Origin of the sequence: Natrinema salaciae, from assembly GCF_900110865.1 — an archaeon.
Taxonomy (GTDB): Archaea; Halobacteriota; Halobacteria; order Halobacteriales; family Natrialbaceae; genus Natrinema; species Natrinema salaciae.
Window position 1 is genome coordinate 1 of sequence record NZ_FOFD01000002.1, and the last position, 110,595, is coordinate 110,595.

At 66.1% G+C, this 110,595-nt stretch carries 111 protein-coding genes and 1 rRNA gene; 60 read left to right on the plus strand and 52 right to left on the minus strand.

All coding sequences use genetic code 11. The features are described from left to right. A 16S ribosomal RNA gene (locus BMX07_RS05315) occupies positions 1–145 on the minus strand; the annotation flags it as partial. A gap of 796 nt (positions 146–941) precedes the next feature. Here BMX07_RS05315 and BMX07_RS05320 point away from each other — a divergent pair. Continuing rightward, on the plus strand, positions 942–2,249 hold the full coding sequence (locus BMX07_RS05320; RefSeq protein ID WP_245742058.1) for a YncE family protein: 1,308 nt from the start codon (positions 942–944) through the stop codon (positions 2,247–2,249). A 33-nt stretch (positions 2,250–2,282) separates the two neighbouring features. Here BMX07_RS05320 and BMX07_RS05325 read toward each other — a convergent pair whose 3' ends face one another. Beyond that, entirely contained in the window at positions 2,283–2,897 is a 615-nt protein-coding gene (locus BMX07_RS05325; RefSeq protein ID WP_090614940.1) for a metal-dependent hydrolase, read from the minus strand. Positions 2,898–3,392: 495 nt separating this feature from the next. Here BMX07_RS05325 and BMX07_RS05330 point away from each other — a divergent pair, with 495 nt between their 5' ends. From BMX07_RS05330 to BMX07_RS05355, 6 genes are all read left to right on the plus strand, one after another. Then, positions 3,393–4,454, plus strand: coding sequence for an ABC transporter ATP-binding protein (locus BMX07_RS05330; RefSeq protein ID WP_090614943.1), 1,062 nt, complete (start codon positions 3,393–3,395; stop codon positions 4,452–4,454). Next, positions 4,451–5,293 carry an ABC transporter permease gene (locus BMX07_RS05335; protein WP_090614946.1) on the plus strand — a complete coding sequence of 281 codons (843 nt, stop codon included), beginning with the start codon at positions 4,451–4,453 and terminating at the stop codon, positions 5,291–5,293. The genes BMX07_RS05330 and BMX07_RS05335 overlap by 4 nt, the downstream gene beginning before the upstream one ends. Before the next feature lie 78 nt (positions 5,294–5,371). After that, a complete protein-coding gene (locus tag BMX07_RS05340) occupies positions 5,372–5,593 on the plus strand; it encodes a hypothetical protein (RefSeq protein WP_090614947.1) in 222 nt (73 codons plus the stop codon). A 43-nt stretch (positions 5,594–5,636) separates the two neighbouring features. After that, positions 5,637–6,932, plus strand: a complete 1,296-nt coding sequence (gene hisD / locus BMX07_RS05345) for a histidinol dehydrogenase (RefSeq protein WP_090614950.1) — start codon at positions 5,637–5,639, stop codon at positions 6,930–6,932. Between the two features lie 90 nt (positions 6,933–7,022). Beyond that, positions 7,023–7,235, plus strand: coding sequence for a hypothetical protein (locus tag BMX07_RS05350; protein ID WP_090614953.1), 213 nt, complete (start codon positions 7,023–7,025; stop codon positions 7,233–7,235). Positions 7,236–7,340: 105 nt separating this feature from the next. After that, positions 7,341–7,715: a HesB/IscA family protein gene (locus tag BMX07_RS05355; protein WP_090614955.1), complete on the plus strand. Its 375-nt coding sequence runs from the start codon at positions 7,341–7,343 to the stop codon at positions 7,713–7,715. Positions 7,716–7,925: 210 nt separating this feature from the next. On the opposite strand, the gene BMX07_RS05360 is transcribed toward BMX07_RS05355, so the two are convergent. The 4 genes from BMX07_RS05360 to BMX07_RS05375 all read right to left on the minus strand — a co-directional run bounded on the left by BMX07_RS05360 (position 7,926) and on the right by BMX07_RS05375 (position 10,568). Next, positions 7,926–8,126, minus strand: a complete 201-nt coding sequence (locus BMX07_RS05360) for a dodecin (protein WP_090614958.1) — start codon at positions 8,124–8,126, stop codon at positions 7,926–7,928. Positions 8,127–8,221: 95 nt separating this feature from the next. Then, positions 8,222–8,881 carry a DUF2238 domain-containing protein gene (locus BMX07_RS05365; protein WP_090614961.1) on the minus strand — a complete coding sequence of 220 codons (660 nt, stop codon included), beginning with the start codon at positions 8,879–8,881 and terminating at the stop codon, positions 8,222–8,224. Beyond that, entirely contained in the window at positions 8,874–9,494 is a 621-nt protein-coding gene (locus BMX07_RS05370) for a hypothetical protein (protein WP_090614964.1), read from the minus strand. Before BMX07_RS05370 ends, BMX07_RS05365 begins: the two co-directional genes overlap by 8 nt. A gap of 84 nt (positions 9,495–9,578) precedes the next feature. Then, the gene (locus BMX07_RS05375) at positions 9,579–10,568 is read right to left on the minus strand and encodes a metal-dependent hydrolase (protein WP_090614967.1); all 990 of its coding nucleotides are present in this window, start codon (positions 10,566–10,568) and stop codon (positions 9,579–9,581) included. 197 nt (positions 10,569–10,765) lie between these two features. Here BMX07_RS05375 and BMX07_RS05380 point away from each other — a divergent pair, with 197 nt between their 5' ends. Next, positions 10,766–11,977, plus strand: coding sequence for a pyridoxal-phosphate-dependent aminotransferase family protein (locus BMX07_RS05380; protein ID WP_090617157.1), 1,212 nt, complete (start codon positions 10,766–10,768; stop codon positions 11,975–11,977). Positions 11,978–12,020: 43 nt separating this feature from the next. Here the strand turns inward: BMX07_RS05380 and BMX07_RS05385 are convergent, their stop codons facing one another. Together BMX07_RS05385 and BMX07_RS05390 are read right to left on the minus strand one after the other, a co-directional pair. Next, positions 12,021–12,329: a DUF7116 family protein gene (locus BMX07_RS05385; protein WP_090614970.1), complete on the minus strand. Its 309-nt coding sequence runs from the start codon at positions 12,327–12,329 to the stop codon at positions 12,021–12,023. A gap of 216 nt (positions 12,330–12,545) precedes the next feature. After that, complete coding sequence (locus BMX07_RS05390; protein ID WP_090614973.1) at positions 12,546–12,785, minus strand: DUF5816 domain-containing protein; 240 nt, start codon at positions 12,783–12,785, stop codon at positions 12,546–12,548. A 190-nt stretch (positions 12,786–12,975) separates the two neighbouring features. On the opposite strand from BMX07_RS05390, the gene BMX07_RS05395 reads away from it, so the two are divergent. Continuing rightward, entirely contained in the window at positions 12,976–13,386 is a 411-nt protein-coding gene (locus BMX07_RS05395; protein ID WP_090614977.1) for a universal stress protein, read from the plus strand. A gap of 19 nt (positions 13,387–13,405) precedes the next feature. On the opposite strand, the gene BMX07_RS05400 is transcribed toward BMX07_RS05395, so the two are convergent. Continuing rightward, positions 13,406–13,849 carry a universal stress protein gene (locus tag BMX07_RS05400; RefSeq protein ID WP_090614980.1) on the minus strand — a complete coding sequence of 148 codons (444 nt, stop codon included), beginning with the start codon at positions 13,847–13,849 and terminating at the stop codon, positions 13,406–13,408. Between the two features lie 134 nt (positions 13,850–13,983). Next, complete coding sequence (locus tag BMX07_RS05405) at positions 13,984–14,994, minus strand: mechanosensitive ion channel family protein (RefSeq protein WP_090614983.1); 1,011 nt, start codon at positions 14,992–14,994, stop codon at positions 13,984–13,986. 139 nt (positions 14,995–15,133) lie between these two features. Between BMX07_RS05405 and trmB the strand changes: the two genes are divergently transcribed. From trmB to BMX07_RS05440, 7 genes are all read left to right on the plus strand, one after another. Then, entirely contained in the window at positions 15,134–16,201 is a 1,068-nt protein-coding gene (gene trmB / locus BMX07_RS05410; RefSeq protein WP_090614986.1) for an HTH-type sugar sensing transcriptional regulator TrmB, read from the plus strand. Positions 16,202–16,534: 333 nt separating this feature from the next. Further along, positions 16,535–18,001: an extracellular solute-binding protein gene (locus BMX07_RS05415; RefSeq protein ID WP_090614989.1), complete on the plus strand. Its 1,467-nt coding sequence runs from the start codon at positions 16,535–16,537 to the stop codon at positions 17,999–18,001. Next, positions 17,991–19,034, plus strand: a complete 1,044-nt coding sequence (locus BMX07_RS05420) for a carbohydrate ABC transporter permease (RefSeq protein ID WP_090614993.1) — start codon at positions 17,991–17,993, stop codon at positions 19,032–19,034. Before BMX07_RS05415 ends, BMX07_RS05420 begins: the two co-directional genes overlap by 11 nt. Continuing rightward, complete coding sequence (locus BMX07_RS05425; RefSeq protein WP_090614996.1) at positions 19,034–20,077, plus strand: carbohydrate ABC transporter permease; 1,044 nt, start codon at positions 19,034–19,036, stop codon at positions 20,075–20,077. The genes BMX07_RS05420 and BMX07_RS05425 overlap by 1 nt, the downstream gene beginning before the upstream one ends. A gap of 4 nt (positions 20,078–20,081) precedes the next feature. After that, on the plus strand, positions 20,082–21,269 hold the full coding sequence (locus tag BMX07_RS05430) for an ABC transporter ATP-binding protein (RefSeq protein ID WP_090614999.1): 1,188 nt from the start codon (positions 20,082–20,084) through the stop codon (positions 21,267–21,269). 169 nt (positions 21,270–21,438) lie between these two features. Then, positions 21,439–22,512, plus strand: a complete 1,074-nt coding sequence (locus tag BMX07_RS05435) for a Gfo/Idh/MocA family protein (RefSeq protein ID WP_090615001.1) — start codon at positions 21,439–21,441, stop codon at positions 22,510–22,512. 235 nt (positions 22,513–22,747) lie between these two features. Next, positions 22,748–23,716 carry a sugar phosphate isomerase/epimerase family protein gene (locus BMX07_RS05440; protein WP_090615004.1) on the plus strand — a complete coding sequence of 323 codons (969 nt, stop codon included), beginning with the start codon at positions 22,748–22,750 and terminating at the stop codon, positions 23,714–23,716. A gap of 12 nt (positions 23,717–23,728) precedes the next feature. Here the strand turns inward: BMX07_RS05440 and BMX07_RS05445 are convergent, their stop codons facing one another. Together BMX07_RS05445 and BMX07_RS05450 are read right to left on the minus strand one after the other, a co-directional pair. Next, positions 23,729–24,037 (minus strand): HalOD1 output domain-containing protein, encoded by a 309-nt coding sequence (locus BMX07_RS05445; protein WP_175480059.1) that lies wholly within the window; start codon positions 24,035–24,037, stop codon positions 23,729–23,731. A 138-nt stretch (positions 24,038–24,175) separates the two neighbouring features. Beyond that, positions 24,176–25,585 (minus strand): cryptochrome/photolyase family protein, encoded by a 1,410-nt coding sequence (locus tag BMX07_RS05450; RefSeq protein ID WP_090615007.1) that lies wholly within the window; start codon positions 25,583–25,585, stop codon positions 24,176–24,178. Positions 25,586–25,924: 339 nt separating this feature from the next. On the opposite strand from BMX07_RS05450, the gene BMX07_RS05455 reads away from it, so the two are divergent. Continuing rightward, complete coding sequence (locus BMX07_RS05455; protein WP_090615010.1) at positions 25,925–27,115, plus strand: tubulin/FtsZ family protein; 1,191 nt, start codon at positions 25,925–25,927, stop codon at positions 27,113–27,115. Between the two features lie 73 nt (positions 27,116–27,188). On the opposite strand, the gene BMX07_RS05460 is transcribed toward BMX07_RS05455, so the two are convergent. After that, entirely contained in the window at positions 27,189–27,629 is a 441-nt protein-coding gene (locus BMX07_RS05460; RefSeq protein WP_090617161.1) for a hypothetical protein, read from the minus strand. A 272-nt stretch (positions 27,630–27,901) separates the two neighbouring features. Between BMX07_RS05460 and BMX07_RS05465 the strand changes: the two genes are divergently transcribed. After that, positions 27,902–28,090: a hypothetical protein gene (locus BMX07_RS05465; protein WP_090615013.1), complete on the plus strand. Its 189-nt coding sequence runs from the start codon at positions 27,902–27,904 to the stop codon at positions 28,088–28,090. Between the two features lie 114 nt (positions 28,091–28,204). On the opposite strand, the gene BMX07_RS05470 is transcribed toward BMX07_RS05465, so the two are convergent. The 4 genes from BMX07_RS05470 to BMX07_RS05485 all read right to left on the minus strand — a co-directional run bounded on the left by BMX07_RS05470 (position 28,205) and on the right by BMX07_RS05485 (position 33,048). Beyond that, on the minus strand, positions 28,205–28,906 hold the full coding sequence (locus tag BMX07_RS05470) for a 6-hydroxymethylpterin diphosphokinase MptE-like protein (protein ID WP_090615016.1): 702 nt from the start codon (positions 28,904–28,906) through the stop codon (positions 28,205–28,207). 216 nt (positions 28,907–29,122) lie between these two features. Further along, positions 29,123–30,316 carry a dihydropteroate synthase gene (gene folP / locus BMX07_RS05475; RefSeq protein WP_090615019.1) on the minus strand — a complete coding sequence of 398 codons (1,194 nt, stop codon included), beginning with the start codon at positions 30,314–30,316 and terminating at the stop codon, positions 29,123–29,125. 71 nt (positions 30,317–30,387) lie between these two features. Further along, positions 30,388–31,596 carry a class I adenylate-forming enzyme family protein gene (locus BMX07_RS05480; RefSeq protein WP_090615022.1) on the minus strand — a complete coding sequence of 403 codons (1,209 nt, stop codon included), beginning with the start codon at positions 31,594–31,596 and terminating at the stop codon, positions 30,388–30,390. 222 nt (positions 31,597–31,818) lie between these two features. Further along, a complete protein-coding gene (locus BMX07_RS05485) occupies positions 31,819–33,048 on the minus strand; it encodes a Cdc6/Cdc18 family protein (protein ID WP_090615025.1) in 1,230 nt (409 codons plus the stop codon). 1,039 nt (positions 33,049–34,087) lie between these two features. Between BMX07_RS05485 and BMX07_RS05490 the strand changes: the two genes are divergently transcribed. Together BMX07_RS05490 and BMX07_RS05495 are read left to right on the plus strand one after the other, a co-directional pair. Continuing rightward, the gene (locus BMX07_RS05490) at positions 34,088–34,849 is read left to right on the plus strand and encodes an RNA methyltransferase (RefSeq protein ID WP_090615029.1); all 762 of its coding nucleotides are present in this window, start codon (positions 34,088–34,090) and stop codon (positions 34,847–34,849) included. A 121-nt stretch (positions 34,850–34,970) separates the two neighbouring features. Continuing rightward, positions 34,971–36,017 (plus strand): hypothetical protein, encoded by a 1,047-nt coding sequence (locus BMX07_RS05495; RefSeq protein WP_090615032.1) that lies wholly within the window; start codon positions 34,971–34,973, stop codon positions 36,015–36,017. 69 nt (positions 36,018–36,086) lie between these two features. On the opposite strand, the gene BMX07_RS05500 is transcribed toward BMX07_RS05495, so the two are convergent. Continuing rightward, a complete protein-coding gene (locus BMX07_RS05500) occupies positions 36,087–36,746 on the minus strand; it encodes an HTH domain-containing protein (RefSeq protein ID WP_090615036.1) in 660 nt (219 codons plus the stop codon). Positions 36,747–36,888: 142 nt separating this feature from the next. Further along, on the minus strand, positions 36,889–37,839 hold the full coding sequence (locus tag BMX07_RS05505; RefSeq protein WP_090615039.1) for a DMT family transporter: 951 nt from the start codon (positions 37,837–37,839) through the stop codon (positions 36,889–36,891). Positions 37,840–38,019: 180 nt separating this feature from the next. On the opposite strand from BMX07_RS05505, the gene BMX07_RS05510 reads away from it, so the two are divergent. Beyond that, positions 38,020–38,502 carry an Lrp/AsnC family transcriptional regulator gene (locus tag BMX07_RS05510; RefSeq protein ID WP_090615042.1) on the plus strand — a complete coding sequence of 161 codons (483 nt, stop codon included), beginning with the start codon at positions 38,020–38,022 and terminating at the stop codon, positions 38,500–38,502. Between the two features lie 68 nt (positions 38,503–38,570). On the opposite strand, the gene gatE is transcribed toward BMX07_RS05510, so the two are convergent. From gatE to btuC, 4 genes are all read right to left on the minus strand, one after another. Beyond that, positions 38,571–40,439 carry a Glu-tRNA(Gln) amidotransferase subunit GatE gene (gene gatE, locus BMX07_RS05515; RefSeq protein WP_090615045.1) on the minus strand — a complete coding sequence of 623 codons (1,869 nt, stop codon included), beginning with the start codon at positions 40,437–40,439 and terminating at the stop codon, positions 38,571–38,573. Between the two features lie 63 nt (positions 40,440–40,502). Then, entirely contained in the window at positions 40,503–41,108 is a 606-nt protein-coding gene (locus tag BMX07_RS05520) for a cupredoxin domain-containing protein (protein WP_090615047.1), read from the minus strand. Between the two features lie 272 nt (positions 41,109–41,380). Beyond that, entirely contained in the window at positions 41,381–42,733 is a 1,353-nt protein-coding gene (locus tag BMX07_RS05525; protein ID WP_090615050.1) for an ATP-binding cassette domain-containing protein, read from the minus strand. Continuing rightward, entirely contained in the window at positions 42,730–43,833 is a 1,104-nt protein-coding gene (gene btuC / locus BMX07_RS05530) for a vitamin B12 ABC transporter permease BtuC (RefSeq protein WP_090615053.1), read from the minus strand. The genes BMX07_RS05525 and btuC overlap by 4 nt, the downstream gene beginning before the upstream one ends. A gap of 60 nt (positions 43,834–43,893) precedes the next feature. Here btuC and BMX07_RS05535 point away from each other — a divergent pair, with 60 nt between their 5' ends. The 4 genes from BMX07_RS05535 to BMX07_RS05550 all read left to right on the plus strand — a co-directional run bounded on the left by BMX07_RS05535 (position 43,894) and on the right by BMX07_RS05550 (position 46,803). Continuing rightward, positions 43,894–45,009, plus strand: a complete 1,116-nt coding sequence (locus BMX07_RS05535) for a PGF-CTERM-anchored ABC transporter substrate-binding protein (RefSeq protein WP_090615057.1) — start codon at positions 43,894–43,896, stop codon at positions 45,007–45,009. Between the two features lie 108 nt (positions 45,010–45,117). Next, the gene (gene srp19 / locus BMX07_RS05540) at positions 45,118–45,399 is read left to right on the plus strand and encodes a signal recognition particle subunit SRP19 (RefSeq protein ID WP_090615060.1); all 282 of its coding nucleotides are present in this window, start codon (positions 45,118–45,120) and stop codon (positions 45,397–45,399) included. Between the two features lies 1 nt (position 45,400). Next, complete coding sequence (locus BMX07_RS05545; RefSeq protein ID WP_090615064.1) at positions 45,401–45,658, plus strand: H/ACA ribonucleoprotein complex subunit GAR1; 258 nt, start codon at positions 45,401–45,403, stop codon at positions 45,656–45,658. A 116-nt stretch (positions 45,659–45,774) separates the two neighbouring features. Then, positions 45,775–46,803: a presenilin family intramembrane aspartyl protease PSH gene (locus BMX07_RS05550; protein ID WP_090615067.1), complete on the plus strand. Its 1,029-nt coding sequence runs from the start codon at positions 45,775–45,777 to the stop codon at positions 46,801–46,803. On the opposite strand, the gene BMX07_RS05555 is transcribed toward BMX07_RS05550, so the two are convergent. The 4 genes from BMX07_RS05555 to BMX07_RS05570 form a co-directional block, all read right to left on the minus strand. Next, the gene (locus BMX07_RS05555; protein WP_090615070.1) at positions 46,800–47,501 is read right to left on the minus strand and encodes a DUF6517 family protein; all 702 of its coding nucleotides are present in this window, start codon (positions 47,499–47,501) and stop codon (positions 46,800–46,802) included. The genes BMX07_RS05550 and BMX07_RS05555 overlap by 4 nt on opposite strands. A gap of 86 nt (positions 47,502–47,587) precedes the next feature. Next, positions 47,588–48,718 carry a sensor histidine kinase gene (locus tag BMX07_RS05560; protein ID WP_090615073.1) on the minus strand — a complete coding sequence of 377 codons (1,131 nt, stop codon included), beginning with the start codon at positions 48,716–48,718 and terminating at the stop codon, positions 47,588–47,590. 146 nt (positions 48,719–48,864) lie between these two features. Beyond that, positions 48,865–50,388: a cysteine--tRNA ligase gene (gene cysS / locus BMX07_RS05565; RefSeq protein WP_090615075.1), complete on the minus strand. Its 1,524-nt coding sequence runs from the start codon at positions 50,386–50,388 to the stop codon at positions 48,865–48,867. Positions 50,389–50,641: 253 nt separating this feature from the next. Further along, positions 50,642–51,145: a DUF7523 family protein gene (locus BMX07_RS05570; RefSeq protein WP_090617163.1), complete on the minus strand. Its 504-nt coding sequence runs from the start codon at positions 51,143–51,145 to the stop codon at positions 50,642–50,644. A 708-nt stretch (positions 51,146–51,853) separates the two neighbouring features. Here BMX07_RS05570 and BMX07_RS05575 point away from each other — a divergent pair. From BMX07_RS05575 to BMX07_RS05595, 5 genes are all read left to right on the plus strand, one after another. Beyond that, the gene (locus tag BMX07_RS05575) at positions 51,854–52,180 is read left to right on the plus strand and encodes a NifU family protein (protein WP_090615078.1); all 327 of its coding nucleotides are present in this window, start codon (positions 51,854–51,856) and stop codon (positions 52,178–52,180) included. Between the two features lie 68 nt (positions 52,181–52,248). Further along, positions 52,249–52,509, plus strand: a complete 261-nt coding sequence (locus tag BMX07_RS05580; protein WP_090615082.1) for a BolA family protein — start codon at positions 52,249–52,251, stop codon at positions 52,507–52,509. A 172-nt stretch (positions 52,510–52,681) separates the two neighbouring features. Then, positions 52,682–53,185: a universal stress protein gene (locus BMX07_RS05585; RefSeq protein WP_090615086.1), complete on the plus strand. Its 504-nt coding sequence runs from the start codon at positions 52,682–52,684 to the stop codon at positions 53,183–53,185. A gap of 96 nt (positions 53,186–53,281) precedes the next feature. Next, the gene (locus tag BMX07_RS05590) at positions 53,282–53,743 is read left to right on the plus strand and encodes a PH domain-containing protein (RefSeq protein WP_090615089.1); all 462 of its coding nucleotides are present in this window, start codon (positions 53,282–53,284) and stop codon (positions 53,741–53,743) included. Further along, positions 53,733–55,358 carry a PH domain-containing protein gene (locus BMX07_RS05595; RefSeq protein WP_090615092.1) on the plus strand — a complete coding sequence of 542 codons (1,626 nt, stop codon included), beginning with the start codon at positions 53,733–53,735 and terminating at the stop codon, positions 55,356–55,358. Before BMX07_RS05590 ends, BMX07_RS05595 begins: the two co-directional genes overlap by 11 nt. A 124-nt stretch (positions 55,359–55,482) precedes the next feature. On the opposite strand, the gene BMX07_RS05600 is transcribed toward BMX07_RS05595, so the two are convergent. Further along, on the minus strand, positions 55,483–56,574 hold the full coding sequence (locus tag BMX07_RS05600) for a Na/Pi cotransporter family protein (RefSeq protein ID WP_245742059.1): 1,092 nt from the start codon (positions 56,572–56,574) through the stop codon (positions 55,483–55,485). A gap of 222 nt (positions 56,575–56,796) precedes the next feature. Between BMX07_RS05600 and BMX07_RS05605 the strand changes: the two genes are divergently transcribed. Together BMX07_RS05605 and BMX07_RS05610 are read left to right on the plus strand one after the other, a co-directional pair. Further along, complete coding sequence (locus BMX07_RS05605) at positions 56,797–58,209, plus strand: class II fumarate hydratase (RefSeq protein ID WP_090615094.1); 1,413 nt, start codon at positions 56,797–56,799, stop codon at positions 58,207–58,209. A 75-nt stretch (positions 58,210–58,284) separates the two neighbouring features. Next, a complete protein-coding gene (locus BMX07_RS05610; protein WP_139210823.1) occupies positions 58,285–59,556 on the plus strand; it encodes an NHL repeat-containing protein in 1,272 nt (423 codons plus the stop codon). Between the two features lie 51 nt (positions 59,557–59,607). Here BMX07_RS05610 and BMX07_RS05615 read toward each other — a convergent pair whose 3' ends face one another. Beyond that, on the minus strand, positions 59,608–60,039 hold the full coding sequence (locus BMX07_RS05615) for a universal stress protein (protein ID WP_090615101.1): 432 nt from the start codon (positions 60,037–60,039) through the stop codon (positions 59,608–59,610). Positions 60,040–60,111: 72 nt separating this feature from the next. After that, positions 60,112–61,188, minus strand: a complete 1,077-nt coding sequence (locus BMX07_RS05620; protein ID WP_090615105.1) for a hemolysin family protein — start codon at positions 61,186–61,188, stop codon at positions 60,112–60,114. Between the two features lie 303 nt (positions 61,189–61,491). Here BMX07_RS05620 and BMX07_RS05625 point away from each other — a divergent pair, with 303 nt between their 5' ends. Continuing rightward, positions 61,492–61,725, plus strand: a complete 234-nt coding sequence (locus BMX07_RS05625; protein WP_090615108.1) for an HVO_2901 family zinc finger protein — start codon at positions 61,492–61,494, stop codon at positions 61,723–61,725. A 108-nt stretch (positions 61,726–61,833) separates the two neighbouring features. On the opposite strand, the gene BMX07_RS05630 is transcribed toward BMX07_RS05625, so the two are convergent. Both BMX07_RS05630 and BMX07_RS05635 read right to left on the minus strand, forming a co-directional pair. Beyond that, positions 61,834–62,565: a DICT sensory domain-containing protein gene (locus BMX07_RS05630; protein WP_090615112.1), complete on the minus strand. Its 732-nt coding sequence runs from the start codon at positions 62,563–62,565 to the stop codon at positions 61,834–61,836. Then, the gene (locus tag BMX07_RS05635) at positions 62,562–62,933 is read right to left on the minus strand and encodes a DUF7344 domain-containing protein (RefSeq protein ID WP_090615113.1); all 372 of its coding nucleotides are present in this window, start codon (positions 62,931–62,933) and stop codon (positions 62,562–62,564) included. The genes BMX07_RS05630 and BMX07_RS05635 overlap by 4 nt, the downstream gene beginning before the upstream one ends. Before the next feature lie 323 nt (positions 62,934–63,256). On the opposite strand from BMX07_RS05635, the gene BMX07_RS05640 reads away from it, so the two are divergent. Both BMX07_RS05640 and BMX07_RS05645 read left to right on the plus strand, forming a co-directional pair. Further along, positions 63,257–63,745 (plus strand): PH domain-containing protein, encoded by a 489-nt coding sequence (locus tag BMX07_RS05640; RefSeq protein WP_090615115.1) that lies wholly within the window; start codon positions 63,257–63,259, stop codon positions 63,743–63,745. Beyond that, positions 63,742–65,325: a PH domain-containing protein gene (locus BMX07_RS05645; protein WP_090615118.1), complete on the plus strand. Its 1,584-nt coding sequence runs from the start codon at positions 63,742–63,744 to the stop codon at positions 65,323–65,325. Before BMX07_RS05640 ends, BMX07_RS05645 begins: the two co-directional genes overlap by 4 nt. 146 nt (positions 65,326–65,471) lie before the next feature. Here the strand turns inward: BMX07_RS05645 and BMX07_RS05650 are convergent, their stop codons facing one another. Further along, a complete protein-coding gene (locus BMX07_RS05650) occupies positions 65,472–66,338 on the minus strand; it encodes an SDR family NAD(P)-dependent oxidoreductase (RefSeq protein ID WP_090615119.1) in 867 nt (288 codons plus the stop codon). Between the two features lie 1,293 nt (positions 66,339–67,631). Here BMX07_RS05650 and BMX07_RS05660 point away from each other — a divergent pair. The 3 genes from BMX07_RS05660 to BMX07_RS05670 all read left to right on the plus strand — a co-directional run bounded on the left by BMX07_RS05660 (position 67,632) and on the right by BMX07_RS05670 (position 70,453). Further along, positions 67,632–68,027 carry a DUF5805 domain-containing protein gene (locus tag BMX07_RS05660; protein WP_090615124.1) on the plus strand — a complete coding sequence of 132 codons (396 nt, stop codon included), beginning with the start codon at positions 67,632–67,634 and terminating at the stop codon, positions 68,025–68,027. After that, entirely contained in the window at positions 68,017–69,063 is a 1,047-nt protein-coding gene (locus BMX07_RS05665) for a tyrosine-type recombinase/integrase (protein ID WP_090615127.1), read from the plus strand. The genes BMX07_RS05660 and BMX07_RS05665 overlap by 11 nt, the downstream gene beginning before the upstream one ends. A 634-nt stretch (positions 69,064–69,697) precedes the next feature. Then, entirely contained in the window at positions 69,698–70,453 is a 756-nt protein-coding gene (locus BMX07_RS05670; protein WP_217643677.1) for an alpha/beta fold hydrolase, read from the plus strand. Between the two features lie 254 nt (positions 70,454–70,707). Here BMX07_RS05670 and BMX07_RS05675 read toward each other — a convergent pair whose 3' ends face one another. The 6 genes from BMX07_RS05675 to BMX07_RS05700 all read right to left on the minus strand — a co-directional run bounded on the left by BMX07_RS05675 (position 70,708) and on the right by BMX07_RS05700 (position 77,282). After that, complete coding sequence (locus BMX07_RS05675; RefSeq protein WP_090615133.1) at positions 70,708–71,634, minus strand: phosphoribosyltransferase HisG-related protein; 927 nt, start codon at positions 71,632–71,634, stop codon at positions 70,708–70,710. A gap of 78 nt (positions 71,635–71,712) precedes the next feature. After that, positions 71,713–73,401 (minus strand): AAA family ATPase, encoded by a 1,689-nt coding sequence (locus BMX07_RS05680; protein ID WP_090615137.1) that lies wholly within the window; start codon positions 73,399–73,401, stop codon positions 71,713–71,715. Positions 73,402–73,459: 58 nt separating this feature from the next. Continuing rightward, on the minus strand, positions 73,460–74,305 hold the full coding sequence (locus tag BMX07_RS05685) for an MBL fold metallo-hydrolase (RefSeq protein WP_090615140.1): 846 nt from the start codon (positions 74,303–74,305) through the stop codon (positions 73,460–73,462). Positions 74,306–74,440: 135 nt separating this feature from the next. Next, positions 74,441–75,229, minus strand: coding sequence for a DUF7344 domain-containing protein (locus BMX07_RS25020; RefSeq protein WP_245742060.1), 789 nt, complete (start codon positions 75,227–75,229; stop codon positions 74,441–74,443). 283 nt (positions 75,230–75,512) lie between these two features. Beyond that, entirely contained in the window at positions 75,513–76,562 is a 1,050-nt protein-coding gene (gene dph2, locus BMX07_RS05695; protein ID WP_090615143.1) for a diphthamide biosynthesis enzyme Dph2, read from the minus strand. Between the two features lie 129 nt (positions 76,563–76,691). Further along, positions 76,692–77,282, minus strand: a complete 591-nt coding sequence (locus BMX07_RS05700; protein ID WP_090617167.1) for a HalX domain-containing protein — start codon at positions 77,280–77,282, stop codon at positions 76,692–76,694. A gap of 303 nt (positions 77,283–77,585) precedes the next feature. Between BMX07_RS05700 and BMX07_RS05705 the strand changes: the two genes are divergently transcribed. After that, positions 77,586–78,506 carry a cell division protein CdpA domain-containing protein gene (locus tag BMX07_RS05705; protein ID WP_090615147.1) on the plus strand — a complete coding sequence of 307 codons (921 nt, stop codon included), beginning with the start codon at positions 77,586–77,588 and terminating at the stop codon, positions 78,504–78,506. Positions 78,507–78,602: 96 nt separating this feature from the next. Next, positions 78,603–79,631 carry a disk-shape morphogenesis protein volactin gene (locus BMX07_RS05710; protein WP_090615150.1) on the plus strand — a complete coding sequence of 343 codons (1,029 nt, stop codon included), beginning with the start codon at positions 78,603–78,605 and terminating at the stop codon, positions 79,629–79,631. 106 nt (positions 79,632–79,737) lie between these two features. On the opposite strand, the gene BMX07_RS05715 is transcribed toward BMX07_RS05710, so the two are convergent. Further along, complete coding sequence (locus tag BMX07_RS05715; protein ID WP_090615153.1) at positions 79,738–79,908, minus strand: zinc finger domain-containing protein; 171 nt, start codon at positions 79,906–79,908, stop codon at positions 79,738–79,740. A 128-nt stretch (positions 79,909–80,036) separates the two neighbouring features. Here BMX07_RS05715 and BMX07_RS05720 point away from each other — a divergent pair, with 128 nt between their 5' ends. Genes BMX07_RS05720 through BMX07_RS25415 form a run of 3 tightly spaced genes read left to right on the plus strand, consistent with a single transcriptional unit; the run spans position 80,037 to position 81,205 of the window. Continuing rightward, positions 80,037–80,432, plus strand: a complete 396-nt coding sequence (locus BMX07_RS05720; RefSeq protein ID WP_090615156.1) for a DUF7961 family protein — start codon at positions 80,037–80,039, stop codon at positions 80,430–80,432. A 3-nt stretch (positions 80,433–80,435) separates the two neighbouring features. Beyond that, entirely contained in the window at positions 80,436–81,092 is a 657-nt protein-coding gene (locus BMX07_RS05725) for an METTL5 family protein (RefSeq protein WP_090615159.1), read from the plus strand. Further along, positions 81,077–81,205, plus strand: coding sequence for a hypothetical protein (locus BMX07_RS25415; protein ID WP_281246935.1), 129 nt, complete (start codon positions 81,077–81,079; stop codon positions 81,203–81,205). The genes BMX07_RS05725 and BMX07_RS25415 overlap by 16 nt, the downstream gene beginning before the upstream one ends. Before the next feature lie 57 nt (positions 81,206–81,262). Here the strand turns inward: BMX07_RS25415 and BMX07_RS05730 are convergent, their stop codons facing one another. Then, positions 81,263–83,095: a rhomboid family intramembrane serine protease gene (locus BMX07_RS05730; RefSeq protein WP_090615163.1), complete on the minus strand. Its 1,833-nt coding sequence runs from the start codon at positions 83,093–83,095 to the stop codon at positions 81,263–81,265. 102 nt (positions 83,096–83,197) lie between these two features. On the opposite strand from BMX07_RS05730, the gene BMX07_RS05735 reads away from it, so the two are divergent. After that, positions 83,198–83,482, plus strand: a complete 285-nt coding sequence (locus BMX07_RS05735; RefSeq protein ID WP_090615167.1) for a DNA-directed RNA polymerase subunit L — start codon at positions 83,198–83,200, stop codon at positions 83,480–83,482. A gap of 86 nt (positions 83,483–83,568) precedes the next feature. Here the strand turns inward: BMX07_RS05735 and BMX07_RS05740 are convergent, their stop codons facing one another. From BMX07_RS05740 to BMX07_RS05755, 4 genes are all read right to left on the minus strand, one after another. After that, positions 83,569–84,432 carry a hypothetical protein gene (locus tag BMX07_RS05740; RefSeq protein WP_090615170.1) on the minus strand — a complete coding sequence of 288 codons (864 nt, stop codon included), beginning with the start codon at positions 84,430–84,432 and terminating at the stop codon, positions 83,569–83,571. A 73-nt stretch (positions 84,433–84,505) separates the two neighbouring features. After that, positions 84,506–85,321, minus strand: coding sequence for an imidazole glycerol phosphate synthase subunit HisF (gene hisF / locus BMX07_RS05745; RefSeq protein WP_090615173.1), 816 nt, complete (start codon positions 85,319–85,321; stop codon positions 84,506–84,508). An 85-nt stretch (positions 85,322–85,406) separates the two neighbouring features. Continuing rightward, positions 85,407–86,753 (minus strand): hypothetical protein, encoded by a 1,347-nt coding sequence (locus BMX07_RS05750; RefSeq protein ID WP_090615177.1) that lies wholly within the window; start codon positions 86,751–86,753, stop codon positions 85,407–85,409. Further along, positions 86,750–87,424: a hypothetical protein gene (locus BMX07_RS05755; RefSeq protein WP_139210824.1), complete on the minus strand. Its 675-nt coding sequence runs from the start codon at positions 87,422–87,424 to the stop codon at positions 86,750–86,752. Before BMX07_RS05755 ends, BMX07_RS05750 begins: the two co-directional genes overlap by 4 nt. 146 nt (positions 87,425–87,570) lie before the next feature. Here BMX07_RS05755 and BMX07_RS05760 point away from each other — a divergent pair, with 146 nt between their 5' ends. Next, complete coding sequence (locus BMX07_RS05760) at positions 87,571–87,759, plus strand: DUF7550 family protein (protein ID WP_090615182.1); 189 nt, start codon at positions 87,571–87,573, stop codon at positions 87,757–87,759. A gap of 298 nt (positions 87,760–88,057) precedes the next feature. Here the strand turns inward: BMX07_RS05760 and BMX07_RS05765 are convergent, their stop codons facing one another. Together BMX07_RS05765 and BMX07_RS05770 are read right to left on the minus strand one after the other, a co-directional pair. Continuing rightward, positions 88,058–88,288, minus strand: coding sequence for a ribbon-helix-helix domain-containing protein (locus BMX07_RS05765; protein WP_007142632.1), 231 nt, complete (start codon positions 88,286–88,288; stop codon positions 88,058–88,060). 157 nt (positions 88,289–88,445) lie between these two features. Beyond that, positions 88,446–88,745, minus strand: a complete 300-nt coding sequence (locus BMX07_RS05770) for a hypothetical protein (protein WP_090615184.1) — start codon at positions 88,743–88,745, stop codon at positions 88,446–88,448. Positions 88,746–89,050: 305 nt separating this feature from the next. Between BMX07_RS05770 and BMX07_RS05775 the strand changes: the two genes are divergently transcribed. From BMX07_RS05775 to menD, 3 genes are all read left to right on the plus strand, one after another. After that, on the plus strand, positions 89,051–89,647 hold the full coding sequence (locus BMX07_RS05775) for a sulfite oxidase-like oxidoreductase (protein ID WP_090615187.1): 597 nt from the start codon (positions 89,051–89,053) through the stop codon (positions 89,645–89,647). 64 nt (positions 89,648–89,711) lie between these two features. Continuing rightward, positions 89,712–91,055, plus strand: a complete 1,344-nt coding sequence (locus BMX07_RS05780; protein ID WP_090615190.1) for an isochorismate synthase — start codon at positions 89,712–89,714, stop codon at positions 91,053–91,055. An 11-nt stretch (positions 91,056–91,066) separates the two neighbouring features. Further along, a complete protein-coding gene (menD, locus tag BMX07_RS05785) occupies positions 91,067–92,914 on the plus strand; it encodes a 2-succinyl-5-enolpyruvyl-6-hydroxy-3-cyclohexene-1-carboxylic-acid synthase (protein WP_090615193.1) in 1,848 nt (615 codons plus the stop codon). A 122-nt stretch (positions 92,915–93,036) separates the two neighbouring features. Here the strand turns inward: menD and BMX07_RS05790 are convergent, their stop codons facing one another. Next, positions 93,037–94,032, minus strand: a complete 996-nt coding sequence (locus BMX07_RS05790) for a J domain-containing protein (RefSeq protein ID WP_090615196.1) — start codon at positions 94,030–94,032, stop codon at positions 93,037–93,039. Positions 94,033–94,378: 346 nt separating this feature from the next. Here BMX07_RS05790 and BMX07_RS05795 point away from each other — a divergent pair, with 346 nt between their 5' ends. The 7 genes from BMX07_RS05795 to BMX07_RS05825 all read left to right on the plus strand — a co-directional run bounded on the left by BMX07_RS05795 (position 94,379) and on the right by BMX07_RS05825 (position 101,515). Next, a complete protein-coding gene (locus BMX07_RS05795; protein ID WP_090615200.1) occupies positions 94,379–95,272 on the plus strand; it encodes a 1,4-dihydroxy-2-naphthoyl-CoA synthase in 894 nt (297 codons plus the stop codon). A gap of 63 nt (positions 95,273–95,335) precedes the next feature. After that, positions 95,336–96,544, plus strand: a complete 1,209-nt coding sequence (locus BMX07_RS05800) for a DUF7350 domain-containing protein (protein WP_090615203.1) — start codon at positions 95,336–95,338, stop codon at positions 96,542–96,544. 71 nt (positions 96,545–96,615) lie between these two features. Continuing rightward, entirely contained in the window at positions 96,616–97,557 is a 942-nt protein-coding gene (locus BMX07_RS05805; protein ID WP_090615206.1) for a 1,4-dihydroxy-2-naphthoate polyprenyltransferase, read from the plus strand. Continuing rightward, on the plus strand, positions 97,554–98,660 hold the full coding sequence (locus BMX07_RS05810) for a mandelate racemase/muconate lactonizing enzyme family protein (protein WP_090615210.1): 1,107 nt from the start codon (positions 97,554–97,556) through the stop codon (positions 98,658–98,660). The genes BMX07_RS05805 and BMX07_RS05810 overlap by 4 nt, the downstream gene beginning before the upstream one ends. Further along, positions 98,657–100,189 carry a class I adenylate-forming enzyme family protein gene (locus tag BMX07_RS05815; RefSeq protein ID WP_090615212.1) on the plus strand — a complete coding sequence of 511 codons (1,533 nt, stop codon included), beginning with the start codon at positions 98,657–98,659 and terminating at the stop codon, positions 100,187–100,189. Before BMX07_RS05810 ends, BMX07_RS05815 begins: the two co-directional genes overlap by 4 nt. Positions 100,190–100,266: 77 nt before the next feature. Next, positions 100,267–101,052, plus strand: coding sequence for an NRDE family protein (locus tag BMX07_RS05820; RefSeq protein WP_090615215.1), 786 nt, complete (start codon positions 100,267–100,269; stop codon positions 101,050–101,052). A gap of 112 nt (positions 101,053–101,164) precedes the next feature. Further along, the gene (locus tag BMX07_RS05825) at positions 101,165–101,515 is read left to right on the plus strand and encodes a helix-turn-helix transcriptional regulator (RefSeq protein ID WP_090617169.1); all 351 of its coding nucleotides are present in this window, start codon (positions 101,165–101,167) and stop codon (positions 101,513–101,515) included. Between the two features lie 124 nt (positions 101,516–101,639). Here the strand turns inward: BMX07_RS05825 and BMX07_RS05830 are convergent, their stop codons facing one another. From BMX07_RS05830 to gatC, 3 genes are all read right to left on the minus strand, one after another. Continuing rightward, positions 101,640–102,053, minus strand: a complete 414-nt coding sequence (locus BMX07_RS05830) for a DUF8048 family protein (RefSeq protein ID WP_090615218.1) — start codon at positions 102,051–102,053, stop codon at positions 101,640–101,642. A gap of 93 nt (positions 102,054–102,146) precedes the next feature. Then, positions 102,147–103,424 carry an Asp-tRNA(Asn)/Glu-tRNA(Gln) amidotransferase subunit GatA gene (gene gatA / locus BMX07_RS05835; RefSeq protein WP_090615220.1) on the minus strand — a complete coding sequence of 426 codons (1,278 nt, stop codon included), beginning with the start codon at positions 103,422–103,424 and terminating at the stop codon, positions 102,147–102,149. Between the two features lie 2 nt (positions 103,425–103,426). Beyond that, a complete protein-coding gene (gene gatC / locus BMX07_RS05840) occupies positions 103,427–103,705 on the minus strand; it encodes an Asp-tRNA(Asn)/Glu-tRNA(Gln) amidotransferase subunit GatC (protein ID WP_090615223.1) in 279 nt (92 codons plus the stop codon). Positions 103,706–103,890: 185 nt separating this feature from the next. Here gatC and BMX07_RS05845 point away from each other — a divergent pair, with 185 nt between their 5' ends. Both BMX07_RS05845 and BMX07_RS25420 read left to right on the plus strand, forming a co-directional pair. Then, positions 103,891–104,880 (plus strand): transcription initiation factor IIB, encoded by a 990-nt coding sequence (locus BMX07_RS05845; RefSeq protein WP_090615227.1) that lies wholly within the window; start codon positions 103,891–103,893, stop codon positions 104,878–104,880. A 137-nt stretch (positions 104,881–105,017) separates the two neighbouring features. Then, complete coding sequence (locus tag BMX07_RS25420; protein WP_281246937.1) at positions 105,018–105,143, plus strand: hypothetical protein; 126 nt, start codon at positions 105,018–105,020, stop codon at positions 105,141–105,143. Positions 105,144–105,328: 185 nt separating this feature from the next. Here the strand turns inward: BMX07_RS25420 and nirK are convergent, their stop codons facing one another. Further along, positions 105,329–106,417, minus strand: coding sequence for a copper-containing nitrite reductase (nirK, locus tag BMX07_RS05850; RefSeq protein WP_090615230.1), 1,089 nt, complete (start codon positions 106,415–106,417; stop codon positions 105,329–105,331). Positions 106,418–106,649: 232 nt separating this feature from the next. Between nirK and BMX07_RS05855 the strand changes: the two genes are divergently transcribed. The 3 genes from BMX07_RS05855 (at position 106,650) to BMX07_RS24250 (ending at position 110,538) form a co-directional block, all read left to right on the plus strand. Beyond that, positions 106,650–107,567 carry an alpha/beta fold hydrolase gene (locus BMX07_RS05855; RefSeq protein ID WP_090615233.1) on the plus strand — a complete coding sequence of 306 codons (918 nt, stop codon included), beginning with the start codon at positions 106,650–106,652 and terminating at the stop codon, positions 107,565–107,567. A 179-nt stretch (positions 107,568–107,746) separates the two neighbouring features. Beyond that, complete coding sequence (locus BMX07_RS05860) at positions 107,747–110,236, plus strand: heavy metal translocating P-type ATPase (RefSeq protein ID WP_090615236.1); 2,490 nt, start codon at positions 107,747–107,749, stop codon at positions 110,234–110,236. A 140-nt stretch (positions 110,237–110,376) separates the two neighbouring features. Next, positions 110,377–110,538 carry a hypothetical protein gene (locus BMX07_RS24250; RefSeq protein WP_175480061.1) on the plus strand — a complete coding sequence of 54 codons (162 nt, stop codon included), beginning with the start codon at positions 110,377–110,379 and terminating at the stop codon, positions 110,536–110,538. The last annotated feature ends 57 nt before the right edge of the window (positions 110,539–110,595 follow it).

Consider the following 110,595-nt stretch of genomic DNA (forward strand, 5'->3'; position numbering starts at 1 on the left):
AGCCTCAGTTTCCCGAGGTTATCGCCGTCTATAGGGTAGTTTGGCCACGTGTTACTGAGCTATCTGCTACGAGTCTAAACTCGTGCAACTAGCATGGCTAAATCGGACTCCAATAGCAATGACCTCCGGCAGGATCAACCGGAATGCTATCGTACTCCCCCGTGAAGGGGAAGGGCCGGTGGCCGGGAAAGGTGAGACACACTCACACATAAATGGTCCACGTTCGATGACACTGATCGACCGACCAATCGGGCGTCACCGAACTACCAAGGCTAACATCAGATCCCATCTGTACGGCGGACCGCAGGGGTAGGATCCTCATTTCCTCCGGATGTATTCGTAAGCCGTCTGGGGTACATAACCCCTTCGGACTCGAGCCATCCGAGATGACGGAACGGGTTGAACGTTCCGTCGATCACGTCGTCTTTCGCGTCTGTATCCGAGTGCCCTCGTACATATAAGGGCGTCGGATCGAATCCGCGCCGGAAACCGCAGCCGGCGAGGAGTTCCGCGTACGCCGACGGAGACGCCCCGATTATATAAGGGCGTCGTCCTGGACCGCCGAGGGTTCGGCGGGGGTACGACGGGTCCGAGCGCCCTCGAGCGAGGCGGCAGCGGCGTGAACCGCGGCGGCCCCGGGGAGGGTGGATACAGCGTGGGTCCTCCGTGCCGGGTTGCGGCCGGAGGGAGCGTGGCGGCGAGCGCCACGTCGTTCGCATTACAACCGAGTGCCGGGTGCATACATAAGGCCGTCGTCTCGAGGAGGGAGTGCACTACGTTGGACAGTCACGAGACGAGACGTTCGGATACGTACGGACGATCACGAATTACTCATGCCGGATCAGCTCAATTGACGCGGAGCCACGCGACGGAGCCGGAACTGCGGATCGAACGGCGAGCCCACCACGGTGACTTTAGTCGCCAGCGATGGACGACAGCGTATGGACGGACGACAGGGGGAAGACGAAGCGAGCCGCCCGACTCGGGCGAACGAGAACCCCGCCGATCCATTTGCCAGCGGCGTCGATCGGCGGCGACTGCTCGAGACGTCCGTAACCGTGGGCGCGACGGTCTCCGTAGCGGGGTGCCTCTCGGACGACGGCGCGGCGCGTGCGCCGACGGTGTACGTGTTCAACAACGGCGACCGAACGGTGAGCGTCATCGATGCGGAGACAGACGAATCCATCGAGAACCCGTTTATCGATACGACGGCGTCGTTTCCCGCGAACCAGTACGGGACGAGCGCGGACTCCGAGTACGACGTCTGCTGGCTCAACGTCAGCGGGGGCGTTCGCGCGTTCGATCAGCACTCGCTCGCGGAGATCGGGAGTCTCGAGACGGGCTACGGGCCGAACTATCCGAATCTGACGCCGGACGAGTCTCGGCTGGTGGTCGCATCGGGTGGGACGACCACCCTCGACCCCGATCCCGACGAGACGGAGCCCCACGCGATCCACCGGATCGATGCCGACCGCGAGAGCGACGGGTTCGGGGAAGTGACCGGACGGATCGAGACGGAGTACACCGGCCCCTGTGACGTGACGCTCGAGCCGGACGGCGACTACGCGTTCGTGCCGGAAATCGCGAACGAGACGCTGGCCGTCGTCTCCGTCGATCCGTTCGAGATCGTCGAGCGAATCAGCGCCGGAGCGCCCGCCGGTGACGGGGAGGTCTTACCGTTCATGGCGACGGCATCGTTCGACGGCGACTGCCTGCTGGTGGAAAACGGCGAGGGCGAGCTCGGATCAGATCCGGCGGTACCACGAGTGGGTTCTGAGAGCATCTGGGACGTTTCGGACCCGACGGAGCCGGTCGAGCGCGAGCGAATCACGCGCGAGGACGGACTGCCGGCGGCACCGATCACGAGCGAAATCGGTCCCGACGGGGACGTGGCCTATCTCTTCACGCCGGACGCCGAAAGCGTGACCGTCGTCGACCTCGAGGCGGGGGCCGTCGATCGCGAGCTCGACGTCGGTGGACGGTCGATCTCGGGCGCGTGGGGGCCCGCCCGCGAAAAGCTCTACGTGCCAGTACAGACGGCGAATCGCGTCGCAGTGATCGATCACGCGCAGCGAGACGTCGCTACGACCATCGACGCGGGCGAATCGCCGACGGGTGCGGTCGCCGGAACCGTCCGTCCGGATACCGATGCGAGCCAGCGGCTCCTCGGGTCGCTCTCGACCCTCGGCGTCGACGTGGGCGAGCAGGAGATGGCGTTCTGTCCGGAGGGAAACTGTTACTGCGGGTGAGACCGCCCGCGCCGGAAAAGCAGGCCCGAAGTGCTACTGGCGTTGGGTCGAACGGTCCGATCCGATCTGGGCGAGCACGAGCCGTTTACAGCCCAGCAGGAGCTCCCGCAAAACGGGCACACCGTCGTAGACCCACAGCAGAAACGCGAACACGGCGAGTCCGAACTGGAACCAGACGTACGTCGACACGTCCCCGGCGAGCAACTCCCCCAGATAGCGGCCGAACAGCAGCGCGAACGACTCGAGGAAGCCCCGATTGAGGGAGCCCGCGGGGACGGTTGCAACCGGCCAGAGCACGATTTCGACGTAGAAGACACCCTCGTTGACGTAGGAGTAGAGGATGTCGGCCGGGAGGTGCAACAGGTAGCCGACTCCGAACGCGAGGCCGGTTCGCGGGCTGGCTCCCGCGTGCGCGATCGTTCCGACAACGATCGAAAGCGGAACGGCAAAAAACACCGAGTGTCCGAGGGCGTGCCCGGCGTCGAAGACGCCGAACTCCCACGCGAGCGGTTTGTCGATCACGTCCGGAAGGACCGATGCGAAGACGACCGCGAACGCGTCGAGTCCCCCGGGCGAGTCCCGGAATGCGAGGTGACAGAACAGTGAATAGGCGAGATAGCCGACGATCGCGTGTTCCCACGGCCACATAAATCAGTGATTCAGTGGACGGTGAATAGTTATATAGGGCTTGTCACTCCCGATCGAGCGGATCGAACCGCATTCGAGACCGGGCGAACGACGGCCAGCAGCGACGAATGGGCGAGAACAACGGCGGTAGTGACTGCGTATGATCGAGTAGAGACGGTACGATCCGGCCGGAATGATCGACTCGAAGCCGAGTTCGATGTCACCGGCGCGGTACTCGCCTGTAGGGTCGCCGTCGGCGAGTCGCGGTGCCCGGACGACAGTCCTCGAGATCGGTTCGTTTCACGCGGTCGCCGTGAGCGGCGGCGTCTCCGCGGGCGACTCTCGCGAAGCGTTTCAGTAATACGCTCATTACGCACCCGCCGAGCGAGAGGGCGTCCCCGGTGAGCGGAGCGGAGTCGGTCGCGAGCCTGAGACCGGTGTCCTCGCGTTCGAAATTCGAAGTTGCGATGTGACGGCGACTCACAGATATATCCGCGTGGTCGCCCTAGCACGACTGTGACCGAGTACGCAATCGAGGCCCGCGACGTGGCGGTGACGTACGCGGATGGGACCGAAGCCGTCCGTGGCGTCGACCTCCTCGTCGAGACGGGGGAGTTCTTCGGGTTCCTGGGGCCGAACGGCGCGGGCAAGACGACGATGATCAAGACGCTCGTGACGCTGTTGCGACCGACCGACGGCTCGGTGACGGTGAACGGGTTCGATGCCGTTGCGGAGCCACGGAGCGTGCGTGCGACGGTCGGATACATGGCTCAAGAGACGAGCGTCGATCCGGAGTTGACGGCTCGAGAGAACCTTCGGTTCGCCTGCGACGCCTACGGTGTTCCGCGAGGGGAACGGAGCGACCGGATCGACGAGCTACTCGCGCTCGTCGAGTTGACCGACGTCGCGGACAAAGTCGCGGACGATTTCTCCGGCGGGATGAAAAAGCGCCTCGACGCGGCGACCGCGCTCGTCCACCGGCCGCCGCTGGTGTTCCTGGACGAACCGACGACCGGCCTCGATCCGGCCGCGCGAAACCGGCTCTGGGAGTACTTCCGGCGGATCAACGACGAAGGGACGACCGTCTTCCTGACGACGCAGTACCTGGAGGAGGCCGACCAGTTGTGCGATCGGCTGTCGGTCATTCAGGACGGCGCGGTCGTCGCGGAGGGCACGCCAGAGACCCTGAAGCGTCGCGTCGGCGGCGAGATCCTCGCCGTCGAACTCGCGGACCCAGAAACGAGCGATCGTGCCGTCGCGATCGCGCGCGAGGAAGGGGTGTTCGCGGACGGGGCGACGATCGAGCCGACCGAGGTCGGGCTCGCGGTGACGGCGCGCGACGCGCGAACGCGCGGAACGGATCTGTTGGTCGCCCTCCGCGACGCCGGCATCGACGTGACGGGATTCGATGTCCGGGCACCGACGCTCGACGACGTATTCCTCGCGGTGACCGACGACCGGAGCGGGGGCGAATCCACGTCGGCCGACGCCGCTCCGATCGAGACGGTCGGGAACGGCGGCGACTCGAGCGGCAGTGATGGGCGAACGGGACCCGGGGAAACGGGGGGAAAGCGATGAGTACGCCGAGTGTCGACCGTCACGGAGGGAGCTTCGCGAGCGACGTGTGGGTCACGTTCGTTCGGTGGACGATCAAGTCCGTCCGGAACCCGTTCGTGCTCGTCGTCTCCCTCGTGCAGCCGATCATCTTCCTCGTCCTGTTTACGCAAGTGTTCGGCGGCGTCGCGACGAGCGCGCTCGAGGGTGTGAGCTACGAGACGTACCTCGTCCCGGCGATCGTGATTCAGGTGGCGCTCGTCGCGGCCGCAACGTCGGGGATCGGGCTGGTCAACGATATCGAGAACGGCATGTTCGAGAAGACGCTGGTGAGTCCGATGAACCGCAGCGCCGTCTTTCTGGGCAAGACGCTGGCCGAAGTCGTGCGTATCGTCGTGCAGGTCGTGATCGTACTCGGACTGGGCGTGCTACTAGGGGCGGAAATCGCGACCGGGCTGGTCGGCGCGGTCGCGATCACGGGCATCTGTGTCCTGTTTTCGGTCTGGTTCACCGCGTTCTCGAACGTGCTTGCCGTCGTGACCCGCGACGAGGAGTCCACGATCATCGGCGCGAACCTGCTCCAGCTCCCGTTGCTGTTCGTCTCGAGCGCGTTCCTTCCGCTGCCGGCGCTGCCGGAGTGGATTCAGACTGTCGCGACGTTCAACCCGATCACCTACGGCGTCGACGCCGCACGCGCGGTGATGCTCGGCGAGGACACGATGACGGTCGTCGAAGTCGCGCGCTTCGACGGGCTGTGGAACACGCTCGTCCCCGCACTGGCGGTTCTGTTCGCACTGGCGATCCTGTTCGGATCGGTGGCCGTCTACGCGATCGGGCGCGCGGCCAGCGCCGACGTTCGGTGACGGGTTCGGTAACGACCCGGTGGCGGGACCGAACCGGGTAACCGACACGATTTACTTCCCGCGGTCGTACGAGCGGGCATGGACAGATCGGGTTTCGTCAAACTCGCGATCATCGCGTTCGGACTCGTGACCCTGAGTTTCTTCGTTCGGGGGACCAGCCGACTGGTGCTCGGCGCGGAGATCGCAGCGTTGCTCCAGGCGCCGTTCGCGGTCGTCGGCTTCGGCCTCCTCTGCTATCTCTTCGTCAGGGCGACCCTCGACGTGGTCGGCGTCTGGAACGTCGAAGATCCCGACGCGTGAGCGGAAGGAAACCGTTTTTCGACCGCCCCACGAACCCGAAGGCATGACAATCGACGTGCAGGCGATCGCCGATCTCGGGCCGGACGACCGCGCGGCCTTCTTCGAGCGCGACGCCGGTATCGAGTCGGTCAGGGGAGACGTCCGCGAAATCGTCGACCGCGTCCGCGACGAGGGCGACGTCGCCGTTCGCGAGTTCACCAGCGAGTTCGACGACGTCGAGGTCGGGAACCTCGAGATAACCGACGAGTGCGAGCGCGCGTCCGACGAGATCGACGCCGAGGTTCGGGACGCGATCGAGACGGCCGCGGGGAACGTCCGGGAGTTCCACGAGGCCCAGCTTCCCGACGACTGGCGGCGTGAGTTCGATACCGGGCGGGAGCTCGGCCGTCGGTTTCGGCCGCTCGAGCGCGTGGGCGTCTACGTTCCCGGCGGTTCGGCGGCCTATCCCTCGAGCGCGATCATGGGCATCGTCCCGGCGGTCGTCGCTGGCGTCGACCACGTCTCGGTCGTCACGCCGCCCGCCGACGAGGTGAATCCGGTAACGCTGGCGGCGATCCACGTCGCGGGCGCGGACGCGGTCTACAGCGTCGGCGGCGCGCAGGCGATCGCGGGACTGGCCTACGGGACGGAGACGGTCACTCGCGTCCAGAAGATCGTCGGCCCCGGGAACAAGTGGGTGACGGCGGCCAAGGCCGAAGTGCGGGGCGACGTCGAGATCGACTTCCTCGCGGGGCCGAGCGAAGTGGCCGTCGTCGCCGACGAGACTGCCGATCCCGAGCTCGTCGCCGCGGAGCTCGTCGCGCAGGCCGAACACGACCCGAACGCCTCGGTCGTGGCCGTCACCGACGACGAGGCGACCGCCGACGCCGTCGCAGCGGCCGTCGAGGAACAAGCCGGCGCGCGAGAGCGCGCGGCCGTCATTCGAGATGCCCTCGCCAACGACGCGAGCGGCGTCCTCCGCGCTCGATCGATGAGCGAGGCGATCCTCTTCACCGAGGCGTACGCACCCGAACACCTCTCGATCATCGCCGACGACGACGAGTCGATCCTCGACCGAATCGACAGCGCGGGCAGCGTCTTCCTCGGGCCGAACACCCCCGTCGCGGCCGGCGACTACGCCAGCGGCACGAACCACGTCCTGCCGACCGACGGCGGTGCGCGCGTGACCGGCGGGCTCTCGGTCGAGACGTTCCTCCGGTCGACGACGGTCCAGCGCCTCTCCGCCGAGGGACTCGCGGGTCTCGGCGACGCGATCACTACCCTCGCGGATGCAGAGGGGCTCGAGGCCCACGCCGAGAGCGTCCGGAGGCGGCTTCCGGACGACGCGGAACGGGACTGATCGCCGGCCGAACCGAGTGCGGCCGGGTGTTTCAGATAGCTAACATCGCAAACCGGTTTTACGTAGCTGGAGAGCGGAGTAGGAACCGAGATGGAACCGCGTGTCGACCCGATGGACGGCCGCGTCCTCGAGCGCAACTACGACTACGCACAGCGGAACGTGCGGCTCCTCTCGATGTGGTACGACTGCGAACTCGAGCGGATGCTCGAACTGCTGGCGGAGCACGACATCGAGCTCTCGCGGAACGACGAGCGACAGTTCGGGACGTGTTATCGGTCGTTCCGTCGGCGGGCGAACTGCTAGCCGAGTCGGCAATCCGTGCGGTCGGGGAGACGTAACCGGATTCAGCTAGGTCGGAGACCCGAGGGTGGCGTCACAGTTAACATCGTCGCGCCGAAATGGAGTGGTATGAGCACGGACAGTATGGATGGCGGGGAGGCGGACACGCGCCCGACGATCGAAGTGACCGAAGACGCGGCCGAACAAGCGCTCTCCCTGCTCGAGGGCGAAGAGCTCGACGTGACGGAGGCCGGACTACGGCTGTTCGTCCAGCAGGGCGGCTGCGCCGGACTTTCGTACGGCATGCGGTTCGACGACGAGCCGGACGAGGACGACACCATCTACGAACACCACGACCTCCGCGTGTTCGTCGACCCGGCGAGTCTGAAGTACATCGAGGGCAGCGTCCTCGACTACGAAGACGGGCTCCAGGCCGAAGGGTTCCACGTGGACAATCCGAACGTCGTCAGCGAGTGCGGCTGCGGCGAGTCGTTCCGGACGTAACTGTTCTCGTTCCCGCCCTTCCCCTCGCCTGCGGGCGATCACTCTCGAAGTGCGCGCGGCTCGACGAATCAGCCGGCGGCGGCACGGTCACCGCCCCTTCGTCACGTCCGTTCGAGTATCGACATCGACAGCCGCGAGCCGCGACGCCGCTCAGAAACGGGCGGCGTACTGCGGCGATGCGAGCGGCCGCTGGCTCCGCCGTCGATCGGACTACTCCTCGAGTTCGAAGGCAACTGTGACCTCCGCCTGGTACTCCCGGTCGTCGGTGCTGGCGAGTTCGACCCCGAGTTCGTCGACTTCGATCCAGTGGACGTTCTGCAGGGTCGCTTCCGCGCGGTCGATGGCGTCGTCGGCTGCGGCGTCGAAGCTTTCGGGGCTGGTGCCGATGAGCGTTATCTTCTTGAAGACCATGGCCTGACTTCCTACACCGTATAGCGACGTAAAGCTGATCGTCGGTTTCGCGGAGTGAGTCCTCGCAGTCGTGAAACCGGGACCGGGACCAGGAGTCAGTCGGACCGGGACTCGAATCGCTCGCGGATCGCACCGGTGACGTCCGAGAGGTAGGCACCGCCCCACAGCGCGACGATGAGCGCGCCGATCGAGTTGAAGACGAAGTCGAGCATGGTGTCGGCGAGTCCGTACTGGGTGAGCACGGCCTTGGTTCCCAGCGCGTCGGCCGCCAGTGCGATGGCGAACTCGAGGATCTCCCAGAGGACGCCGAAGGCGATGACGAACAGCAGGATGAACACGGCGACGAACCGCCGCGGGAGGTGGACGCCGTCGGCGTGTTCGTCGAACGCGCGGACGGTGGCGTAGCCCGCGGCGGCGACCAGCGACGCCGACAGCGCGTGCGTCATGTGGTCCCACCACCAGACCTGGCTGTAGAGCGTGGTGGTGGCACCCGGCAGCCCGACGGTACCGAACGCGTGGAGGAAAACGGCGGTGGTGATCCACAGGGTAAGTCGCGGGTCCATCGGGATCTCGTAGTCGCGCTCGAGCAGCGGCGGGAGCTGGGTGACGAGGAGCGCCACCCCGGTGTTGATCACGATCCCGGCGTTGCCCCGATCGATGCCGACGAACAGCATGCCGACCAGCGAGAGCTCCATGAGGTAGGTGAGCTGGCGCTGACGGCGTTTGGAGGGGAGTCGACGCTCGAGGTTACCCATCCTCCACCTCCGTGGTCGGCCGGACGTCCGCCGGGAGCCGTCCTTCCGGAGGGACGTAGCGTCTGAAGTAGAGTTCGAAGACGATGCCGGCACCGAGCCCGGCGACGGCCGAATACACGAACTCCCACATCACCGCATCGTGATCGGACGAAAACGGGATGCCGAGCGTTTGCGCGGCGCTCCATCTGAGAAGCGCCCACAGCCCCGCGGCGGCCATCGTCGCGACGACGACGAGGACGATGGCGAAGCCGGGAGTCATCTGTACGGTGGTGAACGACTGAAGTTCGACGGCGAGGACGAGCGCGATCGCCGCGACCGAGAGATACGCCGCGAAGTGACCTGTCAACCGGTCGGCACCGACGGCCATCCCGAGCACCGGCAGGGCCGCCAGAAGCAGGACCTCCCACGGAAGCATCACGAGCCGGGATCGGAAGGCGATCGGCGGGAGCAACGCCAGCGCGACGAGTACGGCCGCGAACGTCGCCCAGAGGAACCCGTTCCCGGTCGCGAGTTCGGCGGCGCCGATGGCTGCGATCGCGACGACCAGCACCCACGCGACCGCTGCGTTGGTTCGCCCGTCCGCGATCAGTCCCTCGAGTGGAGTCTGAGACACGGATAGCTCGTACTGACTGTTCTCACAAAAGCATATGTAGTCGACCGTCGGGGAGCGCTGAGACGACCCGTGACGCGACGGCGATCACGCCGAGACGGCGAGCACGTAGACGGTGGCGTACGCGGCGAGTGCGATAGTTACGGCGGTCAGCGCCGTGAGCGCGACCTCGAGAACGCCGTCCGGCGACGGCAGTCCGCGATCGCTCGCGCGCGGAACTTCCAGCGAGGGGGTCTCCCGAACGACGCCACAGAGGAGGCCGACGCCGAGGATGGAGAAGACGAAGTGGTAAGACACCTCGAGCGTCGGCGGCGTCGCTGCGAGCGCGGCGACGCCGTAGGCCGCGCCGACGGTTGCCCGGCGGTCGACGGACGCGAGGGGCGACCGATCGGTGAGCCGGCAATAGACTGCGAGCGCGAACCAGATGGTCGCGAGTTCGATCGCGAACGCCCCGAGCAGGTGCAACGTCGGGTTGGAGTGGAGGACGACGCGCGACTCGAGAACGGGGGACGGAAACGGGAAGAGCCAGTCCGGCGGAGCACCGGTCACGAGGTCTCCCCACGGATGCGACCAGAGGCCCCAGAGCGCGGCGACGGCGACCGTCGCCGGCGACAGCGTCGAGGCGCGAGCGACGCCGCGGGCGACGAGGATGCCGCTCACCGCGAACAGTCCCATGACGAACACGGCGAGGGAGCCGTCCCAGACGAGCGCGATCACGAGCAGGGTCACCAGGAGGCCGACGCCGGCGATACGGCCGAACCGTGCGCGATCGGAGCGGCCCCGAACCGCGAGCAGTCCGAACGCCGGTGCGGCGACCGCGCCGACGACCAGCGAGTGGGTGACGGAGCGGTGGACGACCCGGCTCGCGTCCCAGAAGGCCGTCGACGCCCCGAGCGCGCCATCGCCGACCTGCCACTCGAGGAGGCCGACGAGCGCGTACGCGACGTCGATGTCCGGGATCGCGGCGAACGCGCCGGCGACGACGCCGACGGCAAGCGCCGACCGGCGCTCCCAACCTTGCCAGTCGGCGACGAGCGCTGCGACCGCGAACGCGAGGAGCGCGTGACCGACGAACACGATATATCGGGTATGTGTTGGGTGTGCTTAAACGGCTCGCACGCGTGCGGGACCGTCCCATGGTCGGGTATCGACGCGACGGCGACGACCGAACGGCGCGAACTCGAGAGATCACGGCGGGCGGAGAGTCGCCCGACGGAGACCTGTATTTCGCCGCTGCCGGTAGGTCTTTGCGAGTGGCACTCGAGCACACGCCCATGGCTCAAACACCGTCGAACGAGACGGCTCGCGCGCCATCCGTCGGCGAACTCACACCTCCGGATCGGACCCTGATGGGGCCCGGTCCGAGCGACGTGAATCCGCGCGTGCTCCGGGCGATGAGCACGCCGCTCGTCGGCCACCTCGATCCTGCCTTCGTCGAGATCATGGACGAGGTACAGGAGTTGCTGCGCTACACCTTCCGGACGGACAACCAGTGGACGATTCCAGTTTCGGGAACCGGATCGGCGGCGATGGAAGCTGCGATCGGCAACGTCGTCGAGCCGGGCGACACGATGCTCGTTCCGACCAACGGCTACTTCGGCGGCCGGATGGCCTCGATGGCCCGCCGCGCCGGCGGCGACGTCGTCGAGGTCGACGCGCCGTGGGGCGAACCGCTCGATCCGGACGACGTGGCGGACGCGCTCGCCGAACACGACCCGGACGTCTTCGGCTTCGTCCACGCCGAGACGAGTACCGGCGTGCTCCAGCCCGACGTGCCGGCCCTCACCGCGGCGGCCCACGACCACGACGCGCTCGTGATCGCCGACAGCGTCACCTCGCTGGGCGGCGTGGAGCTTCGCGTCGACGAGTGGGACATCGACGTCGCCTACTCGGGTCCGCAGAAGTGTCTCTCCTGTCCGCCGGGCGCGAGCCCGCTCACTCTCTCGGACGAGGCCATGGAAAAAGTCCTCTCCCGCGAGGAGGAGCCCCGCTCGTGGTACCTCGATCTCTCCCTGCTCGAGGGCTACTGGGGCGACGAACGCGCGTACCACCACACCGCACCGATCACGAACGTCTACGCGATCCGGGAGGCGCTACGACTCGTCGCCGAGGAAGAGATCGAGGACCGCTGGGCGCGCCACGAACGACTGGCCGGCGCGCTGAAAGCCGGCGTCGAGGGGATGGGACTCGAGATGAACGCTCCCGACGAGTACTGGCTGCCGAGCCTGAACGCCGTCCGCGTCCCCGACGGGATCGACGACGGCGAGGTCTGCGACGCCCTGATAGAGCGGTACGACCTCGAGATCGCCGGCGGACTGGGCGATCTCGCCGGCGAGATCTTCCGGATCGGCTGCATGGGTCACTCCGCGCGGCCCCAGAACGTGATCTACGTGGTGACGGCGCTGGGTGACGTCCTGGAGTCGATGGGCGCGGACGTCGATCCGGGTACCGGCGTGACTGCGACGCGCAACGCGCTCGAAGAATAGGGGGTCGGTGTTTCGCGGGTTCGACGATTCGCTGACGCTGGTTTTACGCCGACACTCGCGGTCCTGGTGGCGCTCGTTCGACCTGATAGTCCTCCCCGTCGACGACGATGATGGCCCACTCGTAGTTCGGGTTCGTCCGTTCGAGTCGCGCCTCGAGGTCGTCCGCGTCCGCTGGCTCGGCGACGAAACAGTGGAACTGTCCGGACGACGACGACGGAAGCTCTCCTGCCTCGAGGACGGTGTTTACGTGGACGACTTTCCATGCTCGTTCGGCGCGGAACTCGGGACCGTTTCCTTCGACGGTGTAGCCCAGTTCGGCGAAGATCGACCTGGCCTGCTCGACGAGTCGCATGTTAACAGGACCCATTCACTACCACCTTCGTCGGCATCCACCATAAATGTTAGTACGTAACAGGAATTCCCAGTAACGTTCCACGAATTCGAAATCCGACGCCCTATCGATTTCGCGGTGTTCCGGTAGTCGTCGTTTCCGGACGGTAATCGTCTATTATCGGCGCGGCGGACACGGCCGTCTCTGGCGGGAGTCGATCGCGGCCCGACGGCGGAGTTATTCGTGAGCGGCGTCCCACTCCGTGGGCTTGCGAAAGTTCCCACACTGGTTGCACTTGATCCGCCCCATCGCGTCCATTGCGTTGTCGAGACTCTCGCAGTTCGTACAGAACCAGCCGTAACGGCGCTCGGCGTCGGCGGATTCGAAGGCGACGAGAAACGGTCCCTTCGATCCTCTATCGCCGTCCGTCTCCGAGATGTAGACGGTATCGCCGTCGTCGGTCGACCAGGATTGCATGTCCGCTGATAGCCTCGCTCGCGGTAAATGACTGTCTTTCCGGGTCGGTGTCGCCGACTCGAGTGGCGAGGGGATGGCGGCGAGCCGACCGGGTACGTTCGGGTGCGACGGAGCGACATATGGGACAGGTTCGCAGTGTGGACAGTCCGTACTGAAAGGTTTACCCGGCCGGAAACCGTTCGGATGCCTAATGTCGTTGGTCGTGGTTCCCGTTCGGTATCCGTTGTCGAAGCACTCCAGACGAACCCTCGAACGGGCGATCGAGGTCGCGCGCGAGCGTGACGCAGCGTTGACAGTTCTCCACGTCGATCTCTATCAGAACGGGAAGAAAGTAACGCGTATCGACCTGAAAAACGCCGTCGAGAGCACGTTCGGACGGCTCGAGAGCGCTCGGTACGTCGTTCGCACCGGCTTTCTGGTCGAAGAGAGCATCCTCGACGAGGTCGCGGCGGAGCGGGCCGACGCCGTCGTCATCGGGAGCAAACAGGCGAGTCGCCTCCGCCGGATCTTCCAGCGGTTCACCGATAATCCGGACATCGACAGTTACCTCCGAACTCACCTCGACTGTGAAGTCATCACGGTCGAGAGTGCACGCGCCTGATCTCGTCCGTAGGTGGTCGTTACTCGGTTTTGCCGGCGTTTCGAACGACGAACACCGGAACCGTGGCGTTGTCGACGACCCGCTCCGAGACGCTCCCCAGCGACGTCACCTTCTCGCGCGGGCTCTTGCCGCGCGTTCCGATAACGACCAGGTCGATCCCCTGCTCGTCGACGTACTCGAGAATCGTCTTCGACGGGGTCCCCTGTCGCACCTCGCTGACGGTCTCGAGTCCCTCGGCGGTCGCTCGCTCCTCGACGGCGGCGACGGCCGCTTGCCCCTCGTCGCGGAGCGAGCGCTCGAGGTCGGTACTGGTGTTCTCGTCGGCGGCAGCGGTGACGCGACTGTCGACGACGTACAGCGTGTGGACCGTCGCGTCGTTGTTCGCCGCGATCGGCAGTCCGTGAGCGAGCGTCTCGGAGATCGTATCACTTCCGTCGGTGGGAATGAGAATGTCGTCGTACATCTGTCGGCTAGCCGCGAATTGAACCGGGGATAGCATAAATCACCCCCTCGGTATCGGACGAGCGAGCCGAGACGACACGCAAGTGCTTCGTGTGAGATCCAGCGACGCGGCCGTCGGTCCGCCTCGACGATCCGTCACCGATCGGGCGAATCAGCGGGGTTCTCGGCTGCCGTGCTCCCGTCGCCCGGTTCGACCGACGAGCCGGTGGTCGGCCGATCGATGCCCGAGTCGTCCACGGCGACCCGCGCCACGCCGCTCGAGTCGTCGAAGACGTGGTGGCGACGCGGGTAGGCGAACTCGACGTCGAGCTCCTCGTAGCGGTCGCCGATGGCGTCTTGAACCGCCGACTGGACGACGGTCTGCTTGTAGGGGTGTTTCATCCAGAAGAGCAGTTCGAGGGCGATCCCGTGATCGCCGTACTCGCCGATGTAACAGGACGGTGCCGCGGCGTACCGGGCACTGCCGATCCGTATGTCCGGGCCGCCGGAGATGACCTCCTCGACGTTTCGGGCGGCCCGCTCGGCGGCCCGTCGCGCCGCCTCGAGGTCGCTATCGTACGTGACCTCGAACGTGACCGAGATCCGCGTGCGCTCGTCCTCGGCGGAGTAGTTGATGACGTCGCGCGTATGGATCTCGGAGTTGGGAATGACCATGAAGGCGTTCTGGAGGGTGAAGATCTTGGTGTAGCGGATCGTGATGTCCTCGACGAAGCCGCGGTGGCCGGCGTCGGCGATCTCGATCATGTCGCCGATCTCGTAGGGGCGATCGGCCAGCACGTAGAAGCCGTTGATCAGACTCCCGACCACTGGAGCGAGCACGACGGCGATCACGGCCGAGATGACGGTCACGGAGAGGAGAATCTGCGTGTCGCCGACGCCGAGGATGCGGGCGGCGATGGCGGCCGTCCAGAGGATGATGGTGATCCTGACGGCGCGAAGGACGGTCCGGGTGACGCTCGGCCGTTCGATCCGGCGAGCGACCGTCCGGCCGGCGATCCGAACGGCGACCTTCGAGAGATACCAGCCGACTGCGAGGACGAGGACCGCAAGGCCGATCTCGACTGCTCGCGGCGGGATCGGGATGGGGAGCGCGTTCCGGACGCCCTCGACTGCCGAACTCTCGTTCATATAGAGCACCCCGCGCATATCAACACGCTCAGGCCCGGTGTGGTTAAGAGTTCTGACCATCAGTTTTGGGCACCGATATCGGAACAACCCGATTTCGAAAACGCGTGCTACTCAGAATACAATAAATCATTTAGCGGTCGGGAGTGTAGGGCCGGATATGGCACCAGACGAACTTCGCTCGACCGTCGAACGCGTCGGGGACCGGTTCAATCTCGGCGAATACGAAATCGACGCGTATCTCACCGTCTTAGAGCAAGGACAGCTCACGGCGAGCGAAATCGCGGACCGAACGGAGATTCCCCAGCCGCGCGTCTACGACACCGTGCGCAGTCTCAGCGATCGCGGACTGGTCGAGCTCCGGGAGTCCCGCCCCATGAAGGTCGTCGCGATCGATCCGGCGGAGGCCTTCGACGACGTACAGTCCTCGTTCGAGCAGATGATCGAGGAACTCGAGGCCCGGTACACCGCGCCGGCTCGCGATACGGAGGCCGTCTCGCTGGTCAAATCCCGATCGACGATCCTGCGGTACCTCGAGGAGGTCATCGACGCCGCGGAGTTCGAGCTCGCGCTGTCGCTGACGCCGGATCTGCTGACCCGGTTCGAGGCGGAACTGCGCGCGGCGGTCGACGCCGGCGTGAGCGTCGACCTGATCGTGACGCCGGCGAGCGAAGCGCCGGACCCGGAGGACTTCGCGTACGGCGAGGTCGCGACGACCGCCCGCGCCCGGCGGGGGATCACGACGCCGGTCGTCGCCGTCGCCGACGGCAACTATTCGGTCTACGCGACCCAGGACGCGCTGCGCGACGATCAGGACCGGTACGGCGTCATCTTCAACCGGTCCGCGCTCGGCTTCCTCATCTCCGGGTTCTTCGGAACCGTCCTCTGGACGACCGCCGAACACACGCTCGGGGAGGACGGCGCTGCCCGGACCTACCCCCGGAAGTACGCCTCCATCCGCCGATGCGTGAAAGACCTCATTGACGAAGGGGGCGAGTTCTACGCCACCATCGACGGTCGCGACGTCGAGGTCGGCGGGCAGCGGATCGTCCGCGGTCGCATTCGCGACATCTCCTTCGAGGTTAGCGAAGAGGTTGCCAGCCTCACGATCGAAACGGCGGACGGCGAAGACGTCTCCGTCGGCGGCCGCGTCGCCGCCCTCGAGGACGTCGAGGCCCACGAGATCCACATCGGGCGGAACGAACCGCCGACGCTCGAGGATCGCTGACACTCGCGGCGCGGGAAACCCGACTGTCGAGCGTCGAGTCGACGGCGACGCCGTTCGCTGAATCGGTCGTCGCATTCGCGACCACCGCTTCGGCGGATTTGCTCCGCGAGATACGTCGAGCAGTGTCGTATTCCATTGGCCGGCATCTGCCGACCGCCGGTCGACAATCGGGGATTAGAGATGCTCGTTCCGCCGCGTTGGAAACCGACGGAGGGCCGTCCTCGCAGTGTTCCATATTGGGTTCCCATAACGGAAACGAGATCTGAACACTCACATTTTATTACTATATTTATAGCTAACAATTAAGGTGGAGAACGTGGTCCGTTCCTGCGCATGGGACGTGATATCGCCGGCCAATGCGACCGCTCCCGCATCAGACGGCGGTCGTTCCTGAAAGCTGCATCGGCGTCGACAGCGGGAGCGGTCGCCGTCACCGGCTGTCTCGGGCGGGGTCGACAGGCGAACACCATCGTGATGACCGCCGACTCGGGTGTCGCGGGGATCATACACAGCGACGGCGACGGGCCCTCCGTCCAGCAGGCGCTCTGGGACGCCGGGCTCGACGAGGACATCCGCCTCGAGATACAGACCGTCGTCAGCGACTCCGCATCGCGGATGCAAACGGCTCAATCGGCGCTCGAAGCGGGGCGTGCTCCGCCCGACATCCACATGATGGACAGCGGCTGGACGGTTCCGTTCATCCTTCGGAACCAGACGGTCAATCTGACCGAGGAGCTCTCGGGCGACGTGCTCGAGCGCGTGAACAATACGTACCTCGAGGCGATCCTCGAGACGGCGCGCGACCCACAGACCGGTGACCTGCACGCGCTGCCGTTCTTTCCGGATCTGGGGTTCACACTCTACCGCGAGGATCTGATCGAAGATGCCGGCTACGACACCGCAAACTGGCCGTCGGAACCGCCGTCGTGGGAGGAGTTCTCGGCGGCGGTCCGCGATGCGCGGGACCAGGCCGGCCTCGACTACGGGTTTACGACGCAGGCGGCCGCCTACGAGGGACTGTCCTGCTGTACGTTCAACGAGGTGATGACGTCCTGGGGCGGGGCCTACTTCGGGGGGGTCGACAACCTCTTCACCGCGGGCGACCGGCCGATCACCGTCGACGAGGAGCGGTGCATCGACGCGATCCGGATGATGCGCTCGTTCATCGAGGGCGAGGAGGAAAACGCCATGGACGGCTACGCACAGATCTGTCCGTCGGCGATCGTCCAGTGGACCGAACAACAGTCGCTCAACCCGTTCGCCAACGGCGAGGCCGTCTCGAACCGCAACTGGTCGTACGCGATCGCGGAGACGGGCACCGAAGACGCCTTCGGTGAGAATCTCGGGGTCACGACGCGACCGTACGCGGTCTCCCAGCAGGAGGCCGAGTACGACGGCAGCGGCGGCACCGTCGCGGCACTGGGTGGCTGGAATCTCGCCGTAAGCCCGTTTTCGGAGCGTCAGGAGCAAGCGCTGCAGGTCCTCGAGGCGTTCGCCACCGAGGAGGTCATGCTCACGGTCTTCGAACTCGGGGGCTACTTACCACCGAATCTCGATCTGGTCGCGGAGGCCAGTCCCGACGATGTCGGCCCCGTCGCTCGCTACGGCGACGTGGTCCAGCGGGCCAGCGAGAACGCGATCCCACGGCCGGCAACCGACCTCTGGCCGGAACAGTCCGCGCTGATATATCAATCGGTCAACGCGGCGTATCGTGGCGAGCAATCCCCCGAGGCCGCGATGAGCGACCTCGCAGAAGAACTCGAGCAGAGCGAAGCGGAGGTGGAAACAAATGGCAACTGACACGGATACGGACGGGTTGATCGGCGGCGAGTCCGGACGGGAACAGGACCGTGATCGGACCGGCAACGCCCTCGTCAACTGGATGGAGGGTCTGAGTGAGGCCGCATACGCGTACCTGTTGTTACTACCAGCGTTCGCGTTGCTGACGCTGATCGCGTTCTATCCGATGATACGGACGTTCGTCATGTCGCTTCGCGCCAACGAGACGCGGGGACTCGATCCCCTCGGCGGCTTCGTCGGCATCGAGAACTACGTCGACATCCTCACCGGGAACGCGCGACTGGCTCGACAGTTCCTCGACGTCGGACTGACGTCGTCGTTCCCGTTTATCGAACTGGGAACCCCGTTCTTCCAGCAGGCGCTGTTCGTCACGCTCGCCTTCGCGGTTATCAGCGTCATCTTCGAGACCGTGATCGGGTTCGGCCAGGCTTACGTGCTCGATCAGGAGTTTACGGGGCGTCGCTGGGTCCGCGTGGCGATCATCCTCCCGTGGGCGGTGCCGATCGTCATTCAGGGGATGATCTTCTTCCTGCTGTTCCAGCCGACGGTCGGGTTCGGCTCCGACCTCATGCAGAGCATCGGCATCTTCAGCGGGACGCCGCTGGCCAACAGCCGGGACGCGTTCATCATCATCCTCGTGGCGGACATCTGGAAGTCGTCGGCGTTCATGGCCCTGCTGATCCTCGCGGGACTCCAGAGCGTCGACCGGAACCTCTACGACGTCGCCCGCGTGGCCGGTGCTTCGCCGTGGCAGCGATTCAAGATGATCACGCTCCCGCTCGTGATGCCGGCCCTACTGGTCGCGATGCTGTTCCGAACCATGGACGCGATGCGCGTCTTCGGGCTGATCGAGTCGACTGCCGGCTGTACGACCGTTCCCTCGCTGAGCTGTCTCGTCGTCGAGGCGATGTTCGGCGGGACCCGCATCTACGCGACGGCCGCGGCCGTGGCCTTCGCCACGGCGCTCGTGATCGGCCTGATCATCGGCGGCTACGTGCTACTCTTCCGTGACACCGAAGGAGGGATGTACTGATGTCCGACCCAACAGATTCCACCGATCCGAACGACACCGGAGGCATCGACGACGCCGGCGGCGGGCCGCCACGAGACCCGACCCTCCGCCGACCCGACGGCGGCACGACGGTCCTCGAGGACGACCGCGACGCCGAACTCGACCGCGGCCCGTTCCAGCGGTGGGTGGCGAACTCCATCTCCCACCCCGAGCGGGTGTACCGGGCGATGTTCTACGTCGCAGCGATCTTCTTCCTCGTGACGACGCTGTTCCCGTTCTACTGGCTGCTCATGGTGGCACTGACGCCGGAAGGACAGCTTCAGGACATCGTCTTCACGCCCAACGGCTTCAATCCGGGCGCGTTCGTCGAGGTATTCCAGGTGATCCCCTTCCACGTCTACATGTTCAACAGCTTCGTGATCGCGCTCGCTTCGACGGTCGTCGTCCTCGTCGTCGCCAGCCTCGCCGGCTACGCCTTCGGCCGCCTCGAGTTCCCCGGCCGAACGCCGCTCATGCTACTGGTGTTGATCATTTCGTTCTTCCCACCGGCCGCGTTCTTCATCCCGCTGAACGACCTCTTTAACACCTCGTTCGTGTTCCTCGAGCCGATCACCGGCGACGGCACGCTCTACAACACGCCGTTCGCCCTCGTGACCCCACTGTCGGCGATCTTCATGCCGCTCGCTATCTTTATTCTCACGACGTTCTACGGACAGATCCCGGACGGCCTGGAGGACGCGGCTCGCGTCGAGGGGACGACTCGCCTCGGCGCGCTGTTCCGGGTCATCATCCCGCTGTCGGCACCGGGCGTCGCGACGGCCGGCGTGTTGACCTTCATCGCCGTCTACAACGAGTTCTTCTTCTCGTTCCTGATGACGGACGGTCAGCCGGAAAACTGGGCGCCGATCCTCGACGGGATCCTCGCGTATCAGGGACAGTACGAGGTGTTGTACAACCTCATGGCCGCCGCGAGCATCCTCGGGGTGGTCCCCGTCGCGATCCTCGTGGTCATCGCACAGGAAAAGATCGTCAGCGGACTCACCGCAGGAGCACTCAAGGAGTAACATAATGGCACGAGTACGACTCGAGAACATCACGAAACGGTACGGAGAGGAAACGGCAGTCGACGACATCAGCCTCGAGGTCGAAGACGGCGAGTTCGTCACGTTCGTCGGCCCCTCGGGCTGTGGAAAGTCGACGACCATGGAGACGGTCGCGGGGTTGACCCAGCCGACCGATGGCCGGGTGTACATCGGCGACGACGACGTCACCGACCTTGCGCCCAAGGATCGCGGCGTCGCGATGGTCTTCCAGAACATCGCGCTGTTCCCACACATGGACGTCTACGAGAACATCTCGTTCGGACTGCGACTCCGGAAGTACGACGACGAGGAGGTCCGGCGTCGCGTCGAGCAGGCTGCCGACATCGTCCAGCTCGAGGGGATGCTCGACCGGATGCCGGCGGAGATGTCCGGTGGGCAGCAACAGCGGGTCGGCATCGCCCGCGCGATCGTTCGCAACCCCGACGTCTTCCTGATGGACGAGCCGTTAGCGAACCTCGACGCGAAGCTGCGGGTTCACATGCGGACGGAGCTCCAGCGGCTCCACCGGGAGCTGGATGCGACGGTCATCTACGTCACCCACGATCAGGCCGAGGCGATGACGATGTCCAACCGCATCGCCGTCCTGAACGACGGCAAACTCCAGCAGATTGCAGCGCCGCTGGTCTGCTACAACGAACCGACGAACCTGTTCGTCGCGGGCTTCATCGGCTCCCCGTCGATGAATTTCGTCGAAGGTGAGCTCGTCGAGGGCGGTCTCGAGACGGAGAACTTCGCCGTCGATTTCGATCCAGCCTTGATCCCGGGGGCGGCGGTCGGTGACGCCGTCACGCTCGGTGTCAGGCCGGAAGACGTCCACCTGGCGCGGTACGCCGAGTCGCTCACCTCGTCGACGGATCTGATCGACGCACGGACCGACGTTCTGGAGCCGATGGGCGACGAAGTCTTCGTCTACCTGTTGCTCTCCGAGACCACGTCGGGGTCGATGGAGGAAGATCCAGCCAGGTCGCCGAACCAGCTGCTGATGAGCGTGACCCCGGATACGGACATCGAGGCGAATCAGGACGTCAACGTGGTGTTGGACCGATCGAAGATCCATCTTTTCGATTCGGCCAGCGGTGACGCGTTAGTCCACGGTATCACTGACCTCCCGGACCGGGAGCCGGGGACGGCCCCGACGGAAGCCGACAGCTGAGCCGCCCGTCGACCGTGCGATACTCGAACGGCGGACGGCCGACGCGAGCCGTCATCGCCCTCGTTTGGCGACGGACCGAAGTCACTCGAGTCGAATGATTACATATAGCGACTGAAGGTGTATCGGTCCGAAACGAACCACACGTCGACCGCTCCAGAATCACAGGGAAATGTCAGAACGAAGAATGGATATCGAAGCTGGGATCGTCGGTCTCGGCAACATCGGACAGTACCACGCCGAACGACTCGTCGACCTCGGCGTCACGCTCGCCGGTGGGATGGACATCGCCGCCGAGGCGCGAACGCGCTTCGCGCGACGGTACGACGTCGACGTCTACGACGACCATCACGAGTTGTACGACAACATCGACGCCGTGATCATCACGACCCCGAACAAGTATCACGAAGAATACGCGATCGATGCCTTCGAGAGAGGGCTCGACGTCCTGCTCGAGAAGCCGCTGGGCCACTCGTTCGGGAGCGCCGAGCGGATCGCCGAGGCGGCGGCGCAGTCCGACGGTCTCGCGATGGTGGGCTTCAACAACCGGTTCGCGAACACCGTCCAGATCGTGAAAAACCGGATCGATCGATCGGAACTCGGCCAGCTCTCACACGTCGAAGCGAACTACATTCGGCGACGCGGCATCCCGGGACGCGGGTCGTGGTTTACGCGTCAACAGATCGCGGGTGGGGGTTCGCTCATCGATCTCGGCGTCCACGCGATCGATCTCGCGCTGTACCTGCTCGGCTACCCCGACGTGAAGGAAGTAAGCGGCGTCGCCCGCAGCGAGTTCGGCGGTCGGGACGAGTACGCCTACCTCGACATGTGGGCCGACGACGCGGGACCGGACGGGTTCGACGTCGACGACTCGGCCAGCGCGTTCATCCGCTGTGCGGGCAACCGGACGATCTCGCTCGAGGTGGCGTGGGCGACCAACCGGCCGGCGACCCACGAGTTCGTCGTCCGCGGGAGCCAGTCCGCCGCCCGATTCGATCTCCTCGAGGGCGATCTCAGCTTTCACTCGGCGAGCAACGTCGGTCCCGACCACCTCGAGGACACGTCGATCGAGACGCGGCAGAACGATACCCACTCCGACGAGCAACGCGAGTTCTTCGAGCGAATCATCGACGGGGACGAACGCGGTAGCAGCGTCGAGGAGGCCCTCGAAGTCCAGCGAGTCATCGACGGCATCTACCGCTCGAGCGAGGAAGGACGGACGATCACGATCGGCGAATCGGACTGATCGATCACCCGCTAATCGGATCGGGCCGCATCAAACCGCCGAATTCAGGGGCGTCGAAGCCGCTATCCGGCACCGACGGACGGGCGGGCGGTGCGACGGGGGAATGTCGTGCACGACGGGGACGGGAGACAGTCGCCAACGGTCGGACGTGGAGACACGCGAGGAGATCGACGGCCCCGACCACCGAGTGAGTGCCGGCCCGCGTTTTATTTTGCCGGCTGTCGTCGCCCTCTGCATGGAGATCGGCGTTCACACCCCACCGCTGGCCGACGAACCGCTCGAGAGCGCACTCCCGTATCTCGACGGACTCGGCGTCGGCGCGATCGAGCCCGGGGTGGGCGGCCACCCGGGACAGGACCACCTCGAGCGGGCCGCGTACCTCGACGACGAGAGCGAACAGACCGAGCTCCGCGACCTGCTCGAGGAGTACGAGATGCGGATCAGCGCGCTCGCGACGCACAACAACCCGCTCCATCCCGACGACGAGCGCGCCGCGACGGCCGACACCGAACTCCGCGAGGCGATCCGGCTGGCCGCCCAGCTCGAGGTCGGGACCGTCACCTGTTTCTCGGGACTGCCCGCCGGGAGTCGCTCCGACGAGACGCCCAACTGGATCACGGCACCCTGGCCGCCGGAACACGCCGACGCGCTCGAGTATCAGTGGGCGCAGGCGGTCGAGTACTGGGGCGAGATCGCCGACTACGCCGCCGACCGCGGGGTGGATATCGCGATCGAGATGCACCCGAACATGCTGATCTACGAGCCCCACGGGATGGCACGACTCCGCGAGGAGACCGGCGAACGGATCGGCGCGAACTTCGATCCCTCGCACCTCTACTGGCAGGGGATCACGATCACTGACGCGATCCGCTACCTGGGCGAGCGCGACGCGATCCACCACGTCCACGCCAAGGACACCAGGATATACGAGGCACAGGCCCGCGAGAAGGGCGTCCTGGACACGACGGCCTACGACGACGAACCGAACCGATCGTGGCTCTTCCGGTCCGTCGGCTACGGCCACGACGAGACCCACTGGAAGGATATCGTCTCGACGCTCCGGATGGTCGGCTACGACGGTGCGCTGAGCATCGAGCACGAGGACTCGCTGACCAGTTCCCGCGAGGGACTCGAGAAGGCGATCGATCTCCTCGGGCGCGCGATCTTCGAGACACAACCCGGGGAAGCGTACTGGGCCGAGTGAGCCGGTTCAGCGCTACTCTTCGACCGGGCTGTCGATCGACTCGTCGGACGAGCAGTCGCGAACCTCGACGTCGCTCCCGGGGCGGACGACGATCTCGTACCCCTCGTACTCGAGGCGAACCACTGCACTGCTGGTGGTCCCGGCGGTGGTGTGAAACAGTTCGTCGAGCGCCTCCGGGTTGACGACCGTAAACAGCGGATCGTACGCCGGGGGCTCGACCTCGGTGACGTCGACACCCTCGTGTGCGGCGATGGCCTCGATGATTGCCTGGGTCGGTGGCACCGCCCCGTCGGACGTCGACGTGTTGTCCGGAGTGGACATACTAGCGCCTAAGATTTTCCAGCGGATAAGGGTGATGGCGATCGTACGCCAATGATGAACGGCCGTACGCCCCGCTGTGAGTGGGTACAACTGCACGTTTCCGTTCCCGGTGGCTGCGACACCGCCGTCGCTCAGTCATCACTCCGACGACTCACCGCGGGCCCGCTCGAATAGCTCGATCGCTCGTTCGCGACGCTCGGCGTGATCGACGATCGGTGCCGGATACCCGGGAGCGGCTCGCTCCCGTTGTTCGGGCTCGAGGTCGTGCCAGCCGTGGATCTCGTCGGCGCTCGCGTCGGCGAGTTCGGGGACGTGCGTACGGATGTACTCCGCGTCGGGGTCGTACTCGCGACCCTGTTTCATCGGGTTGAACACCCGAAAGTACGGCTGAGCGTCGGTGCCGGTCGAACTCGCCCACTGCCAGCCGCCGACGTCGTTCGCGGTGTCGTGATCCGCGAGCAGCCGCCGGAACCAGTCGTAGCCGACCCGCCAATCGAGGAGCAAATCCTTCGTCAGGAAGGACGCGACCAGCATCCGCACGCGGTTGTGCATCCACCCCGTCGTCCGGAGCTGGCGCATCCCCGCGTCGACGATCGGATAGCCCGTCTCGCCGGCTTTCCACGCCTCGAGTTCGTCGGGGTCGTCGCGCCACTCGATCTCGTGTTCGTACCCGTCGAAATTCTCGGTTACGATCGCCGGGTTGAACGCGAGGACGTGGGCGTAGAACTCGCGCCAGGCGAGCTGGCGCTGGAACGCCCGGACGCTCTCGCGGTCGTCGGTCGCTTCGGCCCGCCGGGCCGCCCGCTCGGTCGCCGCGTACAGCTCCCGCGGACCGATCGTCCCCCACTTGAGGTGGGGGGAGAGTCGCGAGGTTCCGCCGGCGGCCGGGTAGTCGCGGTCGTCGGCGTATCGGTAGATCGGCCCCGAACAAAACGCCGCGACCCGCTCTCGGGCCGCCGTCGTCGTGACCGTCTGCGGCGTGGCGTCGGGCTCGTCGAACCCGAGGGCCGCGAGCGACGGGATCGGATCGCCCGTAACGTCCGCGAGATCACCCGCATCGGGCGCGTCGACCGGCTCGCGCTTGTCGCGATCCCGCCACTTCTTCCAGAAGTAGGAGAACACGGCGTAATGGTCGCCCTGATTCGGCGTGATCGACCCCGGTTCGTGGTGGATCGCGTCGTGAACCGTGTCGACCGCGATTCCGCCGTCCTCGAGCGCCGCACGGACCGCTCGATCGCGTTCCCGAGCGAGACCGCTGTAATCCTCGTTCCAGACGACCGTTCCGGCGTCGTACGTCGCAGCGACCGCCGGAACGACCGCGCTCGCCTCGCCGCGAGCGACGAGCAGGTCGCTTCCACGGTCCCGGTACCACGTCCGGAGGTCGTCGAGCGCCTCGAGCAGACACGCGACCCGGATGGGCGAGGCGTGCTCGAGGACGGTCGGATCGAGGACGAACAGCGGGACGACCGGCTCGCCGGTGGCCAGGGCGCGTGCGAGGCCGCGGTTGTCGCTCGCTCGGAGATCACGACGGTGCCAGTGGACGATCACGCTCGACCAGTGGTTCCGGACGACCGAAAACGTCCGGATACCGGCGACCGACGATCGTCGAGTCGTCGTCGCTGTGATCTGTTATCAGCGTCTCGAGACGAAATACGACCGCTTTCGTCGACGGCGGCGTCACCGTTCCTGCGGGGGAGTCTACACGTGGCCGATCTGTCCACTTCCGTGACTGTTAATGAGTCATGAAACTATTTTCATCGGATCTATAGAGTCCATAACAATGTTTGTTCCATCACGTCTCGTCGTGTAGAAGGCGTTTCCGACCCGGTCGCATCGTCGATCGCTCGGTTGGTCCGGTGCGTCGGAGAACGTCCACGAAAGACACCTATGAAACTCGCACTCATCGGCTTCGGTCAGGCAGGGGGGAAGGTAGTCGACGAGTTCCTCGCGTTCGACGAACGTATCGACGGGGGCTTTATCGAATCAGCGATCGCGGTCAACTCCGCGACGGCCGACCTCCAGGGGCTCGAGCGCGTTCCCCGGGAGAACCGCGTCCTCATCGGGGAGGCGCGGGTAAAGGGCCACGGCGTTGGCGCGGACAACGAACTCGGCGCGGAGATCGCCGAATCCGACAGCGATGAGATCCATCGAGCGCTCGACAGCGTCTCGATCCACGAGATCGACGCGTTTCTCGTCGTCGCCGGCATGGGTGGTGGGACCGGTTCGGGCGGCGCACCGGTCCTCGCGAAACACCTCCAGCGGATCTACACCGATCCCGTGTACGGACTCGGGATTCTCCCCGCGACGAACGAAGGGGGAATCTACACCCTCAACGCCGCCAGATCGTTCCAGACGTTCGTCGACGAGGTCGACAACCTGTTGCTGTTCGACAACGACGTCTGGCGGAGCGCCGGGGAGTCCGTCCAGGGCGGATACGACCACATCAACCGCGAGATCGTCGAGCGGATCGGGCTCCTGTTCGCCGCGGGCGAGGTCACACAGGGCGATCACGTCGCCGAGAGCGTCGTCGACTCCTCGGAGATCATCAACACCCTCACGAACGGCATCACGACGATCGGCTACGCCAGCGAAACGGTCGAAACGAACGACCGCGGCGTGCTCTCGTCACTGGACGCCGGGAGCGGACTGTTCTCCTCGCTGACGGGCGGGGAAGAAGAGATCGAGGGCTCGACGACGAACCGGATGAGCAGCCTCATCCGCAAGGCCACTCTCGGACGGCTCACGCTCCCGTGTGACGTCTCGAGCGCCGATCGCGGTCTGGTCGTCGCCGCCGGGCCACCCCGCTATCTCAACCGCAAGGGGATCGAGCACGGCCGGCAGTGGCTCGAGGAGGAGACCGGGAGCATGGAGATCCGCGGCGGCGATTTCCCGACGACGACTCGGGACGAGGTCGGCGCGATCGTCGTCCTCTCGGGCGTGACCGAGGTCCCGCGAATCGATCACCTGCGAGAGGTCGCGATCGAGGCCCAGGAACGGACCGAAGAAGTCCGCGCGAGCGCCGAATCGGAGTTCGAGTCGCTGATGGACACCGGCGACGAACTCGAGGAACTGTTCTAGCCGCATTCGACGAGCCGTGGCGGGAGACGATCGGCCTCGTCGCGTTCGACCGGTGATCGCCGAGGACCGCCGATCAGTGCCGCGAATCCGACGGCCCGGCGAGCCTATCGACTGCCGAGCGGAATTCCGCGCTCTCACGGTACCAGAGCCAACAGCCGACGCCGGCGGTGAGCAGCGAGCCGACGATCACACCGCCTGCGGCGACCAGAAAGGCGGTTGCACCCTCGCCGGAGACGGCAAAGACGTTCGCCGGATTGTCGTGAACGAAGAAGAAATACGCGACGAACCAGCCGGTCGTGAGCATCGTCGAGACCAGAGCCGGCGCGCCGTACGTGTAGTTTCGGACCCAGATCAACCCGATCGCCATCAGCGGACCGAGGAACCCGACGATCGCCAGAAACGCCGGTTGGCCCTGCGTGAGCGGGGCACCCACCGTCGACTGAGCGAGCGCGAACAGCCCGCAGAGCATCAGGTAGACGAGAAACGGCGTCGTAGCGATGATGCGTTGATCCACGTCGTATCGTGGTTCCCTCTCCATCTTAACTGTTGTTCCCGTGGAACGTCCGGACGCCGTCGCGCGGCACGCGGCCGATTGGGCGGGCCGACCGCGTCGAGGGCGAGTCGGCCGGGACGAGCCGTCGGCCGGGACGAGCCGTCGGCCGAGCGCCGCGAACGCGCGGGAGTTGCGGCTCTAGGCACTGATTACCGCGCCGTCGACCGATCGGTTTCCGTGTCAGTCTCCGTAACGAGGCAATAACGAATTGTGACACGCGAAACTGTGCGGCTATGAGGGGTCTGGAGAACGGTTCAACGACGCGGTCGACGATGCGGAAAGCGCTCGAGACGGTCCTGTTGAGATGCGACGACCGAACGGTCATCGAGGAGTGTCGTCGGTGCGGGACCACCCTCGAGTCGACGCTCGCGGACTGTCCGTCCTGTGGCTGCAGCGATGTCGTCGAGTATCGAATCGGGTGACCGCCGGCCGATAGCTGCGGCCGGGTGGTCGGTCGTCCGGAGATCGAACGGAGCGACAATCGAACGACGGGAGGGACGATCGAACGGAAACGACGGGGACGCCGAGCCCCGAGTCTACTCGAGCGGCAGGGCCGTCGTCTCGATCGCGTCTCGTCGCCCGTCGAGCACCGCGAACCGCTCGCCCCGGCGCGACTCGAGCCAGTAGAGGAGACGCTCGGCCCACTCGAGTTTCCGCGCCTTCGCGGCGTCGACCGCGGGGTCGTCGAAGTCCCAGCCGACGAACGTGAGGTCGGCAGCGCCGAGGTGATCGGCGAGAAACGCCGCGCGGTCGCCGTCGGTGAAACCGCCGAGGTTCCGGACCGGGTCTCGCGGTTCGGCCTGCGTCGTCGGCAGGACGAACTCGTGGTCGCAGTCCGGGACGACGGTTCGGATCGCCTCGCAGTTGTCACCGTGTCCGTGCACGGCGACCGGAACGCCCCGCGACGTGAGCCGAACGACCGTCTCCGGGTTCTTGTCGAGGTCGGTGACCATGCAGTCGGCGTCGATCCCGTGTCTCGCGAGGGTATCGACGGCCGTGGAGGCGGCGACGACGAAATCGGCCGCACGGGTGCGCTCGAGGTCGCGGTCGGTTTCGAGCGACGGTCCGGCCCCCGCCACGGCGACGCTCGTCGCGGGGCCGATCGCCAGGTCGGCGGGCTCGAACGCGTCCTCGAGGGTGGACGCGAGGCGGTCACGCCCTCGCTCGTCGCCGGTTCGGTCGTACCCGAAATCCCGGAGGATCGCCTCGTAGACGGGTTCCCACTCGTCGAACTCCATTCTCGACTCGTGCTCGGCGCTGTATCCGTTTGTGTGTTCGGTCTCGTGGAGACAACGCGGCAGCTACGGCGTCGCGGCGAACCCAGACGTCACTGGGCAACGTAGGACCACAATAATTCCGTGTTGTGGGCCGGGGGTCGCCTCCAAAGTACCCCTACCCGGGAGGCCGCCCGGCGTCCACTCCCCCATTTCGAAGCATCCGGCATAAGCTTTCTCTTAACGCAGTAGCTCTGACAGCTTCTCTCCGAGTCCGCCGAAGGGCCCGTTTTCGTCCGCGAGGCGATCTGAAACGTCCGAAACGGATGTGGTCGACCCCATGAGCAGGAGGCGTCCGTCGGACGTCCGGTGGACGACCGCACCGTGTTCCGCCGCGATCGTGGTCAGTCGCTCGCCCGCACCGGCCTCGAGGCCGTCGATCTCGAGGAGCTGGGCCTGCCAGTCGTCGGCGAACGCGGGATCGATCCCCCGCTCCACGAGCTGGGCTCGGAACTCGCGAGTCGAGTCGACGTCCAGGTGGGAGATCGTGACGTCGTCGAGGGTTACGCGCCGGCGCTCGGTGAATGCCTTCCCGATCAGCGCCGCGTCCCGCGTTTCCGCCACGTCGTGGGTTCGAATCACGTGCGCGCCGCGTTCGACGGCCATCGAGGTCGCTGCGAGGCTGACCGGGAGTCGTCGGTCGGTCTCTCTGCCCGCGATCTCGCCGAGGAAGTTCTTCCGGTTGATCGAGATCAGCATCGGCCGCCCGAGCGCCCGGAACTCGCGGAGACGACGGAAGGTCTCGCGATCGTCGGCGAGCGTCTGCGCCTCGCTCCAGCTTCCGAACGCGGGATCGACGATCGTCTTGTCCGTCAGCCCGTTCTGTTTCAGCGCCTCGTAGACCTGATCGACGTAGTCCGCCTCGGCCGCCCACGCGGGCGACTTCCGGGCCGCCCAGTCGGTCTCCTCGACGGCCCCCGGCCGCTCGAGGTCCGGGGGACTCGCCATCTTCGCGACGGCGATGTCGTGGTCCTCGCAGACCGCCGGCATCTCGGGATCGGCGAACCCGCAGATGTCGTTGACCATCTCGAACCCTCGGGAGAGCGCCTCGTCGGCGACCTCGGCGTAGCGCGTCTCGATCGAGAAGATCGCGTCCCCGGAGACGCTCTCGATGGTGTCGAGGGCGATGTGGAGTCGGTCGAGTTCCTCCTCGGCGGAGAGCACGTCGAACCGTTTGTTCGCGGACTCGAGACCGACGTCGACGATGTCGGCTCCCTCTCCGATCAGAGACTCGTCGACGTACCTGGCCGCCTCGCCGGGGTCGTCGTAGACGCTCGGGTCGTAGGGAGACTCCTCGCTGACGTTCAGCACACCCATAATTCGGGGCGGGTGGTCGTCCCCGATCCCCAAGCCGGCGGCGTCGACGCTGTTCATACCTCGTCTGGGGATGCGACGCAAAAAGGTACCGCGGTTCCGGCGAAACCGCTATCGCGCCGATGGGACGGCTACCGGCTCGACGAGGGGTCGGCGGGTTCCGAACCCGTCTCGAGGACGATGGTACCGTCACTGGCTCGAGCGGGGATACCGGTCTTGATCCACCGGTCCCCGTCTAGCGTCGCAGTCGTTTCGGCCGTCAGCGTCGGTCGATCGAAGTAGCCGTCCATGAGGGTCGGACCGGTGACCGCGAGTTCGTCGCCGTCCGTTCCCTCGAGAACGCGCGATCGAACGCCGGGGAGCGGCCGACCGATCGTCCCTGATTCGATATCGGCTGGCGTTCTAACGTGCGAGATGCCCGTTTCCGGGAGCCCACAGAGACGGATGGAGTCGCCAGGGTCACCGGACTGACCGCCGACCGCAGTCGTCGCCGGTTCCACGACGCGGAGTCCGCCGCCGGCGGACGGGTCCCTCGTTCGAAGCTCGCGGTACTGCCGTGGGGTGACGAACGTTCGATCGGCCGCGGTCGTCTCGAGCACCGAGCGGACGTATTCCGGGTCGGGGGTCTCGATCGGACGATACTGGCCGCCATCGACGAGCGTCGCGCTCGCGCCGTACATGAGTTCGATCGGGTTCGAGAGCGGAAGCGAACTGCGGTGTGACCCGACCTCGCCATCCGCATCGGTTCGGGAGAGCGGCGTCTCCGCCGTCGCAGCGGCTCGTAGCGACGCGTGCGTGTGCACGACGGCCAGGGGGTCTCCCTCGTACCGGTCGACGTAGGCGATCAACGCCGGCGCGTCGTCCGACCGACGGACCACGTCGATGCCGGTTCGCGAGTTCGAGCCGTTCATGCCGTCGTTCTCGAGCACCGTCGAGAGAGCGACGCCCATTCGCGTGTCGGCGTCGGCCGTGATGGCCACGCGCAACGCTTCGCTGCTCGTCAGGAGCGTCATAATCGGACTCGAATCCGTCACGAGCGCCTTCGAGTCGGTTTCGCTCAGGACGCGTCTGATGTCCCTGTTCTCGTACTGCTGTGGCATAGTAACCGGGACACAGCCGGCTCTGAGAGATCCGTAAATCGCGGCGAGAGTCGAGTGCGGATCGGACAGGTGAATCGAAATCCTGTCGCCGGCCGCGATCTCCCTGTCCTGAAGCGCGCCGGCGAACGAATCGGTCGCGGACCAGAGCGACGAATACGTCGTCGGTTCGTCACCCACAACCGCCGTCGCCGTCGGATTCGCCCGCACTGCGGATTGTAACTCTTTCACGAAATTCGTCATTACTGGTAGTTCGCAGATCGGCACAGTAGTTTATAAAATCTCGTTCCCCAGGGAATATGGAGGACATATGCCCATGAACTCGGACTTTTTATTTGATATATTCGTTCTATAGGGATATTTATATGCTAGAAGCCGATTCCTGGGAAAACACAGGTCCGTCGGGTATCGTGCGGACCGCGATACGGTTCGGACTGGACCACAGCTATCGGATCGGCCGACGCCTCACTCCTCGCCCTCGAGGACGGCCAGCCGTGAGTCGCGCAGGAGTACTTTCTTGACGATCGAGGGGTTCTCGAGCAGGCGGTGTTTGGCGTGTGCGCCGCGACCGCGGCCGCGCCCTTCCCGTTCGGACTGGATCACGTTGAGGAAGTTCTGTTCCTGCAGGATCTCCTGAACGCGGCGTTCCGAGAGCACGTCGAAGTCGAGCCGGCGAGCGACCTCCTTGTACTGGTTGTAGATGATCTTCGTCGGGAACTCCTTCTCCGAGCTGTTTTCGGTCAGCAGCGTCAGCGAGTAGAGAATCGCCTTGGCTTGCTGGGGTGAGCCCTCGATCAACTCGTTGAACCGATCCGCCTCGGTCTTCTCCTTGGCGTCCCGGACGTGATCGGCGGTGACCCGCGTGTCGTTTCGCTTCTTCGCGATCCGGCCCGCGTTCCGGAGGATGTCGATCGCCTTGCGCGCGTCGCCGTGTTCCTGGGCGGCGAGGGCGGCCGTGAGCGGGATCACGTCGTCGGAGAGCACCCCATCGTGGAAGGCGTCGCGGCGCTTCTCCAGGATTTCGACGAGCTGATTGGCGTCGTACGGCGAGAAGACGAGTTCGTCCCGCGAGAGGCTCGACTTGACGCGTTCGGAGAGGTGATCGGGAAAGTCGATCTTGTTCGAGATGCCGATGATACCGATGCTCGAGTCCGAGATGCGACGGTTCTCGCCGGCCCGTGAGAGCTTCCGGAGGACCTCGTCGTCCTCGAGCATATCGATCTCGTCGAGAATGACGATGGTCACGTCGGTACAGTGGTCGACGGCCTGCCAGAGGCGTTTGTAGTAGTCGCCGGTCCCGAGGCCGCGGTCGGGGACGGTAACGCCGCTCTGGTCGGGGTCGTTGACGATCTGGGCGATCGTCTTCACGATCGACGCCTCCGTGTTCTGTTCGCCGCAGTCGATGAACGCGTATTTCACGGTGACGTCGTCGTTCTGCGCTTCGGTGATCACGCGCTGCGTGACCGACCGAGAGATGAGCGATTTACCGGTGCCGGTCTTGCCGAAGATGAACAGGTGGTTTGGTTCGCTCCCGAATATCGCCGGGTTCAGAGCGTCCGCAACCCGTTGCATCTGCTCGTCGCGACCGACGATCCGATCAGGCCCGGGCAGGTGCGTGATCTCGAGCAGGCGCTCGTCGGCGAAGACCGGATCGTCGTACCGAAAGAGCGGGTCTCGATCGTCGTTGGCGGACATTGCAGTACCCGGTCCCTTTCAACTGAACTGAAATAAAGATGTGGGGATCGATCGCGGATGTAAACCGTCCGTCAGAGCGACTCGAGCGGGACGTATCGGCCGCGTGACTGAGAGAAACGCGTGCCGCCGGCCTCGCGCTTCTAACCGCGACCGACGACGGCGACGTGAGTAAACCGAAGTGCCCCGTCTCGGACTGTACGTCCGGTGACGGGTACCGGGACGGACACCCCCATCGCGGATGTAAGATCCGCCATATCGGCACGGCTGCAGGGTCGTTGTATCTGGTCTCGAAGATCGAATCCCGTTTTCCGGACGCGAACAGAATTCGGACGGCTCCGTCGAAACCGACTCGAACGAAGACTGAACGAATACTTCTCCGATTCGACGGGGGGCACACACCCCCGTCGCGTTTGTAACACCAATAGCGTGGGGCGCTGGGGATTTATCTCGAGTTTTTCCGATCTGGAGCGCTATATCGCCCCGAATTTACATCCGCGATACTGGTGTGTTTCGAAACGAGACCCCCACACGTAGATCCGCTTACAAACGCGACGGGGGTGTGTCCCTCTCACACTGCTCGAGGAGACGGCCGAACCCGACGGTCACGGGAACGACGGAAAGCGCCTCCCACGGAACGACGCAACTGGAAAAACGGGAGACTGCGAAAGAGCTACGATCGAAGACCACAGGAGTTCGATTACGACGCGTCATCTGCGACGCAGCGAGTGTCCTTCTAGTTCTCTAGTTCTCTAGTTCCAAGTTGAAGAACAGAGAGAACAGGACGAAGAGTGGACCAGCGGAAGCTACCGAACCAAGGACCAAGCAGAACGGTATCCGGAACCAGCGATCACGCCCCCGCTTTCCGTCTTCGGAGCGCCGTCCAGGACGAGAACAACGCGCTTCTTTTTGCGTTCCCGCTCGGACCGTCGGGTATGAACACGGTCACTGCCACGGCGTCTCCGTCCGGAGTCGTCGTCACCCCATCCGACATCGAACGGGAACGAACCACCGCTCGCCTCGAGTCCCGACAGCCGAACCGATGAGCGACGAGCCGTCCGCGACCGATCGCGACCCCGGTCGAACGCTCCCCGCCGTCGCCGTCGTCGACGCGCAGTCGCCCGGTAACGTCGGGACGATCGCCCGCGCGATGAAGAACTTCGGTTTCGAGGACCTCCTGCTCGTCGATCCGCCGGCGCTCGATCCCGACGGTGAGGCGTACGGCTACGCCGGGCACGCTCGAGAAGACGTGCTTCCGAACGCCGAGGAGATCAGCTTCGATCACCTCGCCGAGACCTACCACACGATCGGCTGTACGGCGGTGACCAACGAGGACGACCGCAGTCACGTCCGGTTTCCCTATTCGACGCCCGCCGCGCTCGCCGATCGGTTGGCGACGGTCGACGGGCCGACCGCGCTCGTCTTCGGCCGGGAGCGGGTCGGGCTGACGAACGAGGAACTCGCCCGGATCGACGAGATCTGCTCGATCCCCGCGAGCGCGGACTACCCCGTCCTCAATCTCGGACAGGCCGCCACCGTCACGCTCTACGAACTGCGATCGCTCACCCTCGACGAGACGCAGTTGCCCGATCTCGAGCGCGTTCGTGCCCCCGAGCCGACCGTCGATAGACTCTACGACCAGTGGGCGGCGCTGCTCGAGGAGATCAACCACCCCGCGGAGAAACGCGACAAGACGATGCGGATGCTGCGGCGGATCTACGGACGGGCCGATCTGACCGAACGCGAGGCGAACACGCTCCTGGGGCTCCTCCGGCGGGCGACCGAACGGCCGGCCGAGAACTGACGCCCCTCGCTCGAGTGGGGACCGAGTAACTGATGGCGCGTGCGAGACGTGTCATTTCAGTCAGAACAGCCGCTCTCGCCGGCCAGTACAGTAATACGGCTTCAGTAACCACCACCACGGGATGACCGAGATTCACCGACGGAAGGCGCTGAGTCTTCTGGGCGGAGGACTGGCACTTCTCGCTGGGTGTTCGGAACCCTCCGACGGGAACGGGAACGGGAACGGCAACGGTACCGAGAACGGGAACGGCGACGAGACCGAGTCGATCAGCGGCGACCTCCCGCCGTACGCCTCGGTGCTCCCGACGAACGACACCTCGGAGTACTTCTACGGGGCGATCGACGTCGGGACGATGGACACGCTGCTCAGTGACGAGGGGGCCGAAGCGGGCGAGGAGCCGACGGATCCGCTCGTCGGCAACCCGGTCGTCGTCGCACTCCTCTGTTCGTTCGGGCTCTCCCAGCTCGGTGCCTCGGCCGGATTCGACGCGTACGTCGCCAACAATCGGACGGCCGACGGCGAGGAACAGTTCGTCTACGCCGACGGCGTCTACGCGCTCGTCGGCTCGTACGATCGGGAGTCCCTCGCGACGGACCTCGAGGCGGCGGGCTATACCGTCGAGAGCGACGGGGACCCGTACGTCGTCTACGCCGACAGCGAGAGCGGCGAGATCGTCGGCGTTTCGGACGACGTGTACGCGTACTCGTATCCGAACGGAAGCGATTCGGCGTTCGATCCCGTCGCGGCCGTCGAGCGAACGGTCGCGACGGCGGCCGGCGATCGGGAGCCGAAACACGAGGCCGACGACGACTTCGAACGCCTGCTCCGTGCGGGCGAGAACGGCGGGATCGCGTGCTGTCTGTACACCGACGACGACGCATTCGCCTCGGAGACCCTCTCGGACGATCAGGCGAGCGACGACGAGAGTCTCCAGTTCACGTTCGATTCCGTCGAGGGGGCGAACGGCATCCACCAGCAACTCGCGGTGACCGACACGGACGCGGCCGCGACGGCCAGCGCCGTCGTCACCTACGAGAGCGAGGACCGCATCGACGAGGCGCGTCTCGAGTCCTCGCTCGGGACGGAGGCGGACACGGTCGACGTCGTCACGATCGGCTCGCGCGTCGAAATCGACGCCGAGTACCGGGGAGAGTACGCTCGCGAGTAGTCCGGATCGACGTCCCGTCGGACGACCGCTAGCCGTCAGCGCCCGCCTGCGCGCCGTTCGCCTCGTCTCTCAGTTCTCTACGATCGGTGATTCGCGCGCTCGTTCAGGTCGTCCCGACTGCGACGCGAGCCGCCCGGTTTCACTGACGGTCCCGAGCCAGCCGCAGTCGCTACAGGCGAACAGCCCCTGCCCGTCGATTAGCGTGCCGCCGCAGTCGGGGCAGCTGTCCGCGGTCGTCGACTCGAGGGGTGCCGCATCGGCGACCGACCCGAGCGGCGTCGGCAGCTCGCCGGTTCGGAGGGTGGCGATCGCCTCGTCGGTGGTGTACGTCTCCTCGGTCGTCTCGTTCGAGTGGGGGAACACGCCGATCAGTTCGTCGTCGGCGTAGAGTTCGAGGCACAGCAGCGGCGTCACGAGCCGTTCGCGGGTCTCGCCGGTCACCTGCGAGGTCGTCGACCGCTCCCGGAACGGCGGGCTGACGCTCACGTCGCGCTCGTCGGCCCACTGCGTGAACCGCTCGTAGTTCTCGAGGACTTCCTGATGGGGGCTCTCCTCGGACAGCGCGACCTCCTTGGGCCAGCTTCGAAGCAGCAGGTCGTCGATCGCGCCCTCGGCCTCGCAGGCCTGCAGCGTCTCGATCTGCCCGTCGATGGGCTCGAGCAACAGCGGAGCGCGTACGTGACACACCACGGTCAGCGCCGCCGGATCGGTATCGGTCGTTTCAATCATGGGTCACGTGATCGGGCAATGGATGAGCCAATAAACCTTTTCGACGGTGCAGATATCGGCAGCAACCCTCGTCGCCTGACAGTCCGAACCGAGTGAACGCGCTCGAACCGAGACGACCGCCCTCACCTCGCGACGGGGTCGCTCACGGGGCCGTAGTAGAGCGACGCTCGAGCGCCGAGCGAAGCAGGGAGCGAAGCGCGTCGCGTTTGATGACGACGAACCCGGCGAGGATCGTCACTAGCCCGACGAGCGTGAGCGAATCGACGAGGTGTCCCAGCGCGATCCAGCTCACGCCCATCGCAACCACCGGTTCGGCGTAGCTGACGAGGATGACCTGCGTCGCCCCGGTTCGCTCGAGCAGTTCGAAGTAGAGGAAGAACGCGAACGCGCCGGAGACGAGGGTCAGGTAGCCGAACGAGAGCACCATGGCGGACGTGAGTTCGATCGCGGCGACCGATTCCCCGCGCAGAAACGCCCATCCCAACAACACGCCGGAGCCGACCAGCATCGCCCACGCCTGGAGCGTCTCGATCGGAAGCGCCGAGTCGATCGGCCGGACGAGCACGCCGCCGAGCGCGAACGCGACGGCCGAGCCGAACACCAGAACGGCACCGGCGGCGACGTCGCTGCCGAGACCGACCGAATCGGGCTGGACGACGGCGATCACGCCGACCAGACCGAGCGCGAAGCCCGCGATACCGGCGGGTGCCAGCCGTTCCTCGGGGAGCAAGACGCCGGCGAACGCCACCGTCAGGATTGGGGCCGTGCTGACGATGGTCGCCGCCACCGCACCGGAGACGTACAGTTCGCCGAGGTACAACAGCCCGTGATAGAGCGCGATGACGAACACGCCGGCGACGGCGACGGCCGTCCACTCCGCCCGGCCCACCGGTCGAATCCGATCGCTCACGACGGCCGCGTATCCGAAGACGATCGCGCCCGCGATCGCGTATCGAAATCCGGCGAACAGGAGCGGCGGAACGTACTCGAGGCCAATCTCGATCGCGACGAACGAGCTCCCCCAGCACAGCGCGAGTATCGAAAAGAGCACCGCTTCACGGTACCCCTCTGGAATTGAATCGGCTGAAATCATACTCGATTCGGAAACCACCACCGTATTTAGACTCTTCTACAAGCGACCGCGTTTCTCCGAATCAAAAACCACACATATGAATGTATTTCGAATACGGCCCTACAATGAAGGTATCTGTTGTAGATATATCCAATCATATCCGTCGGAAGACACATATTGGCCGCGACCGAACCCCGCTCCATGGACGACCGCGACGTACGCCTCCTCAAGGCGATCGCCGAACTCGAGACCGGAAGTCCCGAACGGCTCCACGAGGCGACCGACATTCCGATCTCGACGATCCACTATCGCCTCAACAACCTCCGCGAGGAGGGGATCATCGAGAACGACCGCTACGACATCGACCTCGAGGAACTCGGCCTCGGCGTCACCGTGTTGATCGAGGTCCACGCCGACTACCGGGGCTCCTACGAGACGTTCGCGGACCGGCTGTTGACCGTCGAGGGGGTCACGAACGTCTACTTCACGATGGGCGAGACGGACTTCATCGTCATCGCGCGCCTGAGCGACAGCGGCATGGTCGAACGCCTGATCGCCGAGTTCGAACAGCTCGAGGGCGTCGACCGAACCGATTCGACGTTCGTCATCTCGGCGATCGAGGAACGGGACGCGCTCCAGAGCTACAGCCTCGAGACGCTGCTCGAAGAACTGGTCGAGACGTAGCGGTCGATGGGCTGGGCGGTGACGGCAGAACCGGCGTCGGCGAGACCGCGGATGCGAGTGCAGGCGACCTACGCCCGCTTCTGGATCTCTTCGCGCAGGAGTTCGCTCACGAGGTCGCCGTCCGCTTTGCCGCGGAGCGCACCCATGCACTCGCCCATGAGCCCCGAAAACGCCTGCATTCCCTCCGCTTCGACCTGCGATTCGTTCCGTTCGACGACCTCGACGACGGCCTCGCGGACCTCGTCCTCGCCGGCCGAGCCGAGCCCGGCGGCGTCGGCCGCTTCCGCCGCCGATCGGTCCGGCTCCTCGGCGAGTACCGTCAGCAGATCCGGGACGCCCTCCCGTGCGAGGTCGCCACCCTCGGCCATCGTGAAGACGTCCTCGAGGTGGTCGCGGGTGAGGTTCTCGACGGGGACGTCGTCGCGCCGGAGTTCGGTCAGCGTCGACTCGAGCGTCGTTGCGGCGAGCGTCGGATCGATCCCGTCGGCGACGAGGTCCTCGAACAGCGGCATGTACTCGCCGTAGGCAACCTGTTCAGCCAGTCCTTCGCCGAGGTCGTACTCGTCCTGATACCGGTCGACCTTCTCGGTCAGGAGTTCGGGTTCGGGCACCTCGCTCGGATCCGGCTCGACGGGCGGCACGTCCGTCTCGGGGTACATCCGCGCCGCGCCGGGCAGCGGCCGCAGGTACCTGGTCGTCCCGTCGTCGTTCGCGCCGCGGGTCTCCTCGGGAACGCCCTCGAGTGCGGTCGCCGCCCGCTCGGCGACGGCGTCGATGGCCGATTCCGCGACGTCGGTGTCCGCGGCGACGATCGCGACGGCGTCCGCGGGGCCGGCGCTGACGGCCTCGCGGAGCGCCTCGACCTCGTCGGGCGTCACGCCGTAGGCGGGCAGTTCGTCTGTATGGAAGATCCCGCCCGCGCCGTGGCGCTTCGCGTGGTCGGAGAACTCGGTCCCGAGCCGTCGGTCGGGCGCGATCTCGCGACCCACGATGCCGTCGAAGCCGTACAGTGGCACCGCCATCACGGACCCGCCGCTGTTCAGCGCACCACCGATGACGCCGCTGTCGGTGTGCTCGAAGACCCCGGTCACGTCCTGCACGTCACCGACCGACGCGTCGCGATCCGCGAGTTCGGCTCGAATCTCGACGAGTTCGGCCTGTCGGGCGACCTCGTTTCGCACGATGTCGTCGATGTCGTCCAGACTCTGGACGCCCTTGATCTCGACGCGAGCGCCCTCCTCGATCGAGACGTTGACGTCCTGTCGGATCGTCCCCAGCCCGCGCTTGACCTTGCCGGTCGACCGCAGCAACATTCCGATTCGTTCGGCCGCCTCGAGGGCCTGCGCCGGCGTCGAGATGTCCGGGCTCGTCCCGATCTCGACCAGCGGGATGCCGAGCCGATCGAGGCTGTAGCGCACTCCGTCGTCGGTCTCTTCGACTCGCTGGGCGCTCTCCTCCTCGAGCAGCATGTCTTCGATGCCGACGGTCCCCTCGCTGGTCTCGATCTCGCCGTCGGTGGCGATCAGCGACGAGCGCTGGAAGCCCGTCGTATTCGAACCGTCGACGACGATCTTGCGCATGACGTGGGCCTGATCGACGGGGCTCATGTCCAGCAGTTGCGCGACCTCGAGGGTCGTCTCGAGGGCCTCCGCGTCGAGCCGGTGGGGCGGTTCGTCGTCCTCCTCGACGAGACAGGTCGTGTCGTACGCGAGATACTCGAACTCCCGTTCGACTTTGCTCTCCTCGACGGCTGCGTCGTCGAGCTCGCCCAGTTCGCTCCGGGTGGGATGGAGGTAGCGCGTGAACGAGCGGGTCGACGCCGCGGGTTCGCGAAGCTCGGTCGGACACTGGCAGAACAGCTTCGTCGCCGTATCGAGTTGCTGGTGGATCTCCAGCCCGGCGACGAGTCCGAGGGCCTCGTAGTCGTACTCGGTCATTGGCGGCCACTCGGTGGCGGAGGGGTAAAAAACCGTCCAGTCCGGGCCGTCGCCGCGGACCGATCAGTAGCCGGTCTCTCCGTCGCCCGTTTCGGTTTCCGATTCCCGTGCCGTTTCGTTCCCGCCATCGCTGCCGTTCCCGTTCGGTGAGAGATCGAACCCGCCGTCGAACTCGACGCCGCCGCGCATCGTTTCGGGATGGTACTCGCAGTAGTACTCGGCGGCGTCCTCGCTCGCCTCGAACGTCAGCACCACCACTTCGCCCGCCGTCTCCGACGAGTCGGATGCCTCGAGGTCCTTGCCGTCCTCGGATTCGACGCGCAACTCGTGCTCCGCGCCGTCGACGTTGATCCAGACGAGGTCGTACTCCTGCCCGTCCGCGAGGTTCAGCGTCGGGTTCTCCTCGCCTTCGATCTCTTCGGGGGCGATCCCGTACCAGTACGCGGTTCGACCGGCGAGGATGATCGGCTGCCGGTCGGTCTCCCCGAGTGTGCGCTCGTTCCCGCCACCGTGATCGTCGTCGTGGTCGTGGTCGCTGTGATCGTGGTCTCCGACGCCGTCCGCGGACTCGTTTTCCTGAGCGGATCCCGACGACGACAGCCCGATGGTCGCTGCCGTCGCTCCGAGGAGTCTGAGCGCGGTTCGTCGCGTTTGCTTGGTGCCGGTCATACGTTGCGCTCGCAACCCGAGCGGCGAAAAAGCCGCACTCCCGTTTCTCGAGGTAGAGCACGGTTTGCCGATCGAAACGAGTCCCGGAGCACGTCTAATTCCGGGTGGAGTTTCGATCGGCGGCATCTAACACCGGATTAGCGCTATCCCTGGCTGAGGCGGCGTCCGATCCGCTCCGCTGTCGCCAGCCGCGACGCGCTCGGCGCTCGTCTCGGATTTCGTTCTCGAGTCGGCGGCGTAATCCGGTCTTGGCCGTCGACAGCCGTCTGTCGTCAGTCGTCGGCAGTCGATTCGTTCGACGACCGTGACTGCGACTGTGACTGCGACTGCGACGAGGCCGCGCTCGCGTCGCCGATTGCCTCGAGCACGCCCTCGACGGTCGAGTTGTTCGCCCGTTCTCGACACGCTTCGTAGCCCTCGCGAGCGTCCTTCCCGGCGAAATTCCGCTCGGCGAACGGCCGCGTCTCGACGCAGACGAGCGGAACCGACTCGTCGAGCGCCTCGAGAATCGCCTCGCTCCCGCCGCCGGCGACGAAATCCGCGAGTACCGCGACGTCGGCGTCCCGAACCGACCGCTCGACGGCCGATCGGTCTCCCGCCGAGAGCCCCGCGAACGGGTCGACCTCGATCGTCTCCACGCCGAGCGAGCGCGCCGTTTCGGTCGCCGCGTCGCCGCTCGAGACGGGGCCGAGCGAGACCGCGATTCCCGCAGCCGCGAGTCGGGCGACGACGCCGGCGGCGGTCGACCCGGAACCCAGCACGTGCACGCGATCCGCGAGCGGTGCCGCCTCGCGGTCCGCGGCGAAGGCGGTCACCGTTTCGGTCCCCGTCACCGGATTCGGCGTGACGACTGCGTTCGCGTCGAACGACGCCGCGAGCGCGCCGCCGGTCAACACGTTCGAGGGTGGCCCGTCTCGTGCGACCGAGCCGTCGGCGAGCATCACGAGCCGATCGCAGTAGCGCGCCGCCAGGTCCAGGTCGTGGATGGCGGCGACCACGGTCCGCCCCTCGTCGACCAGTTCGCGGACCAGCTCGAGCGTCTCGACCTGGTGGTTGACGTCGAGGCTCGCCGTCGGCTCGTCGAGCAGCATGACCGGCGTCTCCTGAGCGATCGCGCGCGCCAGCACGACCCGCTGGCGCTGGCCGCCGCTGACCTCGTCGATCGGCCGTTCGGCCAGTTCGGCCGTCCGCGTCCGCTCGAGTGCCCGCTCGACCGCGGCGCGGTCCCCGGGCGTCGGCGGGGAGAACCGCGAGCGGTGTGGATACCGCCCCATCTCGACGACGTCGCGCACGGGGAAGGAAAACGAGAGCGTCGTGTCCTGCGGAACGACGGAGACGAGTCGGCTCGAGGCCCGCGACGACACGCCGTGAACGTCGACGCCGTCGACCGTGACCGTTCCCGAATCGGGCTCGAGCGCGCCGCTGACGAGTCGAAGTAGCGTGGTCTTCCCGGCCCCGTTCGGCCCGACGAAGCCGACGAACTCGCCGGGTTCGATCGTGAGCGAGACGTCCTCGAGTACCGAGAGGTCGCCGAACGACAGCGAGCAGTCGTCGACGGTGATCGTCGCGGGCTCGAGTCTCGAGCCGCGTTCGTCGTCGGTCTCCGCTCGTACGGAACCGATCATAGCGAGTGTACCTCCCGGTGGGTGAGCAAGAACAGGAAAAACGGCGCACCGAGCGCTGCCGTAACGATGCCGACCGGGACTTCGGTCGGTCCGGTCGGCCATCTCGCGACCGTATCGGCAACGACGAGAAACGAGGCACCTGCGAGGGCACTCGTCGGAAACAGGATCCGGTGATCGGGGCCGACGAGCAGCCGCATGATGTGGGGGACAACGAGGCCAACGAAGCCGATAACGCCCGTGACGGCGACGCCCGCAGCGGTGACGATACTTGCCAGTGCGAGCAAGAGCAGTTTCGTTCGCTCGACTTCGACGCCGAGGTGGTGAGCGTCCTCCTCGCCGAGTAGGAGCACATTGAGTTCGCGCGCGTACGTCGCCAGGACGAGACCACCGAGGAGTGTCACCGGCAGTGCGAACGTGACGTCGCTCCAGCTGCGGTCTCTCAGACTCCCCATCAGCCAGACGACGGCCTCCCGGAGCCCGTCGCCGCTGTGGATGAGCATGTACGAAATCATGGCACCGAGAAACGCCTGCACGGCGACGCCCGCAAGCAACAGCGTCGCGACCGGCGTCCGTCCGCCGTCGGTGGCAATGGCGTAGACGAGAAACGCCGTCGTCAACGCGCCGACGAACGCGGCGAGATGAAGGCTACCGAACGGAACGAGGGCGGGAAACGCGATCGCTGCGACTGCACCGGCCGCACCGCCGGACGAAACGCCGATGATCGAGGGATCTGCGAGCGGGTTGCGAAAGAACCCCTGCATCACCGTCCCCGCAGCGGCGAGCGCGAACCCGACGGTCGCCGCGAGTACGATCCGCGGCAGTCGCATCTGTACCACGATGAACTGGTGCGTTCCGTCGATCGAAAACGAGAACACCGACGAGTACTCGAGGCCCGGGACTGGTACCGACCAGCCGATGTAGGGGACGGTGGCCGTGCCGCTCTCGAGCCCGGTCGGAACGACGATCCCGTTGAGGATCGCCATCGCGACCGTTAGCGGTTCGATTCTGACCGGTCCGAGCGCAGCGCTGCCGATGACGACGGCGACGAGCAAGAGGGCGAGACCCGTCGACCACACCGCTGTTCGGACCGATCGCTTCATAAATAACAAATTCGATTGCAGTAGACAAATATTTGTTGAAGTAGGGTAGATGTACCGACGATGCGACAACAGCTACTCGTTCTACTGACTGTTTTGCTAACAGTTTCTGCGATCGGTCCCGTCGCGGCCGGCGCGAACGCCGCGACCGGAACCGGCGTACAGGACTCGGGGGCACAGTGTGAGTATCCGCTGACGATGACCGACGCGACCGGTGAGGAGGTCACCATCGAGAGCGAACCCGACTCGATCGTGACGCTCTATCCGGGCGACGCACAACTCGCCTACTCCATCGGTGCCGAGGACAAAGTCGTCGGAATGCCCGTCAGCCAATACACCGAGTCACTCGACGCCGGTGACCGAACCGATATCACCGGTGACGACGGGGTAACGCCCGTCGCCGAGGAGATCGTCGCGCTCGATCCGGACATCGTCCTCGCCGGGAACATCGCTCTGTACAATCAGGATCTCCTCGAGACGCTCGAGGAAGCCGGTATCACGGTCGTCGTCCTCGATACCGCAAACTCCCTCGACGACGTCCGCGAGAACGTCCGCGTGACCGGTCAGGTGACCGGCGACTGCGAAAGCGCCGAGGAGACGGTCGACTGGATGGACGAGCGACTCGAGGTTTTCGAGAACGCACTCGAGAACGAGTCCGCGCCGCTCGCGTACTACGACGGCGGCGAAGACGGAGATACCCACGGAACGGAGACGTTCCAACACGACGTGATGACCACCGCGGGACTGGAAAACCTGGCCGCAGCAGTCGGCGAGAGCGGCTGGGTCCAGCTCAACTCGGAGGTCGTCGTCGACGAGGATCCCGAGTGGATCGTCTATCCCGACCGGACGGATGCCCCACCGACGGCGGAGCATCTTCAGGAGACGACCGCCGTTCAGGAGGACAACATCGTTGCGGTCGACGACAACGCGATGAGTCAGCCCGGTCCCGACGTCGTCTACGCGATCGAAGCGATCGTCGAGGAGGTCCATCCCGAGATCTACAGCGAGATCGAAGGCGATCTCGAGGCGGTCGACGAAGCGTACAGTGACGACGGAAACGAGACGGAAAACGAATCGGACGGCGGTGAGAGCGGTGAAAGCGCCATTCCCGGATTCGGCGTTCCCGCTGCGCTAGCCGCCCTTCTGGCCCTCGCCGGTCTCGTCGCCCGTCGACGATAACCCGCTGGCCGGTTGCGGGTCCCGTTTCGCGACCCCGTTCGATCTCGCGTCGCCCGTCGACGTATCGTTTTGAAAAGGGTTTACTCGCCGGCCCTCCCAGCAACGCGCATGGTCGAGAACGTCATCTGGCCCGCCTATCTCGATGCGGCCCTCTCGCGGGCCGAGGGACGGCGCGTGGCCGAGGATCTGGCGGTCGAGGAACCGACGGTCGACGAGATCGCGAAAGCCGTCCAGCAGATCGGGTACGACGCCACGATCGAGCGGGACAAAGCCTACTCGCGGGAGCCGTGGGCCGACCGCGGTCGGGTCGTCGTCCGAGGGGCCGACGACTCAACGAAAAACGACCTCGTCCAGGCCGTCGCGGCGTACGTCGTCGCGATGCGCGAGTGAGATGCGCCGGGTTGGCGCAGTCGTCCGCACCGCACAGGGCCTCGCCGTCCTGCGGGCGGACGACGCTGACGGGACCGACGGCGACGGCGACGACGCGTTCCGCGACGAAATCGGCACCATGGTCCTCGACGACTCCCTCGAGGAGGTCGGCCGCGTCGTCGACGTCTTCGGTCCGGTCTCGAGGCCGTATCTGGCGGTGACACCGGACGACGATGTCCACCTGCCGTCGCTGGTCGGTTCGACGCTGTACGCGCGGTAGCTCGTCTCGCGGGGACCTCTCGGTCGGGGCTGGTGCTCCGCCGCCCGGACTCCCGCTCGGTTCGCTGCGAGTTCGGAGTGGAAAAACCAATAGGAGCGGGGTGCGAACGCCGCGCTATGAACGACCGGACCCGGATCCTCGCCGCCGTCGGCGTGACGGTCCTCCTGTTTCTCGGCGTCCAGCTCGGTGCGCTGGCGCTGATCGAGCCGTTCACCGAGTCGGAACGCCAGGCAGTCGAGAACCCCGAGGACCCGACCAACAGTATCCTCTACGTCGGGGTCATGCTCGTCGCGACCGGGCTCATGCTCGCGGCGTTCAAGTACGACCTCGACCACCTCATCAGGCTCCTGCTCGTCGGCGTCAGCGTGATGATCTCGTGGTACGTCTTCGCCGAACTCGTCCCGCCGCTGGTCGAACCGATGGTCTCGGGCGGCGTCGCGGACGCCCTCGCGATCGCCGCCTCGCTGGCCGTCGGCGCGGCGCTGCTGTGGTATCCCGAGTGGTACGTCATCGACAGCGCGGGCGTGTTGATGGGGGCCGGTGCCGCCGCACTCTTTGGCATCAGCTTCGGGCTCCTCCCGGCGTTGCTCCTCCTCTCGGTCCTCGCCGTCTACGACGCGATCAGCGTCTACGGCACCGAACACATGCTGGACCTCGCCGAAGGCGTGATGGATCTCAAGATTCCCGTCGTCCTCGTCGTGCCGACGACCCTCTCGTACTCCTATCTCGCCGCCGACAGCACGGACGACGTCCTCGAGGACGGCGGAGCCGAGACCGCCGTCGACGACGACGCGACTGCGAATGCGGATCCCGAAACCGGGACGAGTGACGATGCCGAGACGGAGGCCCTCGAGCGCGACGCGCTGTTCATCGGCCTCGGGGACGCCGTTATTCCGACGATCCTCGTCGCCAGCGCGGCCGCCTTCCTCGAGGTCGACCCGCTCGCGGTTCCCGGTCTCGCGTTGAACCTGCCGGCACTCGGCGCGGCCTTCGGAACGATCGCCGGACTGCTCGTGCTCATGTACATGGTGCTCGAGGGACGAGCCCACGCCGGCTTGCCGCTGCTCAACGGCGGTGCGATCGGTGGCTATCTGCTCGGCGCGCTCGCGAGCGGGCTCTCGCTCGCGACCGCGATCGGTCTCTAGTCGCCGCTCCCGTCGGTATCGTCGTCCTCGACGATCTCGACCTCGAGGTCGTCGTACTGGACGAGCCCCCGAATCAGCGTGTCGATTCGGCCCTCCTCCGACGCACCCGAGAGAACGTCGTCGGTTGGGTAGACGGCGGCGAGCGCGACGTAATCGCCCTCGTGCGTTCGCTGGATGGTGTCGAGGACGACGCCGATCTCGTACGTTTCCTGTAGCGTGGCCGTCCCCTCGTACGACTGGAGCGAAAACCGTTCGCCCAGTGCCTCGAGCGCGCGGCCGCCGACGGCGCGAACGATCTCGAGGTCCGCGTAGTGGTTCTGGGCGCGTTCCGCGAGCTGTCTGTTCGAGAACTCGCCGAGGGGGTCGAACTCCTCGCCGCTGACGCTGACTTGCGGCGCCGCGAACACGCCGAACGCACCGGCTCGAAGCGGCTCCTCGCCGAACTGCTCGGCCGGGAGGTCGATCGACCGGTCGTAGACGCTACAGTAGCTCGTCACCTCGACCGTCTCGCCGCCAACGTCAGTCTCGTCGATCCATCTCTTCGTCCCCCGGTACTCGTAGCCGGCTTCCGCCGCCGCGTCCTCGGAGACGCGCGCCGGGGCCGCCGAAAACGTCGTCGCCTCGGTATCGCTGAGGCAGCCGGCGACCGCGCCGACGCCGCCGACCGCGAGTGCGCCGATAAACCGCCGTCGATTCATATCACTCACTTCGACCAGATTCGCGGGAATAAGCGCCGCGGTGGTTGTCACTCGCTGATGACTCTTCGGGACCGTGTCAGGTCCGGCTAGAGTGCACCCATCGAGACGCCCCGCAGTTCGAACCGCGCGCCGCCGTCGCGGCCCGCCGTCACCGTGATCGACCAGTCGTGTGCGTCGGCCACCTCGCGGACGATCGCGAGCCCGAGCCCGGAGCCGCCGTCCGCCGAGTATCCCGACTCGAACACCTGATCGCGAGCCGCGACGGGAATGCCGGGGCCGTCGTCTTCGACGTAGAACCCGTCGAGTACGGACCGTTCGGTCCGCCAGTCGGCACTCGACCGCTCGAGTCTCTCCCCACCGGTCGATGGATCACCGGCCGCGTCGGCTCCGGATTCCGTCTCGAGCACCCCGATCTCGACGGCGACGTCGTCGCCCGCGTGCTCGACGGCATTCCGAAAGAGGTTCTCGAAGAGGTGGCTCGCGAGCGAGGCGTTCGCGCGGATCGCGACGTCGTCGGAGACCGACACGCTCGCCGATCCGGTCCGGACGTTCGTCCACGCGGTTTCGACCGCGGTCGCGAGCGGAATGGATTCGGTCTCCTCGACGCGGTCGGTCGTCACGAGCACGAGCGCGTCGTCGATGATCGACTCCATACGCTCGAGCGACGAGCGCAGCGCGCTCCGATCGCCGTCCGTTTCCTCGAGGTCGACGGCGTCGTCCAACTCGAGGGCCTCCGCGCGGGCCAGTCCGACCGACAGCGGGTTCCGCAGATCGTGCGAGAGCAGTTTCGCGAACGACTCCATCCGGTCGGCCTGTTCCTGCGTTCGCTGCTCGAGTCGGTATCGCTCGGTGATGTCGACGTGCATGACGAGGACGTACTCGTCGCCGTCGTGGTCGTACGGCGTCGCTTCCATCGTGAACCAGTGGTCCCCCTCCGGCGTGTGGCAGGGGTACTCGAGCGTGAACGCTTCGCACTCGCCGGCCGCGACGGCCCGGATCCCGCGTGCCGCTTCCGTTGCGTCGGGATCGTCGCTGCCGTCGCAGACCGCGAGGTAGTTTCGTCCGATGCCGCCCGCGTTCCCGGACTGTCCCTGTTCGACCCCGAACGCGTCCCACGACTCGTTCGTGTAGACGATCTCGCCCTCGTCGTCGAGGATAGCGATGCGTGCCGGCAGGGCGTCGAACCCGGCGGTGACGAACGAATTCGACCGTTTCATTGTGCCCTCTAGAGGGGCCACCTACTTGAGCCGTGTTGCCAACGAGACAGTCACGTGCTCGCAACGATCACGATCTCGTACTCTCCGCACCGCGGTCGCCGACCGAACGCGGACGGTGCGGTCCCGCCGGTGGGAGCGCGACCGCCTCACTCGCTTGACGGGAGTCGATACGTCGGCCCGTCGTCCGTGTCCTGCACTTCGATTCCCAGCGCCTCGAGTTCGTCGCGCAGTTCGTCGGCCCGGTCGTAGTTGCCGGCCTCGCGCTCGCGCTCTCGCACGTCGAGGACGAGGTCCACGACGTCGCCCGCGAGTGCAGCCGAACCGGTCGTCTCGCCGGTAAAGGAGAATCCGAGCACGCCGCCCAGTTCCTCGAGCGCGTCGACCGCCCGCTTGAGCCCGCGATAGTCGTAGCCGCCCGTTTCGGCGTCGCGTCCGCTCTCGCCGGCCGCGCTCTCGAGGTGTCGGTTGATCGCCGTCGCGATCGATAGCAGCGCGGACTGGGCCTCTCGTGTGTTGAAGTCGTCGTTCATCGCGGTCGCGAACGCCTCGCGTGCGCCGTCGACCTCGTCACGGAGCGACTCGTCTTCGGTCTTCGAACTCGCCGCCGGCGAATCCAGCGCCTCGACGGCCGCCTCGTAGCCGCGCTCGAGCTGCCCCCATCGCTCTTCGGCCTCGGCGATCGTCTCGTCGGCGTAGAGCTGCGTGCTGTTGTACGAACCGGCGGTCAGGAACGTTCGCACGACGTTCGTCCCCCAGCGATCGATCGCTTCCGCGACCGTGACGAAGTTGCCCAGGCTCGAGGACATCTTCTCTTCGTCCATCTGGAACAGTTCGCAGTGGAGCCAGTACTTCGCGAACTCCTGGCCGGTTGCGGCTTCGGACTGGGCGATCTCGTTTTCGTGGTGTGGGAAGACCAGATCTCGACCCCCGACGTGGATATCCAAGGTTTCGTCCAGGTGGGTCATGCTCATCGCCGAGCACTCGATGTGCCAGCCGGGACGGCCCTCGCCCCACGGCGAGTCCCAGGTCAGGCCCGCCGGCGGATCGCCGCCGTGGTCGACGCCCTCGTGGCGGTGCTCCGCGACCGCGTCGGGATCGACGCCCCCCGCCTTCCAGAGCGCGAAGTCCGCCGGATTACGTTTCTCCGAGCGCTCGTCGGGATCGCCCTGGGACTCGATCTCGTCGAGTTCCTGGTTCGAGAGCTTTCCGTACTCGTCGAAGCGGGTCACGTCGAAGTACACGGAGCCGTTGGACTCGTAGGCGTACCCCTTCTCGATCAGCGTCTCGACGAGGTCGACGATCTCGGGAACGTGCTCGGACACCCGCGGGTAGACCTCCGCGCGCAGGAGGTTCAGCGAACGCATGTCGTCGATCGTCCGCTGGATGTAGGTCTCGGCGACCGCGGATTCGCTCTCGCCCAACTCGTCCTCGCCGACGCGGGCGACGATCTTCTCGTTGACGTCGGTGAAGTTCTCGACGTGACGCACGTCGTAGCCGAGGGACTCGAGCCAGCGGTGCATGACGTCGACGTGGACCCACGACCGCGCGTGGCCCAGGTGTGGCGGGTCCGAAACCGTCAGGCCACAGTAGTAGAGGAGAACGTTCTCGGGGTCCCGTGGCTCGAACGGCTCTTTTGCGCCCGTCAACGTGTTCGTCACGTGCAGGGTCATTACGCTCACTTCCCCCGGACGACAGTTAAACGGTGTGATGCCGCTCGAGCGCGGCGCTCGCCCGCAGTCACGGCGTGCCGCCGCTACGGGACGGGCGAACTGCTTTGACGCGTTCGGCAGAATTCCGCTTTCCATCCCGACCGAAGCGACGACCGAGAGCGATGCGGGCCGACGACGTCCCCGTCGACCGGCGCGTCGACGCCCCCGGCTGGTATCGAGCCGAACGCGAGCGAGGGATCGGACCGGCCGATCGTCACTCCGGCCGTACGCCGACCCGCTCGAGCGCGTCCTCGACGGCCCGCAGCGCGTTCGCCCCCTCGAGTCGATCGACGACGACCACCAACGTCCCGTCGGCGATACTCGCTGCGCTCGGCGAGAGCTCCTCGACCGAGAGATGCGCCATCACTGCGGTCAGCGCGGCCGTATCCACGTCGCCGGTCGCGACGATCGCCGTCCGGTCGCCGCCGCACGGACCGAAGGCCGTGCCACCGACGGCGAGGAGACCGTCGTTTTCCGGGCTCTCCGCCTCGATCGGACCGATCCCGCTTTCCATCCGTACCCGGACATCTCGTGACTCGGTCTCGTACGCCGGCAACTCGTCGGCGTACCGGCGCAGCGCCGTCGCGATCGCGTCCGTTTCCCCGTCGACCGCCAGGTAGCGAGCCGCCGCAGTGTAGTTGACGACGCCGGCCTGGAGGGCAGTCCGCAGGAAGGGGTGGCGGTCGACCGCCCGGCGGGTTTCGGCTGCCAGTGACATATCGGGGACGGCGTCTCGAGCGGGCATAACAGTTGTTGGTAACGCACTCGAAGAGTGGTGGTGTGTTGTGCTACTCGTATGCATATCTTTAACCGTCTGCGGGATCTATCTCTTATACGGAATAACGATTCATATCGTGTGTTCGTGTCGCGGAACGCGCCTCGTTCTTTCAACGTTGCGGTCACGTGTGGCACATTGTGTGGAGACGGGTTCCCGGACCGAATCTATGACTGAAAACAGGAACACGACGCCAGATGGAACTGGACAAATCTCACGGAACGTCCGTATCGTATGTACTGAATGCGCCTTCTCGAAGCTGGTCACGAAGGAAGGGGAAACGGCCGCAGAAGTAATTATCGAACACGGACGGGAAACTGGCCACAAACTCACTGCCGAGGAACCTGACGACGAGTAAGCCCACGTCGTTCCGACCCACTTCGATTTAGCGTGCTCGAATATATCGAAACTGTGCACCGTGCGACGATCTACAGATGAACAAGGCGAGTACCTCGGGGTCGTTCGGAAGATCGACGATCTTCCGTACTGACGAGAGAGCTTTGCTCTCGCGGACCACTTGACCCCGAAGCGGGTCACTGATCCCGTCGCCGTCGTCGCAGCCGCGACCGTCGCCCCCGTTCGATCCGCGCCGATTCAGCGGTCGACGGGGTCGCCCGACAGTATATACCGCTTCGGTGCCTCGAGTCGCCTATGAGTGAGTCCGATCAGGAGCAGTCCCCCGAGGACGTCGTCAGGGAGGAAATATCCCTGTTCCTCAGACGAAACTTTCCCCAGATCGAGATGCACGGCGGCGACTCGTCGATTACCGACGTCGATCTGGACGACCGCCGCGTCTCGATCAATCTCACCGGGGCGTGCAGCGGCTGCGGCGTCAGCCCGATGACGACCCAGGCGATCCAGCAGCGCCTCCCGTCCGAGATCGACGCCATCGATCACGTCACCGTCAGTACCGGGCTCGACGGGCTGGCCGAAGAGAGTTCCTCGGGCCGGGACGTTCCGCCCGACGTGCCGTTCTGAGTCCGCCGGTCACCGTCTCGCTGGCCGCGACCGCGGCGCTTTTGCCGCGAGCGGCTCACGTTCCAGCTATGCAACCAGCTACCGTCGAGGAGATCATCGAATCGAATCTCGAGGACGCCGACGCGACGGTCACCCACGCACGCGACGAGCACGACGAGGACCACCTCGCCGCGACCGTCGTCTCCCCGGTCTTCGAGGGGCTGCCGCTGGTCCAGCAACACCAGGCGGTGTACGACGCGCTCGGCGATCACATGACGACCGACATCCACGCCCTCGAGGTATCGACGTACACGCCCGAGGAGTACGAGGATCTCGAAGCCGACCGGTAACCGCGGACGGAGGCCGTGGCGTTCGATACCGCCCGCAAACGGCGCGTCGATCCCCGTTTTCACACCGTGAATCGGATGCATAGCCCGAAAGCGCCACGCAATATGAAAAATAGAGAGTGCATGAAGATTTTTCTGGACAATTATATGGCTGGTGTGGTCGTAATGCGAAACAATGGCATCGAAATCGCTGGGATCGATGGAATCGACCATGCTCGAGGACCGCGAGACGTCGGCGACGGTGAGCGACCCCGGATCGTTCGACCGCATTCTCGTCGCGATCGACGGCGACACCGACGACGACGTCAGCGCGGCCGCCGTCTCGCTGGCCGCCCGTCACGGGGCTCGAGTCGACGCGCTGTCGGTCGTTCGGATGAACGCGTCCGTCGATCACTGGGATCTCCGCGTCGAACGACGAGAGGCGAGCGCGGAAGCCGCGCTCGATGCGGTCGGCGACGCCGCCGATCAAACCGACGTGGCGGTCGCGAAGCGGCTCCGATACGGCGATCCGGCCGAACAGATCGAACTGTACGCGGAGCACAACGATGTCGACCTCATCGTCGTCGGCGAGCCGACGCGAACCGGCATCCGGCGATATCTGTCGCCGACGAGCGTCACCGAACGGGTCCACCGCTCGGCCTCGGTTCCCGTGCTCACAGTTCCAGCCGACGACGACTGACACCGATCGACGGCCCGCCCCGCCGACGGACCGGACGGCCGCGATCCCGCCCGCCGGAACCGTAGCTTTATCCATCGCTGCTGACACGATACGGGTATGGAGACGCTTCATCCTCGAATCAGACTGCTCTGGATCGCGCGCGGGGCGCTCGCGGCGATCGGCCTCGGCGTCGCGCTCGCCGCCATCGACCAGTGGCTGTTCGGCGTGCCGCTGGTCGCGATCGCCGGAGTCGTCGCGCTCGGACTCTTCCTCGGCGTCGTCTACGCCGTCCGCCTCTATCAGGTCTGGCGGTTCGAGTTGCAAGCCGACGCGCTCTATCTCGAGCGCGGCGTGGTCACCCTCGTCGAGACCGCGGTTCCATTCGTTCGCGTCCAGCACGTCGACACGCAGTTCGGTCCCGTCGAACGGCTACTCGGCCTCTCGAGCGTCGTGGTCTACACGGCCGGCTCTCGAAACGCGGACGTTCGGATCCCGGGACTGACGCCGGACCGTGCCCGAAGCCTGCAGGATACGCTTCGCGAACTGGCCGTGGAGAGCGAGGCCGAGGATGCCGTCTGACGCGAACCGACTGCATCCGCTCAGTGCGGTGTCGCTGGCCCTCCAGCGGGGCATCACCGGATTTTCCGTTCCGTTTTTCCTCGCGGCCGTTGCGGGCATCGTCGGCATGGATGTCGACCGCACCGTCGACGTCCTGTTCGTGCTGTCCCCGATCGGGTTCGTCGTCGGCGTCGGCTACGGGCTCGCGTACTACTACCGGTTCACCTACGAGGTCACGTCGGACACGTTCGACGTGACCTCGGGCGTGGTCTCTCGACGCTCCCGCGAGATCCCCTACCGCCGCATCCAGAACGTCGACGTCGCACAGGGCGTCGTCCAGCGCGTGCTCGGACTCGCCGTCGTCTCCATCGAGACCGCCGGCGGGGGCGACACCGAGGCGACGCTGAACTACGTTAGCGAGAACGAAGCTGAGCGGCTTCGATCGGAGATCCGCCGATTGACGGCGAAAACTGACGACGAAGGGGCCACCGACGAACGAACGGCTCGGACGAGTCCGGCCGATTCGACCGCCGGCATCGACGAGACCACGCGACGGGAACGGGCTCGAGACGAGGGGAGGCCGATCCGCCTGTTCGAACTCGAGTTCCGCGAGCTCCTCGTTTACGCCCTGACTTCGTTTCGGTGGGGCGCGGCGGTGTTCCCGATCGCGCTGCTGTTCTTCGTGGGGGGTGCCGACTCCGGTTCGGGACCGGTGCCCGAATTTCTCCTGTTGGCCGCCGAGCCCTTCGGCGGGCCGGAGGGGGTCGAGGGTGCTGCCCTCGGCCAGCTACTCGTCCTGACAGCGATCACTGCGCTCCAGTGGACGGCCGCTACGTACGTCGCGAGCGCGATCTACACCGTCGCGAACTACTACGGGTTCCGACTCGGGCGAGCGGGAGACGACTTCGTCTACGAGCGCGGGCTGATCCAGCGCTACAGCGGCTCGATCCCCGCCGAGAAGGTCCAGTCGGTCTCCGTCACCGAGAACCCGCTCCAGCGGCTGGTCGGCTACGCCGGCCTCTGGGTCGAAACGGCGGGCTACGGACCCGATAGCAGTAGCGGCAGCCAGTCGGCCGTCCCGCTGGCCGACACCGATCGCGTCTACCGATTCGCCGAGAACTTGACCGGCGTCGAGACGCCCGAATTCCGGCGGGCACCGCGGTTGGCTCGCCGGCGATATCTCGCCCGCTACGCCATCGTCGCGGCCGCCGTCGTGGGTATCGCGTTCGGGCTCGCGCAGGTTTCGACCGTCGACCGCTGGTATCTCACGGCCGTCGTCTTCGTCGCGGTGCCACCCGCCGCTCACCTGAAATACGTCAACCTCGGCTACTTCGTCGGCGAGGACCACCTCGTGATCCGAAGCGGGTTCTGGAAGCGCCGAACGACCGTGATCCCGTACTACCGGATACAGACGGTCTCGACGCGCCGATCGATCTTCCAGCGCCGGCTCGGGCTCGCGTCGCTGGCCGTCGACACCGCCAGCTCACGGACGTTCGCCTGGGGGACACCGACGATTTACGACGTCGACCTCGAGACGGCTCGCGAGATCCACGGCACGGGCCGGAAACGGCTCCAATCGACACTGCGCGAGCGCGCTCGAGCGGACGATATCGGCCTTTCGGTGGATTTTACCTGATCGGTCTCGACGCCGTCCGGGTTGTCGATAACGCTGCCTTCCGCCCCTCTCCTCGGCCCAACTCGTCCGTTCCGGACGAGTTCTCACCCGCCCAATCACTGACGATGGACTGCAGGGCCAGGGGTCAAGGGAACACGATGAGCAATAGCGGAACGAGCAGTAGCGAGAGGAGAACGCCGACGAAGTAGCCCGTGTTGTCGATGATTCGATTCTGGGCTCTGTCGATGAGCCTACCGTATGGCGCGTAGAACGCGAGCACGACCACCGACATGCCGGAGCCGATGGCCACCAGAACGAGGACGATCCGAATCCCGACGAACGTGTTCAATGCGACCGCGACGACGAGCGTATCGATCAACGTCCCGATGTTCGCGCCCAGCACGAACGGCATGATCTCGCTTCGTTTGATATGTCCGCGGTTGTAGAGCGGAACGATCACGCCAAGCGAAAACGCGACGCTCGTCGTAACCCCCGTGACGACGAGCCCGAGTCCGAACGACACCCACTTGTCCTGTAACCTCGAGACGTAGCGCCGACGCAGCCGCTGTTTATCGATGCCATCGAGTATGCGATCGAACAACTGGAGGCTCAGGAGAATACAGCCGATCGCCAAGAGAAACGCGACGCCACCTCCGACGACGTCGATGAGTCCGTCGGTGACAATCGACAGCACGTCCGGGAGCGAGACCTCGAGGTCGGAAAGTGCCTGACTGCGTCTCTTCTCCGTCCGAATCGCTGGCATCGCGGCGTATCCCAGTACCATCGCGGGCAGGTAGATCGAGTGGGTGAGCAGGAAGGTGAGGAGCCCGAGGCTCATCGACTCGCGGAGCGATTCGACCTCCTCGTTCAGGTAATCGAACGCCCCGATAAAGACGACGACGGCCCCACCGCCGAGCCGGGAGCCGACGATCATCAAGAACAGTTGCGACGGGAGAACGAGTCCCGAGTTGAACAGGGACAGCGAGAGGGCGGCGACGATCGACCCGTTGGCTAACACGTACGAGGCGATCCAACTGAGGCCGAGTGCCGATCCGTCGTCGACGATAATCCGACTCAATATACCCCTGAGCGACGGTGTGAGCGCATCCGTTGCAGACCCCAATAACCGTATCGCGAAGAGGAACAGGACGACCGTCGCGACGACCTGTACCGCGACCACCAGAGACGAGTCGTCGCGCAGCCATCCCGTACTGGTCTCCCGACTGATGTCCTCCACCCAGCACACGTTACATGCGAGGCCGGGTAAAGTATTGTTCAGGTCTTGACGAAAAACGGGATATCGAACGTCTCGTTTCCGCGTTCACAGATTCGATCGCGAAACGAGCGGGTCCGCTCGTCGCCGAGACCACCAGCCCCGTTCGGCCTCGAACGAGCGCGCTCGAGCGGACGATATCGGCCTTTCGGTGGATTTTACCTGACCGGTCCCGACGCTCCGCGTATGGCAGACGACGACTACCGAATCGAGGAGGACAGCCTCGGCGAGATGCAGGTACCAGCGGACGCCTACTGGGGTGCCCAGACCCAGCGCGCCATCCAGAACTTCCCCATCTCGGGGATCACGTTCAGCCGCCGGTTCGTCCGCGGACTCGGCGTCGTCAAGAAGGCCGCCGCGCAGGCCAATCGCGACCTCGAACTCGTCGACGAGGACGTCGCCGAGGCGATCATCGAAGCCGCCGACGAGGTCATCGCTGGCGAACACGACGACCAGTTCCCGGTCGACGTCTTCCAGACCGGCTCCGGGACGTCCTCGAACATGAACGCCAACGAGGTCATCGCCAACCGCGCCGCCGAGATCATGGGCTCGGAGATCGGCGACCGCGTCGTCCACCCCAACGACCACGTCAACTACGGCCAGTCGTCCAACGACGTCGTCCCGACCGCGATGCACGTCGCCTCCCTCGAGGCCGTCGAGAAGGACGTCATCCCGGCGCTGGACACGCTCCGCGAGGCGCTCGAGGAGAAAGAGGAGGAGTTCGACGACGTCGTCAAGACCGGCCGCACGCACCTGCAGGATGCGACGCCGGTCACGCTGGGCCAGGAGTTCAGCGGCTACCGGACGCAGGTCGAGAAGGGACTGGCCCGCGTCGACCGGATCCGTGACCACCTCGGCGAACTCGCGCTCGGCGGCACCGCGACCGGGACGGGGCTGAACACCCACGAGGAGTTCCCCGGCCGCGCGGCCGAATACATCACGAAGGAGACCGGCGTCCAGTTCCGCGAGGCCGACAACCACTTCGAGGCCCAGGCCGCCCACGACGCGATGTCCGAAGCACACGGGGCGCTCCGAACCGTCGCCGGCTCGCTGAACAAGATCGCCAACGACCTCCGACTGCTGGCCTCCGGCCCGCGCAACGGGCTCGGCGAGATCGAACAGCCCGAGAACCAGCCCGGCTCCTCGATCATGCCCGGCAAGATCAACCCCGTCGTCGCCGAGGCCGTCAATCAGGTCCACAAACAGGTCGTCGGCAACGACGCCGCCGTCTCCGCCGGCGCAGCGGAGGGCCAGATCGACCTCAACCTCTACAAGCCCGTGCTGGCCCACAATTTCCTCGAGTCCGCGGAACTCATCTCGAACGCGAGTCAGGTCTTCGGTGATCGGTTCGTCCGGAAACTCGAGGCCAACGAAGAGTACTGCGAAGAGCGCGTCGAGCAGTCGATGGCGATGGCCACCTCGCTGAACGTCCACATCGGCTACGACAAGGCCAGCGAGGTCGCCAAGACCGCGCTCAAGGAGGACAAGACCGTTCGCGAAGTCGTCCTCGAGAAGGGCTACTTGGACGAGGAGGAGGCCGACGAGGTGCTCGATCCCCGGAAGATGACCGAGCGCGGCATCCTCGGCCAGGACGACTGAGACGGCGTCGGCGAGCGCTACGATTTTCTGTAACGTACTAGTCACTTATCGGCGGCGGTCCCCGACTCGGTGTCGATGCCGCACGAAACCGATGCGGAGACCGATCACTCGTGGCAACCGATAACAACCCCGTTCGACGCCGATCTGTACGACGTCGTTCGGACGGACGACGGTCCGTTTGCCGTCGGCGGCGGTGGAACGATCGTCGCGAACCGCGGCCAGGGCTGGGAACCCGTGGTCGAGTCCGGACCAGCGGGGCAGAACCGGACACTCCGATCGATCGCGACGATCGACAACGGCGCGCGGGTATGGGTCGCCGGTGCGTCCGGCGCAATCGGCGCGTACGACTTGATTCGAGACCGAATCTACGACTTCTCGTACGCGAATGACATCTCCGGCTCGTGGCAGTCGATCGCCATCTTCGGAACCGCCGGCAGCGAGACGGTGTTCGTCTCCAACGCGTCCGGGACCATTCTCTCGGGTACTCTCTCGGGGCTCGAGGTGACCGGTTGGTCGCCGTCGAAACCCGGTTCGGGTGCGGCGATTCCCGCGCTCGCCGCGGCCGCCGACGGCGTGGTCTACGCCGTCGACACGGGGGGGAACGTCTACGAGAAGCGACCGGGAGAGTGGACCGCCATCGGTATCGCAGACGTCCAAGCTACGCCAACCGACGTGACGGTCGGCCCGCGGAAGGACGTCTACGTCGCCGCAGACGATGGGATGATCTATCGCTACGATCCAGCCACCGAACGCTGGAAACCGATCGAAACCCCGGCCGCCGGACTCCGCGCCGTCGACTGCTCCGACGACCACCTCGTGGCGGTCTCGGAGAGCAACGCCGTCTTCCGGCGACCGCTGGACAGTCGGACTTCCTGGCAGCGAGAACCCACACCGACCGGGAACGACCTGCTCGCCGTCGCAACGGGGTATCCCGACATCGCCGTGGGAAAGGCCGGCACTGTTATCGAACGACCGCCTCGAACCCCGCCGGCGGAAGACCGCCCGTCGGAGACGCCACCAGCGGGGAACGCGTCGCGAGCCGGTCCCTGCGATCGACTCGAGAGCGAACTACTCGGCCGCCTCGACCGAACGGAGTTGGAGTCCCTGCTGCGCCACGCAGACTGCGAGTCGCCGCTGCTCGAGCACCTCGGACTACTCGAGAGCGACGAGGCCGAATCCGTACTGGGAGGCCGTCTCGAGCGAGCGCCGCTCGCCGTTCTCCCGGTCAGAGAGGGCGTCGTGAGGGGCGACGAACGGAAGGGAAGCCACCGCCGCTCCTCGTGTGATTGTGCCGAAACCGAGTCGAAACTCGAGGACGTCCTCGTCGAGCGGCTGCTGTGCGAATGACCCCGTCCACTGTCGTCGCGGGTGTCGACCGTCTGCTGAACTTCCGGCTCGTCAGGGTCGTGCGATCAGCACGGACGCGTCGACCGTGCGCACGACGCGATCGGTCGTGCTCCCGAGGAGGTGCGCTTTCAGTCCCGAGCGGCCGCTCGCGCCCATGACGACGAGGTCGATATCGTGCTCGGCGACGTACACCGCGATCGCCTCGTGGGGATCCCCCTCGCGTGTGCGTCGCTCGTAGTTCACGCCGGTCGCTTCCGCCCGGCGTTCGGCGTCGTCGAGGGCGGATTCCGCTTCTTCCTCGAGCGTCTCCGTAACCTGCGGCGCGATCATCCCCGACGCACCCGCGGACATCTCCGTTCCCTCGTCGATAACGTGGAGGAAGTGGACCGTCGCCCCCTCCTCGCCGGCGATCGCGACGGCCTCGTCGACCGCCGCCGCGCTCGAGTCGCTCCCGTCGGTCGGTACCAGAATATCGTGATACATGGTTGTTCGTTCCACCGGGATGCGGAAAAGCCGAAAGCGCGCAGTCGCGTGGTTGGTTCGTGGTCCACCTACTTACCGGTTGGCCGATTCGACCTGTTCCCGATCGAGCGGGTCCTCGATGTCGCCCATAACGGCCTCGAGCAGGTCGGTGACGGTCACCAACCCGACGACTTCACCGTTCTCGATCACGAGCGCCAGTTCCTGATTCTCGGCCTGGAACTGGTCGACCGCGTCGCTGACGTCGACGTCGGGGGAGAGCGTCATCGGCGGTGCCGCCAGTTCGGCGAAGTCGACGTTGCCCTCGGCCAGTTCTTCGCGGTGTCGAACCAAGATCGGCGTGTAGACGATCCCGCGGAAGTCGGTCGGGTCGGACCCGATCAGCGGATACCGCGTCTGGGGTCGGTCCTCCATCTTCCGGAAGTTCTCCTCAGGATCGTCGGCCGTCGACAGCGCGACGATATCCTCGGGGGGGACCATCAGTTCGCTGATGGACTGCTCGCCGATCTGAAAGGCGTTCATCACCTCTTCGCGCCGTTCCTCCGGGAGTTCCCCCTCCTCGAGCACCGACCCGAGCTTGTTCCGGAGGTCGGCGCGGGACTCGATGACGTCCTCCTCGGTCTCGAGCCACGCGCCGGTCATCTCGACCCCGAAGAGCTTGAGGGTCAGTTTCGCGATCCCGTCGCCGAGCGTGATGATCGGCGAGATCACCCAGTGGAACCAGTACAGAGGCGTCGCACCGTACCGACACACCATCCGGGACCGCTCGACGCCCAGATACGTCGGCGTCTGTTCGCCGTGGGTCAGGTGGACGAGGTTGATGATGAGGAAGGCCAGGATCGCCCCGCTCCCGATCGTCGCCAGTGCCGTGTTCTCGAAGAACGGCTCGAAGATGGCCGCCAGCGCGGGTTCGGCGACGATCCCGACCGCGATACTCGAGGCAGTGATTCCGACCTGGCACGTCGTGAGATAGAGTTCGAGGTCGTCAGTCATCTCCCACGCACGCTCGAGTTTCGGGTTGCCACCGACGAACTCCTCCTCGGTAAACTGTCGTGCGCGGGTCAGCGCGAACTCGATAGCGACGAAGAAGGCATTCGCCAGAATGAGCAAGACGCCTGCGAACAGCCGGCCGCCGATGACGAACGAGTTCATCGCCCGAACGTTGGCTCGGTAACTATAAATCGGTCGGGGATTCTTGCAGCCGAACGAAATCGACGCAGTGACGGGTGGAATACCAGGACTATGATAGGATCTCGAACGCCGCGGACGCGGCGAGCGCCGTCGGGTCGACCTACCAGCCGGCGGGATACTCGAACCCGAGTAAACCGCCGATTCGGTCGTTCTTTTTTGCCTGCTCGTCACGCCCAAATCGGCGCAGTGGAGCCGAATCAAGCCAGAATTCGATGCAATAAAAGAACCCAAGCAGTTTTGGCGGATGCTCGCGTCAGACGAAATATGCACACCTGTCGCAACTGCAACCAGTCGTTCCAGACCGAGCTCGCCCTCGAGTTACACCGAGATACGTGCAACAAGGGACAACTCTTCTGTCAGGTATGTGGGGAGCGGTTCCAGGAGGGGACGGCGACCCAGGACGGCTGGCACTACGAGTGCCCGAACGAGGACTGTGACGGAGACGGACTGCAGGACGACCTCTATCGCGTCGAGGACGTCCGCACCGCGACTCACTAGCATCCGGGACCGATCGCTCCCGGACCGGTTCCGTTTTGGGATGCCGACGGCGTGACAGCCGCCGGTGACGCCGTTCCGACGGACGAGAACGGGAGCCGACCGTCGCCGTTACGAGAGCTCGTACGTCCGCTCGAGGTACGTGAACAGCTCCCCCACGGTCGCCGGATCGAACGTCCAGACGCCGTAGTACCGGCCGGCGGCGCGTTCCTCGGCGATCAGTGCACAGCGGTGGAATTCGTTTCCGCCGCCGTCGAACGCGACGAACCAGAACGCGCCGAGATCGCCGCCGGCGTCCGCGACGACCGTCACGGCGTCGATGAGCGCCACGTCGGTCTCCTCACCGAGGAACACTGCCACGTCGAGCGAGTCGTGCGCTCCGAGCCGATCGTAGACCGCCGCCTGTGCGCGGAGCGCGGTCGCCCGCTGGAAGCCCGCGTACAGTCGGCCGGTACCGACGCGCCACGCTCGTTCTTCGATTTCACGAGAGGTGGCGATCATCTGCCGGCGATCGTACGACGAAAACAGCGTGTTCTCGAGGAATTCGAACAGGTCCGCCTGATCGTGATCGGTCTCGGCGAGTTCCCACGGCGGGTGGCTCTCGGGGGAGAGGATCGCGTCGAACTGGTCGATCCCCAGTGCGCCCCGAAATTCGCCGTCGTCGTCCCTGACGATGACGAATCCCGTCCCGTCGAGCGCACCCAGCGCGCGGTGGGTCACGTCGACGTTCCGCGTGTCGAACTGGTGTCGAAACTCCGTGACGACCGACGCCTCGTCGGCGTGGATCTCGAGCGTTTTTCGCCGTCGGTCGACGGCTTCGAAGACGTCTCGAAGCGAGTTCATGCGGAGCAGTCGTCGATCCGCAGGTACTCCCTGATCGCTGCCGGAATCGTCGTCTCGGTGACCGCGTTCGCCTCGCTGTCGAAGGAGACGATCCCCAACTCCTCGAGCTGGGGGAGTATCACGTGGTACAGCCGGATGCGGATCCGCTCTCGATCGGACGGGGTGGCGATCGTCTCGTCGGTACTGGCGGCCGCGGCCGCGAGCGCGTCGGCGAGTTCGTCGAGCGTCGCCGTCGGATGATCGTGGAGATAGATGACCGCGTTTCGAGCGTGATAGTTGCCGAATAGACGGATCACGTCGTCGACCGGAAGCCGACCGGCCGCTGCCCGGAGGGCAACCAGATCGGGGGTAAACTGCTTGTTGCCCATCACTCGGAGAGTATGCTACCACTGCACAAATACGTATGGCCGGCGACGGCGGCTGCGACCGCACTCAGACACGAACCCGCCGGTTCCGACTCCCGCGGAGCCGCGTCGCCGAGCCCGCTCGGCAGCGTGTCAGCCCGGTCCGGGCGACGCGCATACCGTCGAGCGGACTCGAGACGAACGACACTGTTCCGATCTCGCTTCCGCACCCGACTCCGATTCTCCGTCGCCTTCTGATTCCGCTCCCGTCTCCGATTCTCTTTCACGCTCTGCAAACTACCGCCGCTTTCCAACCCTTTAATCGGATTAGTTCCCACACGATACGTATGGAACGGCTCACTCCGCGAGTGCGAGTCGTCTGGCTCGGTCTCGCGATCGCGCGAGCCGCGATTCTCGGCGGGATTCTCGTGGGCGCGGCGATCGTTCTCACGCGCACCGGCGTCTGGGAATCCGCACCCGCGGCCCTCGTCCCGGCTGCCGCCGGAGTCGCGCTCCTCCTCGCTCTCCTGCGCGTGCTCGTGGTCTGGCTGCGCTACGGCGTCTGGCGGTTCGAACTCCGGGACGACGACCTCTACATCGAACGTGGCGTCTTCACCCGCGTCAAGACGGTCGTCCCCTACGTTCGGGTCCAGCACGTCGACTCCCGGCGCTCTCCGCTCGAGCGAACCACCGACCTCGCGACGGTCGTCGTCTACACGGCCGGCTCCCGAAGTTCGGACGTCGCGATCCCCGGACTGACGCCGGAACGCGCCGAGGACCTGCAGGAATCCCTTCGCCGACTCGCGATCGAGAGCGCGGGTGAGGACGCGGTATGAGGAAACTCCATCCGGCCTCGGTTGCCGTCCGGTCGCTCTCGCGCAGCCTCAACACCGGATTTCTGTTCTTCGTCGTCGGTATCGTGGTTTCGCCCGGCGGAAACGGAACCGACCTGCTGTCGGTGTTCGCGCTCGTGGCGGTCGGGGTCGTCGTCGGAATCGTCTACGAGTTCGCGTACTACCAGCGATTCCGGTACGAGCTCACGGACGACACGTTCGACGTCACCTCGGGGGTGCTCGCGCGACGGGACCGCGAGCTCCCGTTGGGGCGGGTCCAGAACGTCGACATCAGGCAGAACGTCGTCGGCCGCGTCCTCGGGATCGCCGCCGTCCACGTCGAAACCGCTGGCGGCGGACAGACCGAAGTCAGCCTGGAGTACGTCGACGAGGCGGAGGCTCGCCGCCTCAGGCGACAGCTCCGAAGCGGTGCGAGCGCTCCCGAAACCGACGCGGACGGCCGCGAAACGGGGACGGACGCGACCGACGACGCGGCGGCCGACGACGAGGAACTCCTGTTCGAGATTCGTCCGCACGAACTCGCGATTCTGAGCGTCTTCACGATCGACCCGGGGGCGAGTCTGCTGGGCGGTATCGCGCTTTCTTTCGCCAGCGGGCTCGATCCGGTGGCGTTGGTTCCCACGGACCGGTTCGCGTGGATACCCGGTCCGGAAACTGGCCTGTTCGCGGTCGTGTGGGGTCTCCTCCTCTTTCTGCTCGCTGCCTGGGCCATCAGCGCGACCCTGACGTTCACCCGGTACTACGGGTTCCGCCTCACGCGCGTCGGCGACGAACTCTACTACGAGCGCGGCCTCCTCCAGCGCTACAGTGGGACGATCCCCCTCGAGAAGGTCCAAACGCTGACGATCTCCGAGTCGGTCCCGTTCCGCTGGTTCGGTTACGCGGCGCTGAGCGTCGAGACGGCCGGCTACGCGCCCGGACAGTCCAACTCCCGTGGCACGGAGTCCGCGATTCCGCTCGCCGACGCCGATCGGGTCGCCGAACTCGCGCGCGCGATCGAACCGTTCGGTCCGGTCGACCTCGAGTCGCCGCCGCGTCGCGCCCGCGAACGGTACGCGATCCGGTACCTGCTCGCTGCGGCGGCTATCGTCGGCGGTGCGTACGCGGTGGCGCGGTACACGGCGGTCGGGGCCCGGTGGTACGTCGTCGCAGCGATCGCCGTCCTCGCCCCGATAGCCGCCCACCTGAAGTGGTCGAGTCGTGGCTACCGCGTCGGCGATCGATACTTCCTCACGCGCACGGGGTTCTGGCGACGGACCACCAAGGTCGTTCCGTACTACCGGGTGCAGGCCGTCCTCCATCAGGCGACGATCTTCCAGCGCCGCCGGCGGCTCGCCAGCGTGACGGCCGACACCGCCAGTTCGGCGACCCTCCTCGGACGAGCCGCGACCGCCCACGACGTGGACGCCGAGCGCGGCCTCGAGATGCAGGCCGTCATCGAGGAGCGACTCCAGGACCGACTGCGGGCTCGCAAGCGCCAGCGAACGGTCGGCCGGTGGTTCCGGGACGCGAGCGAGTCGGCGGACGACGAATCGTCGAGGGGGACCGATAGTTCGACGTAGGGTCCGACACCGAATCAGACACGAAACCGCTCTCCGGCCGAAATCATCGGCCGGCGCACCGAACTCGACGGGACACCGCCCTCGAGCGGGCCGATGCGTTCCTCGCCGAGTGGGGCCGCCGACTCGTTCCCGCTCCCGTTCGCGGATCAGTAGGTCAGACTCATGCCGCCCTCGTGGGTCATGTCGCCGCCGTTGAGGTGCTTGCTGTGCGTCGACGATCCCATTACGAACAGGTTCGCGACCTCGAAGGGTTCCATCATCTCCGTGACCCGGGTGTGCTGGAGCATCACGTTCTCGACGACCTCGTCGACGGTCATCCCGCGTCGGTCCGCCGTGTCGGGGAGCTGTTTCGCGACGAGAGCGGTCTTGACGTAGGCCGTGCTGACGGTAAACGCCCGCACGTCTCCCTCGACCTCGGCGGCGATCGACTGCGTGAGCCCGCGCAGTCCGAACTTCGTCATGTTGTACGCCACCTTGTCCTGGGTCACGATGTGGCCGTGGACCGAGCACATGTTGCCGACGACCCCCGCGCCGTCGTCGTTGTCCCGGAAGTGTGGCATGCAGTGTTTCGCGAGTACCATCGGCGCACGCTGCATGACGTCGTGCATCAGGTCGTACTTCTCGAGGGGAAACGACTCGATCGGTGCCACGGTCTGGATCCCAGCGATGTTGGCCAGATACCGGATATTACCCCGTTCGGCCGCTTCCTCGACGATCCGCTCGAGATCAGCGTCGTCGGTCAGGTCCCCGACGACCGTGACGAGTTCGCCCGACAGGGACAGCGCGTCGGCCTGCGACTGCGTTTCGGCGAGCCCTTCCTCGTCGCGGTCCGTCGCGAGAACGGTCAGTTCGTTCGCCGCGAACGCCAGCGCGGTCGCCCGTCCGATCCCCGATCCGGCTCCGGTCACGATCGCGACGTTCTCGGGAGCGTAGTGTGGGTCCTCGAGCACCAGAAGGTCGTCGCGCGTGAGTTCCGACGGTCCGTACTTCGCCATCGCCTCCTCGACGGTCATATCAGCCATACCGGAGAGGACGACCACGAGCGGGGAATAACTACCGCCGCCGGTACCGGTGGGTCGCTCAGATCGGGAGAAAAGCGGTCGTGTCGCGTGATCACGGCGGTACCACGATCGGAGCGGAATCGTCTGCAACCGCACGGAAACTGCGAACGTACCGACGCGACGCGTTCCCGGGTTCGTCCGAATAGATATATCGATATGTGATTTATCCGTTCGGGATGGGACGACAGCCGATTCCGAAACCGGAAGCGGATCGGGCGATATCACCCCGATACGCGCCGGTGACGGTCGGTATCGCGCTCACACCGGGTCCGGGGAACAGTGACGAGGCGTGCGCCGCTCCTGTGGCCGCCGGCCGGTCGCAGCGCCCCAAATCGCGACACACTGCGATTCTGAGCGGATTCGGATCGGGGTCCGGTTTTCCCCGCCACAGCGACGTATCAGCCTTCGAGAAACCCGCTACAGGCCGAGTGAAGACGACGCTGCCCGAACTCTTCGACGTAACAGCAGGGATGGCGCGTACTTGCAGGGAGCCGATTCGGTCCGGCTCGACTCTCGACTCGCTGGAGCGTTGCTGCGTCCGGTTCACCGGCTCGAGCGATGGAGCCGACCCCCGAGGCCGTTCCGCGAGCCGAGACGCCGGCCTGGCATCTCGTCGGCACCGATCGACGAACCGCGCCTCGAGACGACCGCGTAGGAACCCGTCCGAACCGGACAGCGCCGCGCTGGAAGTGCCGACGACCGGACGGCGGACCACGGGCGTCGACGCTACGAGAACTTGCCGGGTTCGAGCGCGTTCAGCGCAGCGGCGGTCCGCTCTGAGTGCTCGTCGGGCGATCGACGCTCGGACTCGGGAGTCCCTCGACCAGCCGAGGAACCACTCGTCGATACCGGGTCGGACGATCGGACTCGAGCGACCATCCGCGTCCGAGCGAGCACCGTTCGGGGGGACCGACCGCCGACTCGCTCGAGCCGATGTGGCGGGCCCAGTCGAGCCGACGGTCGCCGATCGAGAGTAGACTCGGGCGCGTTCGTGGATCGGATTCGACGACTCGGTACCGTGGGCGAGGACGGTTCGTCGGTCGGCCGGTCGATATCGTCGATCAAATATCTCAGATTGTATCACCATTCGCTCCAACGTTAGATCTCGATGTATGTCCCCACGAATGCCAAAAATATCTGATTATGGTGCCAATTCTCGCAGTATAGTAGTCCACCAAATCGAGATAAACTCACTTAGCTCGAATAATGGGTAGATTGAAGATCACCGCGTCTGATGGGTACGGTATGAGCGATTCGGCGGACACATCTAGGACCGCTGTCAAAACCTACGTCCCGGCCTACCAGAAAGCGGCCTGGCAGGACCACGCCGACGAACTGGACATGAGCCAGAGCGAGTTCGTCCGAACGATGGTCCAGGCGGGGCGACAGGGGTTCGAACCCGGTTCAGCGGAACCCGATTCCACCGACCCAGACCCCGGGGGTAACGGCCTCGAAACACAGGTCCTCGAATTACTCTCGTCTGACACGTACTCGTGGGAGGAGCTGCTCGAGGCGGTCTCCGACGACATCGAGTCCCGATTGGACGAGACGCTCGAGGAACTGCAGTCGACCAACCGAATTCGATACAGCGGACGCCACGGCGGATACACGACCGTCGAGGGTGGTGGCGATGGCGACTGAGCCCACAGCCGATCCCCCCGCGGACGTGACTGACCCGATCGCGTACTTCCTCGACGACCAGCGGTACCACGGCAAGAGCGAACGGACGCTCGAGGCCTACGAGCGCGTGCTCCGACGGTTCGAGGCGTTCGTCCGGGCGGAGTTCGACGGAGACGCGGTCGGCGCGGCCACCCGACGGGAGTGTATGGCCTGGATCCACTCGCTGCGCGGGTCGTTCGAATCCAGCACGATCGCGACCTACGCCTCGTATCTCAACCGTTTCTACGATTACATGACCCGCGTCGGCGTCTTCGACGACAACCCGATGGCGCTAGTCATGGAAGAGATGTCCGAATCGATCGATACGAACCCGACGAGACGCGACATCTCGGTCGGCGAGATGCGGTCGTTCGTCGACTCGATCGCCCATCCCCTCGAACGCGCCGTCGTCGTCACCCACCTGAAGACGGGAATGCGGGTCGGCGAGCTCTGCAACCTCGATCTTCGTGACCTCCACCTCGAGATGCCGCCGCTCGAACTCGAGTGGACGCCACGCGTCGGACTCGAGCAGCGGCCGTCGTCGGTGTTCGTTTCCGCCGAACCGGCCCGCGGCACAGCCGTCAACGGCGAGGAACGGACGGCCTCGAACAAGCGAAAGCGGGACACGATCGTGCCGGTCGACGACGAACTTCGGCGGGTGTTGCTCGAGTGGCTGGCGATCCGTCCGGACGCGGTTTCGCCGGCGCGACCGCTCTTCCTCGACACGCGGGATTCGTGGGGCGAGCGGCTCACGCCGTCGGACGTCCGCTATATCGTCGCGAAACACGCTCGAGAGCGCGGCTGGTACCGGACCGGCGGCGGAACGCAGGAGAACGTCACGCCCCACTACTTCCGGCACTTCTTCACCACACATCTGCGGGATCGAACCGGCGACCGGGGGATCGTACAGTACCTCCGTGGCGACGTCGCCGGGGACGTGATCGACACCTACACCCACAACTGGGGCGACCGCGTTCGTGAGACCTATCTCGAGTGTATCTACGCCGTGACCCGGTGACGAGAAACCAACGACCGACGCGGTCGACGCCAGTCTCTTCGTCCGTTTCGCTGTCCGTTCGTCCAGACGTTTTGACCGGCACGCAACGATGGCCAGTGATTACTCCGTTCGAAGTAAATCTCGCTGCCTCAAACCGACCGTATAAATCATATATCGATATACGAATGTTCCCGTCCCGCACCACCGTCTCGGAGGATAGGCTGAACGTCCGCTTGGGGATGAGGTACTCGACACCCAGATTCGAGAGCGTTTGAGAGACCGCCGTCACATCGAACGCTGCAGCACACAGGACCCTCTATCGGGACGTGTGTCTGCGCCCGCCGCACGAATCGTTGCACTACTCAAAGCAACGCAATCGCTGTAGCCTCGTACGCCATACGCAAGAGTAAATCGAAGGACAAACGTCGACGCCGAGGTCGCCACCAATCCGCACACACAGACTTACACAGTCGTTCGAAGCGACCACTTTCACCCACTAGAATTACGTATTTGGGCGGAGGAGCCGTCGACAGCACTACGGATAAGAACCAATGAACGCGAACGTATTCGACCCCGATAGACACCCACTGACGCCGATGCTCGACTCGAAGACAATCAGCCACGGCCGATCCCGAACCGAGCAATGAATCGAGCGTTGTCAGAACAGGACAGCAACGTTGACAGTGAGGTGTCGTTCGTACTCGTTCCCGGTGCGTGGCTTGGGGGATGGTGTTGGAAACATCTCACACCCCTACTCAGCGAAGAGGGCCACGAGGTGCACACCCCGACACTGACGGGTCTTGGCGAACGAGTACACCTCGCTCGTCCTGACACCGATCTCGAAACACACGTTCGTGACATCGTGAACGTCCTCGAGTATCGAGAGCTTGAGGACGTTGTCCTTGTTGGTCACAGCTACGCAGGGTTGGTGGTTTTGCGGGTGGCCGAGGAGATCCCGGAGCGACTCGCACACGTCGTCTACCTCGACGCACTGATCCCGATGGACAACGACCCCGTCGCAGCCTCCGACTTCTATCCACCGGCGGAGTGGACAACGATGGAAGCAACTGCGGAAGGTAACGACGGCGGGTGGCCACTGCCAGACGACCATTCAGGCTGGGTCGGTATCTCGGACGAAGACACAGAGTGGATACGAAAAAAGGCGACACCCCATCCACTGAATACGTTCGAACAGACAGTGACCGCGGAGAACCCGGACACAACAAATATCCCACACTCATACATTCTTTGTCAAGACAACGGCATGGATGATGACGTGTTGGAGATGATTCGACGGCTCTGTAACGAACGAGCGTGGGATTTGTACGAACTGGAAACCGGTCACTGGCCTATGGTGTCGGAACCCGATAGGCTCGCCCAGCACCTCCTTGACGTTCCACAGACCGGCTGAATTACCCGAGAGCGGTTCAAAATTGACGGCTACACTGCTGTTCTGTGGGAGATAGTACTGCGTGTGGCTGCTCGTACCGGCGGCTCACGGACAGGTACCAGATACTCGCGGGTGCCGGACCCGACGTCATTCGACCGGAGTCGGGTTCGAGTCGCTGGTCAGGAACAGGACGCCGATGCCGGCGATCGGGATATTCGAGCGCGAGACGACGGCACATTCGACGGATTCTCGCCGGGCAGACGGTGCTGTGGAGCCTATCGGCCGACGACGAGCTCCGTCTCGAGGTCGCCGCCGTTCAGCAGCGATCGGACGAGGTCGACCGTGGGGGTCGTCTCCGCCGTGTTCTCGAGCAGTACGGTCTCGCTCGGGAACAGTTGCTCGCCGAGCAGGAGGCCGTGGTCGCGCGCGGTCGACCCGGTGACGGTCAGGTAGACACCCAGCCCCGCGTCGGCGATGGCCGCCTCCTCTTCGCGACCCTCGTCGGGGTAGTAAAATTCGATGTCGTCGAGCGCCCGCGTTCCGAGCACCGCCTGTACGAGCCGTTCGTATCTGGGCTCGATACACAGCGGCCCCTCGTAGGACTCGAGGAAGTCCCGATCGATCGACCCCGCGGCCGGTGCGACTTCGGGCCCGGCCAACAGCGTGTGGTAGACCGTATCACCGAGCCCCGTGACGACCTGCACGTCGGTATCGGAGGGGTTGATCCGGGCGTTGATGTCTGCGATCCGGTCGAGCGGCTCCGGCCGGAGCTCGACGACCTCCTCGAGAACGAGATCGGCGCTGTCGAAGCCGAGTGCAAATTCGTGGGTCCGGAGGGAGCGGAACGGCTCCTCGCGACCGACGAGCTGGATCGCCGTGCCGTCGGGTGCGCCCTCGACGTCCGTCAACGGGATCGTGACGCTGTCGAAGACGATCCGGCGCGGTTTCCCCGCGCGGTCGTCCCGCAGCAGGGAGTACTCGGGTTCGGCCGGATCGTCGACGGCGCTGTAGTCGGCGAGACGATGGTAGACGTCCTCCTCGGCGGGATCGACGGTGCCCTTCGTGAGTGCCTTTTCGTGACGAAGCGTCGACGTGATGTCGTCCGCGAGGTCGGGGACGTCGAGGCGATCCGCGAATCGGTCGAGCACCGACTCGAGGGGTCGCCCCTTCCGTGGAACAGCGATCGGTATCGTCTCGCCCATCGACCGGTTCTCGACCGGCGACGGATAAACGAGTTGCGTTTCCGGAATCCCCGTGTTCCGTGGGTTCGCGGCTCGAATTCAGTCGGTGAACATCGAACCCAGCTGGTCGCGCCACTCCTGAATGTCCGTTACGTCAGCGCGCACGTCCTCGAGCTCGTCTTCGACGTCCGCGAGATCGTCCGCGACCGTTTCGACGTCCGCGTCGACCGCGCCGATGTCGTCCTCGAGTTCGTCGACGGTGTCCTCGAGCGCCTCGACGTCCTCGTCGACTGCGCTCAGATCGCCCTCGAGATCACCGTTCCAGTCGGCCAGCTCGTCGACGTCGTCGTCGAGTTCGTCGACCCGTGACGTCGTTCCCTCGAGCCGATCGTCCATCGACGCGAACTCGTCCTCGAGCGCGTCGATATCGGTCTGGAGCTCCTCGATGAGCTGCGCGCCGGTGCCGTTCTCCTCGAGGAACGTCTCGAGCGCGTCGATGTAGGCGGCGACCTCCTCGACGCGGGACTGGAGGTGCTCGACTTTCGCGATTTCGGGGCCCGCAGGCTCGATATCCAGTTCGGACTGGATCGCCTCGAGATCGTCGTCGTCGACCGTCCCCTCGCGAATCTCGGTCGCGAGACGGGCGGCGACCGAACCGCTGAATTCGCCGTCGCGGTTCGGCTCCGCATCGGCGGCCGCGTCGGGCTCGTCGACGCCGTCGGCAGCCGTCGGCTCCACGACGCCGCGCGTCTCGGCTTCCGCGTCTGAGTCGGCTTCCGCGCCGGTCGTCACGCCGTCAGCAGCTGGCGACACGTCGATGGCCGGTTCGTCAGGCTCGTCGGGCTCGTCGGGCTCGTCGGGCACCCCGGACTCGGTGTCCACAGTCGTCTCGGATGCGTCCTCGTCGACGGCGGCAGCCGACTCCTCGAGATCGAGCTCGATCTCGGGTTCGGCGACGTCGTCCTCCTCGTCGTCGTCCACCTCGGTATCGTCCGTCCCGGTCTCGAGATCGAGTTCGACGGCGGGTTGGTCGTCGCCGTCGTCTGCATCGTCCGTCTCGTCCGTATCGGCCGCACTCACGTCGATTTCGGGCGGGTCGCCGGGCTCCGGCCCCGGAATCTCCTCTTCCTCGAACCCGAGGTCGATATCCGGCGTGTCCTCCGCCTCGGTCTCGTCCACGTCGGCGTCTGTCGGGTCTGGTTCGGGATCGACGTCGCCGAGATCGAGGTCGAGTCCGTGGGCATCGTCTTCGCTTCCGACGGCGGTCTCGTCCGCGTCGGCGGCCTCCTCGTCCTCGAGCCCCGGGACGGCGTCCGAATCACCGGAGATCATGTCTTTGACGGCCTGGTTCCGGTCCTCGGAGACGATGTTTCCGATGACCTCGTCGTCGACCTCGTCGGCCTCCGAGGTGTCGTCGTCACCGGCACCACGTTCGGTGACCGTCGGCTCGGTCAGGAACGCCGCGGCTCGGCTCTCGTCGTCGATCTGGATCCCGTAGACCGTCTCGAGTCGCTCACCGGGCTCCAGCGTCGTCGAGAACTCGACGTGGTTGTCCTGAAACGCGGTCCAGTCATCGCTGTGATACTCCGGATGGAACCCGACCTTGTCCATCGGGAACGATTCGGGAATGATTTCCGAGAGCTGAAACGTAATCGGATCGTCGCGGTTCGATTCGATCTCGAACCGGATCGCTGGGACGGGGAACTCGTCCGCTTCGAACGTCTTTCGGACGGCAATCCCGTCAGTACTGACCTCGATTACGTCGTCCGTGTCGGCGGTACTACTCATATGGGACCAACGTTACCATACCATTACTATAAATTGTGCGGACGGGCTCATGTCGGTTCTAGAATGTGTTCTCCAGGGAGACGCGGTCGCCGATCTCGACGACCTCGAGTCGCCGCGGGTAGTCGAAGCTATTCGCGTGGTGCTGGAGCGCCGTCGGATCGGCCGTGAGCCCTTTCCACATGTCCCAGTGGCTCGGCAGGAGGCGGTCGCACTCGAGGGCCGCGGCGCACTCGATGATCTGGTTCTCGTCGTTGTACCAGCGGGTCCGCGTCGGCTCCCGGGTCTCTTTGTCGGGAATTCGTCCGACGGTGCCGAACGCGAGCGCCGCGAGGTCGATGTCGTACTCGGTGCCGATCCGTTCGAACTCGTCGCACGGTTTCGTGTCTCCGCCGTGGAAGAAGGTCCCCGCGTCGTGCTCGAACACGTAGCTCACGGGCTGGGTTGCGTCGGGATCGTTCGCCGCCTCGACGTGGACGGTGAACTCTCCGATTTCGAACGTGTCGCCCTCGGCGACTTCGGTCAGTTGGTCGTCCGTCACCGCCCACTGGTCGGTCCACGCCTCGTCCTCGCGGGCGACCGCGAGACTGTCGCCGGGCGCGTAGAAGGTCCCCCCCGTGTTTGCGAGGATCGGGGCCTGACTCGGGCCGTGGACGTGGTCGGTGTGTTCGTGGGTCGCGAGGACGGCGTCGGCCTCGTCGACGTCCGCCGGCTCGAACGGAACCGGAATCATGCGGACCGTCCGCGGCGGATCGCCGAGGCCCAGATACGGGTCGACGAAGACCGTCGTTCCGCCGGTTCCCTTGAGGACAAAGCCGTTACAGCCGAGATACCAGATCGCCACGCCACCGGGGTCCGCGTCTTCGACGTCGCGCACGAGCCAGTCGCTCCAGTCGCTTCGGATCATACTCGAGGATGCGGAGACGGGCTGGGTAAGTATTACCATCTCTCGTGGGATCGACGTGACGACGCCGAGGGACGCGACGTGGCGCGATCAACGGCGAAGCAGAGCGGGTACCGGGTGCGGGCGAGCGATCACGGCCTACAGCGGGAACTGCGAGCGACGGTTCCGAGGGCGGGGCTCGGGCCTCTCGAGCGTGTGAACGTCCGCGCGCTCCGAAGCGTCCGTGGCCGTGTCGGTAGTGTCGTCGGACGGCGACGTCCCGCCGATTGACTGGATCCATTCGGTGCGGACGACTGGGTGGCCCTCGTAAGAAACGTGGTCCCGTGCGTCGTCGTAGCCGACGAGATCGGCGTCGCACAACAGCGGCAGGTGAACGTGACCGAGCGACACCACCACCCGATCGACGCGCTCTTGCGAGACCGCGCGTTCGGTCGTGTCGGCCTCCCGCGCGGCGACGTCTCGAGCGAGCGTCTCGGTCGAGATCGGATGGGACTGCTCGCTGAGGACTGCGAGAATCGCCCGTCGGCGCTCGTCGGCGAGCGCCTCGAAGACGGCGTCGAGCGCGTCCGCATCGGCCGTCCGGTGGCCCGAGACCATCGCGTCGACCCCGAGTGCGTCGAACGCCCGGTGGTCGTCGGTTCGGATCGCGTTGCCGGTCTCTTCGAGCAACCCGGCGTCCGTCAGTCGCGGCACCAGCCGGTGGTGGAGTTCGACGAGCGCCTGTCGGTGGTCGTCCTCGGTGACATCGGCGAGCCGTTTATCCGTGGTTACCGCTGCGAGCCGAACCGCAAGATCGTTTTTCCCGATCCCCTGGGGGGATTCTTCGCCGACGAGCCGGAGGACGGTCCGGCTGCGGGCGTCGGCGAGGGCAGCGAAGAGTTCGTCCCGGGTCGCCGCCGCGGGTCCGCTCGAAGCTGGGTTACTCATCGACTACTCGTCGGTGACTAGCGTCAATAAGAACTGCCCCAAACCACTTTGGAATCAGTTAGATATTATAGTCATTTAAGGACACAGTCAAACATATATTCTAGTAAGTGTGCGAACGTAGTTTGATATTGATTCGATATTTAGAAACATAAACTTCTCTCGGACCCTCTTCCGACCACGACGATCACGAGTTTGCGAGCGTATCGAGCGCGGAAAATTGTGCACCGAGCGAAGCGTTCACCGTGTGGAGGAGTGACGGAACGCGCGTCGGCACGTCGTCGGGCTACCAGGTCCCGTGGAACGTATCGAACGAGAGGCTATCGAGCGGCTCGTCCCCGACGGCGATCCGGTACTCGCCGGGCGTGAGCATCGGCTTGTGGAACTGCGGCCCGTCGTCGGTCGTGATCCGCGGACAGCCGGTGTTGACGAACGCGTCCATATCGAAGTTTCGCAGGCGGTCCGGCGTCACTTCGTCCATCGTGATGAGGTAGGCGTCGTCGTTGTCCTCGAGGATCTTCTGTGCGGTCTCCCAGCGACCCTGTCCGATCTTGGTACAGAAGATGACGCCCCACTTCTCGGCGTCCATCGCGCGGTGGACGGCACCGTAGCGCTGTTTCATGAACTTGTCCGTGTCCGCGACGGTGACGACGTTGTTGACCGGGTCCGCGATGACGACGTGCTTATCGGGGTGTTCCATCGCCAGTCCGAGCGGGTGGAACTTGCCACCGCCGACGTACAGGACCTGATCGGCGGGTACGTCCGCGCTCGCGTAGTTGCAGCCCAGCACCTGTCCCTCGTGGGTCAGCCGTTCGTCGCCGCGACGACTGTAGACTTCGTAGCCACGCGCCTCCAGGAACTCGCTCATCTCCTCGTACCGGTTCATGTGCTGGGCCGTCGTGACGAGACCGACGCCGCCGGTTTCCTCGGGGGGCTCGAGGGTGTCCAGGGCCTCCTCCATGATCGGCGTGACCTCGACGTTCGAGAACAGCGGCACGTAGATCACCTTGTCCGTGTCCTTCATCGGCGAGTGGCCGAAGTGAACGAACACGTCGGTGCGTTTCATCAGATAGGTGTCGAGGTCACAGGCGCCGTAACACGGCTGGCCCGAGAGCATGAACGTCACGTCGTCGCCGCTGAGTTCCCGGAGGTCGTCGGCGACGGCTGGACCGCGCCGTTTCAGTCCCTCGGGGAACTGCAGGCCGACCTTCGTCGCGTCTCGCTCCTCGATCGCCTCGACGATCTGCTCGAGTTCGTAATCCCATTCGCGATCGTGCTTGAGACGCATTCCGGTGTTCCGAAGGTCCCCCTCGGTGTACTCCGACTCCTGACTCATTGTCCGCGTTAGCGGCCACGGACGTATATACTGCACGCTGTCTCGATACGACAAATTCGCCGGACGGACCGCCTCAAACGTCAACTGAGCGTCGCCGAGTCACCGGGCGGCGACGAAGACGGACCGCCGTCAGGGGAGATCGCTGGCCCGGTGGGATCGGCCGGGACCGGCGACCCGGCAGGCCTCGAACGCGGCTCGGAAGTCCTCGCCGTCGAACGTCGCCACCAGTTCGTCCAGTTCCGCGAGCAACTCGTCGAGTCGTCGCTGGAGCGTTTCCGGACGGTCCTCGGTCGCGACGATCGCCGCGTCCGCCTCGAGTGCGCCGCGTTTGGCGGCGAGGGCGGTACATTCCGCGAGTAGCTCGTCGTACCGGGCGCGGCGCAGTAACCGATCGACGCCCTCGAGGGCCGCGGATTTCGTGACGGGGGCAACCAGCGAGTCGTCGGGCCGGCGACGACCGGTGGGTTCGTCAGCGCTGTGAAGGGGGGCCATCGGCTGTGTCAACCCTCGGCGTTCGATCTCGTCGGCGACCACGGTTCCGGCGTCCGTCCGGAGGTCACGGTCGATCAGTACCGCGTCGACGTCCGCGGATACCGCCAGGGCGTCGTCGCCGTCCGTCGTCGCCTCGACCCGGTACTCCGTCACAAGCCACGACCGGAGCTCGGCGACCCTGTGCGGATCGTCGGCCGCGACGAGGACGGTCGTTCCATCACCAGTCATCATTCGGGATGGTGGTACGTGATGGCTCGACCGATATCAAGCTATGGTGAGATTCACCAGCGGTTACACGTTTCGAAACGCGCTCTCGATCCCCCGAGAACGGGATCGCGAGGATCGCAGTCGTCGTCTGGCTGTCGGTGTGACGGTCGACACCGGGCTGCTCCTGCCCTCGAGTCCGTTTCGGAGGCCTCACCTACTCGCGTTCCGCGCCCGCTCGAGCGCGTGCGAGCAGACGAGTACACTGCCGGTCCGATTTGTTTCCCGTCCCAACAGTCATAGTACTGGAGCGTAAACGGGGGGTTAATGCCAGCGGAACAGGCCGCGAACGGCTATCTCTTCGACCTCTATCGTCGATACATCGGTGAACCGGAGGACCGGACCGACGTCTACGTCGGCTTCGGTCTGTTTCTCGGCGGGATCGGGCTCGCGATCATCGGACTGTTGCTCTTCGTCTGGGGCACGACGTTCGAGGCGCGATCCGCCGGGTACATCGCGTGGGTCGGCCCCGCGTATGCGATCGCCATGGGTGCACTTCCCGTCACGATGCTGGGCATCGTCGTCCTCCTCCCCTCGGAACGGCGTATGCTGTACACGTCGATCGCCGGCGTCGCCGTGACGATCGGCGCGATCGGCGGCTTTCTGTTCGCCTACCCGGACAACTGGAACGGCTACGGGAACGATTACACCGTCGAAGTGATCGCGATCTACGCCGTCGGACTCGCCGGGATCACCGCCTCGACGGGCGCGGCGCTAATCGCCCACTACCTCGATATGGCACAGCAGGCCGAGGTCGTCGCGACCGAACCCGACGACGACGAGGAACCCGAACTCACCGACGCGGAGATCCAACAGGACATCGACGACGCCATGGAGGGCGTCGAACTCTCGTGGGGCGGCGTCGAAAAGACCGAGCACAAGCGACTGAACTTCTCGAGCAACGATCTCGACGACATCGACATCGACACCGACGCCGGCACGACGACCACCCGTTCCTCGGGCGTCGACGCACAGGTCGCCGGCCTCAAGGGACTGAAAGGCGGTGAGACGAAAGAGACGACCTCGAGTTCGACGGTCGACGACCAGACGGCGAAGCTGAAGGAACTACGCGAGCAACAGCGCGCGGAGGAACTGGCGACTGCGGACGACGGCGGTGCCGTCGAGACGGTGACGCGACCGGTCTCGTCCCTGCTCGAGCGGTTCCGGTCCCTTTTAAAAAGGAATTAAAACGTATGGGCGGAAAGTAATAACTGCTTTCTACATAGTATCAGTTCCGAAAGTCGCGCACATAGATTTATAATCCATCGGTGGCCTTGGCCACACATGGCCAAAGGCCTAGACGTTGGAACGATGAACATCCTGTCAGCACAGCAGGATGGGAACGATACGGTTTTCGTGCAACAGCGCAACTCCTTCGTAGAGATCGAGTACTCGGACATGGCCGAGCAGATGCTCTCGCGAAGTGAAGTACTTCACATCCGCAAAGACGACAAGGTCTACGTCGTCGGCGACGACGCTCTCAACTTCGCGAACATCTTCAACAAGGAGACTCGCCGACCGATGAAACACGGGATCCTCTCGAACGACGAGCAGAGCGCGATCCCGATGATGAAGCTCATCATCGAGCAGGTCGTCGGCGAGCCCGCCTATCCCGACGAGAAGCTCTACTTCTCGTCCCCGGCGGACCCGATCGACTCGGACCTCTCGACGCTGTATCACCAGAAGACGATCGAGTCGTTCCTCGACGACATGGGGTACGACTCCGAGCCGATCAACGAGGGGATGTCCGTCATCTACTCCGAACTCGCGGACAACAACTTCACCGGGCTGGGGATCAGTTTCGGTGCCGGGATGACGAACGTCTGTCTCTCCTACTACGCGGTGCCCGTCATGAAGTTCTCCGTCGCCCGCGGTGGGGACTGGGTCGACGAGCAGGCCGCCCGCGCGACTGGGACGCCGGTCGACAAGGTCACCTCGATCAAGGAAGACGACTTCGAACTCGACTTCACGACCGACGTCGGCGGCGTCGAGGGCGCGCTCTCGATTTACTACGAGAACCTGCTCGACTACGTCATCGAGAACATCGTCAAGGAAGTCGACGAGGAAGACGTCGAAGAAGGGCTGGACGTCCCCGTCGTCGTCACCGGCGGCACCTCGAGTCCCAGCGGCTTCGAGGCGCTGTTCCGTGACCACCTCGAGGAAGCGAACATTCCGTTCTCCATCAGCGGCGTCACGCACGCGAACGAACCGCTGTACAGCGTCGCGCGCGGTGGCCTCGTCGCCGCCCGCTCCGACGAGGACGTCGATCACGACACGGAAGACGAGGCGGAAGCGGCGGCCGCGAACGAGTAACCCGCCGAACCCGTCGGCGTTTCGACTCGCGATTTTTCGATCACCGTCCGAGAAGTGACGACGCGAGTACCGGTGAGTGACTGCGCGCGACTGCGGGACCGTTGGTTCACTCCTCGTAAAATCGATTGAACGCGTCCCGCCAGGACTCGGGTTCCTCGCCGTGGGGCTGGTGTTCGGCGGGGATATCGGCGAACCCGCAGTGCGGACACGTGACCGTCGACACGTCCCCCAGCGAGAGTTCTTCGATGGATCCCCGACACCGCGGACACTCGTCCATAACTGATACTTTCACGGACCATCCTTAACTCTATTCGAAGTTATCACGGAGGAGAGACGTTCGGCGCGAAACTATTACTACTATGTATTCAACAACCTTTTTATATGCAAGCCATGTATGGTCCGGCAATGAGTACGATGTCGTCTCACGCCCGCGCGATCGACCGCTGTCAACCCGCAGACGCCACTCCCGTCTCCCTCGAGGCCGCCGCCCTCGAGTCGACGGCACCGACGTACCTCCGCGACCTCAAGAGCGAGCTGACCACGGAGGGGCTGGTGCCCGCCGAACTGACCGTCGAGGCCTGTTTCGACGAGGACTGCTCGCTGGCGACGCAGGAGGAGATCGACCGAATTCGGGGCTACGTGCGCGCCGGGTCCTTCCTCGGCGTCGGTGCCGTGACCGTCACCGTCGCCGCCGTCACGGACCCCGAGAAGGTCCGCCCAGCGCTGGCGGCCTGTGCCGAGCGGGCCGACCGCGAGGGGCTCGCGTTCGACGTCGAAGGACCGATCGCCGTCGACGCCTGAGGGATGGCCGGCCTCTCGCGACGTGCGCTCGCCCGCCAACTCGAGGCGATCGAGGACTTTTCCGAGCCCGCCGTCGAACTCGAGCAGTACCTGACGCCGCCGGAGTTGGCCGCTCACCTCTGTCACCTGGCGGGACTCCAGGGCGATCTCGAGGGACAGGTGCTCGATTTGGGAACCGGAACCGGGATGCTCGCGATCGCGGCGTCGCTCGCCGGTGCCGACCGAGTTGCGGGGATCGACGTGGATTCCGGCGCGCTCGAGCTGGCGCGACGGAACGAACGGACGGTTCTGATGGACGTGGACGGGAGCAGCGACGGGGAGACCCCCGCGATCGAGTGGCTCCGCGGCGACGTGACTCGGCATCCGTTTTCGATCACCGAGGCGACCGTCGTCTCGAACCCCCCGTTCGGTGCCCAGCGCGGAAACCGGCACGCGGACAAGGAGTTCCTCGAGACGGCGAGTGCGATCGCGAGCGTCTCCTATACGATCCACAACGAGGGGAGCCAGGAGTTCGTCGAGTCCTTCGCCGCCGACGCGGGCGGCGAGGTGACCCACGCGTTCCGGGCCGCGTTTCCCATCGCGAAGCGCTTCGAGTTTCACACAGCAGCGCAGGAAACGCTCGAGGCGGAGGTCTTCCGGATCGAGTGGGCTCGAGGATAGCGGCCGCCGTCGCGTTACCGACGCTCGAGGCGACGGTCGGTGAAATCGGGAACCGATGGGGCTTCGCGGTCACTGCCTCTCGGGATATCGGGGCCAGCGCGAACGGCCCGTGACTGCGGTCATCGGCGTCGTCGGAGCGTCGCCGCGGGCGAACCCGTCTGTACGGCTACTCAGTAGTCGTTGTACGTCTCCTCGCTCGCGACCGCGACTCGCGTCCCGTCGGCGACCGCGTAGACCGTCTCGTTCTCGCGGTCGAAGACGAGCCCCCCCGCGGTCGCCGTCTCGTTTCCATCCGGAATCGGCGTCGTATCGACGAGACCCGATTCGGTCGCCGCGACGTCGAGGACGAACTCGCCGTCGGCGGACCTGATCGTCACGTTCCGCCCGGCGACTCGGGCCTCCGCTCGAGACTCGTTGGATTCGTAAGCGAGTCGTCTCTCACCGCCGTCCTCGAGCCAGACCTGATAGACGGTGTCGTTCCCGACCGGTTCCCAGCCGGTGCGTTCGACGTGGACCGTCTCCCGCCAGCCGGGACCGCCGACGGAGACCGTCTCCTCGCCCGTGAAGGAGAGCCGCTGTGCGCTGACCGCCTCGAGCCAGATGTCACGTCGCTCGCTCGCGACGATCACCCCGCTCGCTTCGAGACCGGCGTCGCTCTCGAGCGCGTCGATACCGATGCCGGAGACGTACTCGTTCTGCACGCCCTCGGCGTACTCGACGGTGTAGTCCTCGATCTCGACGGCCGCGTCGGAGGACGCCGTCGCGTCGTCGACGACGAGAAAGTTGGCGGGGACGGCGACCCCGGCGACCATCGCGAGGACGGCGACGACGGCCAGAAACGCCACTGGTCCGATCGTCAGATTCGACAGCAACCGCGAGCCGCCCGAGCGCGTTCCCGTGACGATTTCGCGAACGCGATCGACGCGGGCAGCGACCGCTCGATCGCCGCGGCCGCCGCCTGCCAGCTCGAGCGACCGGTCGATCGACGACGGAGAGGCACCGTCCGACCACGGAGTTACGCGCCCGGAGCCGCCGAGCAGGCGCTCGACCCGGCGCGGAACGATCGGCTTCTGGGAGCCGGTCACCGAGAGGGTGACCACGAGCGCGAGCACCGAGACGATGGCGACGCCGGGTCCCTGAAAGAGGATGTACGAGTTCTCGTCGCCGAACCAGTATATCGCCCACAGCCCCTTCGAAAAGCCAAAGAGGAGCACGGCGAGCCAGAGCCGGAATGCGTCGGGGCGGGTGCCCCGCCGCTCGAGGAGCACGATCCCGAGGACGAAGCCGAGGAAGAGACCGAGCGCGTGGCCCTGAATGGCGATCCCCGCCCAGGACGGCGGCGACGGCGGACTCGGCTGGGCGGTGTACACGTTGATCGGCTCCTGCAGCGCGTAGTAGAGGCGCAACACGACGCTCTGGACGCCGAGGGTCCCGACGATCGTCACGATCGGGTAGTGGACGATGGCGAACCCGGCGAAGGCGAAGACGACGCCGGAGAATCCGATCACGGGACCGAGCGCGAACAGACTCGTCAGCAGACCGACGGCGACGACGGCCAGCGGAAAGAGCACGACCGCTCGCACTCGCGGATCGGCGCGCCACGAGTCGGACCGCTGCGAATCCAGCTCGTCTGGATAGTGACCCCAGGCGTACTCGGCGAGCGGTGCGACGACGATCGTTCCGGCGAGATTGCCGACGAGATGGCCGGGTCCGGCGTGGGAGAAGGCCGCCGTGGCCATCCCGAGCGGATAGTAGTACGACCACGTCCGATAGGGGATCGTCACGGGGTCGTTGAAGTTCGTGATCCCGTCCTGCACGAAGAGGTAGACACAGACCACGAACGCGATGACCACGAGCGATCCCCACGGGACCCCGTACACGAGTCGGGACCGGAGCACGTCGCGCCAGCGCCGGTCTTGCCGGTGAACCAGTCTGACGATCGCGATCGACGCCACCAGCGTCCCGGCGACGACGACCGTCAGTAGGGCCGTGAGCAAGCGCATGTCCCGTGGTTCGAACGGGCGCGTATAGTGATTTGCCTTCAGCGAACTGCAGTGAGCGGCGGCTTCGAAAGGTACAAGCGCCCGACGGCCGGACTGGATGACATGGAACTGCGGGTCACCGAGAGCACCGAGAACGAACTCTCGATCGAGATCGCCGGCGAGGACCACACCTTCATGAACGTGCTCAAGGGCGCGCTGCTCGAGCACGACGACGTGAGTGCAGCGACCTACGACGTCAACCCAGAGCAGTCGGGCGGCCAGACCGAGCCCATCCTGACCATCAAGACCGAAGGCGGCGCGGATCCGCTCGAGGCGCTCGAGGAAGCGGCCGTGACCGTTCGCGAAAAGGCGACGTCGTTCCGGGACGCGTTCGAAGCGGCGGCCTGAGGCCGGATTCGATATCGGTCCGCGACGATCGATTCTCTTCTCGTCCGCCTCGAGCGGCTCTCGCTCCCGTCAGACGCAGTCTGCGATCAACACGCAGCGTAGCTGACGAAGACGTCTCCGTTCGCGACGTGTACGTCGACCCCCTCGGCGTCGTATCCGGTCCGCATCTCGTCGCCGTACAGTGAATCGAGTTTGTTCACGACGGCGTCGGCGAGGGCCGATTCGTTCGCGTACTCCCCGATCGACGCGTCGGTGAGCGTCGCCGGTGCGCCGACGACGCTGGCGTCACCGCACCCGTGATCGAACTCGTCCGGGTCCGCTCCGTCGGGTTCCCGCTCGCCGAACTCGACAGCGACGCGCATCCGGTTCTCGTACTCCGCGTACGCCGCGAGGCCGTCGTCGTACGTTCGGCTCTCGGACGGCTCCCGCTCGGCCTCGAGCCGGTCGTGGATCTCCCCTTCCGTCGCTTCGAGATCGATCCCGGCCGCCTCGGACCCGTCGCCCGGCGCGTCGGGCGGTTCCGGCGGGCCGAGCCCCGGCAGTACCGATAGCGACACGATCCCGGTCGCGAACAGCGCGATAACGACGGCGATACCCGCGAAAATGGGCAGGTACGGTTTCGCGACCTCGAACCAGCTCGGCGTCTCGAGATCGCTCTCGAGCCCCTCGTAGGTCTGCTCGACCTTCTCGAGGTCGGGATTGCCACAGCGGGAACACGGCGGGGTGTTCCGGACGTGTTCCCGGCCGCAGTTCGTGCAGGCCCAGATGTACTCCGGGCCGGTTTCGACGGTTCCGGACGGGATCGGCTCGCCGTCGCTGTCGCCACCGCTCTCGACGTCGGTCTCGTCCGCCCGGACGATCGCCTTCTCGAAGGCGTTGTGACCGCACTCGTCACAGGGTGGGTCGTTTGCCGCGTGCGGTTTGCCACACCGCGTACACCGCCATTTCACTGCTCGGAAAGGAGGACTGCGACGGAATAAACGTACTGGATACTCGATCGGCCCGCGTCCAGCGGTCGCCGACTCAGAGACGGACCGGGACGCCCTTCTCGTCGAGAGACGCCTTCGTCTCCTCGATCGAGTACTCGTCGAAGTGAAAGATCGAGGCCGCGAGTCCGGCGTCGGCACCGGCCTGGGTGAACACGTCGTACATGTCCTCGGGGCCGCCACAGCCCGACGAGGCGATGACCGGCGTGTCGACGGTGTCACAGACCGCCTCCGTCAGCGGGAGGTCGTAGCCGTCTTTCGTGCCGTCCTTGTCGATCGAGTTGACGAAGAGTTCGCCCGCGCCGCGGGATTCGGCCTCCGCGGCCCACTCGAGGACGTCGATGCCGGTCCCCTCTCGGCCGCCCTTTTTCGTACACTCGAACCAGCAGGACTCTCCATCCACCTCGACGTAGTGTTCGCCCTGTTCGTCGAACCGGCGTTTGGCGTCGACGCTGATGACGATACACTGGTTGCCGAAGGCGCGGGCTCCCTCGTTGATCAGTTCGGGGCGCTCGAGCGCGCCGGTGGTGATCGAGACCTTGTCGGCACCGGCCCGGAGCGTCTCCTTGATGTCCTCGGTGGTGCGGATGCCGCCGCCGACGGTCAACGGAATGAAGACCTCGTCGGCGACGTCGCGGACGACGTCGAGCATCGTCTCGCGACCCTCCGCGGAGGCGGTGATGTCGAGGAAGACGAACTCGTCGGCACCGGATTCGTTGTACGACTTGGCCATCTCGACCGGATCGCCGGTGTATTTCAGGTCCTCGAAGTTGACGCCGGTGTACACCGCCGGATTCCCGTCCTCGTCGAGATCCACGTCGATACACGGGATGACTCGCTTTGTCAGTACCATGTGGGTGTTACGCGAGTCTTTGCGCCGGGGATAGTAAAGGGGTCTGGATCAGGCGTTGAGCGCGCGCCCGATTGCGGGCCGGCTGTCAAGCGGCGAGCAGTCGCTCGCGAAACGCCGCGACCGCGTCGGGGAGGACCTCGAGCTGTCCCCGCAGGTGAGCGTACTTGGCGAACTCCGTCGTTAGCGAGACCGCGGTGGTCGAATCGTTGGCTGCCGCCCGCCGGACCGCGTCGTCGACCCACTCGATCGATTGCAGCGTCTCTGCGAAGACGTACGCACCGATCGACGGCTCGGAGAGCGACTCGTCGGTCGACGCGGCAGCGTCGAGCGCGGCGGCCCGCTCAGCGCGGATCTCGTCGACCGATTCGACCGGCGGTAGTGCCCCGTCCGCAATCCGATCGCGGACGCGCTCGAAGGCACGATACGTCAGTTCGAACCGGAGGGACTCGTAGAGTCCGGTCCCCCGCGCCCCGTCCGCGACGGCCTCCTCGAGAGCCCTCGACGACTCCGAGACCGGGTCCAGCACGCGCCAGAGCAGCTGTTCGACGGCTAAATCGTCGAACTCCTCGTCGACGACTTCCTCGTGCCAGTCCTCGTCGGTCTGGTCGGGGATATCGGCGGCGTCGGTGCGGTCGATCGACAGCTCGAGCGCGGCGTCGAAGGCCGGTGTCAGATCGGTCGCGTCGTCGGTCCGCTCCGCGTACCGGTCCGCGAGGTGGTCCCAGGCGGCCGTCGTTGCCGTCGCGGACTCGAGGGCTCCCGCCCCCTCGCCGATCTCTACGACGGTCGACGTCGAATTGAGCGCCCACCGCGGCCGATGGAGCCGATGTGCCGCGTGCCGGAGGTCCGACTCGAGCCGCGAGTAGTACAGCGCCGCCCGGAGCCGTTCGTCGTCGGCGTCGCCGCCGCGGTACGCGATCGAGTCGCGTCGCTCGTCGACGCGACCACGGATGGCGTTGCGCTCCGCTCGCAGGTCCTCGACGAGCGTCTCGTCCTCGATTGCGGCGAGCGTGGTCGTCGCCGCCCGCGCCGCGTCACGTCCCTCGCGAGTCGTTCGCAGCGCGCCGTAGCGCCCGTCGCCGGTGGCCCCGGCGGCCTCCTCGCGGTGGTCGCGGGCCTCGTCGCGTCGTCGTTCGATCTCCTTCCGGATGACGCCGTTGGGTACCATCTCGGCCTCGATCGGGTCCGGAACGTCCGCGAGCAAGGCGTCGATTCGCTCGAGTCCCTCGTCGACGGCGCTGGCGGCCGGGCGAACCGGAACCGGCCACTCGACCGGCGGCGCGCCGTCGTCGATGACGGCCGCCGCGTCAGCCGCGGTAAACGTCGGGCCGGCGTCGCGCCAGGGAAGCCCGGTGCAGCCGGCCACGCTGACGCCGCCGACTGCGGCGAGTCCCACGAGGAACCGCCGGCGGCTGTTGGTTCCGCTCGTCATCGACGGCTCACCCCGTTCGTCTCGTTTCGCCCGTCCGGTTCCCGTGTGTCGTTCGCCGCCGTCTCGTCACTGCTCGACGTTCGGGCAGGGCAGGAGCCGCTCTCGCTGCTGGCCCGACTCGAGGGGTGGTCCTCGTAGGGGCGGTTGATGCGGACGAAAACGGCTTCCATCACCGTCTTCTCGGCCTCGCAGGGCGTCGTCGGAGCTTTTAGCTCCCGGCAGTAATCCGTGCGGACGGAATCGTCGTGCGCGCGGACGCCAAGCAGGTGCCGTCGATAGCAGTCGTCGATCGACCGCTGGTCGACGAAGACCGATTCCCGGTCGAAGTCCGTCGCCTCGACGAACGCTCGCGCGTCTGTCGCGTCGCCGTCGATCCGCATCGCCGACGCGGCGTCCGAGTCGATCACGAGGAACCTCGCGTTGAGCTGCGATTCCGGGCCGTCCCCGGTGTCCGCCGCGGCGTCGTCGTTCGGATAGACGAAGACCGTGTTCTCGGCGGAGCGGACGGAGAGCGATTCGTACTCGTGGGTCGACTCGACAGTGCCGCCGTCGACGCTTTCGCTCGCCGAGCCGCTGGTTCGGGTTTCGGCGCAGCCGGCGAGCGAAAGCGTCGAAAGACAGCCGCCGCCGGCGGTCAGCAACCGCCGACGGGAGAAGGGCGCGGAGGGCATCGATCCGCGATAGGTGGCTCCACTGTAAATATTTATTGACTGATCAAAACGGGCCGGACAAACGGACCGACCGAAACGCGCGTCCCGCTCGCGACCCCGCGGCCTCGAGAGATGTCTTTAAGGGAGTGAGTCGGCAACACGCGAGTATGGTAGACGATACGGACGCATCAGCGGACGACGACACGGGGGCCGACGTCGGGCACGATCTCGAGGCCGAACGAACGACCGCACCGATGAGCGACTACTCGTCGCGAGCCGTGCTGGTCGGGGCGCTCGTCGCCCTGGTCGGTGCCGTGATCGCGTTCGGAATCCCGGTCCTCGCGGTCGGGGTTTGAGCTACCCACCCGCAAACGGGCCGTTCGCGGTAGTCGCCGTCTCGGGACTGTAGTTCCGCACCCGTCGCTTCGCGCACGTCGTCGTAAGTTCTCCGTCCAGCGCGGTCTTGCTGGTGGTAACGTAGTCGCTCTGGAGGGCGTGTCTCCGTCGAATGCAACGGGGACAGCGCGCCGCACTCCCAGATAGTCTCTGTAAAGGGTTGGGAATCGCCCTGCCATCGTCGCGTGAGTTGGCTCCCGGTCGTCGGCTCCATCCCACGGCTAAACCCGTGGTTTTTCGCCTCGCACGTTCTCTAAGCTAAAAGACGTACTCGTCGTCGTGGCCCATCATGCCGTCGTCTTCGAGGCCGGTTCCGCCGCCGGTGGCTCCCTCCTCTTCGTCCATCGGTCCGCTAGTCTTGTAGGCCTTGATGCCCGTCGAAAGGAGGTCCTCGATCGCCTCCTCGCGATTGACGAACTCGCCGCGTTCGACCATCTGGGCGATCTGCATCTCGAGGTGCTCCGGTATGGTGATCTCTACTTTCGGCATCTGATTCGGCTTTCGGCGAGGGGGTATTTAGGTTTGACGGGGACTCAACGCGGCGCGTCCCGACGCGAGTCGCTCGTCGGACCGAGGGGCGACGATCGGTGGTCGTTCGATCGCCGCGGACGGGGCTGCCGACGAGAAGACGGCGTCCGGGGTCGACTTACCGGCTGCCCATCATCGAGTCGAGCGCGTCCCGGAGTTTCGTCCCCGGCTGAGTCAGCGTCTGAAGCTGCTTGCGCATCTTTCGCTGGTTGAAGTAACTCGCGAACGCGAGTATCGTCGGGGGCCAGAGGCCGACGAACGTCCCGAGCTGGCGTTCACCCTGTACGAAGTAGTAGTACAGCGCGAGGCCGACCGACGCCGCCGAGGCGATGAATGCGGGGCCCATCGCCTGTTCGCCGACTTCCGCAGTTGATTGTCCGGACATTTCGCGTTCCGTTAGCTGTTCTGTGCTTGCCATGCATCGATAACTCTCGCCGAGACCGTACTAAGGGGTGACGAGGGTTTCGCTGGAAATACCCGCGTTGTGATGCCGATCGAACCATTTCGATCAGTTTCGATCCCGACACCGTCGGGCTAATTCGACGCTTCTCGAGCCGATCGATCCCCATTCCCGTGACACTCACGAATCGTAGCTCGAATCGGCCGGTGAGAGCAGATTGCCGCAGGGCGGGGCGTGCGAGCGGTTGACGACTATCCAACCGGGAACTGGAAGACGTCGGGCGGTGGCGTCACATCTACCTTCGTCGGGACGTACCCACGCACATGGACACGACTGACGTGACTGACCTCTATCTGGAGTTCGGTGACGACCGGTTACCCCCGGGACAGCGAGAAACGGACGCGTTCCCCGTCCTCTCGAAGAGCGGAACCCCGGACTGGAACCCGGAAACGTGGGAGTTCACCGTCACCGGTGCGGTCGACGAGGAGCTGACGTTCTCTTGGGACGAGTTTCGAGAGCTGCCGACCGTTACACAGCGACAGGATTTTCACTGCGTGACCGGCTGGAGCAAGTTCGACTGCGCGTTCACCGGCGTCCCGTTTCCCGAACTCGCCGAGCGAGCCGGCGTTCACGACGACGCGGTCCACGTCATGTTCTCGGCGCTGGACGACTACACAACGGACCTGCCTCTCGAGGACTGCATGCGCGAGGAGGTCCTGTTCACCTGGGCGTTCGACGGCGACCCGCTCCCGGAAGACCACGGCGGCCCGCTCCGGGTGGTCACGCCGCACAGATACGCCTACAAAGGTGCGAAGTGGGTCGACGGCGTCGAGTTCCTCACCGAGCCCCAGCGGGGCTACTGGGAACGGCGGGGGTACTCCCAGACGGCGGACCCGTGGCAGGAGGAACGGTACAGCTAGACCGGCCGACCCGTCGGTCGGCGAATAGTTAGGCTGAAGGTCGGGCGGTCCTGACGTGGGGTCGATGGAGCGATCGTCGGGCGACGGACGGCTGGCGGGTGAGACGGAGCCGGTGGGCGAGACCGTCGATCTCGTCGGCCGGAGTCGCGAACTCGAGGACGTCTCGTTCAGCGCGATTCTCGACGGAAGCGCCGAGTCGCGCGTCCAGTGGGCCACCCCCGACGGTCTCGAACTGGTCGGTCGCGGCGTCGCCGCCCGGTTTAGCGCTGGCGGCACGGAGCGATTCGACCGAATCCGATCGCAGGCGGCCCGGACGTTCGACGGGCTCGAACACGACGGCCCCCCGTCGGCGCGACCGCGGGCCGTCGGCGGGTTCTCGTTTCACGACGGCCACGGCTCGACCCCGCCCTGGACCGGTTTCGACGCGGCCTCGTTCGTCGTTCCACAGGTGCTCGTCACCCGGAGCGACGACGGGACGTGGCTGACGGCCGTCGGCAACCGAGCCGACGAGGCCGCAGATCGGCTCGAACGCTGGCACGAGCGCCTGACGGCGGCACCGGCGATGCGACCGAGCGGGTCGACCCCCGGCGTTACGGACACGCGACGGACGACCTCGCCGGCCGAGTGGACGGCGCAGGTCGAGACGGCGCTCGAGCGGATCGCCAACGGGGAGTTGACGAAAGTCGTCCTCGCACAGGCCCTCTCGGTCGAACTCGAGGGGGTCGTCGACGTTCCCGCGCTCCTCGAGCGACTGCGCCGTCAGTATCCGAACTGTTACCGATTTCTCGTCGATCACGAGACCGGCGGCACGTTCTTCGGTGCGCCGCCCGAGCGGCTGGTGTCGAAACGCGGCCCACGGCTCGAGACGGAAGCGCTCGCCGGCTCCGTGCCCCGCGGCGAGACGCCGGCCGAGGACGAGGAGTACGTCGAGCGGATGCGTGCGAACGCGAAGTTTCAACACGAACACGGGCTCGTCGTCGACGCGATTCGGGAGCAGCTCGGGCCGTTCGCGCGCGAACTCGTTATCAGCGAGCAAACGATTCGCCGGCTGGCCACGATTCAGCATCTGCAGACGCCGATCGAGGCGACGCTCGAGGGTGATCGCCACGTCCTCGAGCTCGTCGAAGCTCTGCACCCGACGCCCGCGGTCGGCGGCGTCCCGCCGGGCGCGGCCTGGGAGACGATCCGCGACACGGAGACGTTCGATCGCGGCTGGTACGCGGCACCGATCGGCTGGTTCGACGCCGCCGGCGACGGCGAGTTCGCGGTCGCCATTCGATCCGGGATCGCGGCCGACGGGACGGTGACGCTGTTCGCCGGAAACGGGATCGTCGCCGACAGCGATCCGGACGACGAGTGGGACGAAGTACAGCTGAAGTACCGACCGATTCTGGACGAATTGCGGTAGCATCTGATCCGATGACTGCACCGAACCGCGCGACCCTGTGGGGCCGCGTCGTCGCCGACGAACTCGCCGAAAGCGGGCTCGAAGCCGTCTGTCTCGCGCCCGGCAGCCGGTCGACGCCGCTGACTGTCGCCGTCGCCGAACACCCGGACATCGACGTCTACTCGCACCTGGACGAGCGGTCGGCGGCGTACTTCGCCCTCGGCCGCGCCCGTCGAACGGGCGAGCCGACGGCGCTGGTCTGTACCTCCGGCACGGCGGCGGCCAACTTCCACCCCGCCGTGATGGAGGCCGATCGGGCTCGCGTTCCGCTGCTCGTTCTCACGGCCGACCGGCCGACCGAACTCCGGGACAGCGGCGCGAACCAGACCGTCGATCAGGTCAAGCTCTACGGCGATGCGGTCCGGTGGCACGCCGTGCTACCCGAGCCCGAAGCGGACGAGCGGAAGGTGCGGAGCCTTCGGACGACCGTCGCTCGAGCCCTCTCGGAAACGACCGGCGTTTCGCCCGGCCCGGTCCACCTCAACTGTCCGTTTCGCAAACCGCTCGAGCCCGTCGAGGTTCCGGGCGACGTGCCGGAATCGTTCGCCGAGACGGCGGCCGGACGCGGTCGCGACGGCCCCTTCGTCGAGACCGTCGACGGGACGCGGACGCTCACCGACGGCGAGCACCGATCCCTCCTGGCGGCCCTCGAAAACGCCGATCGGCCGTTGATCGTCGCGGGCCCCGCCGATCCGACGGCACTCGCCGGCCTCGAGCCCGCGGCCGTCACCGACCTCGCCGACCGACTCGGCGCGCCGATCCTCGCGGACCCGCTGTCGGGGCTGCGGTTCGGTCCGCACGTCGACCGGGTGGACGTGGAAGCGGTCCGGGGCGACGGGACGCGTTCGGTCTACGGCGGCTACGACGCCTACGTCGACGAGCTGCCGGCTCCCGACGCCGTCCTCCGGTTCGGGGCCTCGCCCACGTCCAAACCGCTCCGCCACTGGCTCCGGGACGCCGACGCCAGGCAGTTCCTCGTCGATCCCGCGGGCGCGTGGCGTGAGGCGACCTTCACCGCGACGGATCTCCTGGCCGCCGAGCCCGGTGCCGTCGTCGACGGGTTGCTCGAGGCGCTCGCGGCGGGCGACGGCGAACGCGGGAGCCGCGACACGAGTCAGCGAGCGTCGGCCGACGACTGGCGCAGCCGGTTCGACGCGGCCGAACGCCGGCACTGGGGGGTCTGCGACGAGGCATCGAGCGCCGATGCGCTCGCGTCGATGCCGTTCGAGGGGGCGATTCTCGCGGCCGTCGTTTCGAACGCGCCGGACTCGGCGACCGTCTTCGTCTCGAACAGCATGCCGATCCGAGACGCCGATCGGTTCGGCCGGCCGCGGAGCGCCGATCTGACGGTCCTCGCGAACCGGGGTGCGAGCGGCATCGACGGGATCACGAGCACCGCCCTCGGCGCCGGGAGCGCGACGGCCGAGCCGCTGGTGCTCGTGACCGGCGATCTGGCCCTCTATCACGACTCGAACGGGCTGCTCGCACTCGATCGCTGCGACGTCGACGCGACGATCGTCCTGCTGGACAACGACGGCGGCGGCATCTTCCACAAGCTCCCGATCGAGGGGTTCGATCCCCCGTTCACCGAGCAGTTCAAGACGCCCCACGGCCTCGAGTTCGAGGCGCTCGGCGATCTCTACGACCTCGAGTTCGAGCGGGTCGCGCCAGCGGCGTTCGCGGACGCCTACCGGCGATCGCTCGCGGCGGACGGGACGCAACTGCTCGCCGTCGAGTTCGATTCCGCGGCGAGCCACCGGCGGCGCGAGGCGCTCAGGGAACGCGTGCTCGAGGGACTCGACGGCCGGAGCGAAGGGTAGTCGACTGCCCGGAACTGGATCGGGGTCGCGCTCTGTCGGCGTCGGTGACGGTCTTCGGTTCTTTGCCGTGGCTCGAATCGGAGCGGCGGGCGTCTCGGGCGTCGAGACGGAACGCGTGAGACTCACGGCCGGAGGGCCCACCACAGCGCGACGGCGTAGCCGAACGGAACCCAAGCGAACCCGAGCAAGAGCAAGCCGTACAGGGACAGCGGATCGATCGACGAAACGGCCACCAGTCCGATCGGAAAGAGGACGCTCCAGCCGCCGAACGCGACCGTCGCGATCCGGGGCATCGTCAGCAGATAGCCGACCAGCACGAGGGTACACGCGACGACGACGGCGTTGATCGGCAGCGAAAACAGCGGCGTCAGACTCGCGGCGACGAACAGCGGATACAAGAGGGCGACGGTACCGACCGAGATCGCCGTGTGCCGATCGATCCGCGGCCCGCGCCACTCGAGGTCGACCTCGCCGTCCCAGTCGTGGACGGAGTACCGAAACTCCTCGTCGGCGTCCGTCTTCGTCGCAGCACCGGATTTCGTCGTCGTTTCCGTCGCGGCACCCGTCGTGCCGCCGGGAGTGGCGGTGTCGTCGTTGTCGAACGGCCAGTCGCCCGCCGCGCGCCGCTTCGCTCGCTGGCGTCGCCGGCGGGAGCGCTGTCGGGCGTGGTGACTCCTCGTCGACTCGGTATCGGTCGTCTCGGTTCGCGTCCACCCCGCCGTTCGGCCGCTCGTCCGTCGGCCGTCCGTCCCCGTTCGGTCGGCACCATCGGAGTCGCTCGTCCCCGTGCCGTCCGCCGTCTCCGATTTCGTCCGGGTATCCGAAACCGACCGATCGAACCCGTCCCCGTCGCCGTCGTCGCTCGAGTCGTCTCCGGTTGCTGCGCCCTGGGCGAGTCCGACGTACGTCTCGTGACCGAGGCGGTCGTAGCGGGCGCGCTCGGTCCCGTCGGTGAGCACCGACTTCGCGGTCGTGACCCGCTGGAACTGCTCGGCTGCGTCGGGGTCGTCGGAGTGGTCCGGATGCGTCTCGAGGACGCGCTCCCGATACGCCGACTCGATCTCGTCCGCGGTCGCATCCGGATCGACCTCGAGGACGTCGTAGTACGTCTCGCCCATCGCCTACGATCCTGTTGGCCGACTGAGTGAAAAATCAATCGGGTTCGACGACCGTCGTCGCTGGCGTCGTTCGAGAGCGCGAATTCGGTCGAGCGCGATCCGAGCGCAGGTTCGAACCGGCCGCCTCGAGACATATGAATCGTATATCGGTATATCAAATCCGGCTGGCCGGCCAGTTATCGAACTCGTCGACGTGCGGCCAGTGAGTAGCCGCTGACCCGACGGACGGAACGCCGCCGAACGGTCGCGTGCCGCCATCACGCCGTGGCCGCACCGACGGCACGAGTCGACGCGGTCGAACCACGACGCGAATCTATTTCACGTCCCGCGAACCAACGTCGACCAAATGGTTTCGGAACTATTCGATCCGGAGCGGTGGGAGCCGGTCGCGGACCTGAACGACGAGTTCGACGACATCACGTACCACCGGGCGGTCGACTCCGGGACGGTTCGGATCGCGTTCGACCGACCGGACGTTCGCAACGCGTTTCGGCCGGGGACCGTCGACGAACTCTACGACGCGCTCGACCACGCCAAGCGCCAGACCGACGTGGGTTGCATCCTGCTGACCGGGAACGGGCCGTCCTCGAAGGACGGCGGCTGGGCGTTCTGTTCTGGCGGCGACCAGACGATCCGCGGCGAGGACGGCTACCAGTACGAGGGCGACGAGGAGCGCGCGTCGGAGCAGGGACGGCTGCACATTCTCGAGGTCCAGCGCCTGATCCGCCACATCCCGAAGGTCGTCGTCTGCGTGGTCCCGGGCTGGGCGGTCGGCGGCGGCCACTCGCTGCACGTCGTCTGCGATCTGACGATCGCGAGCGAGGAGCACGCGAAGTTCCTCCAGACCGATCCCGACGTGGCGAGCTACGACGCCGGCTTCGGCTCGGCCTACCTCGCCAAGCAGATCGGCCAGAAGAAGGCCCGCGAGGTGTTCTTCCTCGGCAAGACCTACTCCGCCGCGGAGGCCGCGGAGATGGGGATGGTCAACGAAGCCGTCCCCCACGAGGAACTCGAGGAGACCGCCCTCGAGTGGGGCCGGCGCATCAATTCCAAGAGCCCGACGGCGATGCGGATGCTCAAGTACGCGTTCAACATGACCGACGACGGGTTGGTCGGCCAGCAGGTGTTCGCCGGCGAGGCGACGCGGCTCGGTTACATGACCGACGAGGCCACGGAAGGTCGAGACGCCTTCGTCGAGGGCCGCGATCCGGAGTTCGACGACTTCCCGTGGCACTACTGAGCGACCGGGACCGGGACCAGGTATCGATCGCGATGCGTCTCCAGTCTCCAGGAGGGTACTGACGTGGATCGACGAACGTTCCTTCGGCGGACGACGCTGCCGGCTGCCATCGCCGTCGCAGGCTGTTCCGCGCCGAGCGGCGGGGCCGACGAGCGTACCGGCGACCACAACGACGGTGGAACCGGGAACAGTAGCGGTAGCGGTGCCGCAGACGTCGAGGGGACTGCACCGATTCCGCGGATCGACGACCCGCCGGCGGCGGTGTACCTTCCCGGTCACCGGAAGGCGATGCGGGTCCTCGACCCGGTCACGGCCGGCGAGTACGCGCTCGTCCCGATGCTCTCGTACCCGCATCCATTCTGGGTCGTCACCGGCACCGACCGCCAGGCCGTCGAGCCCGACGCGGGCCGGGGCGTCCACCTGATGCTCGTCTGCTGGGACCCCGAGACGGGGGTCGTCTTCCCCGGCGACGCCGAGCCCAGAGTGACGATTTCTCGGAACGGCGACCGAATCGCGTCGCGCCCGCTGTGGCCCATGCTCTCCCAGGAGATGGGCGTCCACTTCGGCGACAACGTCTCCCTGCCGAGCGACGGGACCTACACCGCACGGGTTGACCTCCCGCCGGTCCCGACGCGGCTGACCGGTTCCCTCGCGGGCCGGTTCACCGAGGGCGGGACCGCGTCGTTCGAGTTCACCTACGATCGGGCGTTCCGCGAGGAGGTCGTCGACGGCATCGAGTTACTGGACCGAGAGCGCTGGGGGGATCGAGGGGCGCTCGAGCCGATGCACCACGGTGCCGGCGGAGGGCCGTCGCCCGAGATTCCGTACTCTGCGCTCCCGCCTGCCGACGCCTATCCTGGGACCCATCTGGTCGACCCGGCCGCGGACGCCGATGGCGGGTCCGGCGACGGCCTCCCCGAGAGCGGCGACGCAACGTTCGTCGTCACGCTGCTCGAGGCGGGGTCTCGGTTGGCCCCCGGGGACGACCGATCCCTGCTCGTCTCACCGCGGACGCCGTACAATCGCGTTCCGCTGGTGAACACGTCCATGCGCGCCGTCGTCGAGCGCGACGGCGAGCCGGTCGACGAGTCCCGCAAACTCGAGCGAACGCTCGACGGCGAGTTCGGCCTCTGGTACGGCCGACCGGTCGCGGACGTTCGGACGGGTGATACGGTTCGGATCACGATCGAATCGCCGCCGCAGGCGGCGCGCCATCAGGGGTACGAGACGGCCTTTTTCGAGATGGAGCCGCTCGAGCTAGTCGTCCCCTGAGCGCCGGCATCCCTCCCGGTCACGACTCGCAATGCCAACGTTGACACTCTCTCGAGTGGGACACTCGAGCAATGAGTTCGGCGGAGGTCGAGATATCACGGACGAAGGCGTGGCTGATGGCGGCCCGCCCCCAGACCTTGCCCGCGGCTGCGGCCCCGATTATCGTGGGGACGGGACTCGCAGCGCACGAGGGGGTGCTCGCGCCGCTACCGGCGATGATGGCGTTCGTCGGTTCGGCGCTGATTCAGATCGGGACGAATTTCGCGAACGACTACTACGACGCGGTGAAGGGGGCCGACACCGAGGACCGCGAGGGGTTCACCCGGGTCACCCAGTCGGGGCTCATCTCCCCGGAACAGGTCAAGCTCGCGACCGTCGTGACGTTCGGGCTGGCGATCCTCACGGGGACGTACCTCGTCTACGTCGGCGGGCTGCCGATCCTCGTCGTCGGGCTCGTGAGCGTCTTCTGCGGCTGGGCGTACACCGGCGGCCCGTACCCCCTCGGCTATCACGGACTGGGCGATCTCTTCGTCTTCGTCTTCTTCGGGCTGGTCGCCGTAACGGGGACGTACTACGTCCAGGCCGCTGCCGTCGTCGCCGATCCGCTCGCGACGACGATCCCCGACGGAACGGTCACACGCGAAGCCGTCGCGGCGAGTCTGCCCGTCGCGGGCCTCTCGACGGCGATCCTCGTCGTGAACAACATCCGCGACAGGGAGACCGACGCCGAGACCGGCAAACGAACCCTCGCGGTGCGGCTCGGCTACGGGTGGAGCCGCCTCGAGTACGTCGCCATGCTCGCGATCGCCTACGTCGTTCCGCTCTGGTTCTGGCGCGCGGGGTTCGGTCCCGGCGCGTTGTTGCCGCTGCTCACGCTGCCCTACGCGGGGCTGATCGTGCGGACCGTCTGGACGCGAACCGACGGCGAGGCGCTCAATCCCGCGCTCGAGCAGACGGGCAAACTGCTCGCGACGTACGCGCTCTGTTTCGCCGGAGGGCTGGTTCTGCTATGAGCGCCACCGAGGACCTCTCGCTCGAGTATCGCTCGTTCTCCCTGGAGCTGGCCGACCCGCTCGAGACGGCCGACGGGTCGATCGACTCCCGCGACGGCTTCCTCGTTCGACTCGTCGACGAGGGGAGCGAGCCCGCGTCCGGTGCGACCGAACCCGGCAACGAACCCGGCGTCGGCTACGGCGAGGCGACGCCGCTGCCGGGCTGGACGGAGTCCCGCGAGGACTGCGAACGGGCCCTCGAGCGGGCACGCGAGGCGATCCGAACGGACGGGCCGAGCGAGGCGCTCGAGGTCGTCGACCGACAGGTGGCGGCCCGACACGCGCTGGCGCTGGCACTGGCGGACCTGCAGGCCACCCGCGAGTCGACGCCGCTGTACCGCTATCTCGGGCAAGGGCCGATGGTCGGTCGGGTCCCAGTCAACGCGACGATCGGCGACGGATCGCCGGTCGAAACCGCACGCGAAACGCGCCGGGCCGTCGACCGAGGGTTCGACTGCTGTAAGCTGAAGGTGGGGCTCCGGAGCGTCGAGGACGACATCGAACGCGTTCGACACGTGCGCGACACCGTCGGCCCCGGCGTCGATCTGCGGGTCGACGCCAACGAGGCCTGGACCTACGAAGAGGCCGAATTCGCGCTCGAGGCGTTTGCAGGACTGGGCGTCTCGATCGTCGAGCAGCCGTTGCCCGCGGGGGCGCTCGAGGGACACGCCGACCTCCGGTCCGGGAACCCGGACGTCTCGATCGCGCTCGACGAGGGATTGCTCGAGCACGGCGTCGACGCGATCTGCGAGGCCGGTGCGGCGGACGTCGTCGTCCTGAAACCGATGGCGCTCGGCGGGGTCGACGTCGCGCGCAAGGTCGCGGCCTGGCTGACGGAACTCGGTATCACGCCGCTGGTGACGACGACCATCGACGGGGTCGTCGCCCGAACGGGCGCGGTCCACCTCGCGGCGGCGATTCCGGACGTTCCCGCCTGCGGGCTGGCGACCGGCGAACTGCTCGCGACCGACCTGGGCCGGGACCCCGTGTTGCTCGAGAAGGGGTCGGCAGTCGTGCCGCAGGCGAAGGGGCTCGGCGTCTCCGACGTGTGGAGAGACCAATGAACGACCCGGTGGAGTGGCCGAGACGGGATCTCCTGTCCCATCGCGCATCGGCGACGCCGGACGCGACTGCGCTCGTCGACGCCGACGCGGGCGACGAGTGGACGTACGGGGCGTTCGACCGCCGGGTCGATGCCGTTATGGAACGGCTCGAGACCGTCGTCGCCGACTCCGATTCCGACGACCGCGTCGGCGTGCTCGTGGAGACGCGAGTCGCGTTCGCCGAAGTCTACTTCGCCGCGATGCGTCGTGGCCTCACTATCGTTCCGCTGCCCGTCCGCGAAACGGCCGCCGAACTCGCGTCGAAGGCGAGTCGAACCGCCCTCGACGCGATCGTCTGCGAGTCGGCGACGGAGCCGCTCGCGCTCGAGATCGCCGACTGCCCGGTCGTCTCCGTCGACGAACCCGAGCACGACGAGGTGGGCTCGCTGCAGCCGGTCACCGAAGCGGACGCGATTCCGGTCCCGCTCGAGCGGGATCGGACCCACTTGCTCATGTTCACCTCGGGTACCTCGGGAGAACCGAAGATCGTTCGGCTGACGGTCGGCAATCTCGTCGCCAGCGCGACCGCCTCGGCGTTTCGACTCGGCGTCCTGCCCGAGGACCGGTGGCTCTGTTGTCTCCCGATGTACCACATGGGCGGACTGGCCCCGATCGTCAGATCGACGCTCTACGGAACGACCGCCGTGATTCAGCGCGAGTTCGAGCCGCGGGAAACCGCCCGCGTCATCGAGGAGTACGGGATTACCGGCGTCTCGCTCGTTCCGACGATGTGTACGCGCCTGCTCGAGACCGGCTGGACGCCGCCCGAGACGTTGCGATTCGTGCTACTGGGCGGCGCGCCGGCCTCGCGGGAGTTGATCGCGCAGTGCCGGGAGCGGGGGGTTCCAGTCCACCCGACGTACGGCATGACTGAGACGGCGTCACAGGTCGCGACGGCGCGGCCGAACGACGCGTTCTCCCATCCGGGAACGGTCGGCCAGCCGCTCGGGTGCACCGACGTCTCGATCGTCGACGAGGACGGCGAGCTCGTCGACGCGGGCGAGACCGGCGAACTCGTCGTCTCCGGGCCGACGGTGACGCCGGGGTACCTCTCGAGCGACCGAACCGAGGCGGCGTTCGGCGAGCGCGGGTTCCACACCGGCGACGTCGGCTACCGGGACGCGGACGGTCGGCTGTGGATCTCCAACCGGCTCGACGACCGCATCGTCACCGGCGGTGAAAACGTCGATCCCGGTGAGGTCATCGATGCCCTCCGTGACCACGAGGGGGTCGTCGAGGCGAGCGTCGTGGGGCTCCCCGACGGAGAGTGGGGCGAACGGGTCGCCGCTCTCGTCGTCCCCGACCCGGCGGAGACGCTCGAGCGCCGGTCGCTCCTCGCTCACTGTGACGAGCGTCTCGCCGGGTTCAAGCGACCGAAAACGATTGGCGTCGCCGACGCCCTTCCGCGGACGGCCTCCGGAACTGTCGACAGGGATGCAGTTCGGGACCGACTGCTCGAGGACGGAACGGACGTGACCGAGTCGCCCTGATCCCGACTGCAACGTCACTCGCCGCCCGGACTGCCGCTGGAGCCGGAGTTAAGGCGCTGGCATTCATACCACAACTCGTGTGTACGCTCGCGCTCGCCTGGCAGGTTTTCGACGACGTACCGGTCGCCGTCGCCGCGAACCGCGACGAGGCCCTCGGCCGGGAGTCGGTGCCGCCCGCGATCTACGCCGAAGAGCCGCTGGTCGTCGCGCCGCAGGACGCGGAAGCCGGCGGCACCTGGATCGGCTACAACGAGCACGGCGTCTTCGCGGGAATTACGAACAAGTGGACCGACGTCGCCCTCGCCGGCGACCGCTCTCGCGGACTGCTCGTCGCGGACGTCCTCGAGGCGGAGTCCGCCGCGGACGCCCGAGCGATCGTCGCGGACGCGACCGCGGACGACGAGTACAGCGGCTTCTACCTCGTCGTCGCCGACGCGGCGGACGCGTTCTGCTACCGATGGGACGGCGCGCTCTCCCTGACCGAGTTCGAACCGGGCGTCCACGTCGTCGTCAACGTCGCCGTCGACGACGACACTGACGTGCCGTCAGTTCGCGCCGAGGCCGGACGGGAACAGGCGGCGAACGCTCGAGCGGTGCGGGCGGCGCTCGCGACCGATCCGGACGAGACGGACGAGACGGCGGCCGACTGGCTCGAGCGCGCGGGGGACGTGCTCGGCGACCACGAGTACGGCGTCTGCGTTCACGGGGACGGGTTCGGTACCCGATCGTCGTCGCTCATCGCACTCGGGCCCGAGACGAGGCGGTACGCGTTCGCGCCGGGGCCGCCCTGTCGAACGAGCTACGCCGACGTGGCCGTCGCCGCCGGCATCGGTGCCGATACCGCTCTCGATAGCGAGCGCTGACGGCGCTGCCCCGGCGCTCGAGCGGGAAGGGCACATTTAAGCGGCTCGCTCTCTCTCGTACTGATATGGACGCACTCCTGCCTGTAGCGACGCGCACGGCGAGGTGGTCACCGTGAGCGTTTCCACGGCCGAAGCCGAACTCACCGAGGACGAGCGAGCGGGTCTCGAACTCGTCCGGGAAACCGGCGGCATCCACCAGAGCGACTTCTGGAAGGAACTGGACGTCTCCTCGCGCAAGGGCAGTCGGATCGTCGAATCGCTCGTCGAAAAGGAGCTCGTCGATCGGGAGGAGACGGTCTACGACGGACACAATACCTACTATATCGCGCCGACCGCACGCGACCTCGATTTCACGCTCCTGATGGCCGGCGACATGCTCTCGCCGTTCATCGGCGAGGAGGAGGTCGATCCCAACAGCGATGCCTTCTCGCAGTGGATCATGAACCTCGCGTACGAGGAGTGACACCGCTGGTCTCGAGCGAGCGTCCGACGGAGCGCGGAGCGTCTTTTTGCTGGCCGTCACCGCCGGTAGCCGTTCGACCGACTCGACCGAACGACCCGTTCCCGAGCGGTGGCGTCCCGACGCGTCACTCGTAGGGATCGAACTGCTCGATGAGAACGAAGGGGTCCCGTTCGCGGTTGTAGTAGGAGACGTCTCCGTCGAGGGCCTCGATGAGCCGTCGGTGGACTTCGCGCGCAGCACGGCCCTCGTCGGGCTCGAGGTGGTGTTCGCCCCGCATGTCGGTCCAGAACCCGCCGTCGAGCCAGAGCAGCGTTTCGCTGTTGGACTGGTAGACGACCTCGCCCTGTTCGGTCAGTCCATCTATCGCGAGCTGGCGGCCCGAAAGCTGTGCACGAGCGAGGACCGCGATGAGCTGGCGACGCGACACGGGCGCGTGAAGTGCGACGTTGTCGATCGTGTCGCCGAAATACGCCTCGACGAGGTCGCACGCTCTCGAGAACTCGTCGAATTCGACTTCCTGGTTCTGTGCGATCTTCATGAGAGTCTCCCTGACGGATCTATCAGTGTAGATAGTGTTGACAGACGTATACAAAAAGGTATCCGTTGGCGAACCGACGGGTGGCAGGTCCGCTCAGGCGAGCGCGCTCGCGGCGCGAATCAGCCGCTCCTCGCCGAACGCCGGGCCGACGAGCTGGAGGCCGACGGGCAGGCCGTCGGTTTCGCCCGCCGGGACCGAGATCGCGGGGAGGTCCGCGAGGTTGACCGGAACCGTGTTCGCGTCGGCGAGATACAGCTGGAGTGGGTCGTCCAGACGCTCCCCGAGTTCGAACGGCGGAACCGGCATCGTCGGCGACGCGAGCACGTCGGCCGCCGACAGCGCCTCGTCGAAGTCCTGCTTGACCCACGCGCGAGCGTCCTGTGCCTTCTTGTAATACTTGTCGTGGTAGCCGGCCGAGAGCGCGTAGGTCCCGAGCAGGATCCGACGCTTGACCTCGTCGCCGAAGCCCTCCTCGCGGGCCTTCGCGAAGGTCTCGTTCCAGTTACCGTCGTAGCCGCCCGAGTGACCGTAGCGGACGCCGTCGAACCGCGCGAGGTTCGACGAGGCTTCCGACATCGCGATCACGTAGTAGGCCTCGACGGCGTGTTTGACGGAGGGCAGGGAGACCTCGTGGTACTCGGCGCCGCGATCCTCGAGATCACCCAGCGCGTCCCAGAACGTCTCGACGACGCCCTCGTCGGCCCCGTCGAGGAGCTCCGTGGGAACGCCGATCGAGAGCCCGTCGACGTCGCCGGTCGCGGCGTCGGCGTAGCTCGAGTCGTCACCGGCGCGTGGCGGCTCGCGCGTCGTCGCGTCGCGCTCGTCGCTGCCGGCGATCACGTCGAGCAGCCGTGCGGCGTCTTCGACCGTCTCGCCGAAGGGGCCGATCTGCTCTAAGCTGTTCCCGTAGGAGACCAGACCGTACCGCGAGACCAGGCCGTACGTGGGCTTGATGCCGACGACGCCACAGAAGGCAGCGGGGCAGCGGACCGAGCCGCCGGTGTCCGAACCGAGCGCGAGGTCGGCCTCGCCGGCGGCGACCGCGGCCGCGGACCCCCCCGAGGAGCCGCCGGGGACGTGACCCGGCGCGGCGGGATTGTCCGTCTCGCCGAAGTAGGAGGTCTCGGTGGTGGTCCCCATCCCGAACTCGTCCATGTTCGCCTTGCCGACGATGGTCGCGCCGGCCGCCGTCAGGCGCTCGACGACCGTCGCGTCGTAGGGCGGGACGTAGTCCTCGAGCATTCTCGAGCCGCAGGTCGTTCGGACGCCCGCCGTCGAGATGTTGTCCTTGACGGCGACGGTCGTGCCGGCCAGTGGCCCCTCCTCGGCACCCTCGATCCGCTCCTCGGTGATGAAAATGGTGTCCGACATGATCACGAGACGTTCGGCCCTTTGAAGTAGCCGTCCTCGGTTTCCGGCGCGTTCCGCAGCGCCGCCTCGGTGTCGAGCGAGGCGCGCTCCTCGTCCGGTCGCATCACGTTCGCGAGGTCGGCGTCCCGATCGACTTCCGGCACCTCGTCTAACGTCTCGAAGTACTCGAGGATGTCCGCGAACTGCCCGGTGAACCGGTCGACCTCGTCGTCGTCGAGGTCGATGCGAGCCAGCTCCGCGACGTGACGGACCTCCTCGGGACTGACGGCGTCGTCGCTCATACGTGTCCGCACCGGCCTCCGGAGAGTAAGCGTTTCGATACCGTCGGCAGACCCACGATCGCACTCCCGCGTCGTCGACGTCTCCGCCCCGCCGCGCTCCCGTAATCCCAACAGTTAAGTGACAGTAATATAGTACTATGAGTCGAGAGAGCGTTTTCCAGCGACTGGTCCCCGATACGCTGACAATGACTGAGACTCCCACTCGAACGCAGACCGACGAGCGACACCAGACCGAGCCGAAAACCGACCCCGAAACGCCGACCGAAACGACCCGCGAGCGAGAGCAGTGTCCGGAGTGTGACGGTCGGCTGGTCGCAGACGACGAACACGCGGAGACGGTCTGTGTCGACTGCGGCTTGGTCGTCGAGGAAGCCGAGATCGACCGCGGCCCCGAATGGCGCGCGTTCGACGCCGCCGAGAAAGACGAGAAGTCCCGCGTCGGTGCGCCGACGACGAACATGATGCACGACCAGGGGCTGTCGACGACCATCGGCTGGCAGGACAAGGACGCCTACGGGAACTCGCTGGGGTCGCGCCAGCGCCAGAAGATGCAGCGCCTGCGCACCTGGAACGAGCGCTTCCGGACCCGCAATTCCAGGGAACGCAACCTGAAACAGGCGCTGGGCGAGATCGACCGGATGGCCTCCGCGCTGGGGCTCCCCGAAAACGTCCGCGAGACCGCCAGCGTCATCTACCGCCGGGCACTCGAGGACGACCTCCTGCCGGGCCGCTCGATCGAAGGCGTCGCGACCGCGTCGCTGTACGCCGCCGCCCGTCAGGCCGGCACGCCGCGCAGCCTCGACGAAATCTCGGCCATCTCCCGCGTCGAGAAAAACGAGATCGCCCGCACCTACCGCTACGTGGTCCGCGAACTCGGCCTCGAGATGGAGCCGGCCGATCCGGTGAGCTACGTGCCGCGGTTCGCGAGCGACCTCGAGCTCTCCGACGAGACCGAACTGCGGGCGCGGGATCTGCTGGCGACGGCGAAAGCGGAGGGCATCCACAGCGGCAAGTCGCCGGTCGGCCTCGCGGCCGCCGCGGTCTACGCCGCCGCGCTCCTGACCAACGAACAGGTCACCCAGAACGACGTCAGCGACGTCGCCAGTATCTCCGAAGTCACCATCCGGAACCGGTACCACGAACTCCTCGAGGCCGAGGACGGAGCAACGAGCTGAGCGCCCGCGAACCGCGTCCCGGCTCGGCCGTTCAATACGAAATTACCTCTCCTAATCACTTACTACCGGATCGATCGCTGCAGCACAACGGTCGCAATCGGTTCATACTCAAGGCCGTTTCCGTCGACCCCGGTCGTATGCACTGCGATAACTGTGACGCCGACGAGGTCGCGTACACGTTGACGACCCACGTCGAACCCGACGGAACGGACCACGTCGAGCTTCACTTCTGCTCGACCGACTGTCTCCGCGTCTGGACGTGACGGAGCGGGGCCGTCCGAGACGGACCAATCGATCGACGAGTCGCGAGCGGGGTACTCGGCAGTTCATGTCGTCCGCGAGCGGACCGCTGGCTCTGCTCGAGCGACATCGATTTGCGAACGCCGAACAGTACGGGCCGCGAACGACCTCGAGCGGAAAAAGCGAATTATCAGTTGGTCGATCCCGCTCACGGATCTTCGTCGTAGACGTCTCGGGTCGGTTCGCCTTCGACGTTGACGACGGCCAGTGCGCCCCGACGGGTCGCACGCGTCAGTGCGTGGTCGACGATCTTGACCGGGCCAGGGACCGGGAACTCCATCTCGGCGGCGGTGGTCGTCCCGGGCGCGACGGGCGCGGTTTCGATGTTCTGGTCGGGCTCGCTCAGGAGGTCGCCGTCGCGGTAGTAGCGGCTCCAGACGTTCCCGATTGGGTGGAGCGAGCTCAGCAGGTTCGGCCCGCCGTTGGCGAAGTACACTCGGGCGGTCTCGCCGGTTTCCGCTTCCATCGGCCCGACGCCGTTACCGGTGAAGCCGTAGGCCTGGCCGTTGAACACGACGTACGTGGGCTCTTCGGCCATCATGGCGTCGAAGTCGAAGCTGTGGTGGCCCTCCTCGCCGACGTCGCCGTCGGTGTAGATCTCGTGTTGGCCGAGATAGTACTCGTTGTCGACCTCGGGGAGGCCGTCTTCGGGCTCGACGAGGATCGAGCCGAACATGCCGCTGCTGATGTGCTGGTCCATGTTCGGGATCGCACAGTGATAGATGAACACCCCCGCGTAGTCGGCGGTGAAGCTGATCTCCGCTGGATCGTCGCCAGGCCCGATCGTCGTCGCGTCGGCGCCGCCGCCGGGGCCGTAGACCGCGTGGAAGTCCATGTTGTGCGCGGCCACGTTCAGATCATCCGGGACCTCGAACGTGAGGTTGACGCGGTCGCCGCGGCGGACCCGAATCATCGGCCCCGGCACCTGTCCCTCGAAGGTCATGTACTCGAACGTGACGCCCGGCTCGATCTCGGCGGTCAGCCGCTCGGTCCGCACCGTCACGTCGTGTTCGCGTGGCTCGTCCCAGTCGACCGGCGCTGGGATATCGGTCGGATCCCGCGCGATCCGGTCGACGTCGACGGCCTTCGCCGCCGGCAGTCCTTCCTCATCCGCCGTCTCGTCGGTTTTACCGCTGTTCTCCTGCGTGTCGCCCTCGAGACAGCCGGCCACCGCCAGCGCGCCGGTCGCCCCGATCGCCTGTATTACCTGCCGTCGGTTGAGATTGGATTGGGTCATCGTCCTATCTGAAGATAGTAGTGAACATATGATCAAGTATGGAGACGGTTCTCGGAGGATAGTAATCGAATCGGCCGATCCCGCTATACCGTGGGCAGTTAAGTACCCTCCCCCGGCCATCGTGATTGGTGCGGGTTCTGAGTCCCGTTGCCCGCTCGTCGCCGATCGTCGCTCGGCCTCCTGCAGGTGATCGTCCACAACCGGTATTGCGTCTCGCGGTCCAGTCCGAGACATGAGACCGAATCCACGAGCGACGGCCGCTGGTTCCGGGGTCGAGGTCGCCGTTCCGTCGGTCGAATTGGATTCACATCGACGAACCGTCAACGGGGTCGCGTTGCACGTCGTCGCCGCCGGCGATGAAGCGGACCCGCTGATCGTCCTGCTGCATGGGTTTCCCGAGTTCTGGTACGCCTGGCGGGCACAGATTCCGACGCTCGTCGAGGCCGGGTACCGCGTACTGGTCCCCGACCTGCGCGGATACAACCTGAGCGAGAAACCCGACGGAGTGAGATCGTACCGGGTTCGCGAATCTTCTCGAGACGTCGTCGATCTGATCGCGACGGAGAACCGTGACGTCGCACACGTCGTCGGGCACGACTGGGGTGGCATGGTCGCCTGGGACCTCGGGCTCCGACACCCGGAGACGGTCGACCGGCTCGCCGTCGTCAACGCTCCGCACCCGACCGCCTATCTACAGCAGCTCGCCGCAAACCCCGAGCAACTGTTCCGGAGCCTGTACGCCGTCTTCTTTCAGCTTCCGTGGCTGCCCGAGCACGTCTGTCGATACGGCGACTACCGCATCCTCGAGCGAGGGCTTCGCAAAACGGCTGCACCGGGAACGTTTAGCGGAGACGACTTGGCTCGCTATCGTCGGGCCTGGGGTCGAGACGGGGCGCTCACCGGAATGCTCAACTGGTACCGTGCGGCGGCACGGTATCCGCCGATTCCGAGAACCGAACGGGTCGAGGTACCGACGCTGATCGTTTGGGGAGAAAACGACAACGCACTCGTCCCCCAGCTGGCCGTCGACAGTGCGGACTGTTGTGACGAGAGTCGACTCGAACTACTGCCGGAGACGAGCCACTGGGTGCCACACGAAGCACCGGCGCGGTTGACGTCGTTGCTCCTCGAGCACGTCGATCGTGAGTAACGGAGTCGTATCCGTCGTCGGGTCGAGACTCGGCTTGCCGTTCGTGAGCCACAGTGATCGCTGCCCGTCGCTGGCGATCTGATCGTCGGTGAATCCGGAGCAAGTCCGGCGACCGAATAGGACCCCGAACGGGTTCGGGGGTACGGCTACCCGCCGCGTGGACGACTATCGATCGTGGAATGAGTTCCTGCTCGCTCTGCGGGCTTCCGATTCCCGACCGACCGGTAACGGCGGCGGACGTAGAGGGAATCTTCTGCTGTCGCGGCTGTCTCGAGGTGAGCGCGAGCCTCGCGGAGGTCGACGACCTCGACCGAAACGCGGTCGTCGACCGTGCGACGGAACCGGACGATCGCGAGCTGCCCGAAGGGGGTGAGGAGGCGTTTCTCGCGATCGATGGGATGCACTGTTCGACCTGCGAGGGGTTCGTTTCCCTGCTTGGCGAACGAGCGCCCGGTATCCTGACGGTCGAGGCGAGTTACGCGACCGACACTGCCCGCGTCGTCTACGACCCCGACCAGTTGGACGAGTCTGAGCTCCCCGAGACGCTCTCAGGGTACGGTTACGAGGCCCGGTTCCGCGACGACGACGGCGAGACGGCCCGTGCCGACGAGGAATTGGTCCAGCGGCTGCTGGCCGGTGGGTTCCTGGCGATGCTCGTCATGCCGTGGTACCTGTTCTACCTCTACCCGAGCTACGTCGGGATCGAGACGGGAATTCTGACCGTCGACGCGACCTCGCCCGTCGGCGTCTACTTGCCGATGGCGATGATCGGTGTGTTGACGAGCGGCGTGTTGTTCTACACCGGCTATCCGATCCTGCGGGGGGCGTACGTCAGTCTGCGGGTCAGACAGCCGAACATGGATCTGTTGATCGCGATCGCGGCCGTCTCGGCGTACGCGTTCAGCACTGTCGCGCTAGCGATGGGGAGCACGCATCTCTACTACGACGTGACCGTCGCCGTGATCCTGATCGTCTCGCTCGGAACCTCCTACGAACGCCGGGTCAAGCACCGGGCGACCGACCTGCTCGCCGACGTGACCGCCGCACGGGTCCGCGAGGCAACTCGTCGAACGACGGAGGGGACGGAAACAGTCCCGGTCGATCGGCTCGCCGCGGGCGACGAGGTACTCGTCAGACCCGGTGAACGGGTTCCGATCGACGGCGCGGTCCTGGAGGGGACGGCGGCCGTCGACGAGTCCGTACTCACCGGCGAGTCGGTGCCGGCCACGAAGCGACCGGGGGATCGGGTGGTCGGCGGGTCGATCGTGACCGACAGCGCGCTCGTCCTCGAGGTCGGCGAGGACGCCGAGAGCACGCTCGACCACATCGCGACGCTCATGTGGGAGATCCAGAGCGCGACGCCGGGCGTCCAGCGGTTGACGGACAGGCTCGCAACGATCTTCGTTCCGTTCGTGCTGACGCTGGCGCTCGTCGTGACGGGCTGGCGTCTCGCCGCAGGAACGGGGGTGGGAGACGCGGTACTCACGGGGCTGACGGTGCTCGTGGTCTCCTGTCCCTGTGCGATGGGGCTGGCGACGCCGCTGGCGGTCGCCTCGGGTCTTCGCGACGCCCTGACGCGCGGGATCGTCGTCGCGAACGCGACAGTGTTCGAATCGGCACCGACCGTCGAGACGGTCGTCTTCGACAAGACGGGGACGCTGACGGCGGGCGAGATGACGGTCCTCGAGGTCCACGGAGACGACGACGCGATCGATCTCGCCGCGGCCGTCGAGCGCCGTTCGGAACACCCGGTCGCCGATGCCATCGTCGCCCAGGCCGCGGCCGAAAGAGCGGACAGAGCGGAGACGGACGCACGCATCGCGTCCGACGGCGGCCGCCTCGAGTCGGGGACGAACGGGGACTCGAGCGCTGGGCTCGAAGTCCGTGACTTCGAACGGCATCCCGGCGAGGGCGTCAGCGCGACGGTCGAGGGGGCGGTGCCGTCCGCCGTCGGCCCAGATTGCGCCGATGAGACGCGAGGCGGTGATCGGGTCGTCGTCGGCACGCCGGGGCTCGTCGAGCGGCTGATCGGCCCGGTGCCGGCCGACCTCGAGGCGGCGCTCGACGACGCTCGAGACCGGGGGCGACTCCCCGCGGTCGTCGGCTACGACGGCCAGGCGAGAGCCGTCGCCGTCGTTGGCGACCGGACGCGCGCCGAGTGGCGGGACGTCCTCGGGTCGTTCGCCGACCGAGAGGTGGTCGTGTTGACGGGCGACGACGCGGCCGCCACCGAGACGTTTCGAGACCATCCGTCGGTCGATCGCGTCTTCGCGGGCGTCCCGCCGGACGGGAAAGTCGAGACCGTCCGGCGGCTCTCCGGCGAGGGCGTGACCGCGATGGTCGGCGACGGAACGAACGACGCGCCCGCGCTGGCCGCGGCGGATGTCGGGATCGCCCTCGGCAGCGGGACTGCCCGCGCGACCGACGCGGCCGACGCGGTCGTCACCTCGAGTGACCTCCGCGCCGTCCGTTCGGTGTTCGATCTGGCGGACGCCACCCGGCGGCGTATCCGCGAGAACGTCTGCTGGGCGCTCCTGTACAACGCCGTCGCGATCCCTCTCGCCGCGGTAGGGATCATCAATCCCCTCTTCGCGGCCGTTGCGATGGCGGCCAGTAGCGCCATCGTCGTCGTCAACTCCGCGCGGCCGATACTCGACGACGACCGGTGAGCCCGTGTGGGAGGCGATCCGTCTCACCGCCGCGCCAGTCGGGTTCGAGTATCGTCTCGTGAGCGCACAGTCGAGTTCGTTCAGCACCCGAACCGCGCTTCATCCCGTGCCCTTATTGGTGAGTGTTGCTAACACTACGCATGGCCATGGATCGGAGACGGGTCCTCGTGTCGTCTGCCGCCCTCATCACGGTCGTACTCACCGGCTGTGGCGACCCGGAGGACGATCCCGATGATGAAGACGGCGGTGGCGGATACACGCTCGACGAACCGGCGCAGTCGAGGCCTCGAGGCGACACCTGAATGCTGAGCCGACAGCGTGCCTCTCACGGGGAGCACCCGTATCCCCGATGAGAGACT

What these genes read in the sequence shown, in the direction of transcription:
- BMX07_RS05320 (WP_245742058.1), top strand. Translation starts at nt 942, where the DNA reads ATGGACGGACGACAGGGGGAAGACGAAGCGAGCCGCCCGACTCGGGCG.
- BMX07_RS05325 (WP_090614940.1), bottom strand. Translation starts at nt 2,897, where the DNA reads ATGTGGCCGTGGGAACACGCGATCGTCGGCTATCTCGCCTATTCACTG.
- BMX07_RS05335 (WP_090614946.1), top strand. Translation starts at nt 4,451, where the DNA reads ATGAGTACGCCGAGTGTCGACCGTCACGGAGGGAGCTTCGCGAGCGAC.
- BMX07_RS05340 (WP_090614947.1), top strand. Translation starts at nt 5,372, where the DNA reads ATGGACAGATCGGGTTTCGTCAAACTCGCGATCATCGCGTTCGGACTC.
- hisD (WP_090614950.1), top strand. Translation starts at nt 5,637, where the DNA reads ATGACAATCGACGTGCAGGCGATCGCCGATCTCGGGCCGGACGACCGC.
- BMX07_RS05350 (WP_090614953.1), top strand. Translation starts at nt 7,023, where the DNA reads ATGGAACCGCGTGTCGACCCGATGGACGGCCGCGTCCTCGAGCGCAAC.
- BMX07_RS05355 (WP_090614955.1), top strand. Translation starts at nt 7,341, where the DNA reads ATGAGCACGGACAGTATGGATGGCGGGGAGGCGGACACGCGCCCGACG.
- BMX07_RS05360 (WP_090614958.1), bottom strand. Translation starts at nt 8,126, where the DNA reads ATGGTCTTCAAGAAGATAACGCTCATCGGCACCAGCCCCGAAAGCTTC.
- BMX07_RS05365 (WP_090614961.1), bottom strand. Translation starts at nt 8,881, where the DNA reads ATGGGTAACCTCGAGCGTCGACTCCCCTCCAAACGCCGTCAGCGCCAG.
- BMX07_RS05380 (WP_090617157.1), top strand. Translation starts at nt 10,766, where the DNA reads ATGGCTCAAACACCGTCGAACGAGACGGCTCGCGCGCCATCCGTCGGC.
- BMX07_RS05385 (WP_090614970.1), bottom strand. Translation starts at nt 12,329, where the DNA reads ATGCGACTCGTCGAGCAGGCCAGGTCGATCTTCGCCGAACTGGGCTAC.
- BMX07_RS05390 (WP_090614973.1), bottom strand. Translation starts at nt 12,785, where the DNA reads ATGCAATCCTGGTCGACCGACGACGGCGATACCGTCTACATCTCGGAG.
- BMX07_RS05395 (WP_090614977.1), top strand. Translation starts at nt 12,976, where the DNA reads ATGTCGTTGGTCGTGGTTCCCGTTCGGTATCCGTTGTCGAAGCACTCC.
- BMX07_RS05400 (WP_090614980.1), bottom strand. Translation starts at nt 13,849, where the DNA reads ATGTACGACGACATTCTCATTCCCACCGACGGAAGTGATACGATCTCC.
- BMX07_RS05405 (WP_090614983.1), bottom strand. Translation starts at nt 14,994, where the DNA reads ATGCGCGGGGTGCTCTATATGAACGAGAGTTCGGCAGTCGAGGGCGTC.
- trmB (WP_090614986.1), top strand. Translation starts at nt 15,134, where the DNA reads ATGGCACCAGACGAACTTCGCTCGACCGTCGAACGCGTCGGGGACCGG.
- BMX07_RS05415 (WP_090614989.1), top strand. Translation starts at nt 16,535, where the DNA reads ATGGGACGTGATATCGCCGGCCAATGCGACCGCTCCCGCATCAGACGG.
- BMX07_RS05420 (WP_090614993.1), top strand. Translation starts at nt 17,991, where the DNA reads ATGGCAACTGACACGGATACGGACGGGTTGATCGGCGGCGAGTCCGGA.
- BMX07_RS05425 (WP_090614996.1), top strand. Translation starts at nt 19,034, where the DNA reads ATGTCCGACCCAACAGATTCCACCGATCCGAACGACACCGGAGGCATC.
- BMX07_RS05430 (WP_090614999.1), top strand. Translation starts at nt 20,082, where the DNA reads ATGGCACGAGTACGACTCGAGAACATCACGAAACGGTACGGAGAGGAA.
- BMX07_RS05435 (WP_090615001.1), top strand. Translation starts at nt 21,439, where the DNA reads ATGTCAGAACGAAGAATGGATATCGAAGCTGGGATCGTCGGTCTCGGC.
- BMX07_RS05440 (WP_090615004.1), top strand. Translation starts at nt 22,748, where the DNA reads ATGGAGATCGGCGTTCACACCCCACCGCTGGCCGACGAACCGCTCGAG.
- BMX07_RS05445 (WP_175480059.1), bottom strand. Translation starts at nt 24,037, where the DNA reads ATGTCCACTCCGGACAACACGTCGACGTCCGACGGGGCGGTGCCACCG.
- BMX07_RS05455 (WP_090615010.1), top strand. Translation starts at nt 25,925, where the DNA reads ATGAAACTCGCACTCATCGGCTTCGGTCAGGCAGGGGGGAAGGTAGTC.
- BMX07_RS05465 (WP_090615013.1), top strand. Translation starts at nt 27,902, where the DNA reads ATGAGGGGTCTGGAGAACGGTTCAACGACGCGGTCGACGATGCGGAAA.
- BMX07_RS05470 (WP_090615016.1), bottom strand. Translation starts at nt 28,906, where the DNA reads ATGGAGTTCGACGAGTGGGAACCCGTCTACGAGGCGATCCTCCGGGAT.
- folP (WP_090615019.1), bottom strand. Translation starts at nt 30,316, where the DNA reads ATGAACAGCGTCGACGCCGCCGGCTTGGGGATCGGGGACGACCACCCG.
- BMX07_RS05480 (WP_090615022.1), bottom strand. Translation starts at nt 31,596, where the DNA reads ATGACGAATTTCGTGAAAGAGTTACAATCCGCAGTGCGGGCGAATCCG.
- BMX07_RS05485 (WP_090615025.1), bottom strand. Translation starts at nt 33,048, where the DNA reads ATGTCCGCCAACGACGATCGAGACCCGCTCTTTCGGTACGACGATCCG.
- BMX07_RS05490 (WP_090615029.1), top strand. Translation starts at nt 34,088, where the DNA reads ATGAGCGACGAGCCGTCCGCGACCGATCGCGACCCCGGTCGAACGCTC.
- BMX07_RS05495 (WP_090615032.1), top strand. Translation starts at nt 34,971, where the DNA reads ATGACCGAGATTCACCGACGGAAGGCGCTGAGTCTTCTGGGCGGAGGA.
- BMX07_RS05500 (WP_090615036.1), bottom strand. Translation starts at nt 36,746, where the DNA reads ATGATTGAAACGACCGATACCGATCCGGCGGCGCTGACCGTGGTGTGT.
- BMX07_RS05505 (WP_090615039.1), bottom strand. Translation starts at nt 37,839, where the DNA reads ATGATTTCAGCCGATTCAATTCCAGAGGGGTACCGTGAAGCGGTGCTC.
- BMX07_RS05510 (WP_090615042.1), top strand. Translation starts at nt 38,020, where the DNA reads ATGGACGACCGCGACGTACGCCTCCTCAAGGCGATCGCCGAACTCGAG.
- gatE (WP_090615045.1), bottom strand. Translation starts at nt 40,439, where the DNA reads ATGACCGAGTACGACTACGAGGCCCTCGGACTCGTCGCCGGGCTGGAG.
- BMX07_RS05520 (WP_090615047.1), bottom strand. Translation starts at nt 41,108, where the DNA reads ATGACCGGCACCAAGCAAACGCGACGAACCGCGCTCAGACTCCTCGGA.
- BMX07_RS05525 (WP_090615050.1), bottom strand. Translation starts at nt 42,733, where the DNA reads ATGATCGGTTCCGTACGAGCGGAGACCGACGACGAACGCGGCTCGAGA.
- btuC (WP_090615053.1), bottom strand. Translation starts at nt 43,833, where the DNA reads ATGAAGCGATCGGTCCGAACAGCGGTGTGGTCGACGGGTCTCGCCCTC.
- BMX07_RS05535 (WP_090615057.1), top strand. Translation starts at nt 43,894, where the DNA reads ATGCGACAACAGCTACTCGTTCTACTGACTGTTTTGCTAACAGTTTCT.
- srp19 (WP_090615060.1), top strand. Translation starts at nt 45,118, where the DNA reads ATGGTCGAGAACGTCATCTGGCCCGCCTATCTCGATGCGGCCCTCTCG.
- BMX07_RS05545 (WP_090615064.1), top strand. Translation starts at nt 45,401, where the DNA reads ATGCGCCGGGTTGGCGCAGTCGTCCGCACCGCACAGGGCCTCGCCGTC.
- BMX07_RS05550 (WP_090615067.1), top strand. Translation starts at nt 45,775, where the DNA reads ATGAACGACCGGACCCGGATCCTCGCCGCCGTCGGCGTGACGGTCCTC.
- BMX07_RS05555 (WP_090615070.1), bottom strand. Translation starts at nt 47,501, where the DNA reads ATGAATCGACGGCGGTTTATCGGCGCACTCGCGGTCGGCGGCGTCGGC.
- BMX07_RS05560 (WP_090615073.1), bottom strand. Translation starts at nt 48,718, where the DNA reads ATGAAACGGTCGAATTCGTTCGTCACCGCCGGGTTCGACGCCCTGCCG.
- cysS (WP_090615075.1), bottom strand. Translation starts at nt 50,388, where the DNA reads ATGACCCTGCACGTGACGAACACGTTGACGGGCGCAAAAGAGCCGTTC.
- BMX07_RS05570 (WP_090617163.1), bottom strand. Translation starts at nt 51,145, where the DNA reads ATGTCACTGGCAGCCGAAACCCGCCGGGCGGTCGACCGCCACCCCTTC.
- BMX07_RS05575 (WP_090615078.1), top strand. Translation starts at nt 51,854, where the DNA reads ATGAGTGAGTCCGATCAGGAGCAGTCCCCCGAGGACGTCGTCAGGGAG.
- BMX07_RS05580 (WP_090615082.1), top strand. Translation starts at nt 52,249, where the DNA reads ATGCAACCAGCTACCGTCGAGGAGATCATCGAATCGAATCTCGAGGAC.
- BMX07_RS05585 (WP_090615086.1), top strand. Translation starts at nt 52,682, where the DNA reads ATGGCATCGAAATCGCTGGGATCGATGGAATCGACCATGCTCGAGGAC.
- BMX07_RS05590 (WP_090615089.1), top strand. Translation starts at nt 53,282, where the DNA reads ATGGAGACGCTTCATCCTCGAATCAGACTGCTCTGGATCGCGCGCGGG.
- BMX07_RS05595 (WP_090615092.1), top strand. Translation starts at nt 53,733, where the DNA reads ATGCCGTCTGACGCGAACCGACTGCATCCGCTCAGTGCGGTGTCGCTG.
- BMX07_RS05605 (WP_090615094.1), top strand. Translation starts at nt 56,797, where the DNA reads ATGGCAGACGACGACTACCGAATCGAGGAGGACAGCCTCGGCGAGATG.
- BMX07_RS05610 (WP_139210823.1), top strand. Translation starts at nt 58,285, where the DNA reads ATGCCGCACGAAACCGATGCGGAGACCGATCACTCGTGGCAACCGATA.
- BMX07_RS05615 (WP_090615101.1), bottom strand. Translation starts at nt 60,039, where the DNA reads ATGTATCACGATATTCTGGTACCGACCGACGGGAGCGACTCGAGCGCG.
- BMX07_RS05620 (WP_090615105.1), bottom strand. Translation starts at nt 61,188, where the DNA reads ATGAACTCGTTCGTCATCGGCGGCCGGCTGTTCGCAGGCGTCTTGCTC.
- BMX07_RS05625 (WP_090615108.1), top strand. Translation starts at nt 61,492, where the DNA reads ATGCACACCTGTCGCAACTGCAACCAGTCGTTCCAGACCGAGCTCGCC.
- BMX07_RS05630 (WP_090615112.1), bottom strand. Translation starts at nt 62,565, where the DNA reads ATGAACTCGCTTCGAGACGTCTTCGAAGCCGTCGACCGACGGCGAAAA.
- BMX07_RS05635 (WP_090615113.1), bottom strand. Translation starts at nt 62,933, where the DNA reads ATGGGCAACAAGCAGTTTACCCCCGATCTGGTTGCCCTCCGGGCAGCG.
- BMX07_RS05640 (WP_090615115.1), top strand. Translation starts at nt 63,257, where the DNA reads ATGGAACGGCTCACTCCGCGAGTGCGAGTCGTCTGGCTCGGTCTCGCG.
- BMX07_RS05645 (WP_090615118.1), top strand. Translation starts at nt 63,742, where the DNA reads ATGAGGAAACTCCATCCGGCCTCGGTTGCCGTCCGGTCGCTCTCGCGC.
- BMX07_RS05650 (WP_090615119.1), bottom strand. Translation starts at nt 66,338, where the DNA reads ATGACCGTCGAGGAGGCGATGGCGAAGTACGGACCGTCGGAACTCACG.
- BMX07_RS05660 (WP_090615124.1), top strand. Translation starts at nt 67,632, where the DNA reads ATGAGCGATTCGGCGGACACATCTAGGACCGCTGTCAAAACCTACGTC.
- BMX07_RS05665 (WP_090615127.1), top strand. Translation starts at nt 68,017, where the DNA reads ATGGCGACTGAGCCCACAGCCGATCCCCCCGCGGACGTGACTGACCCG.
- BMX07_RS05675 (WP_090615133.1), bottom strand. Translation starts at nt 71,634, where the DNA reads ATGGGCGAGACGATACCGATCGCTGTTCCACGGAAGGGGCGACCCCTC.
- BMX07_RS05680 (WP_090615137.1), bottom strand. Translation starts at nt 73,401, where the DNA reads ATGAGTAGTACCGCCGACACGGACGACGTAATCGAGGTCAGTACTGAC.
- BMX07_RS05685 (WP_090615140.1), bottom strand. Translation starts at nt 74,305, where the DNA reads ATGATCCGAAGCGACTGGAGCGACTGGCTCGTGCGCGACGTCGAAGAC.
- BMX07_RS25020 (WP_245742060.1), bottom strand. Translation starts at nt 75,229, where the DNA reads ATGAGTAACCCAGCTTCGAGCGGACCCGCGGCGGCGACCCGGGACGAA.
- dph2 (WP_090615143.1), bottom strand. Translation starts at nt 76,562, where the DNA reads ATGAGTCAGGAGTCGGAGTACACCGAGGGGGACCTTCGGAACACCGGA.
- BMX07_RS05700 (WP_090617167.1), bottom strand. Translation starts at nt 77,282, where the DNA reads ATGACTGGTGATGGAACGACCGTCCTCGTCGCGGCCGACGATCCGCAC.
- BMX07_RS05705 (WP_090615147.1), top strand. Translation starts at nt 77,586, where the DNA reads ATGCCAGCGGAACAGGCCGCGAACGGCTATCTCTTCGACCTCTATCGT.
- BMX07_RS05710 (WP_090615150.1), top strand. Translation starts at nt 78,603, where the DNA reads ATGGCCAAAGGCCTAGACGTTGGAACGATGAACATCCTGTCAGCACAG.
- BMX07_RS05715 (WP_090615153.1), bottom strand. Translation starts at nt 79,908, where the DNA reads ATGGACGAGTGTCCGCGGTGTCGGGGATCCATCGAAGAACTCTCGCTG.
- BMX07_RS05720 (WP_090615156.1), top strand. Translation starts at nt 80,037, where the DNA reads ATGAGTACGATGTCGTCTCACGCCCGCGCGATCGACCGCTGTCAACCC.
- BMX07_RS05725 (WP_090615159.1), top strand. Translation starts at nt 80,436, where the DNA reads ATGGCCGGCCTCTCGCGACGTGCGCTCGCCCGCCAACTCGAGGCGATC.
- BMX07_RS05730 (WP_090615163.1), bottom strand. Translation starts at nt 83,095, where the DNA reads ATGCGCTTGCTCACGGCCCTACTGACGGTCGTCGTCGCCGGGACGCTG.
- BMX07_RS05735 (WP_090615167.1), top strand. Translation starts at nt 83,198, where the DNA reads ATGGAACTGCGGGTCACCGAGAGCACCGAGAACGAACTCTCGATCGAG.
- hisF (WP_090615173.1), bottom strand. Translation starts at nt 85,321, where the DNA reads ATGGTACTGACAAAGCGAGTCATCCCGTGTATCGACGTGGATCTCGAC.
- BMX07_RS05750 (WP_090615177.1), bottom strand. Translation starts at nt 86,753, where the DNA reads ATGACGAGCGGAACCAACAGCCGCCGGCGGTTCCTCGTGGGACTCGCC.
- BMX07_RS05755 (WP_139210824.1), bottom strand. Translation starts at nt 87,424, where the DNA reads ATGCCCTCCGCGCCCTTCTCCCGTCGGCGGTTGCTGACCGCCGGCGGC.
- BMX07_RS05760 (WP_090615182.1), top strand. Translation starts at nt 87,571, where the DNA reads ATGGTAGACGATACGGACGCATCAGCGGACGACGACACGGGGGCCGAC.
- BMX07_RS05765 (WP_007142632.1), bottom strand. Translation starts at nt 88,288, where the DNA reads ATGCCGAAAGTAGAGATCACCATACCGGAGCACCTCGAGATGCAGATC.
- BMX07_RS05770 (WP_090615184.1), bottom strand. Translation starts at nt 88,745, where the DNA reads ATGGCAAGCACAGAACAGCTAACGGAACGCGAAATGTCCGGACAATCA.
- BMX07_RS05775 (WP_090615187.1), top strand. Translation starts at nt 89,051, where the DNA reads ATGGACACGACTGACGTGACTGACCTCTATCTGGAGTTCGGTGACGAC.
- BMX07_RS05780 (WP_090615190.1), top strand. Translation starts at nt 89,712, where the DNA reads ATGGAGCGATCGTCGGGCGACGGACGGCTGGCGGGTGAGACGGAGCCG.
- menD (WP_090615193.1), top strand. Translation starts at nt 91,067, where the DNA reads ATGACTGCACCGAACCGCGCGACCCTGTGGGGCCGCGTCGTCGCCGAC.
- BMX07_RS05790 (WP_090615196.1), bottom strand. Translation starts at nt 94,032, where the DNA reads ATGGGCGAGACGTACTACGACGTCCTCGAGGTCGATCCGGATGCGACC.
- BMX07_RS05795 (WP_090615200.1), top strand. Translation starts at nt 94,379, where the DNA reads ATGGTTTCGGAACTATTCGATCCGGAGCGGTGGGAGCCGGTCGCGGAC.
- BMX07_RS05805 (WP_090615206.1), top strand. Translation starts at nt 96,616, where the DNA reads ATGAGTTCGGCGGAGGTCGAGATATCACGGACGAAGGCGTGGCTGATG.
- BMX07_RS05810 (WP_090615210.1), top strand. Translation starts at nt 97,554, where the DNA reads ATGAGCGCCACCGAGGACCTCTCGCTCGAGTATCGCTCGTTCTCCCTG.
- BMX07_RS05815 (WP_090615212.1), top strand. Translation starts at nt 98,657, where the DNA reads ATGAACGACCCGGTGGAGTGGCCGAGACGGGATCTCCTGTCCCATCGC.
- BMX07_RS05830 (WP_090615218.1), bottom strand. Translation starts at nt 102,053, where the DNA reads ATGAAGATCGCACAGAACCAGGAAGTCGAATTCGACGAGTTCTCGAGA.
- gatA (WP_090615220.1), bottom strand. Translation starts at nt 103,424, where the DNA reads ATGTCGGACACCATTTTCATCACCGAGGAGCGGATCGAGGGTGCCGAG.
- gatC (WP_090615223.1), bottom strand. Translation starts at nt 103,705, where the DNA reads ATGAGCGACGACGCCGTCAGTCCCGAGGAGGTCCGTCACGTCGCGGAG.
- BMX07_RS05845 (WP_090615227.1), top strand. Translation starts at nt 103,891, where the DNA reads ATGACTGAGACTCCCACTCGAACGCAGACCGACGAGCGACACCAGACC.
- BMX07_RS25420 (WP_281246937.1), top strand. Translation starts at nt 105,018, where the DNA reads ATGCACTGCGATAACTGTGACGCCGACGAGGTCGCGTACACGTTGACG.
- nirK (WP_090615230.1), bottom strand. Translation starts at nt 106,417, where the DNA reads ATGACCCAATCCAATCTCAACCGACGGCAGGTAATACAGGCGATCGGG.
- BMX07_RS05855 (WP_090615233.1), top strand. Translation starts at nt 106,650, where the DNA reads ATGAGACCGAATCCACGAGCGACGGCCGCTGGTTCCGGGGTCGAGGTC.
- BMX07_RS05860 (WP_090615236.1), top strand. Translation starts at nt 107,747, where the DNA reads ATGAGTTCCTGCTCGCTCTGCGGGCTTCCGATTCCCGACCGACCGGTA.
- BMX07_RS24250 (WP_175480061.1), top strand. Translation starts at nt 110,377, where the DNA reads ATGGCCATGGATCGGAGACGGGTCCTCGTGTCGTCTGCCGCCCTCATC.